Raw genomic sequence first — 110,038 nt, forward strand, 5'->3', positions numbered from 1 at the left:
GGGACGGCTGCGCAGGCCGAACCCTCCGACACGTACACAGTCGGCGGGGCTGAGACGGGCCGGGGTCAGCATGTGGCCCCCAGCGCGGCGGAATCGGTCGCGGTGGCGGTCGCTGTGGCTGTGGCTGTGGCTGTGGCGGAGTCGGACTGCACGCGTCCGTCGAGCATGGCCACCTGGCGGGGCAGCGAGTCCGCGATGGAGCGGTCGTGGGTGATGACGAGGATGGTGGTTCCCAATTCGTGCAGCTCGTGCAGCAGCTCCATCACCGCCGCACCCGCCTTGGAGTCGAGCGCTCCGGTGGGCTCGTCGGCGAGCAGGACGGCCGGTTCACCGACCACCGCACGGGCGATCGCGACGCGCTGCTTCTCACCGCCGGACAGCTCGTGCGGGCGGTGGTCGAGGCGATGGCCGAGCCCCACCCGTTCCAGGGCGGCCGCCGCCCGCTCGCGGCGCGCGCGCTGTCCGGTGCCGCTGTAGAGGAGTCCGTACGCGACGCTGTCGAGCGCGGAGACTCCGGCCGGGAGGTGGAACTGCTGGAAGACGAAGGCGATGCTCTGCGCGCGCAGGGCCGAGAGCTGCCGGTCGGAGAGGGCGGCCACGTCATGGCCGTCGATGACGACGCGGCCCGAGGTGGGCCGGTCCAATGTCCCAATCACGTTCAGCATGGTGGATTTCCCAGACCCGGAAGGCCCGACGATCGCGGCCATTTCACCGCGGTGAACGGTCAGGCTGACGCCGACGAGCGCGGCGACTCCCCCGGCGTACGTACGGGTCACCTCCTCCAGTACGACGACGGATGAGCCGGCGGCAGAGGGGAGTGCGGTCACTTGGGCACCCCCACCCTCATGCCCTCGCGCAGCCCCTTGCCGGTGATCTCGACCCGGCCCTGGGCGAAGAGCCCGAGCGTGACGGGCACGGTACGGGTCCGGCCGCCGCCCTCGACGACCTGCACTGCGTACCCACCGTCGTCAGGCAGCGCCACCAGTGCGGTGACGGGCACGGACATGGCCTTCTGCGCGGTGGCGCTGATGAACTTCACATCCACCGTGGCCGCGTCCAGGCCCTTCAGCTTCTTCTGATCGGGGATCTCGATCTCCACCTCGACCTTGGTCTGCGGCTTTTCACCGCCGCCGCCCTGCTGTGCGACGTCGTCCTTGGGCGGTGACACCGTCCGTACGGTGCTGACCTTCCCCGTGACGGTGGTGCCATCGGGCAGGACCACACCCACAGACGCGCCCTTCTTGGCCAACCCCTGGTCACCGACGTCCAGTTCGGCGCTGACGCGCTTCTCCCGGCTCGTGTGCCTCAGGATCCTGCCGTTCGCCGGATCGCCCACGGCGGCCTCCAGTGCGGCGACACGGATCAGTCCGGAGGCGAAGGCGGCCTGCCCATTCTTGAGCTCGCCGGTCGTCTTCACGCCCCGCTTCTTCTGGAACGCGCGGAGTGCGGCAGCTGTACGGGCGGTGTAGTCGTCCCCGTCGGGGGCGTCGTAACCCAGCGCCCGCAGGTTGTCGTTGAGCTGCTCGACATCCGGCCCCTCGGTGCCGGGCACCAGGTCCCGGTACATCGGGACGGTGCCGTACATCAGCGTCACGGGCTGGTTGTCGACCTTGTAGAGCGTATCCCCGCGCCCCACCGTCGACCCCGGCTCCGGTAGCCAGGTGACCGTGCCAGGCAGTCGGCCGCTCACCGTGACCGGATCCCCGTAGCCCAGTTCGCCCGCGACCAGCTTTGAGGCGGCCAGATCGCTGCGGCTGATCTCACCGGTGGCGGACGGCAGTTGGGCGGAATGTGTCGCGGCCGTCGTGTCGGCACCGCCGCCCAGTCCAAGTGCGGCAACGGACACCCCGCCCCCGGCCAGCACCACCACACCCGTGACCAGCACGGTCTTCGGCCATCGCTTCCGGCTCACTGGCCGCTCACGTCCCGCTCCTCGCCCTTCATGTACTGCTTGCATGCCTCCATCGCCTTCTTGAAAGTCGGCGTGCTCTGGGCCGCCTCGCCCTGTGGTGGGATGAAGGCGCCATTCACCGGGTCGTCGACCTCGACGCCGTTCTTCCGGAAGCATTTGGCCAGTTCCAGAGCCTCCTTCTGGAAATCGGCCATCTCCTCTTCGGTGTGCGCCTGAGGGGCGTACTTCTTGCATGCATCCTGCGCGGCTTCCACCTTGGCCCGTGGAAGGTCTGCGGGGAACTGGTTCACCTGTTCCCCGGGCTTGGGGTCCGCAACGTCAACACCCTGGTCCCGTAGGCACTTCGCGTACTGAAGGCTCTTGTCCTTGCCGCTGTCGGCGGCCTCGTCCCCGCCTTCGCCGTCGCTACGGCCGCACGCTGCCAGCGACACGACCGCCGCCGTTGCCACCCCGGAGACGACCAGCATCCGGCGGGCGCTGCGCCACCGGTTTCTCCGCGCCGTAAGCATCAGCATTCATGGCTCCTATTGTCCGGCGGGCGGCCTCGCGCCGTCCCGCCGTATCAAGGGATACGGGGAGGGATGTTGCGCGGAGTTTTCGCGGCGTTCCGCGCCACACCAGAGGGCCTGGCCGTTTGGTCCCATGGCGAGTTGGCAGACTCTGGATCAGAACTGCCTTACGAATGGCGCACTTTCTGAGTCCGCTGTCCTACCGATGGAGTGTTCGTGGACCTGACCCACCGCAAGCTCTTCTCGCTCGATCCCAACACTGACCCCGGTGACGAAGCGAGACGGCTTCGCGCTCAGGGCCCCCTGGTTCCGGTGGAGTTGCCCGGGGGTGTAGCAGCCTGGGCAGCCACGGACCTCGCCACCGCGAAGGCGGTTCTAGGCCATGAGGATCTGACCAAGGACCCTGAGCACTGGCCTGCACTGAAGGCGGGCCGGATACCGGACGACTGGGAGCTGATCGCCCTCGTCCGCGGAGCGGCGATGCTCCACGAGGGCGGCGACGATCACCGCCGGCTGCGGCAGCTGGTGATCTCCGCTTTCAACCGTGCGCCCATCGAAGCGCTCCGGCCGCGCATTGAAGAGATCGCCAACGAGTTGCTGGACGGTCTGGACTCCCTGGATCCGGGTGAGCCGGTCGACCTGCGTGAGCTCTTCGCCTATCCGCTTCCGGTGCGGGTCATCTGCGAGGTCCTCGGCGTACCCGACACCGTCGTGTCCGAACTGCGCCATCGCTTCGACCGACTGGTGATGCCTCAGGAAGCCACCGGCGAGGCGGACATCCGCGTAGTCGTGGCGGACATTCACCGCTCCCTCTCGGCGCTGATCGCGATCAAACGCACGGATCCCGGGGACGATCTGACCACCGCGCTGATTCGGGCCCGCGACGACGGCGACCGGCTGAGCGAGCAGGAGCTGGTCGCGCGATCGCCCGTGACGCCGACGACGCCCAGACGTGGGCCGCCGTGGTCGAGGAAGGGCTTCGTTTCTCCTCGCCGGTGCGGCACGCGCTCATGAGGTACGCCGTCAAGGACACCGAGATTGCGGACGTCCGGGTGGCCAAGGGGGATCCCGTCATCGCCAGCCTGGTCGCCGCCGGCCGCGACCCGAGCCGGCACGAGAACGCCGATGGCTTCGACGTCACCCGCCCCACGAGCCGCGAGCACGTCGCATTCGGCTTTGGCGCCCACTACTGCCTGGGCGCTCGATTGGCCAAGCTCGAGACCGAGATCGCACTGGCCGCCCTGTTCAGCCGCTACCCCGGCGTCACACTGGCCTCCGACCCCGACCGCATCTCTTCCATCCCACTACAGGGCTTTGAGGCTCTGCCGGTCCACCTCCACGCCGGCGAGCGAACCTGACCCTCTGAGGCGGCTGCCGCCGCCCGGGCCGAGCCGGTTCACGAACCGGGCTGATGCCCCTGACCGAGGGGATGCGTTCCTCATCTCCGCCTGGGAACCGAGACAGAGGCCCGGACCGCATCGCATCGTGGTCCGGGCCTCTGCCATGCGCTAGCGCGAGCTCCGCCGCCCGATGAGCCTGCGCCACCAGGGCCCTCGGGCTACGGTGCCCGCGGACGCGTACGAGGGCTCAGCCGTCGGCTCGGCCGCCGGCAGCGGCTGCCCCAGCGAAGCCGCACGCGCGGCGGCGGTCGCGGCCGCGGTGGCTTCGCCCTCCCTCCCCGGGCGCCGCGGAGTGAACCGCACGGGCAGGCTGTCCAGGCGGCCGGAAACCAAGGAAGCAGTCACGTGCAACTCGGTCTCGGGCACCGAGAGCTGCACGTCGGGCAGCCGCATCAGCAGCGTGTCGATGCCGGTGTCCGCGATGGCCCGTCCGATGTCCTGGCCGGGGCACTCGTGCGGTCCGGCGCCGAAGGCGAGGTGTGAACGGTTGCCGCACCGGCGCGTTCAGATCGGGCCGGATCTCGGGGTCGACGTTGCCTGCAGCCAGTCCCAGCATCACCATGTCGCCGGCCCTGATCTGCTGGCCGCCCAGCACCCTGTCGCCGGTCGCCCAACGGGTGGGCACCACCCCGAGGGGTGGGGCGTCCCAGAACACCTGGTCCAGCCCGTCCGGCAGCGTCATCTGGCCGCCGGACAGACTCCCGCGGAAGCGACGGTCGGTCAGCACCATCCGCAGCGTGTTGGCGATCAGGTTGACCGTATTCTCAACCGCAGCGACGATCGCATGCCGCAGATGCTCCATCACTTCGGTGTCAGTGAGATCCGACTCGTGGCGGAGCAGCGAGCTGGCGAAGTCCTCGCCAGGCTTTTCCTGCTTGCGCTTGACCAGCTCCCACATGGTGTCCACGACGAACTGGTTGCTCTGGAGAGCCGTCTGGGTGCCCTTGACCATGTCACGCACGGCCTCGCCCAGCGGCAGCGCGTCCTTCTCGGGTATGCCGAACTGCACGGCCAGGACCAGAACCGGAAGCTTCTCGGCGAAGCCGGCCACCAGGTCGGCCTGGCCTGTTGCGGCGAAGTCGTCGATCAGCTGGTTCGCGTACCGCACGACGTAGCGGCGGATTCCGTGGCGGCTGAAGCGGTCCAGGCTGTCGGTTATCGCGCTCCGCAGCCGGGCGTGCTCCTCGCCGTCGGTGAAAGCCACGAGCGGCTGCCACGCGGTGATCGGGAGCAGGGGGGAGTCCGCCTGCAGTTTGACGTTCCAGTTGTGGGAGTCGCAGGAGAACAGCGAGGGGGTGCGCATTACCTCCAGGTTTTCGCGGTGCCCCAGGACCAGCCAGGCCGGCACATCACCAGGGAGCAGCACTGGCGCCACCGGGCCGTGCTCCTGGCGCAGCTTCTCGTACAGCGCCTGCGGCAAGCCCTCTGCCTCCGGCCCGTACAACCGCCGAAGCCCACTGGGCCCTTGAGCATGCGCGGGGCACCCGGGAGGTGGGACGGGCGCGGACGAGTTGCCGGAGGTGCCGGTCGGGTCTGAGTACGGGGTGGTCACGAGGCCTCCGAGAAGCAACGCTTGGTTGGTACGGCGATGGAGTGTGACCTGCTGCCCCAATCGACTTCGTGATCAACAGCAGCGCCTGTGCGTCAGAGGCCAGCAGGAGCGCCCGCAGCATATCTCCCGTGCGATTCCACCCAGACAGCGAGTCCACGGTGAACTCACCTGCATAGCAGCACATTTGGCGATTCCTCAGCTCCGGCCGCCCGGCGATGCACCCTCGCGCTGCCGGACTGCAGGTGATGGGATCTCCGCCACGACCAAACCCGCACGTCGCGCGGCACACCGGACGGTGCGCCGCACCGCCCCCGTTCGCAGCGGGCAAGTGCGTCATCGTCCTCATGGCGATGATGCGTTGACGTAGCTCAGTGACCCGCGAGCAGCTTCACGGCCACGACCCCTGCGCCGATCGCGGTGTCCAGAAGGCCTGAGGTGAGTGCGCTCAGCGGCCCGTTGCCCATCCGCAGGCCGGTCCGCCAGCCCAACAGGAACAGGCCCGCCACTTCGACCCCGGCGCTGATCAGCAGCGCGGTGACCAGCACCATCACGCCCAGTGCCGACATGCCGATCAGCACCAGTGGCCCCACGGCGCTCAGCAGCAAAGGGCTGGAGACATGCATCGCCGTCCGGATTTCCGCCCGGTTCGCGCCGCGTCCGCTCATGGCCCGGTGCGCCTGCTCGTCCGCGACGATCGTGGCCAGCCAGACCCCGAGCGCTGTCACAGCCACCGTGAGCGCCGCTTCGACGTGGTCGGTCGCTTCCGCCTCGGCGAGGGTGACCACGACAGCGGTGAGGGTGATGGTCGCGTAGATCCGTTCCTTGAGTCGCGCGGCCGCGGTGTCGCCGGCGCGGGCGGCGGTGGCCTGCGGCTTGGGGGCGACCGGTCGCGGCTCCGGGTCCGGAGTCATGCGTGCACCCTTCCGCCGTGAAGTCATGTACCCAAAACGCACATTTCAGGAACAAACGGTAGCCGAACGGGCAGAGTGCAGCCGTATATCCACGACCGCATTGGTCCAGACTTATTGACGGCAGGTCTGGACCACTTTACGGTGCCCGGTGCCGGGTGCCGAAACGACGGACCAGCGGGATCGATCCCGAACCTTTGCCGACTCGGTGACAGCCAGACATCGCGGGGAGGGAGCACAACATGATCGGTCGTTGGTTACGTCTGCCGGCGGTCGGCCTGGGGGTGGCCTGCGTCGTGCAGATGCTGGTCGCCGCGGCGCCGAGTGCACCGCGGGCTGACACATGCGCGGTCAAGTCGAAGCCCTCGGGCAAGGTGCTCCAGGGGTACTGGGAGAACTGGGATGGTGCGGCGAACGGCGTTCACCCGCCGTTCGGATGGACACCGATCACCGACACCCGCATCCGTGATCACGGCTACAACGTCGTCAACGCGGCATTCCCGGTCATTCGCTCGGACGGCACTGTCCTGTGGGAGGACGGGATGGACACGACGGTGAAGGTCGCAACCCCGGCCGAAATGTGCCAGGCCAAGGCGGGCGGTCTCACCATCCTGATGTCCATCGGCGGTGCGACGGCCGGTATCGACCTCAGCTCCAGCACCGTCGCCGACCGGTTCGTCCAGACGGTGGTGCCGATCCTGAAGGCGTACAACTTCGACGGCATCGACATCGACCTCGAGACAGGCCTCATTGGCAGCGGCAACATCAACCAGCTGTCGACATCGCAGGCCAACCTCATTCGCATCATCGACGGTGTGCTCGCCCAGATGCCCCCCAACTTCGGCCTGACGATGGCGCCCGAGACGGCCTACGTCACCGGCGGCAGCGTGGCATACGGCTCGATCTGGGGCGCGTACCTGCCAATTGTGAAGAAGTACGCGGACAACGGCCGGCTCTGGTGGCTGAACATGCAGTACTACAACGGCAGCATGTACGGGTGCTCCGGCGACTCGTACTCCGCCGGCACGGTCCAGGGTTTCACCGCGCAGACGGACTGCCTGAACAAGGGACTGGTCGTCCAGGGGACCACGATCAGGGTCCCCTACGACAAGCAGGTTCCCGGTTTGCCGGCACAACCAGGCGCCGGAGGCGGCTACATGTCGCCGAACCTGGTGTCGCAGGCCTGGAACAACTACAACAACGGGTTGAAGGGACTGATGACCTGGTCGATCAATTGGGACGGGTCGAAGGGATGGACGTTCGGGAACAACGTCAAGGCTCTGCAGGGCCGCTGAAGTGTGCTGATCTCAGGGTTCACTGCTCGCGCATGCCCCAGGGTGAGCCGTACTCCGTCAGGAGATCCAGGAAGGGCCGGGCGGGGAGGGCCTCGGGGCCGAGGACGCCGCTGCCGGACCAGGTGCCGGAGGCGATCAGTTCCAGGGCCACGACGGGGTTGATGGCGGTCTGCCACACGACCGCCTGGCAGCCGTACTCGCGCATGGACCACTGGTTGTCGACCACGTGATACAGGTAAACCTCGCGCGGGCGGCCGCCCTTGGTGCCCTTGACCCAAGTGCCCGCGCAGGTCTTGCCGTGCATGCGCTCTCCGAGGGCTGCCGGGTCCGGCAGGCAGGCGGCGACCACGTCACGCGGGGAGACGTGGACCGTGCCCGATCCGTCCGCCGCGGGCACCGGCACCGGATCTGTGCGATCGAGGCCCAGCAGGTGCAGCGTCTGCAGCGTACGGATGAAGTCCTCGCCGAGGCCGTACTTGAAGGTGACGCGTCCCGCGTCCACCCAGCGCGGCACGAGCAGGACCTCCTCGTGCTCGACGTTGACGCACTCGACGGGTCCGATCCCCTCGGGGAAGTCGAAGACCTCGGGCTCGCTGAAGGGGGCGGTGGTGAACCAGCCACGGCCGGCCTCGTAGACAACGGGCGCATTGAGGCATTCCTCGATGGTGGTCCAGATGCTGAACGAGGGCGCGAAGTCGTAGCCGTCGACCGTGAGGTTCGCCCCGTCGCGGATGCCGATCTCCTCGATCTCGTCGAAGAGTTCATCGGCGGCGTGCCGGGCGAAGACGTCGGACAGTCCCGGCTCGACACCGATGCCGACGAGTGCGAGGGATCCGGCCTTCTCCCAGTCCGCGGCGCGCTCGAACTGGGTGTCGCCGAGCTTGACGCCGCAGAGCTCGTAGGGGCGCTCCGGGTGCGGGCGGGACAGCGACATCGCCATGTCCAGGTAGTGCGCCCCGGCGGCCAGGGCCGCCTGGAACAGCGGCATCACGAAGCGGGGGTCGGTGGCGTTGAGCAGGACGTCGCAGCGCTGCCGGTGCAGCAGGGAGGTGACGGCGGCCTCATCGCTCGCGTCGATCCGTTCGGCGCTGAAGCGGCCGTCCGGCTCCAGTGCCGCGACGGCGGCTTCGGCGCGGGAGAGGTCATAGTCGGCAACGACCACGTGGTCGAAGAAGGACCGGCGGGCCGCGATCCGGGTGATGGCGGTACCGACGCCGCCGGCCCCCACGAGAAGAACACGCATGGCCAAACTCCATTTCCAGGCACAGCGTGCAGGGCGCTGCTGATGGGCGCCGTGCCTGTTGGACCCGATCCAACGCGCACACCACTGTTAACGTCAATGCTGTTGGCATAAGGTCGATGGGGTCATGGCGATGGTCGTGGAAGGAGCGTGCCGTGCCCAAGCCCGTGGTACCGGAGGAGTCCCGGAGACGGCGGCGACCCACGAAGAACGGCGCGGTGCTCTCGGAACAGCTGATCGTGGAGACCGCGCTGCGCATGCTGCGGGAGCACGGGAGCGCGGGCCTGACCGTCCGCCGCCTCGGCACTGCCCTGGGGGCGGACCCGAGCACGCTGTACCGGTACTTCAGCGGCATCGACGACCTGACGCTCGCCATCGGGAACGTGCTCGTGGGGCGTGCCCTGGCGGGGTGGCAGGGCACTGGCGACTGGCGCACCGACCTGCGGGAGCTGGGGCTGCGCATCCACACCGCGTATCTCGGACATCCCCAGGCGGCTGTGCTGACCGCCAGCCGGGTGAGCGGCAAGGGCTGGGAGGTGGCGGCTGACGAGACGATCCTGGGGCTGCTGCGCACAGCCGGCTTCGCGGACCCCGACGCGGTCAGGATCTATCAGGCGTTCATCGACCAGAGCCTGGCATTCGCGGCGCTGGACGCAGCCTCACTGGCGCTGCCGGCGGCGGCACGCGCGGCGGACGAGGAGGTCTGGCAGGCCACATACGCCAGGCTGCCCGCCGCGACCCATCCGCACATCGCAGCGACCGCGCACCTGCTGGTCGCCCGGATGAACCAGAGCGCGTATCCCACCGCGCTGGAGATGCTGCTGGACAGCGCATCAGCCCAGCTCAGCCAGGCACAACGCGGGAACGGCGGCGGAGGCGCCAGCCGGGGCGGGGGCGGGGGCGGCTGAGCCTGCGCTGAGCCCCCGGCCGCACCAGCAGGCCTGGTCAGCCGGGCCAGGTTCCGGTAAGGCGGTGCACGGTGCCGGCACCGCTGCGGTCGACCGCAGCCTTGACCGCGGCGAAGATCGCGCCTTGCAGCGTGGCGGCGATCAGAACTTCCCGCCAGCTGCGGTCCTGGTCGGTGGCGTCCGGGGCATCTTCGTCATGACCGATGGCCTTCCACACTTGCTTGAAGACCGCGCTGGCGACCGCACCGCTCACGGCGCCCAGCGCAAAGCCGACCGGCTTGTAGGCAACCTTCGACGCTTGCATCAATTCCTCCTGCCGCGTCGGATGAGGACAATCACGCCGAGCGCGGCCACGCCGGCGGTGATGAGCAGGATCCGGTTACCGCGCGCCAATTCGGTTGCCCGAGCCGCCCTTGCTCGCACCGGCTCCGGAGTGCTGTCCTCGATCTTCTCTCCCAGGACGTGGGCAGTCTCGGTCAACTGCTGCTTGGCATGCGCGGCCTTCTCACGTACCGGCTCGGGGGTCTTGTCCTGGGCCCTGTGCAGGGCGTGGGCGGCCTTGTCGTGCACCTGGCTCTTCACCTTCGCCGCCTTCTGCTGTGCCTGTGCTTTGACATCCGCCTTGCCGGCCAGCGCTTCGACCGTCTGACCGAGCTCCTCGCGGGTGACCTCCACCTGCTCACGCAGTTCCTCAGTGGTGGGCGTGGAGTCGTTCTGGGACTTGTCCGTCATCGGTGTGCCCTCTCCTTGATCTCGGCCACGTCGGCCTTGACACTGTCGATGGCCTGCTCGGGGGCGGGCGGGACGGCCTGGCTCACCTGCTTCTTGCCCACGGCGGCAAGCACGGCCGCCACCGCAATCAGGACGGCGGCTACGACAAGCGCCGCTACCCACAGCGGCCAGACCAGGTCCAGCGCCACGATCGCGGTGGCCGCAAGCGCCTGCAGGGCGATGAAGCCGATCACTCCGGCTCCGCTGAACAGACCTCCGCCGATCCCGAACCGCTTACCCTTTTGCTTCATCTCCGCCTGCGCAAGCCGCAGCTCCTGCCGCATCAGCTGAGAGATCTGCTCAGACGCCTGCTTGACCAGATCGCTCACCGAGGCCTCGGTGCCCTGCCGCGGCGGCGGATGGTCCACCGACCTGCTCATCGTCGTGACCTGCCTTTCGTTGCTCAACCGGCATCCACATCCCGGCTCAGTCGCTGCCCATCTCCTTGCGCTCCTCCTCACTCCATTTGCGGGTGTCGCGGGGCTGGACGTAGGGCTCCTCGCCCTCGGGGTGGCCGCCGATGGTCGCGCGTTCACGGGCCAACTCCGCGTCGAATTCCAGACCCAGCAGGATCGCCAGATTCGTGATCCACAACCAGACCAGGAAGACGATCACCCCGGCCAGGGTGCCGTAGGTCTTGTTGTAGGAGGCGAAGTTCGCCACGTACAACGCGAAGCCGGCCGAGGCGATCATCCAGATCACCAGGGCCAGGAAACTGCCCGGGGTGACCCACTTGAAGCCACGGCCCCTCGCGTTCGGCGACGCCCAGTACAGGATCGCGATCATGATGGTGACCAGCAGGACCAGGACCGGCCACTTGGCGATCGACCACACCGTCAGCGCCGTGTCCCCCATCCCGATCGCCGTACCCACCTGCTTGGCAAGACCGCCGGTGAACACGACGAGCAGCGCGCTGACGCACGCCATGATCATCAGCACCAGCGTCAGGGCCAGGCGCAGAGGGGTGACCTTCCACACCGGCCGTCCCTCAGGGATGTCGTAGACGACGTTGGAGGAGCGTATGAACGCGGCCACGTACCCCGACGCCGACCACAGCGCAATCAGCAGACCGGCAATCGCCAGGATGGATCCGGTGCCGCTGCTGGCCTGCAGCTGCTCGACCGCGCCTGTGATGATGTCGCGGGCTGAGCCGGGGGTGAGCTGCCTGAGGTTGTCGAGGATGCTCTTTGTTGCCGACTCACCCGCGATCCCCAGCAGCGAGACCAGCACCAGCAGCGCGGGGAAGAGTGCCAGCACCCCGTAGTAGGTCAGCGCGGCCGCCCGGTCGGCCAGCTCGTCGTCCTTGAACTCCGCCACCGTCCGCCGAAGCACCGCCCACCACGACTTCTTGGGCATGTCGGTCGGTTCGCTCGGCGCGTCCCGCTCCACCTGCGGATCGGGCCCCACATCCCCGTCCGTCCGGACGCCCGCTCCCCCGGCTCCGGGCTCATGCCGGCCATCCTGGGGGTGCGCATCCTCGCGCCAGCGTCGCTGAATCCCTGCCATGACATTGCGGGTAGCCGCAAGCACACGTCACGAAACGCCATGTAAGGCTGTAAATCGTTTCGGGCGCGCCGCCGGATTGCGCAGTCATGCCAAGCGGGTGCCCGAATTGCAAGGCGCCGACGAAGAAGAACGGATTCCACACGGTCTCCGACCCGTACGGCGCGGCCGAACGGAACGGCACCGTCATTCTCCTCGGCGCGGGTGATGCGAAGTCCGAATCGGAGCCCGATTCCCGGGGCTCCCGAATGTGGCTCGGCAGATTTGGCTCCGCCCCCTCGGGGGAGGAATCCGGGCTGGCGGCCTTCGCCAGAACCTGGGAATGGGGCCACGGTTCCCTCAAGATCGAGGCGTCCGGACGCTTCGAGTACTGCTGGCGCCTCTTCCGCTCCTGCGGCGTCCAACCCGCCCCCTGCGACTCCGACAGCCTGATGGGAGCCGAAGTCTGTCGCGGCCGCCCCAGGGCCCCGGGGCGGCCGCGTAGGACCCCGACATCCCCCCACTGTCGGTCACGGCACAGCAGGATCGAGCACGACGGGCAGCTCCGCGAGACCGCGGAAGGCGGGGAACGGAACCTCCATCCAGCGCGCCTCACTCGCGGGGTCGGCCAGGGCCAACCTCGGAAAACGGCTGAACAGACCGGTGAGAGCGAGTTGCATCTCCAGTCTGGCCAGAGGCGCTCCCAGGCAGTAGTGACTGCCGTGCCCGAACCCGAGATGGGCACTTTGCGCATTCTGCGGTCGCGTCACATCGAACTGGTCCGGGGAGTCGAACTTCAGCGGGTCGCGGTTGGCCGAAGTGAGCGCGATCTGAACCAGCGCGCCCTTCGGAATCCGCGTCCCGGCGATCTCTACATCCTCGGTTGCGTAACGGAACGTCGCGGTCTCCACCGAGCCGTCGTAGCGCACCAGCTCCTCCACCGCCGGCCCGACCAGCTCCGGGTTCTCCTGAACGGCGCGGAGCTGCCCAGGATTGGCGAGGAAGTGGTAGACGGCGTTGCCGATGAGCAAGGCCGTCGTCTTGTGGCCCGCGAACATCAGCAGAAACGCTGTCGAGATCAGCTCGCTCTCGGTGAGCCCGCCGTCACTGTCCCGGGCTACGGTGAGGGCGCTGAGCAGGTCCTCACCCGGGCTGCTGCGCTTACGCGCGAGGAGATCCGCGAAGTACGCGTGCAGGCTCTCTTCCGCCTTCTGCTGGGCCTTCTTGGATTCCTCGCCGAACCCGGTGTTGGCCACCGTGGTGGACCAGCCCTGCACCTGAGACCGCTCGTCCGGCGGCACGCCGAGCAGTTCGCAGATCACGGTGATCGGCAGCGGGAACGCGAACGCGGGCAGCAGGTCGACCGGTTCCCGGGTCGGGCATTCATCCAGCAGCGTCTCGACGACGTCCTGGATCCGGGGCCGCAGCGCCTCCACGCGGCGCGGGGTGAACTCGGAGTTCACCAGCTTGCGCAGCCGGGTGTGCTTCGGCGGGTCGGAGTTGAGCATGTTGTCGTCCAGAGCCACGGACGAGTCACCGAAGATCCTTCGGTAGGCGTCCATGGCGCCGTACATGTCTTTGCTCAGCCGTGGATCCGACAGGGCGGCCCGCGCGTCCTCGTACCGCGTGATCAGGTACGTGTCGATCCCGTGCGGCGGCCGCATGGGGCAGACGGGCGCCTCATCCCTGAGGTGCGCGTAGACGGGGTGCGGGTTCCGTCTGAACTCGGGGGTGCACCGCGCGGCTGCGGCGACTGGGTCTTCCACGGTGGTCACGGACGGCTCCTGAGGTCGAAGAGGGCCTCGGCGTTGCCGCCGAGGATGAGCTGCCGGGACGCCTTGTCGATCGGCAGCTTCTCGATCATGCGCATGAACTCCTCAAGTGGCACGGACATCGGCGGTGAGTCGGTGCCGAAGAGCAGCCGCTCCGGCCCCAGTACCTCCGCGTTGAGGCCCAGGTGCGCGGGGCTGAATGTGCTGGTGTCGACGTACATGCGCTGCAGCGCCGCGGCCGGGTCGGCCGCCGGCGGGGCGGAGGGCGGCGCCGACGGCGCGCCCCCGCCCCAGTGCCGGGGACGCGCCGCCGTCTGCAGACGTTCCGGCAGCAGTGCCAAGGCGCCGCCGCCGGTGGCACCGATCAGTCGCAGGCCGGGATACTTGTCCAGCCATCCCGCGAACGCGATCATGGCCATGCCCATGGTGATGTCGCCGAACCGGCCGATCTGCTCGACGAAGCCGAAGTCGTCGACCCGCTCGGTGCCGATCGGTTCGGCCGGGGCGTGCACCAGGACCGGCACTCCCATCTCGGCGGCCAGTGCGAAGAAGGAGTCGGCTCGCGGAGAGCCGAGCAGTTCGCCGTGGACACTGGAGGTGGTGATCAGGCCGACGAAGGCAGGGTCTGCCAGCGTCTCCCGGACTCCTTCCAGGTGATCGTCGTCGCCGAACGGGTTGGCGTACACGTACCCGCGCAACTGGTCAGGGAACGAGGCGATCAGGCCCGACATCCAGGCGTGGAAGCCTCGCAGCCGGTCCCGTGGCTGTGCGTAGTTGTCGACGCCGGGGACTCGCGCCATCGCGCCGGCGCCGACCGGACTGCCGATGATGGTGAGGTCGATCCCGGCCTGAGCGCGGGCGGCGAGCATTCCGTCGACGTCGGTCAGGCTGGGGGGCATGGGGAAGCGTCGGGCGGCCTCCGGTGGGGACAGATGGCCGTGGATGTCGATGATCATGTGTGAGTTCCCGGGTTCGGTGTGAGGGCATGGGTGACCGCGACACAGTCCTCGTCGCCGAATCCCTGCTCGGTAGCGCGGATGTGGGTCTCCGCAGCTGCGACTGCGAGCGGGAGTCGCAGCCCGGCCGCGGCGGCCTGGTCCGCGACGAGCATGAGGTCCTTGGCCATCAGGCGCAGCCGGAAGTCGGGCTTGTCGAAGTGCCCGGCTGCCAGGCGCTTCGACTTGAACGCCATGACCGGAGAGGCGAAGCCGCTGCCCGCGATCGTGCTGAGGACGAGTTTCCGGTCGAGTCCGGTGACGGCCGCCAACTCGACGGCCTCGGCCAGAGCCTGCACCTCAATCCCCATCAGCAGGTTGAGGAGCAGCTTCATCCGCATGCCGGAACCGAGTTCGCCGAGGTGGACGACCTCCTTGCCCAGCAGTTCGAGCAGCGGCCGGCCCGCGGTGAAGACCCGCTCCTCGCCGCCGACGAACAGCCGCAGCTCGCCGGTGCGGGCGTGCTCCCGGTTGCCCAGCATGCCGACGTCCAGAACGGAGTGTGTGTTCCCGGTGAGGCGGACGACCTCTTCGGGGGCGACCGTGCTGGCGCAGACCAGGGCGCCGGGGTACGGGGCCCCGGTCAGGACCCCGTCCGGTCCCCGCAGGACGGCGCCGAGGGCTTCGCCGTCGGCCACGGTGCAGATGGCAGCGCTCGTGCCCTCGACGGCATCGGCCGGGTGGGCTGCGGCGAAGGCGCCGGCCTTGGCGAGCGGACCGGTCCGCTCCGCGGTGCGGTTCCAGACCCGTACCTGAATGCCCTGGTCCAGAAGGCGGGTGGCCAGGCCGGTGCCCATCGTGCCGAGACCGAGGACGGCGACAGGGCCGCTGGGGCGCGTCATGCCTTCCCTCCCACGGTCTCCTGAATGACCCGGAACCGCAGCGACTGGGTCTGGTCGACCCACTCGCGCAGCGGAGCCACCAGTGCGCGGTGGTCCTCGCCCTGCTGCCATGCGAAGAAGTGCTCGGGCGTCTCCCACTCGCTGGTGATCACCCACTGCCGGGAGTCGTCGAGGGGTTCTCCCAGTCGGTCGACGAGGTGTCCAGGTACGCGGGCGACGGACTTGCGTATCCGCTCGTACACATCCCGAAACCCTTGCTCGCCGCCCTCGATGACGTGGACTGCGTACACCACGGACAGCCTCTCGGCCGTTTGGCCCTTCTGCGCAGTGCTCATGTCTCCTCCTGATGGTGAGATCTGGCAGAACACGACTCCAACCGACTCATGGCTCCCGTGGCCACGCAACTCCGACGTGGGCACAGCCCAACGGAGACAAGGGCTCCGCCGCGTTTGCTAGCCCGTACGGGTGAGAGTCGAAGGGCCCTTCTCTGAGGTGATTCCGGACGCCTCACGTCACACCATCGGGGGGCCTCTTGGGCCTTGAGGATCGGTAACGGCCACACTGCTGCGACGCCGGCTCGTCCCGGAGAACGGCAGCCCCGGGGCAGCCGTGCTGCGCCCCTCGAACCGCGGAGCGTCCGCCACGGCTCTGCCGCCCCGAGGAGCTCAGGCCGGACAGTCGACCGCTCTGCTCCTTCGCTCGGTCGAGCCACGCCCGCCCTCAGCGAAACAACGCCTCCGCCGCCCCTCAAGACGACGGAGGCGGCGTCCTCCAGGCGACGGGCAGCTCTCGACGAGTTGCCCGGCCGATGCCCAACCGGCGCCACCTGACTGCCCGTTCACAGCGTGGTGCTGGTGTGACGTACGTCATGGGCGAGGTTGTGGAGAGTCTCCGCGGTGGGCATGGTCGTGTGGGATCGTCAGGGCCAGTTGTTACTCGCTGGTATTCGCGAGTTCCTTCCTGTTGCGCGTACCCCCCACCACACGCCCTGAGGTTTCCCACGTGCGTAAGTTGTCTGCCAGGCATGCCCTGTTGGCGGCTCTGGCCACCGTTTCCCTGCTCACCACCGGGTGTTCGGCCGAGACCGGGGCTTCGTCCCCGGCCGCGGCCGGCGCCGATGCGCCGCGTCCCACCAGCACCGTGAGCCCCGCCCCCGACCCCGCGCGGCAGCTCGCCGTGGCCGGGACGCCCAAGGGGGCGCCGACCGCCGTCGCCCGTGCGGGCGAGGACGGGAAGGCGAAGAAGTCGCCGCTCAAGGTCGCGTCCTACGACCGCAGCAGCCGACGGGCCGTCATATCCGTTACGGAAAAGGCGTCATCCGCGACCGCCTCCGCCGATGACGTCCCCGCCGTCGGGGACGTCATCGCCAGCGGGCCCGCGCCCGGGGCTCCTGACGGGCTGCTCGCCAAGGTCACCGACGTGGCCGGAAAGACCGGGAAGGGCACCGAGGTCAAAACCGAGCCTGCGACGCTCGGCGCGCTGCTCGGCGACGACAAGGCCGACGGGACCGTACCGGTCGACCCGGCGAGCGTCGACGTCGAGCCGTTGGTCCAGGGCGTGAAGGTTTCCTGGGCCAAGGCCGGGAACATCCATGTGGGCCCCGAGGGCGCGAAGGTGCCCCTGGGCAGCCTGCGGATCGACGTCGGGGGGTCGGTTCCGCTCCCGGTCACCGAGGGCGCTCCCGTGTCGGGGTCGGCGTCGGTCGCGGGCTATGTGCAGCTGGCCCCCGAGGTCGAGTTCTCGTACGACGGGTCCTCCGCTCTCACGCCGGACTCGGCGTTCCTGGGTCTCACCGGTGACTGGACGTCACAGTGGGAGCTGAAGGGCAGGGCGGCAGCGGGCGGCAAGCCGGTGCGGATTCCCTTCGCCAAACTTCACGCCGATCCCGTGATCCAGGTCGGGCCGGTGCCGGTCGTGGTGAACCTCGACCTCACGGCGTACGTCCAGGTGGCCGCGAACGGCACCGTCAGCGTCGACGTCAAGCAAGACCTCAAGGGCGGGTTCCGGATCGGCGGCAGCTACTCGAAATCGGACGGCTGGAAGCCGGTCAGCACGTCCGACATGACCAGCACCCCGGTACAGGCGAAGGTGGCGGCGGCGGGCACGGTGAAGGCCTCCCTCGGCGCCGAGGCCACAGTCGGGCTGTACGGCGCGGTCGGCCTCACCGCGGATCTCGCCCCGTACGTACGAGGCGAAGCCGGCGCCGAGGCCACGCCCGAGTCCGTTGTGGGGGCCTGGAAGATATACGGCGGCGTGGATCTGACGGGGTGGCTGCAGCTGCAGTTGTCCATCTTCGGCACGCCAATCTTCGAGCACCGCATCCCGCTGGGCGCCCTGCACCGCGAATGGCTGCTGGCACAGGGCAAGGGCACCGTCTCCTGACGCCCCAAGACGGCAACGAAGAGCCCCTGCCGGGGAATCCGGCAGGGGCTCTTCAGTCATAGGCGCACGATGACCAGGGCGGTGTCGTCGGTGGCACCACCGGGCGCGAGCAGGTCGGCCAGCAGGGCGTCGGCGAGGGTTTCGGGGTCGGCTGCCTGGTGGCGGGTCAGGGAGGCGGCGAGCCGCGCGAGGCCGGTGTCGATGTCTTCCCGGCGGCGCTCGATCAGGCCGTCGGTGTACAGCACGAGGACGGCCCTCGGTGAATGGCGCGGCGGCCTGGAGGCGGGGGGCGTGTTCAGGGCGGGCGCCGAGTGGGGGTCGGTGGCAGCCGGGCAGGTCACCCGGGCGGCCCTCGGCGGCAGGAGACGGCTGGAGGGCGTGTCGACCGACGGCGGCCCGGTCGACGCCACCGCCCCGTCAGTCGAAGCGGCCGTCAGTCGAAGCGGCCGGTCGGTAGCGCGGCCCTGCCTGCACCCGCACGCTCCGCCCTAAGCTCGAATCACGCGGCGGTGGAACTCAGCCAGCTGGCCACCGCTTCGGCGATCGGCTGCCCGGTCTCCAACTCCACGAAGCCGAACTGACCTCCCTGGTTGCACTCCAGGAACCACCACGTGCCCTCCGAGTCCTCCGCGAAGTCGAAGGCGCCGTAGGCGAGTTTGGCGAGATCCTTGTAGGCGGCAACGGCGCGCGTGATGCGAGCGGGCACCTCGACGGGTTCCCAGCTGTGCCCGGTGTCCCCGTACCGTCCGTCCACCTGCCCGGGCTCCGAGACCTTCCGCGCGGCGAACTGCTCGTCACCGACGCTGGTCAGCCGGATGTCGGCGCGCTTGGGGATATACCGCTGCAGCAGCGTGGGACCGGCGGCAACACCGGCGAAGTCCGCATCCGGCGGCACCAATGTGGTGGGCAGCGCCATCGGCGGATCGTTGGGCGGCTTGCCCGACACGGACTTCACCACTACGTGCCGGTACTGCTCCGCGAACTGACGCGCCATCTGCGGGTAGGTGGTGATGATCGTGGCCGGCACCGGGAACCCGCTCCGGTGGGCAAGGCGAAGCTGCCACGGCTTGTTACGCGCCTTCGCCGCAGCGCCGGGATCGTTCATCCAGCGTGCCGTCGTGCAGTCCAGCATCCCGTACAGCGCCTGCCCGCTTTCCGCGGACAGCCACGCGGATGGTTCCGCGGCGTGCGCCGCCGGCTCGTTGGGCCTGCGTATCCATATCGAACGCAGTCCACTCATACTCACCACACGCCCGCCCGCCGACAGATAGCCGCGGAACTCGCCCCGCACATATTCCGCCGACAGAGCCCCCTCACCCGGAAGGTCACCGGGATCGAACCGCACCAGAGGAACGCCTCGGTCGTGCAGCTGAGCCACCACCATGTCCGCGGTCACATCCTGCTCGGAAGTCAGGATCAGCACCGTCATCGCGTACGGTCACTCAGTCGTCGAAGTGGGTCGCGGAACCGGCCTTCGAGGTGGTGGTGCCAACTGCCGCCAGCAACGCCTTGTCCATGATGGCCGGACGCCCGTCGGACAGAACGTTCAGCTGAAGGATGGGGTCGTACGCATACTGGTCGATCACCGGTGACAGCTCAGCCGGACGCGCATAGTTCCACACAAACGGTCTCATGCTTCTCTCCCTCCCCTACAGGGCCCGCCCACAGCCCCACTCATGCCACGTAAGTAACAGTACGTATCAACGACGTAATGGTTTCATTACATACCGTCATAATTCGGAAAACTGTGAGCGTCAGGCAGAGGGCAGATTCGGACAACTACGCGGCCAACTACGCGGCCAACCCCGCGAACACACCCGCTCGCGGCTCGCTGACGCCTGCCTGACACCGAGATAGACGCCAGAACGAGCCATCGGGTGCACCGGAAGGCCAAGTGACCTGTGTCACCACTGCGTTCAGCCGGCCTGAGGGCTGTCAGACCAGCACAGCGGCCGCCGCGTCGAAGAGGATGTTCGCGGTGATGGCGTCCGGGTGGCCGAGCCCTTCCGGGCGCCAGGACTCTTCTGTACCGCGGCGTGGCGCACGCCGCAAAAGTGCCGATAACGCCCCTGGATGGGGCAGCATCCTTGGCCTCGGGCCGTCCGCGATCCGGCGTTGCCCGGCACCCACCCCCTGGAGTCCTGATGGAGCTGCACCTGGCAGGCAAGGCGGCCGTCGTCACCGGCGCGAGCAAGGGAATCGGCCTGGCAATCACGCAGGCGCTAGCCGCCGAAGGCGTCAGCGTAGCCGCGGGCGCCCGCACCCTCACCGCCCCGCTGGCCGAACTCGCGGCGGGCTCCCAGGTCCGCCCCGTACTCGTAGACCTCACCACCGCCGACGGCCCCGCCCAGCTGGTCGACGAGGCAGTCTCACTCTTCGGCGGGCTGGACATCCTCGTCAACAACGTCGGCGCCGTACGCCCGCGTCTCGGCGGCTCCCTGTCCGTCAACGACGACGACTGGTCCTGGAGCCTGACGATCAATTTCCTCGCCGCCGTCCGCACCACCCGAGCAGCCTTGCCCCATCTGACCGACCGTGGCGCCGGCACCATCGTGACCGTCAGCTCGGTCAACGCCTTCCTGCCCAACCCGTCCATCATCGACTACTGCGCAAGCAAGGCGGCCCTGACCAACTACTGCAAAGCCCTGTCCAAAGAGGTCGGACCCCGCGGAGTACGTGTCAACACCGTCAGCCCAGGACCAGTCGAAACGGCCCTGTGGCTCGGCAACGACGGCGTCGCCGTCACAGTCGCACAGCACAGCGGCACCACCCCTGACGCCGTCGCGCAACAAGCGGCGACCGAGTCGGTCACCGGCCGCTTCACCCGCCCGCAGGAAGTAGCCGACCTCGTCCTGCTCCTGGCCAGCGACCGCGCAGGCAACATCACCGGCTCGGACTTCGTCATCGACGGCGGACTCATCACCACACTCTGAACCCGCCACTCATCCACCGCTGTTCTCACGGTGGGTGAGGTTCACACCGGTGCGTGGGTCGAAGACGTGGATCCTCGAGGTGTCCACCCACAGCTCGGCCCGGCTTCCCTCGCGGACCCGGGTCGCGGTGTTGAGCCGGACGACGATCTGGTGGCCGCTGCCTCCCGTCTCTGTGAGGCCTGAATCGGCGGCCAGCTCCTCCAGTTCCGAGGTGGCGGTCGGCTGCCAGTCCTCCTCGGTGAAGTACGCGTAGACGTCCGAACCCAGGGACTCCACCACGTCCACGGTGGTGGTGAAGGTGGTCCCGGGCCGGCCCGGATCGATCAGTGCGGCGTCCTCGAAGGCTTCGGGCCGCAGGCCCACGATGAGGTCCCGGGGCGCGTTCTGGCGCTCCAGGCTCCGGCGTACCTCGTCGGACAGGGGGATGTCGCCGACGATGGTGCGCAGCACGTTCTCCTCCAGGGTGGCGTAGAGGAAGTTCATGGCGGGTGAGCCGATGAACCCGGCGACGAAGAGGTTGCGTGGCTCGTCGTAGAGGTACTGCGGGGTGCCGACCTGTTGAACGATGCCGCTGCGCATGACGACCACGCGGTCCCCGAGCGTCATCGCCTCGGTCTGGTCATGGGTGACGTAGACGGTGGTCGTGCCCAGCCGCTGCTGGAGGCGGGAGATCTGGGTGCGCATCTGTACCCGGAGCTTGGCGTCGAGGTTGGACAGCGGCTCGTCCATCAGGAACGCCTTGGGATTGCGGACGATGGCGCGGCCCATGGCGACGCGCTGGCGCTGGCCGCCCGAGAGGTTCGCGGGTTTACGGTCCAGATGAACCGTCAGATCGAGGATGCGGGCGGCTTCCTCCACCTTGGTTCTGACGGTGTTCTTGTCGACCTTGGCCAGGCGCAGGGCGAAGCCCATGTTTTCGCGCACGGTCATGTGCGGATAGAGGGCGTAACTCTGGAAGACCATGGCGATGTCGCGGTCCTTGGGCGCCTTGTCGTTGACGACCTGGTCGTCGATGCGGAGGGTGCCGTCGGTGATGTCCTCAAGTCCGGCGATCATGTTGAGCGTGGTGGATTTGCCGCAACCGGAGGGCCCGACCAGGATGACGAACTCCCCGTCGCCGACTGTGAGGTTGACGTCCCGCACGGCCAGGGCGCCGTCGGGAAACCTCTTGGTGATGCCCTCGAGAACGATCTCGGCCACGGTCGGTGCTCCTTGTCCTGACGATCGGCTGCTGCCGGTCAGCCCTTGACGGCCCCGGACGTCAGTCCGGCGACGATGCGCCGCTGGAACAGCAGCACGAAGACGATGATCGGAATGGTGATCACTACCGCGGCGGCGGCGATCGAACCGGTGGGCTGCTGGAACTGACTGCTCCCGGTGAAGAAGGCGATCGCCGCCGGCACGGTGCGGGCCCTCGTTGTCGAGGTCAGGGAGATCGCGAACAGGAAGTCGTTCCAGCAGAAGATGAAGACGAGGATCGCGGTGGTGAACACGCCCGGCGCGGCCAGAGGCGCGATCACCAGCCGGAAGGCCTGGGCGGGCGTGGCCCCGTCGACCTTGGCGGCCTTCTCCAGATCCCACGGGATTTCCCGGAAGAAGGCCGAGAGGGTGTAGATCGCGAGCGGAAGGGAGAAGGTCATGTACGGGATGATCAGCCCCGGCCAGGTGTCGAAGATGCCCAGGATGCGCTCGATGTTGAACAGCGGGGACACCAGGGAGATCGGCGGGAACATCGCGATCAACAGGGACATGCCGATCAGCAGCTTCTTGCCGGGAAAGCGCAGCCTCGCCACGGCGTAGGCGGCCATGGTGCCCAGCACAACGGCGATCACGGTGGCGATCAGGGCGATGCCGATCGAGTTGATCAGGGCACGGGTGAACTCCGAGGTCTCGAAGATGCCGCGGTAGTTCTCCAGCGTCCACTTCTCCGGGACGAAGTTGCCGTCGGTGAGGGTACTGGGGTCCTTGAACGACAGCGCCGCGATCCACCAGACCGGGAACAGGGCATAGGCGATCACTACGGTGTTGGCGATGGCCCAGCCGGTGAGGTGCCGCTTGCCTGCGCTGGCCATCAGCGTCCCGCCTCCTGTGCGCCGGGGGCGGCAGCCCCGAAGAGTTTGATGAAGGCGAAGGCGATCAGGCCCACGCAAAGGAAGATGAGCACGGAGATTGCCGATCCGATGCCGAGGTTGAGCGCGGTGAACAGGTTGTCGTAGCCGAGGATGGACACCGAGCCTGTGCCATGAGCGCCCGAGGTCAGGATGTAGATGTTGTCGAAGATCCGGAAGGCGTCCAGGGTGCGGAACAGCAGAGCCACGAGGATTGCCGGTTTCATCAGCGGCACCGTCACCAGGGCGAAGCGCTGCCAGGCGGACGCGCCGTCGACCATGGCTGCGCGCAGCGTCTCCTCGGGCACCAGGGCGAGTCCGGCCAGCAGGAGAAGCGCCATGAAGGGGGTGGTCTTCCAGACCTCGGCGAGGATGATCAGCCCGATGGCCGGCCACTGCTCGGTCAGCGGGGCGTCACCGGACGGCAGGAGTGCGGCGAGGTAGCCGGTGTCCGGGGTCCAGGCGTACTGCCAGGAGTAGGCGGCGACCACGGTGACGATGCCGTAGGGGATCAGGATCGCGGTGCGCACGGTCCCCCGCCCGAAGATGGCACGGTGCATGACCAGGGCCAGCGCGAAGCCGAGGACGAGTTCCACGGCCACGGAGACGGCGGTGATGAACAGCGTGACCCAGAACGCCTCCCACCAGAATTCGGAGGAGAGCACGGCCCCGTAGTTGCTCAGGCCCACGAAACGCGCCTGGTTCGGGAAGCGCAGGTCGTAGCGCTGCAGGGACAGATAGATCGCGTAGCCGATGGGGTAGGCCGTGACGGCGAGCATGACGACCACCGCGGGCGCGCACAGCAGCAGGCCCAGCCGTCGCTCCTGTCGCGCGCCCTCGGACAGTGCCTCGGTCCTGCCGGGCGCCGGGGCCGGGGCCGTCGACGTAGCGGGGGTCGGGGTGTTCACGGGATCAGCCCCTTGGACTGGAGGGCGTCCTCGATCTGGCTGCCGATGTTCTCGACGTCGCTGCGGGGCTGGATCCCCGAGGGCGGGGAGAGCGTGTGCGAGATCGCGATGGACACATTCTGGTAGGCGGGCGTCTGGGGGCGGACGCTGGCGTTCTCCAGGGCCGAGAGCACTTCGGAGGCGAACGGGTAGCTCTTGGTGAGTGCCTTGTCGGTGTAGAGCGCGCGCAGCGTGGGCGGCAGTCCGCCCTTGAGCGCCGCGGTCATCTGGTTCTGGCGATTGCGCAGGCACAGCGCGGCCTCGAACGCGAGGCCGGGATGGCGCGAGTAGGCGCCGATGGCGAGGTCGATGCCGCCGATCGTGGGTCTCGAGGGCCGGCCCGGGGCCACGCCGGGGTACGGCGCCCAGCGGAAACTCTTGAACAGCTCGGGCTTGTTCGCCTTCATCGACGGATACACGAACGGGTAGTTCAGCTCGAAGGCGGCAGTGCCCGACTCCATGGCGAGCCGGTTCTGGTCCTCCATCTGGTTGGACAGGGAGGGGTCTGCGGCGGGTGAGGTGGCCAAGTCGTGCATGATCGTGGCCGCTTGGACCGCGGGCGGCCCGAGCGAGGGTGCTGTGGCTGCGGCGTTGAGGATGGAGCCGCCCGCGCTCTCCACGAGCGTGTTGAACCAGACCGTCAGCCCCTCGTACTGGGCGCCCTGGATCTCGACGTAGTGAGGCTTGCCCTCCTTGGCGAGGTCGCGTGCCATGTCCAGCATCTCGGCCCAGGTCTTGGGGGGCTTGGGCACGAGGTCGCTTCGGTACCACAGCAACTGGGTGTTGGTGTTGTACGGGACGGCGTACAACTTGCCCTTCCATGTGGCCGTTTGCAGCGGCACTTCGAGGGTGCCCTCGGTGGCGCTGCGCCGGTTGCTGCCCGTCCACGGCAGGATCCATTTGGCCTCGGCGAACTCCGCGGCCCAGGTGACATCGAGGCCCAGGATGTCGAGGGCGTCGTGCGCGGCGAGCCGACGGACGAGTTGCTGACGCTGGCCGTCCGCGCCGCGCGGAAGCTTGTTGTACGCGATGCGGTACCGCCCGCCCGAGGCGCGGGTGCAGTTGCTCGCCGCTTCGGCCAGGGCACCTGAGTCGTCGGGAAAGTTGTACCAGTTCAGGCTGACCGGGCCGTCGGGTTCGCTGGAGTCGCAGGACAGCAGCCCGGCCAGCAGGGGCAGCACGGTGAGGCATCGGAGCCGCCGCGTGGCGCCACGACCGGCGGGGCGCGGCGATGCCTCGCCGCGCGCCCGTGCCGGGTGGGCCTGTCCGTTCGTGCGCCCCACCATTCACCTCCCGGACCAGCGGTCACCGGGTGGCTGGTCACCCCGCGCAGCGCCGTCGTCCCGGCGAACGTAATCGTTGCCCCGCCGCTGTCGGCGCAACGCGTCGTGGCGTAGACGGGAGATCCCCCGGATGGCTTGCCACCCGCCGGCGCGGGTCACGTGGTGGCGGGGTGTGCCCGTACGTGCGTCCGCTCGCCCTGCGCTCCGAACAGGGAGAGGAACTCGACTGGCCGGTCTCCTGCGTTGGCGAAGCCGTGGGGTGTGCGGGTGTCGAATTCGGCGGCCTCGCCGGCAGTGAGGATGAGGTCGTGCTCACCGAGGGCTGACCGGACCCTATGGCCGACCCGGTACGCGTATGGACAACGTTCTGAGGTCCGCCGCACCCGAAAGCGGCATGGCTGAAAAGCATGGCGCGCCCTTGTTCCCCCCTTGCGTGGCCTATGCCACGTCACGCCCTCTCCCTAGCATGGTCGTCCTACAAAACCTGATCTCGACAGACGCGGGTGAGAACTGGATGCAAGGGGAGCCGTTGCGCCCAAGCGCCATCGACACGACGGTGCCGAGCGTGGCACGCATGTATGACTACTTTCTCGGGGGCGACGACAACTACCAGTCGGACCGCGACGCATGCGAGCAGCTGCTGAAGCAGGTGCCCAGTACCAAGGTGCTGGCGGTCAACAACCGCCGGTTCCTGCAGCGTGTGGTGCGACTGCTGGCCAGCGAATACGGCGTGCGGCAGTTCATCGACCACGGCTCCGGTCTTCCCACCCAGGACAACGTCCACCAGGTCGCCCAGGCCGTCGATCCCGCCTCGAAGGTGGTCTACGTCGACAGCGATCCCATCGTGCTGGCCCACGGTCGAGCGCTGCTGGACGAGAACGACCGCACTGCGGCCATACAGGCCGACATGCGGGACACCGATGGCATCTTCGGCCATGAGGAGACGAGGGGACTGATTGATTTCAGTCAACCTGTCGCGGCTCTCTTCGTATCGGTACTGCACTGCATCCCGGACGAGGACGACCCGGCCGGCCTCGTCCGGCGCGTCGCGGAGCGTCTGGTGCCGGGCAGTTTCCTCGTCGTGTGCCAGCTCGTCAGCGACCGGCCGGAGATCCGGAAGTTCGTCACCGATTTCATGGCCGAGGCCACCGACGGCAACTGGGGCAGAGTGCGTGAGGAGCGCGAAGTCACCGAGTACTTCACCGGCCTGGAGATTCTTGAGCCAGGCCTGGTGGAGGTTTCGACCTGGCGACCGGACAGCGATCTGGCCCCCGTCCAGCTGACCGACGAATGGATCGAGTGGGGCGGCCTCGCTCGGGTCGGGTGACCCCGAACGCACGCCTTCGGCCGTGTGCGGCCCGGGTACAGCGCCCTCGGCGCGCCGTACCTGGCCGCCGCCGTTTCACATCAGAGGGTGAGAATACGCTCGCGCAGCACCGCGAGTGACTCCGCAGGCGTCAGCGCACATGCCCCCAGCCGGTCCAGCATGTTCCGGTACTCCTCTACGACCAGCGGCTTCTGAGTGAACGTCGAATCTGTCAGGTGCTCGACGTACACGGCATCCTTGAGATCGCTCAACGCGAAGCGCAGACAGGTCACGCCGGTGCCGACTCCGACCGCGGCTGTCACATCCAGCGGGGCGATCTGCAGGGTGACCCGGGGGCGATCCATCATCTTGACGAGGTGCTCGAGCTGCGCGCGCATGACGTCCGGACCGCCGACCGCCCGCAACAGTACGGACTCGTCGATCACCGCCCACAGTCGCGGCGCATCCGGTTGGTCCAGCTGCCGCTGCCGTTCCTGCCGCAGATCGACCCGGCGCATCACCTCGTGTGAGAGGAGATGGCCGGGTCCGGCTTGGATCACAGCGCGGGTGTACGCGGGGGTCTGCAGCAGCCCGGGCACGTAGAACGGCTCGTACGTACGGATGCGTTCGGCCGCTCCTTCCAGAGCGACCAGCGGGGTGAAGAAGTCGGACAGGACGTCGCTGAACGAGCGCCACCAGTCGGTCCGGCGGGACTGGTCCACCAGGTGGAGGAACTCGGCGACGCGCTCTTCGCGGTCCACCCCGTAGAGACTCAGAAGGGCCAGGGCGTCGGCAGGCTTGCAGCTGTGCCGCCCCAGCTCCATTCGACTGGTTTTCGACCGCGAGAACCCGAGCCGACCGTCGACGTCCGCAGGGTCGAGCCCGGCGGCAACGCGCAGCTCGCGCAATTTGCCGCCGAGGATCAGCCTCAGCGCAGTCGGGTTGTTCTCTACCGCCCCTAGCGGTCGTACGAACAACGACGCATTCGGGTCGGCTGCAGCCATCGGGCGCTCCTGCGGACGCTAGGGAGTCGCCAGTATCCACCAAAGCCACTCCCCGACTACGGAACTCGACATTCCTATGGGCCTCTTTCAGCCAATGACAGAGTCGAAGTCTCCACCTCGGGCACCCGCCACGAACGCCGCAATCTCATCCCGCGTATAGATCAGCGCCGGCCCCTGCGGATCACGGGAGTTACGAATCGCCACATGCCCACCAGGCAACTCCGCTATCTCCACACAGTTCCCCGTCGCGTTGCTGTGACTGCTCTTGGTCCACGTCGCCGAGCTCAGCGCACTTGCCTGCATGCCGTTGAAGAAAGACTCCACTGCAACAGCCCCTCACCGTTCGCACGTTCGTTCGCCTCACCCCCCATTGAATGCAATCCCAGATGCAATTGCATTCTCGGGTGGTGCTAGACCATACTCGTTCCACGGCGGCTGCCGCAGCGTCTAAGTCCCAAGCCCCCAGGGGGACATGACCAGTGACCACCCACCTGCCAGCCTCAATGAGCACGAGCATCCGGCACGGAGGCCGGTTCTGCGGTGCCGAGCCTGGCGCGGAACTGCCGCCCGGATCAGCCGGTTCAGGCGAGCCGGAATGGGAACTGGTCCAGGGCAACAGCCCGGTCGGATTCGCCGCATGCGGCCTGGACGGACAGCTTCGAAACGCTCCCCAGGCACGGCACTTCGTCGCCGCGACCCTCAATGGGTGGGCGCTGCACCCTCTCGTTCCTGACGCCGCGGTGGTCGTCAGCGAACTTGTCACCAACGCCGTCCAGCACGCGCTGGACCCCGCTTCGCCCGACGACGGGGACTACCCCGTCTGGCTCGGCATCTTCCTGCACCCCGGCAACCTTGTCTGCGCGGTCACCGACCCGAGCTCCGATCCGCCGCGTCCGCGCGACGCCGACGCGTGCGCAGTCGGCGGCCGGGGCCTCAAACTCATCAGCGCACTGAGCGACACCTGGTCGTGGTCACTGACACCGCCGCGGGGCAAGACCGTATGGGCGACGCTGCCCCTTCACCCACAGGTCAGCTGAAACAGCGTTACCCCTTCGGGTGAACATCGCGCCGGTGGCGTGGCACGAAGGGTTCCCGGTGGTACGAGCTTGTGGATGTCCAGGCCCTCGGATCCGCAGCCCAGGAACCCGGACCCCGGCGCGCCGTCCTCCGGGCGCCGGCACCGGATCCGCACGGCGTCGCGTCAGGCGCTGCGCAGCATCACCCGGCGTCCGGCCGGGAACCCGGGCACTCTGCGCCCGCAGCCGCCCTCCCGCCCCGGCGGCGAACCGCGGGTGCTCCCCACCCTTCAGACGGCTGCCGCCTACGCCTGGCGGATTCTCGTCGTCGGCGCCCTCGTATACGCCGTCTTCTCGGTGCTGGGGCGGTTCCACGAGATCGCCGTGGCGGTCTTCCTCGGCATGGTCATCACCGCGATGCTCCGGCCGGTGACCGACCTCCTCGGGCGCGTCCTGCCCCGACCGCTCGCCGTCGCCGTGTCCCTGCTCGGCAGCATCTTCCTCGTCCTCGGGATCCTGAGCCTGGTCGGCGAGACGGTGGCGGGAGAGCGGGCCGGGCTGCAACGGGAGTTCGGGGCGGGCGTCGGCAGGATCGAGCGCTGGCTCGAGGAGCCGCCGTTCCGGCTCAACCCCGACGCGCTCACCGACATCCAGTCCCGGATCGGGCAGTTCCTGTCCAGCCACCGGTCCACCCTCATCAGTACGGCGCTCAGCGGCGCCGGCCGACTCGTCGAAGTCCTGACCGTGTTCGCCCTGGCCCTCTTCTGCTCGGTCTTCTTCATCCACTCCGGCGACCGGCAGTGGGGCTGGTTCTGCGACCAGCTTCCGCCGGCTGCCCGGGATCGGGTGTCGACCGCGGGCCGTGCGGCCTGGCGGACCTTCACCGGCTACACCCACGGCATCGTCCTTGTGGCCGCGACCAACGCGATCCTGGTCGGCGTCGCTCTCTTCGCTCTCGGCGTGCCGCTCGCCATTCCGCTGGCCATGCTGGAGTTCTTTGCCGCCTTCATTCCGCTGATCGGCTCACCCATCGCCCTCGCGATCGCCGCAGTGGTGGCCCTGGCGGCCAAAGGCCCGCTGATCGCGGCCATGGTCGTCGCCCTCATCGTGATCATCGGACAGATCGAGGGCCATGTGCTGCACCCGATCGTGATGAGCTGGGCTGTCCGGCTGCACCCGGTGGTGGTCGCGCTCTCGGTCATCGGCGGGGCCATCGCGGCGGGAGTACTGGGAGCGGTGGTGGCCGTACCGCTGGTGTCGGTCCTCTGGTCGGCACATCAGGCGCTGCGCCGGGCGCGCGAGCCGGATCCGCTGCAGCCCCCGGCCGCCGACAGAGGGACGGACTCGTAAGGCCCTGACGAACCGTCTTCGCCGACGGGCGGGGTCACAGCATTACGTGCTTGACCTGGGTGTAGTCCAGCAAACCGGCCATGGACAGGTCGCTGCCGTAGCCGGAGTGCTTGACTCCGCCGTGTGGCATCTCGGACACGGTAGTGCCGTGGGTGTTCACCCAGACGATCCCGGTGTGCAGCGCCCTGGTCGCCCGCATGGCGCAGTCGTGATCCGCGGTCCATACGCCGGCCGCGAGACCGAACCGCACATCGTTCGCCAGCCGGAGCGCCTCGTCCTCGTCGGCGAACCGCTGCACAGTGACGACCGGGCCGAAGATCTCATCCTGCACGATCTCGTCGGCCTGGCGGACACCGGCGACCACGGTGGCCCCGTGGAAGTAACCGGGCCGCTGGATCCGGCAACCGCCTGTGACGATCTCGGCGTGGTCCGGCAGCCTGCTCAACATGCCTTCTACTGACGCGAGTTGGGAAGCGCTGTTGAGGGGGCCGAAGTCGGTGGCGGGTCGCTGTTTCTCCGTGTGGGCGGCGAATGCCGCAACGAACGCGTCGTGCACGCGGGCGTGGACCAGGAGTCGCGTCGGGGCTGTGCAGTCCTGGCCCGCGTTGTAATACGCGACTGCGGCGAGCTCCGCCGCCGTGGACTCTATGTCCACGTCATCGTGGACGATGACTGGGGCGTTGCCGCCGAGTTCCAGATGGACGCGCTTCAGTTCCGCCGCCGCCGCGGCGGCGATCTCTCGCCCGGCCCGGACGCTGCCGGTGACAGCGATCATCCGGGTCACCGGGTGGGCGGTGAGGCCCGGCCGGTGTCGCGGTCGCCGCAGACGACGTTCAGTGCGCCCGGCGGCAGGTGTTCGGCGGCGATCCGGGCCAGCAGGGCGGATGACGAGGGCGTGGTGTCTGCCGGTTTGAGCACGGTCGTGTTGCCTGCCGCCAGAGCCGGGGCGATCTTCCACGCCGCCATCATCAGGGGGTAGTTCCACGGGGTGATCTGGGCGCAGACACCGACCGGTTCGCGGCGGAGCAGCGAGGTGCGTCCCTGCGTGTACTCGGATGCGGCGGCGCCCGGCAGATTGCGCGCGGCTCCCGCGAAGTAGCGGAAGGTGTCGGTGATCGCGGGCCCGCGGACGGCTGGGTGCTGAACGGCGAGAAGTGGTTCGTCACCGTCGGCGATCACGCCGACTTCATGATCGTGCTGGCCGCCGCCGGTGAGGAGGGGGCGCCGACTCTGTTCCTCGTCGACAAGGAGACGCCGGGCATCGAGATGACGCGCGTGCCCCGTTTCATGCACACCTTCGTCTACGAGCACCCCGAGTTCACCTTCACCGATGTCCATGTCCCCGAGGACGCCGTGCTCGGCGGCATCGGGAAGGGATACGACATCACCCGGTCCTGGTTCACCGAGGAGCGGCTGATGATCGCGGCGCGGACGACGGGCGCCGCCGAACGCGCCCTGGAACTCGCCCGCGACTGGGCCCTCGAGCGTCGCCAGTTCGGCTCCTCCATCGCCGACTTCCAGCTCATCCAGGGCATGCTCGCCGACTGCGCCGTCGACATCGCGGTCAACCGCGCCTACACCCACCAGGTCGCCTGGGAGGTGGACGCGGGACTGGCCGACCGCAAGACACTGCATGCCAAGGCCGCCATCGCCAAGCTGTCGGCGAGCGAGGCGGCCGGCCGGGTCATCGACCGGTGCGTCCAGATCTTCGGCGGACGCGGCTACGACCGCTCCTACCCCGTCGAACGCCTCTACCGAGAACTGCGCGTCGACCGCATCTGGGAAGGCACCTCCGAAATCCAGCGCCTCATCATCGCGGGCGAACTGGTCAAGCGGGGCACGGGCGTTCTGCAGATCCCGTCCGTCTGAAGACCGGCAGGCCCGGCCCCGGCCGACCACCGGGGCCGGGCCTCCCGGCGCACAACGACCGAGAGAAGTGAGGACCGATGGGCGGAATCGAACGGATCGGAGTCGTCGGCTGCGGCCTGATGGGATCAGGCATTGCCGAGGTGTGCGCACGGGCGGGACGGGAGGTCGTCGTGGTCGAGTCGAGCCGTGCGGCAGCCGACACCGGACGCGGACGCATCACCGCTTCGCTGGACCGTGCCACCGCCGCGGGAAAGCTGTCCGGCGAGGAGCAGGATGCGGCGCTGGCGCGAATCTCGACAACCACGGACATGGACCTGATGGCCGACCGGGACCTGGTCGTGGAAGCCGTGGCCGAGGACGAGGCGGCGAAGCTGGCGGTGTTCGCCCGGCTCGACGCGACCGTGCAGCGCCAGGACGCGATTTTGGCGACCAACACCTCCTCCATCCCCGTCATCCGGCTCGCGGCGGCCACCGCGCGCCCGGAGCAGGTGGTGGGCCTGCACTTCTTCAACCCCGTTCCGGTGCTTCCCCTGGTCGAACTGGTGCCGTCGCTGCTGACCGGCGAGAGCACCGCCGGGCGCGCGGAGGAGTTCGCCTCCGGCGTGCTGGGCAAGCAGGTCGTGCGCGCCCGGGACCGGGCCGGCTTCATCGTCAACGCCCTGCTCGTCCCGTATCTGCTGGCGGCTGTACGGATGGTCGAGTCGGGCACGGCGTCGGTCCAGGACATCGACCGGGGGATCGTCCTGGGCTGTGCCCACCCGCTCGGGCCGCTCGCACTGACCGACCTCATCGGGCTCGACACCACGCAGGCCATCGCGGAGTCGATGTACGACGAGTTCCGGGAGCCGCTGTACGCGCCGCCGCCGCTGCTGGCCCGGATGGTCGATGCGGGTCTGCTCGGCCGAAAGTCGGGCAGGGGCTTTCACACGTACCGATGAATGCCGTGCCGTAGCCGCCCGGTACGCCGCGGCGACCGAGCCGGATCCGGACTCCGCGGCGATACGCGAAGATGGAAGCCGCGGCGACGGGCCGACAGCCCGCCCACCGCTCTGTGACACCGAATCGACCCCCGGAGCACCGACGTGGCCAAGGTAGAACGCACGCGCGAAACACGTGAGCGGATTCTCGCCGCGGCGTGCGAGGTGATCGCCGAGGTCGGCTTCGAGAAGATCCGTATGCGCATGGTCGCGGAGCACGCCGGCGTCTCGACGGCACTGCTCCACTATCACTTCGAGAACCGCGAGAAGCTCTTCGCGGAAGCGATGACGTACTCCTTCGCCCAGACAGGCGTCGAGCTCGAGCGGGATGCCGACTCGGTTCCCGCCTCGCTCGTCCTGGCGCGCATCCTGAACAGCCTCCTCCCGACGGACCCCGAGCTACGGCAGGACTGGAGGCTCTGGCAGGAGCTGTGGGTGCGGGCCCTGCGCGACGGAACCGCGCAGCACCTCGCCATCGATCTCTACGACCAGCTTCACACCTGGGTCGGCCAGGCGATCAAGCGTGGCATCGACTCCGGGGAATTCGCCGACTGCGACGTCGACGCCACGAGCACGCTGCTGCTCGCCCTGTGCGACGGGTTCGGCATCCGTCTGATGCTGGGTGACCCGAAGGTCGGTCTGGACGGGACTCAGGCCGCAATCTGGGGGGCAATCGCTCCCACACTCGGGTGCCGCCGGAGTTTCCCACGCTGTGACCGCCGTGAAGCCGCTGCCCGCGGTGGTCCGGGCGGCCGTGGAGTGGGACTCTGATGGAGGGGTGTCCGCCGAGGAGACTCGGGAGGGTCGATGGGACGAGATGTCCCGGCACTGGTGTTCACCCGTGATGACCGTCGCCAGTACCGGAACAAGATGCAGGATTGCCTCGATGCGTTCGCGCAGATGCTGCGAGAGGAACGTTTCGAAGTGGAGCGGCCCCAGGTGGGTCTGGAGATCGAGCTCAACCTGGTGGACGCGGCCGGAGAGCCGACGATGCGGAGCACCGACATACTCGAGGCGATCGCGGACTCCGCCTGGTCGAGTGAGCTGGGCCGGTTCAACCTGGAGATCAACATCCCACCCCGACGGCTGACGGCTGGTGGTCCCGATGCGTGGGAGAAGGAGATCAGGAACGCGCTCAACCATGCCGAGGAGCGGGCCGCGGCAGCGGGGGCGCATCTGATCATGGTTGGGATCCTGCCGACGCTGCAGCAGACGGATGTGAGTGAGGCGGCACTGTCGGAGAACCCGCGGTACCGGCTGCTGAACGAGCAGATATTCGCGGCCCGGGGTGAGGATCTGCGGATCTCGGTGGACGGGGTGGACAGGCTGCGGACCTACGCCGACACCATCACCCCCGAGGCGGCGTGCACCAGCACCCAGTTCCATCTTCAGGTCTCGCCGGACGAGTTCGCGAACTACTGGAACGCGGCGCAGGCGATCGCAGGCGTGCAAGTGGCCCTGGCGGCGAACTCGCCCTTCCTGTTCGGCAAGGAGCTCTGGCGCGAGACCCGTATCCCCCTGTTCGAGCAGGCCACCGACACCCGCCCGGAGGAGATCAAGGTGCAGGGCGTGCGGCCCCGGGTGTGGTTCGGCGAGCGGTGGATCACAAGCGTCTTCGACCTCTTCGAAGAGAACCTGCGCTACTACCCCGCGCTGCTGCCGCTGTGCGACGAGGAGGATCCGCAGGAGAGGCTCGACGACGACGGCGTCCCCGCACTGGCCGAACTCACCCTGCACAACGGCACGATCTACCGGTGGAACCGCCCGATCTACGACGTCGCCCACGGCAAACCACATCTGCGGGTGGAGAACCGGGTGTTGCCTGCCGGTCCCACAGTGGCCGACATCCTCGCCAACGGCGCCTTCTACTACGGGCTGACGCGCGCCCTGGTCGAGGAGGAACGGACGGTCTGGTCACGGATGTCGTTCTCGGCCGCCGAGGACAATCTGCACACCGGGGCACGGCACGGAATCGACGCGCGACTGTACTGGCCCGGGATGGGCGAGGTGCCGGTCGCCGAACTCGTACTACGACGCCTGCTGCCCCTGGCACACCGGGGGCTGGAGCTCTCGGGCATGGACGCGGCATGGCGGGAGCCGCTGCTGGGCATCATCGAGCAGCGGTGCGTCACCGGCCGCAACGGCGCGGTATGGCAGTCGGAGATGTTCCACCACATCAATGACACCAGCCACGTCGACACCCATGAAGCACTGCGCCGGACGACACAGCAGTACATCGAATACATGCACCTCAACGCCCCGGCACACACCTGGCCCGTCGACTGAACCTGCGAGTGGCCGAGCAGGCGAAGTAACGACGTCATGCCGGCACCCTACGACCCGCCTCCAAGTGGCCCTCGGCGACCGCCAGTGCCGCAGCCATGATGCTCAGCTGCGGATTGACCTCGGGGCAGCCCGGCAGCACCGATGCGTCCGCGATCAGCACTCCGTGCACGCCGCGCAGCCGCCCGAAGGGGTCGGCCGGGAAGCGCTGCGCGTCGGCGCCGGCGGCCACCGTGCCCGTGGGGTGGTACGCGGACAGGTGCAGCCGGCCCGGGCCCACGTGCGCGAGGGTCTCGTCCAGTTCGGTCAGCGAGCGGGCGCGGGGCGCGGTGGGGATGCCGGTGAGGACCTCGTCCGCACCCGCCGCGAAGAGGACTTGGCCCATGGCGCGTACGGCGCGCATCAATCGGCCCCCGTCGCGCCGGTCCAGGTCGTAGCGGAGCAGGGTCCGCTCCCTGCCCAGTACACGGCCGGACGGACGGTCGGCGATCATCGCACCGAGGGTGGCAAGCCGGTCGGCGCTCTCCAGTTCGCGCCGCAACTCGCTGCCCAGGCCCGGCAGTACGAAGGAACCCATTCCCGGCGGGGTCGCGGTGGCCTCGATGAGTACACCGTCGTGGTGCAGTTCCTCGACGCCGACGCTCTGCAGCACTCCCTCCCAGGCGGTGACCGGCTCGGCGAAGCGGCCGGCGACGCTGGTCGCCGGATGGACGCTGAGATTGCGGCCGAGCCGCGGGTGCCTGCCCAGGCCGGAGCGGCGCAGCAGGGGCGGCGACTGCAGGGCGCCCGCTGCGATGACGACCAGCGGTGCGAGGATCTCGAATTCGCTGCCGTCCTGCCTTCGTACGAGGACTCCCGCCGCGCGCGGACCGCCCGGGCGGTCGGCGTCCACCAGAACACGCCGGGCCTTGGCGCCGGTGACGATGCGGGCTCCCGCGGCGCAGGCATCTGGCAGCACCGACAGCTGCACGCTCTGCTTGGCGCCGGTCGGACAGCCCACCACGCACTGGCAGGACCCCTTGCAGCCGGTCGCGTTGCGGCGCAGGGGCGCGGCCCGCCAGCCGAGGCGTTCGGCCCCGGCGAGCGCGAGACGGCCGTTGTTCCCCAGGACGTCCAGCGGCTGGGTGGCCACCCGCAGCGTGCGTTCCACCTCGTCGAGGTACGGGCCGAAGCGCTCGGCGAGCGAGAAGCCGAAGTCGCCGATCCACCTGGTCAGCACATGGTCCGGAGTGCGGTAGCAGGTCCCGGAGTTGACGACCGTGGTGCCGCCGACAGCCCGGCCCACCGGAAGCAGCAGCGGCGGACTGCCCACGGCGACGGTGGCCCCGCCGTCCCGGTAGAGCTCGGCAAACCGGTCGAGCGGGGTGCGCCGCCCGAACGACGCCGTGGAGTGGTGCTGCCCTTCCTCCAGTACGACGACGCGGAGACCGCCCCGGGCCAGGGTCCGCGCGGCCATGGCACCCCCCGCGCCGGAGCCGATGACCACGGCGTCCGCGGTGGAGCGCGCCGGCCACTCGCGGGACTGCGTGCAGTCGAGTGGGGGATCTTCCCGCGTCAACTCGTGTGTACGTACGCCGTGTTCGAGCATGCGCTCGGTTCCGGCGGCAAGCAGGACGGGCACTTTGAGAACGTCGAGGAGCGGCAGGAGCGCGGGGCGCGCGCCGAGGGAGCCGAGCACGGCCTCCCGCTTCGCGGTGGTGAGGGCGGCGAGCCTGCGCCCCGTCCGGGCCACGGCGTACGCGTCGATGGCGCCCGCCGCCGCCCGCACCCCGGCACGCGCCGGGGACGGCATCGAGCCGATGACGGTCTCCAGCCTGCCGGGGACCCGGGCGGGCCAGTCGGCGGTGCCGTCGTCGGCGATGAGCGCGGCCACCAGACCGTCGAGACTCATCGCGTGCCCACCTCCGCGTGCGCCGTCCCGGCCAAGGTCCACTCGGCCTCGGTGCGCCAGCCGCCCCACCACCGTTCCAGCAGCACATGCGCATCGGCACGTTCGCTGTTGCGGCAGGTCGCGTGGCTGCCGTCCGGGTCGGTGTAGTCGAGCGCGAGCGTGCGCTCCTCGGGCTGGGTGACCTCGACGCGGATACGGCGCAGGCCCGCGCGCCCGGTCACCGTCCACGTGGGCAGACCGACGGCGGCGCGGAACCGGCCGAATCCCGCCCAGCCGACCGCCGTGCGCTCCGCCCTTCGCGGCCAGGTGCGGCCGCCCCGGCGAAGCCGCAGGAAGACCAGTGGGGGCAGCCGGCGCAGCCCCGGCCGGGTGGAGACCGCGGCGACGAGTTCCAGCACATCGCCCGCGCCCAGATCGGCGTGCAGCCAGGCCCAGCGGTGCGCGTTGCCGTGGCCGTAGATCCGGGCGGAGGCTCCGGGCGCGCCGGACGGCGTCAGGGTCGTGTTCTCGTACCCGAATGTCCCGGCGTACATGGCCCGCGCGGCCGGCAGCATCTGCGCCGCGGGCAGCAGGGGGCGACGCCAGGACCAGCGAGGGAAGGTGAACAGCGGTGCCCCGTCGGCCTGTTCGGCCAGGTCCCAGCGCAGTGCGCCCGCCGAGCCGGACAGCCGGCCGGGTCCGGCAAGGACGCCGTCAGCGGTGAAGCCGTCCCCGCCCCCGGTCCACTTGGCGGGGCCGAAGCGGGCGTGCCGTACCGGACCGTCCTTGGGGAACACCGCGGCCCAGCCGTGAGCGAACGGTTCGGACCCATCGGCCGGCGCGGTGAGTTCGTGGTGCAGCCACAGTCCGGTGCCGGTCGCCGGGTCGGTCACCGTCGTGTACCAGACTTCGGTGCGGCCCGGCTCGCCGTTCCAGCGCGGCGCCATGTGCGAAGCCGCCTCTTCCTGCCGCGGAAAACGGAAGCTCGCGAGGAAGGGCGCGAGCCCCGTCGTCACCGGGAAGCGCAGCGTGCCTTCGCCGGCCGGCACTCCCTCTTCGTACAGCGTGAACGGCAGCACCGTCATCGACGTCAGCGGCCGGCGCGGCGTCACGGACTTCCAGCCGTCGAGGGTGAGACGGCGATCGCCGGCCGTGAACGAGATCCGGTAGCGGATACGCCGCCTGGCCAGCGGTGATATCTCCAACTCGCCCTCGGCGCAAGGGTCGTCGGCCCATCCGGCGATGCGTATCCGCCCGGTGATCCGGGCGTCGGTCGTGCCACGCAGGCGCAGCACGCGATCCGCCGTGGCGCTCAGGCCGAGGCGGATCGGGCGGGCCCGGTCCTCGCCGTCGAGCCGGATCGTGCCGAGCATGGTCTCGCGGAAAGCGGTGCCCCGGGTGCCCAGGAATCCAGGTGTACGCCTGCTCATGCGAGGCACTCCAGCATGATCTGCTCCGTTTCCGTCAGATACGCCTCGGCTGCCCGCCTCACACCTGCCTGGTCGCCGGCCGCCACGGCTTCGACCACCGGTTCCAGCCTGGCGTGTGCGGCGTCGGGACTGTTGAACGGGCCCACGAGGGCGGCCCGCACCGGCAGGTAGGCGTTGAAGAGTGTGTTGGTCAGCAGTACGTAGACACGATTCCCGGTGGCACGGGCCAGCGCCCGGTGCACCTCGATGTCGGCCAGCTGCACTGCGTCCCCGCCCTCGGCCACCCGTACCGCCGCCAGCAGGGCACGCAGCTCGGCACGCTGCTCCTCGGTGGCGCGAGCGGCTGCCCGCTCGGCAATCAACGCGCCGATGCTGCGCCGCACTTCGAAGATCTCGCGCATCCAGTCCGGGCTGTGCCTTACCAGCATGGGCAGCAGATCGGCCCCGCCGAGCCGCGCATAGTCGCGCACCCGGGTGCCCACTCCGTGCCGCGTCTCCAGCAGTCCGGCCTGAACGAGGCGGCCGAAGGCGTGCTTGAGGGTGGTGCGGGTGACGCCGTATCCGTCGGCGAGTCGGCGCTCCGGCGGCAGATAGCTGCCTGCCGGATGCCGCCCGGCGAGGATGTCCTCGCGCAGCCGGGTTTCCAGGACATCGACGATGGTCTCGCGGGGCAGCGCCTCCATGCCGTCCTTCCTTTGCGATTCAGTGGCTCAGTGGATGAGCCACTGAATCAGAGCCGAAGGGTGAAGTCAATGAGTCAGCCCTCGATCCGGGTGACAACACCGCACCCAGTGACTGGCGTTGGCGCCGCCCGCATCGCGATCAGCGGCCGGGCTGTGGACGGGGAGGCAGCCCCGGAGGCACAATCCAAACCGCGGGGGAACGTTTTCCCTCCGGGGGTGCCCGACGGGCCGGGGCATCAGCCGAGCGCAGCTGCGCACACCACATGCAGCTGTCGTCTTCATGCTTCGCGGAGGCGAGCCAGTACGCGCCCACCAGCCGGGCGTCGGGAAGCGGGATCGGGTCGTTGCCGGAGACGTTCATACCCGGTCCAACGCTGCAAACCGGCGGAGGGGAACGGAGTCCCGCGGCCATGCAACCGAACCGTCACCCGGGAGCTGCCACGGCGGCCGGCCGGGTCACTCGTAAGATCATCACGCCGACGGGAACGCCAGTTCCGTCCAGATGGTCTTCCCGGACTGTGTGTAGCGCGTTCCCCATCTGTGAACGAGTTGAGCGACGATGAACAGTCCGCGCCCGCCTTCGTCGTCCTCTGCACTGTGGCGGAGGTGCGGTGAGGTGTGGCCCGTGTCCGCGACTTCGCACACGAGCGTGCGATCACGGATGAGGCGCAGGAGCAGCGGCCCGTCGGCGTGCCTGACCGCGTTGGTGACCAGCTCGCTGACGACGAGCTCGGTCGAGAACGACATCTCTTCCAGGCCCCACTCGTGAAGCTTGCCGATAGCCAGCTCCCGGGCATGGCCCACCGCGACCGGTTCGGCGGGCAGCTCCCACGCGGCGACCTGTGCGGCGTCGAGTTCGCGGGTACGCACGAGCAGCAGTGCCGTGTCGTCGGCTGTCGTGCCGTCCGGCAGGAGTTCCGACACAATCCGGTCGCAGACGTCTTCCAGGGACCCGCGGCGGTCGCTGAGCACTCGGCCCAGGACGTCCAGCCCCTGATCGATGTCGCGGTCGCGGGCTTCGACCAGGCCATCGGTGAAGAGGGCTACCAGGCTGCCCACCGGCAGCTCGAGTTCCCTGGACTCGAACGGCAGGCCGCCGAGCCCCAGCGGCGGGCCGGCCGGCAGGTCCGGGAAGGACAGGCGGCCGTCGGGGTCCGCGATCGCCGGCGGCAGGTGCCCTGCCCGGGCCATGGTGCATCGTCGCGAGACCGGGTCGTAGACCGCGTAGAGACAGGTGGCCCCGGTGGCGTTGTCCATGTGCGGGTCGGCGGCCGCGCCGGCGGCGTCCGACTGATCCTCCACCGACTGGCCCACCAGATCGTCGAGTCGCTTGAGCAACTCGTCGGGGGCCAAGTCCAGCTGGGCGAGCGCGCGTACGGTCGTGCGCAGCCGTCCCATGGTGGCCGCCGCCTGCAGGCCGTGACCGACCACGTCACCGACGACGAGTCCGACCCTGGTACCGGAGAGCGCGATGACGTCGAACCAGTCGCCGCCGACTCCTGTCACATTGTCCGTGGGCAGGTAGCGATGGGCCAGGTCGACCGCCGACGGCTGCGGCAGGTGCTGCGGCAACAGTTGGCGCTGCAGGGCGAGTGAGGCGGTGCGTTCACGGGTGAAGCGCCGGGCGTTGTCGATGCACACCGCCGTACGAGTGGTCAGCTCGTCGGCGAGTGCGACCTCGCCGCTGTCGAAGGTGGCTGACGGGGCGTCGCGATGGAAGGTGACGAGTCCCAGCATGTTGCCCCCGGCGCGCAACGGCACGACCAGGGTGTCGTCCACGAGCACGAGTCCGCCCGAGGAGAGACTGCGGTACTGGGGTGAACCTGGCGGGTAATCGACAGGAGAAGGCTGACGCGACTCCCCAGGACCGCCCGCCGCGCCGTTCGCCGTGGCCGATCGGGAGGCGACCCGTACGAGGTCCGTCCCTCCCGGGGCTCCGGTGCCCAGCACCTCGCCTTCCAGGACCTCCTTCGCAAGGTCGACTGTGACAGTGCTCGCGAATCCCGGCACCGCCACATCCGTGACCTCCTCGGCAGTGACGATCATGTCCAGGGAGTTGCCGATTCCGCGGCCGGCCTCGACGAGCAGAGCCAGCCGCTTCTGGGCCTCGTAGCGATCGGTGATGTCGAATGCGTCCTCGCACACTCCGAACACGTGCCCGTCGGCGTCCTGGAGCCGGTAGTAGGAGCATGACCAGAGGTGGTCCGTTCCGGGTTCGCTGGGTGGCTCGCCACGGAAGTGCAGGTCGAGGATCGGTTCGCCGGTGTCGAGTACGTAGTGCATTACGGCATCGAGAGTGTCCGGGTACCCCTCGGTCAAAAACCTGCCCGAGGAGTACAGCTCATCGGCCCGCATACCGCGGAACTCGGCGAACGGCTGTCCGATCTCCCGTTCGTACGCGGCGTTGCACCACGTCAGGCGCAGGTCGGTGTCGTAGATGGCCAGACCGAGGGGTGACTGGGTGGCGAGCCCCTCCAGTAGAGCCAGCCCGGATTCCCACAGCCGCAGATGCTCCAGCTCGGCCGCGACGAGAACGCGAGCCGCCGTGCCGCTACCGGTCAGAGGGGACACCGCTGTTGCGAGCAGCAGCTCGTGACCGTCCCGGTGCCGGGCGACGCGGATGTCGCTTCCGCTCAACCGGGGGCCCAAGGCCGGCTCGGCTGCCTGCGCAGCTGTGAATCCGGAGTCCCGCCGGGGCGGCAGGAACGTGTCCAGGTGCTTCCCGATGATCTCGTGCGGCGGATAGCCGAGGAGATCCTCGGCCGCGGGCCCCCAGCCGATGACCGTGTCCTGGGCGTCGAGAACCACCGTGGCAGCCCTGGTGACGTCGAGCGGACCACGGAAATCAGCGCTCTTGGCCGCCTTCCACGCGCTCATGGCACCACACCAGCCCGGTTCATTACCTCCAGAATCGGCCCTGACCGGGCCCGGCACAACCGCGATGACGGTCCTCCGGACCCCCATGAGCGCCATGGCCCTGACAACCTTCCCTTCGCCGTCCGCCCCGGCGGCCTGGGGCTTCGCCGCGGAGGCGGAAGCCGCGGAGGCGACCTACCGTGGTCCGGGGAGCGCCATCTCCGAACCGACGTTCCGCAGGAGGCCGCAATGGAGGACTACTTCGTCTGGGTCACGACGCGCCGCATCAAGCCGGGCACTCTGGAGGAGTTCGAGAGAGCATGGCGACCGGGCTCGACTCCGCACGGCCTGCGCCGCGCCTACGCCTACTGGTCCGAGGACGGGCAGGAAATCACAGGGGTGTCGTTCTGGGACTCCCGGGAAGCGTGCGACTCCTGGCGGACCTCCGACGGGGAGCAGCAACGGCGTGATGCCATGGCCCCGTACGTCGTCGACGAGCGGGAAGGCTTCTACCGCGGCGGCGAACTCACCGTCCCCGGTCAGTGATCAGACCGGCGGGCTGAGGCCGGCCCCGGTCCGTACACCCCATGCGCGTCCACTGCGCATGCGAAACGACCGCCGACGGCACCCGATGCCCGCTGCCCATTGGCAGGGACGGGCTGAGTGGAGAACCTCACTCCGGAGGCGGAGAATGCCCAGCTGAGGCTGAGCGCTCCCGATCAATTGATCGGGCAAGGACCTGGCCTCCACGGGGCCGACCGGCCCCGGACAACGGGGGCCGCCACCTATTGAGACGTCGGGATCTACGGCGTCGACGTGGCCGAGCCGCCCGTACCTCCACCCTCTACCGCCACCTCACGGGAGCACCCACGCGCGGAATTCGAGACCAGTCCGCGCGCGGGCCCTTCACAGATGGAGGATTCGAGATGCTGCTGCCGGACAAAGGCCGTGTTCGCAGTCTCCTCATCCGGTTCAGGGAACTGGAGCGCCGAATGCTTGCCAACCCGATGCACAACGACACCCGCGCTCGATTCGAAGACGTGGCGTACACCCTGTGCATCCTCATGGGGCAACGAACGGCACGCGATGCCGTCCTCCAGGCAGAGCGGTATCTCAAGGCTCCAACAGCACAGCTTGCCCGTTTCTCGCTGCGGAAATAGCCGGACCTCGGGGCGGGTCATCTCGCCTCGGGCCGGGTACCCGAATCATCCCCACCCGGCCCATGACGAGGACGGTACCCGTGAAGACGTACGCACAAGACACCCCTGGTGGCGGGGCGCCGGGACTGCCACCGGACCGCACCCAGAGCATCCTGGAAGCCACCAAGCAGGTGGCCGGAAGACTCAAGAGCGGCGGGTATCCATTCGCCCTGGCCGGCAGTGTTGCCGCCTACGCGCACGGTGTGCCGGCCAGCCTCCAGCACGACACCGACTTCTGCATTCTGAGCGAGGACGCCCAAGCCGTGACCGAGGCGCTGGAGGCCGACGGTATCGAGGTGCGCATAGCCCCCGAGGACTGGCTGATCAAGGCCAGGAGCCACGGTGAGGAGATCGACCTCATCCTCGAACTGGCGCAGCAGCCCGTGACCAGAGAGCTGCTCGACCGGGCGGAGACCCTGCCCGTGGACTCCGTACACATGCCGGTGCTGTCCCCGACCGACCTGATGGGCAGCCTGCTCCACGCCTTCTCGGAGCACCACTGCGACTTCGGGTCTGTACTGCCCATCGCCAAGACACTCCGGGAGAAGATCGACTGGGACCGCCTGCGCCGCGAACACCAGGCTTCGCCCATGCCCGACGCCTTCCTCTACCTCCTCGAGCGTCTGGACGTCATCGAACGACGGGAGGCAATGCCATGACCGGCTCGGACACCGTCGAGTACCGCATTGCCCACCTGCGGGACCGCCTGGCAGGCGGGGCGATCGCCGAGCTGGGAGTGCGGATCGAGGTACGGGGAGACAGCGTCCTGCTTTCCGGCGCCGTCGGCAGCGCCGCCTCCCGGGACGAGATCCTGCGTATCGCCAAGGAGGAGCTGGCTGGAATCCCGCTCCGTGAGGACCTGTTCGTGGTCTGCTCCGATGCCCCCGACCATCCCGAGGAGCTGGCGTGATCCGTGTAGCAGCGGTCGGCGACATCCACCTGGGGCCGGACAACGCGGGGGTGCTTCGGCCCGCCTTCGAGACCCTGAGCGAATGTGCGGACTTGCTGCTGCTCGCCGGTGATCTGACGCGGCACGGCACGGCGGACGAGGCCGGGGTAGTCGCCGGGGAGGTGGCCGCACTGGACGTGCCGGTCGTGGCGGTCCTGGGTAACCACGACTACCACAGTGACCAGCAGGCCGAGGTGACGGACGTACTGGCCGGGGCCGGGGTGACCGTCCTCGAGGGCGAGGGAACGATCCTGGACATCGGCGGGGTACTGGTCGGCGTCGCCGGAACCAAGGGCTTCGGCGGCGGATTCGCCGGACGCAGCGGCGACGAGTTCGGCGAACCGGAGATGAAGGCATTCATCCGCTACACCCGGCGCTGCGCGGACGGCCTGCGCGATGCCCTGGACGGGCTGAGGGAGCGCGGCTGTGCCGTTCGGATCGCGTTGACGCACTTCGCACCCGTCCCGGACACCCTGGCGGGCGAGCCACTGGAGATCTTTCCCTTCCTGGGCAGCTACCTGCTGGCCGAGGCGATGGATGAGGCCGGGGCCGACCTGGCTGTCCACGGCCACGCGCACATGGGCACCGAACACGGCATGACCAGCGGCGGGGTGCGGGTGCGCAATGTCGCCCAGCCGGTCATCGGCCGCGCGTTCGCCATCTACCAGCTGCCGGTGGATGCCCGAGGCAACAGGAGTCGCCGGCCGTTCGACTCCGGCCACGCCACTTCGCGGTAGACGTCGCGGTCCGCCAGGGCCGCCTCCCACACGGCCGTCGCCACGTCGGTGTCGACCGTGCCCTTCAGGGCCGCGATCTCGGGCCGGAGCGGCGATGCGGTCGGTGGTCGCGGTCTCGCCCTCCAGCGCGGTGGGCGGGACCGGACCGGTGCCCCATTTGCGGCGGGAGGACCGGAGACGCACTGTGGATGGCGCGGCCCTCAGCCGTCAGGGAGGGGGCACACACGATCCGATGCAGCTCTGTGAGAGGAGCGACAGCGATGCCGAGGGGCTCTGGTTCCAAACGAGAACGACAGTACGAACACATCAAGGAGAGCGCCGAGGAACGCGGCGAGAGCACGAAGCGGGCCAAGGAAATCGCCGCGCGTACGGTCAACAAGGAACGTGCACGCTCTGGTGAGTCCCGTACGGCCAGCAAGAGTTCCACGCAGGACATGTCGTCCTCGAAGCGTGGCGGGCAGCGTTCCCACAGCGGATCCGAGGGTCCGACGTACGACCAGCTGTACGCGGAGGCTCAGCGCCGCAACATCCAGGGGCGCTCGTCCATGAACAAGTCCGAACTCAAAAGGTCCCTTGGCCGCTGACCTCCGGCGCGGCGGTCCGGTGCGGCGGTCCGGTGCGGCTGAGAGCGGCCGTTCGCGGCGCGCCCAAGACGAGGGGCTCATCACCGGTGCCCGGACTGCTGGTCCCGCGCTTCGCCTCCCCTCTCGCCCTCCTCGCCGGTGTCGTGAATCTCCTCCGCTGACCTGGTGTTGAACCAGTTGCCGAGTGTCTCCCGCAACCGCTCGACCCGCAGGTCCTCCCCACCGGAACCCGATGGCGGCTCCTTGAGCGCGGGCAGGCTCCTGTGCGCCAGCAGATACCGCTTGTCGACATCGAGGGGCCGGTGCTCCTGCTCGAAGCCGCCCTCGACCGTCTGGCGCACGTTACCGGTCTCCACGCCGGAGGCCAGTCGCTCGAACTCGGCCTCCTGGAACGCGAGACACAGCCGCTTGGTCACGAGGAACGCGACGATCGGCAGCACGACCAGAGCGACACGCAATGCCCACGTCAGTTCGTCGAGTGAAATACGGAACGTAAAGGCCACCACGTCGTTGCCGCCGGCCAGCAGTAGCACGCCGTAGAAAGCGATACCCGCGACACCGAGCCCAGTGCGCACCGGCCGGTCGCGCGGCCGGTCGCACAAGTGGTGCTCGCGCCGGTCGCGCGTCACCCACGCCTCAGCGAATGGATACGCGTACAGAACGGCGAACAGGACGCCGGGCAGGACCAGCGCGGGCAGCAGGACGTTCCACATCACCGTGTGCCCGGCCACCACCGTCTCCCATGGCGGCACCAGTCGCAGCGCACCTTCCAGGAAGCCGACGTACCAGTCCGGCTGCGACCCCGTCGACACCAGGTCGGTTCGGTAAGGCCCGTACGCCCAGACCGGGTTGATCTGTGCCAGCCCACCAAGGGCCGCGACCACCCCGAGGACGGTGAAGAACAGTCCGCCCGAAGCGGCCATGAAGTGGGGGAAGAACGGCTTGCCGACCGCGTTGCGATTGGTGCGGCCCCTGCCCGCCCACTGGGTGTGCTTCAGGTAGAAGACCAGCATCAGATGGACCGTGACCAGGGCGAGGAGCAGCCCCGGCAGGAGCAGGATGTGCAACCCGTACAGCCGGGTGATCATGTCCTCCCCCGGAAACTCCGCACCGAACGCGAACATGCTGATGTAGGTCCCGGCCACCGGAATCGACAGCATGATGCCCTGAGCGATCCGCATCCCGGTGCCGGAGAGCAGGTCGTCCGGGAGCGAGTAGCCGGCGAACCCTTCCGCCAGCGCCAGCACGAAGAGCGTGACACCGATCATCCAGTTCGCTTCACGGGGCTTACGGAAGGCGCCGGTGAAGAACACCCGCAGCAGATGCACACCGATCGCGGCGACGAAGAGGACCGACGCCCAGTGGTGCATCTGCCGGATCAGCAGCCCCCCGCGGACATCGAAGCTGATGCTCAGCGTGGAATCGAACGCCTGCGACATCCGGACACCGTCGAGCGGTGCGTACGACCCGTCGTACACCACCTCGCTCATCTCGGGCTTGAAGAACAGCGTGAGGTAGACACCGGTCAGCAGCAGCACGATCAGGCTGTACAGCGCCAACTCGCCCAGCAGAAAGGACCAATGATTGGGGAACGCCTTGCGCAGCAGACCGCCGCCCTCGCCGAGCGGCAGCCGCGCGTCCAGCCCTTCAGCAGTCCGTCCCGCGGCGAGCTGGGTGCGGCGTTTCACGGCGCGTGCGGTCAGTCGTGCCCGCCGGAAGAAGATCATGAGCTGCTCCTGCCCCCTGACGTGCTCCAGCGGATTCGGCCGCGATGCGGTGGATCGGGCCGCCCCCTCACCCATACGAGGGCAGTCTCCGACACGGGTTGGAACAGTGGGTGGCGGCGCTCCGCAATGCGGGAGAAACGGTCATAGCATGCAGCGCCCGTCGCGAACCCCTGGGACGGGCCGCCTGTCCCCCTCCCACCGCCGGCGAACGGAGGACCCACGGATGGTCCACGGCCCCCTTGTGACGCCAACGGCTGTGGCCGTAAAGGAAAGGACCGTGGTCGGGAATCGGATCAGAGGCTGGTTGACGACCACTGACCACAAGGTCATCGGCAATCTCTACATGGTCACAGCGTTCGGGTTCTTCCTGCTGGCCGGTTTGATGGCCATGGTGATCCGGGCCGAACTGGCCCGCCCCGGGCTGCAGATCGTCAGCAGTGAGCAGTACAACCAGATGTTCACCATCCACGGCACGATCATGATGCTGCTCTTCGCGACTCCGATGTTCGCCGGATTCGCCAACGCAGTGATGCCCTTGCAGATCGGGGCACCCGACGTCGCCTTTCCGCGGCTCAATGCCCTGTCCTACTGGCTGTACCTCTTCGGTGCGCTGATCGTCGTCTCCGGTTTCCTCACCCCGGGCGGGGCAGCGGATTTCGGATGGTTCGCCTATGCCCCGCTGAACGGGCCGGTGCACTCCCCCGGCGAGGGAGGTGACCTGTGGGCGATGGGTCTGGTGCTGGCCGGAGTGAGCACCACCCTCGGATCGGTCAATTTCATCGCCACCATCGTGTGCCTGCGCGCTCCGGGAATGACTATGTTCCGCATGCCGATTTTCACATGGAATGTATTGTTCACCTCTATTCTCGTGCTGGTGTCTTTTCCGGTGCTGACGGCGGCATTGCTGGCGCTCGAGGCGGATCGCCAGTTCGGGGCCCATGTCTTCGACCCGACCAACGGCGGCGCGCTTCTGTGGCAGCATCTGTTCTGGTTCTTCGGCCATCCCGAGGTCTACATCGTCGCATTGCCCTTCTTCGGTGTAGTGACCGAAATCATTCCGGTCTTCAGCCGTAAGCCGATCTTCGGATACGTTGGAATGGTCGGGGCCACCATCGCCATCACGATGCTCTCCGCGGTGGTCTGGGCACATCACATGTTTACGACGGGTGCTGTACTACTGCCCTTCTTCGCAATGATGTCGTTCATCATCGCGGTGCCGACCGGGGTCAAATTCTTCAACTGGATCGGCACGATGTGGCACGGGAGTATCTCGTTCGAGACACCGATGCTTTGGGCGTTGGGCTTCCTGGTCACGTTCCTGCTCGGCGGCCTCAGCGGGGTGATGATCGCTTCCCCACCACTGGACTTCCACGTCACGGACAGCTACTTCATCGTGGCCCATCTGCATTACGTACTCTTCGGCACTGTCGTCTTCGCCATGTTCGGCGGCTTTTACTTCTGGTGGCCGAAATGGACGGGACGCCTGCTCAGCGAGCGACTGGGCAGGATCCACTTCTGGACCCTATTCATTGGATTTCAGACCACTTTTCTGGTCCACCACTGGCTCGGAGAAATGGGGATGCCCCGCCGTTACGCGGACTACCTCGCCACGGACGGCTTCACACTCCTGAACACAATTTCCACCATTGGCTCGTTCCTGCTGGGCCTTTCCACTCTGCCATTTCTCTACAACGTGTGGCGCACAACTCTGTACGGGCCCAAAATCGCGGTCGACGATCCATGGGGCTTCGGCCGGTCCCTGGAATGGGCGACACCTTGCCCAGCACCCCGGCATAATTTCCATGCGCTGCCCCGCGTACGTTCCGACTCACCGGCCTTCGACATGAACCATCCGGAGGCGATGGAGAGGCCCCCCGCCGAACTTGGACAAGTCGGGCCGACGCCGGATCCGGACGGGGAGGGAAGCGCATGAAGACCGAGGCCTACCTGTTCGCCGGGGTCGCACTGTTCTTCCTCGCGACCGACGTGGTGTATGCCGTGTGGTCCAAGGAGCCTGCCGGCATCGCGGCGCTCACCGTGGCGTTCGCCATGGCGTCCCTGGTCGCGTTCTTCTTCGGCACGACATACCGCAGGAAGGGCCTCCGCCCGGAGGACCGCAAGGAGGCCGAGATCCTCGACAGAGCGGGCCCTCTCGGGTTCTTCCCGCCGCAAAGCGCTTATCCCGTGCTGGCCGCCGCAGGCAGCGCGGCACTGGCCGTCGGCGTCGTGTACGGCCTATGGCTGGTGTTGATCGGGCTCGGTGTCCTGGCGGCGGGAGTGTTCGGACTTGTCTTCCAGTTCGCCGGGGGCAGCGAGGACTGAGCGGCTTACGTCACCACGCCGCCACGGATCCGTCCTCATTCCCATTCCTTCGTGATCTCGAAGCAATGGGCTTCATGACCCAGCTCGTTTCCGTCGGCGTCGGTGAACGTCCCGGTCACTTGGTAGGTGTCGCGGGCCAAGCGACCGGTCGGCAGCCGCTCCGGCGGAAGCACCAGCTCGTACGGGCCGCCCGGCCGGTAACTGCCGAGCATCACCTCGGTCGTCCCGATCACCGCTCCCTGCCGTTTCCGCACAACTGTGAACTTGAGGCCTTCGACGGCCTGCCGGAGGCGGAAGCCCAGTGTGATGCGGATTTCCGCGCCTTCTTTGAGCGCGAATGGAGAGTCCAGCAGCGTGGTTTCTGCCTTCCCGGGTGGGGGCAGCGGGACGTCGAGCCCTTCGCGCCCCTCAGCTTGCAGAGTGACGCTCAGCAACTCGAGCTGACTGAAACCGCGGATCGGCTCTTCGAGGGGCGCTCTCATCGGACAACCAAGCCTTCGCAGCCAGGGTGTCAGCATGCTGACACCACACCCCCGCCCATTTGATTCTCGACTGCCCGCAATGAAGTGGGACAAACTGCGATGCCTAATTCTCCGCATCCTGGGAACCCGCGAGCCTGAAAGCGGAACGTGCGCAACGTCAAGACACGGAGATGATCGACATGGTCCCGATCCTGTTGGTGCTCCTTCTGATCCTGATTCTTTTCGGGTTCGGATTCGCCATAGAAGTCCTTTGGTACATCGCACTGGCGGTTCTCGTCCTCTGGTTGCTGGGCTTCTTCATGCGCGGCACGGCCGCCGGGGGCGGAAGGTCCCGCTGGTACCGGTGGTAGCTGGGCCGCAACCCGGCAAGGTCAGGTTCTGACCAGCTCTGACCACGCCCTTGGAGGAACAGATGTCTGCCAGCACTCTTGTCGCCATAATCGTCCCTGTCGCAGTGGTGTTGATCATCATCGCCGTGACGCTGTGGACTCTGTCGCGCCGACGGCACCTGCGGGAGCGCTTCGGCCCGGAGTACGACCGCACTGTCGAGGAGCAGGACAGCCGACCGGCTGCAGAGCGCGAGCTGCGTGCCCGCGAACAACGCCACGACAAGCTGGAAATCAAGGAACTGCCGGCCGAGGTCCAACGCCAGTACGCGGACGACTGGAGCAGCGTTCAGGAACGCTTCGTGGACCGCCCCAGCGAGGCGGTCGCCGAGGCGGACCGGCTCGTGGCCCGGCTCATGACCGAGCGCGGATATCCGACCGACGGATACCAGCAGCAGCTGGCAGATCTCTCGGTGGAGCACGGCCGCACTCTGGAGCACTACCGCACCGCCCACGAGATCAACGTGCGCAGCGGTGACGGGCAGGCCACCACCGAAGAGCTGAGAGGGGCGATGGTGCACTACCGCGCACTGTTCGAGGAACTGCTCAGCGACCGGGGCAATGCCCCGCGGAACGACCGCTTCTGACCCGGATGAGGTGAGAGACATGCAACGAGACGGCATACGGGATCCGGGCGATACGAGTCGCCCGCCCGGCCAGGAAGGCCTCACGACCGAGAGCATCGCCAATCCCCAGGATCCCCGGGCGGAGTCCCAGGACCGGCGAGCCCCCGTCTACCCAGGAGAGTCCACCGGTGCCACGGGACAGCAGCAGGAGCCGGTGAACGGTCCGGATGCCGTCGACGAGGACCGTGCCGGCGAACCTGAGGAGGCACCGCAGGAATCCAGGGTCGTGCAGGAGGCCGATGAAGAGGACCGGGCACTGCTCGGCCCCGAGGAGACGGATGAGTACCGCAGCAAGTGGCGGGACATCCAGAGCACCTTCGTCGATGATCCACGGGACGCGGTGCGCTCGGCCGATGCGCTGGTCGCTGACGTGATGCAGACGTTGGCCAGGTCGTTCTCCGCCCACAAGCAGGGCCTGGAGGTCCAGTGGGACCGCGGCGAGGAGGTTGCGACGGAGGAGCTGCGGGTCGCACTCCAGCACTACCGCTCGTTCTTCAACCGTCTGCTCAGTACATAGGCCCGCGCCGAGCGTGATGTCCCAGGCCACGGGACCGAGCGGGGTGCAGCCGAAGAACTGGCCGATGCCGGGCGTCTGGCCCGCCGTGGTCCATGACCAAGACGCCGCGCAGCGACAGGGACCGGCTCAGGCGCGTGGCGAAGCCTTCCCTTCCGGCCGCCGGGCCTTTCGGCACGGCGGCCGGCGCGACAGCAGGGCCCCGGCGGGGCCCGGCGAAAGGTGCGGCCAGGGCACCGGCCACCGCGCCGACGGCCATGGCCCGCTCGACCACGATCGGCTCGGCCGAAGCGTCATCCTCGGCCAGAGGGTGGCGCCGTGTTCTTGTGAAGAGATGCTATTGGGGACGTTCGGGTGGTGTTCGGCATCACCTGCAACTGAACGCGTCCGAGCGGGGCTCTTGTTGGTCAGTGACGACGACCCAGGAGGCCTTGATGAACGCCTGGCAGTTTTCTGAACCTCCGCTGACGACGCCGCAGTCGGCGATCGATTCGTACCGCTTCCCCGGTGTGCGGGACTTCGACCAGCCCGAGATCGCGGGAGCTGTCGATGAGCTCGGCGACTACTTCCTGCCCGCGCCGGATCCACGGCAGCGACTGCCGTTCACGCTGGCGGCCGAGGACAGCCACCGCCTGGACTTGCACGCTGTGCTGACCACAGCGGGTATCGCACCGCTTCCCGGTGACATGGACGCCATCAACGTCCTCTCCACACTGGACGACACAACGGTCTCAGCCGTCCTGCGATGGGTGGGCAGTGCGCCCCGCTAGCTGAGGTCGTCCGGCCTCGGTCGCTGAGGTCGTCCGGCTCAGGCGGCCCGGCGGCCGGAGTTGTCGGCGGGCAGGACGACGGGGATGAGCGGGTTCCCGGCCGAGCCGACGAAGCCCGACATGAGCTCGTTGTGGAACACGGTCTCCCGCCTGGCTGTCGGCGGTGCCCGGGCCGCCGGTGCTCTCGACCGGTACCGGCACGGCTGGCCCGCCGCCCAGGAGTCGGGCGTGTTCGTCCATGGCGGCGGCAGCGATGAAATTCGGATTGGGCGACCGCGGGTCCTTGAGAAGGCCGGACGATCACGCGCGCCCAGCGGTCGGCGGCCTGCTCGAAGGCCCGCTCCTGAGCACCCGTCAGCCCCCCGAGCCCCCCGAGCACGGCTTGCGGGCGGAGCCGTGCGGCGGGTCAGTGCGAGCCAAATTCAATTCGCAATTGTGCAGTAGTCGAGTATTGAAGGGAAAACCACTGATCCATTCAGGTGAGCGGCTCCGGGCATTCCATGCCCATACTGGAAGAGGGGCGAAGAGACAGCGAAATCCTGGCGCGGACGAGGCCACGAGGAGGCGTGCCGACATGACGGTGGAGCAGTTGTCCCAGGCCGACGCGGATTACCTTTCGCAAGTGGAGGGAGCGCGCGACCGCTACGCGATACGCGCCGCGGAGCGGGCTCGCAACCAGCGGGTGCTCGACCGGAGCGGCATCCTGTACGCCGATGCTCCGGAACGGGTGAGCAAGAGACTGGCACGCCTGGGCGCAGACTGGGCGATGGCCACGGCCATCGAACAGACACCGGCGGTAGCCACCACGGGCAGCAGTCTGGATCTGGATCCGGACACCGTCGGTGCCGACGTACTGGGGCTGGAACGGCTCATGGGGCGCAATGACCTCATCGGAGTCGGTTTCCTCGAAGCCGGCTTTCTGGCGGCCCGCTCGATCGGGCGGGTGACCGTCCGAGGAGGAGCCGGGATCCACCACGGCACCGGATTCCTCGTGTCCCCCTCGCTCCTGATGACCAACAACCATGTGCTGCGCACCGCGGACGAAGCGGGCCGCGGCGTTGTCGAATTCAATTTCCAGGCAGGCCTGGACGGACAGATGCTCGTTCCGGTGGTGTTCAAGCTGGAGCCGCAGACGCTCTTCGTCACCGACCGCGCCCTCGACTTCAGCGTGGTCGCCGTGGCCCAGAGCTCCCAGGACGGCCGACCGCTCTCGCCCTTCGGCCGGCTGCCCCTGAGGGAAACCGAGGGCAAGGTCATCCTCGGCGAGATCGTCAACATCATCCAGCACCCCAACGGCGAGCCCAAGCAGCTCGCGCTGCGTGAGAACAAGGTCGTGGACCTGCTGGAGAAGTTTGTGCACTACGAGACCGACACGGCGCCCGGCTCATCGGGGTCTCCGGTCTTCAACGACCAGTGGGAGGTCGTGGCGCTGCATCACGCGGGTGTTCCGCGCACCGACGAGAACGGCAAGCCTCTTGCCCTCGACGGGTCCCTCTGGCACCCGGGCATGGGTGAGCACCGGCTGGACTGGAAGGCCAATGAGGGGGTGCGGATCAGCCGCGTCCTGGGCGCACTTCGGCAGTTCCCCCTGTCCGGTGCCGCCGCCGCTCTCCGCGAGGAGCTTTTCGCAGCGGGAGCGGCCCTGCACCCGGTGGAGGCGTCACCGCCGCCGTCGACCGGAGCGAACCACGTCGGACTTCAGAGTCTCGCGCAGGACGGGGCCGCGCAGCAGGCGCCGACCGCAGGGGCCGTACGCTGGACCGTACCGCTGCACATCAGCGTCACCCTCGACCCGGCCACCCTCCAGGCCCAGGCGCAAGCTCCGGCCACGGCTGAGTCGCCGACGTCCCTTCCCACCACTGCCCTCCCCGGTCCCGCAGTTTCCGGGGTCGGACACATCGACGGCCAGTCGCCCGCCGAGAACGACCTGGCCGCCGCACTGGTCAACCTCGCGGCCGCCAGAGCCCGTCCGTACTACGACGCGGAGGCGGACCGGACCGCGCGCGACTCCTACTACGCGGACATCCGCTCCGACAGCCCCGCCGGTCTGCGCCACGCGCTCAGCGAACTGCTGGATTCCACCCATGAGCGCCGGCCCGCGTACAAGCCCATGCGCCTGGTCTACCCGTGGGTCGACCTGCACCCGGACGAGCAGTTGCGCAGCATCTACTCGGGCAAGGATTTCACTCCCGAGGAGCTCATACAGGCCGACGCCGCGGTGGAGGCCGCCCGGATCGGGCGCTGGCAGGAGTTCCTGCTCCACGAGAGCGCGCCAGGACCTGAGGCGCTCGAGGCCGAGTTCGAGGCCCTGGAGGCGGCGCTGCCGTTCAACTGCGAGCATGTTGTGCCCCAGTCCTGGTTCGCCAAGAAGGAGCCCATGCGTGGGGATCTGCATCATCTCTTCGCCTGCGAGTCGGCGTGCAACAGCTTCCGCGGGAACATCCCGTACTTCGACTTCCTGGACAGCGAGGAAGCCGTCCGGCACGCCTGCGGGCGCCGCGAGCCGCTGAAGTTCGAGCCGTCGGCCGGCAAGGGGCCGGTCGCCAGGGCGACGCTGTACTTCCTGCTGCGCTACCCCGGGTTCGTCGGCGACGAGGCACGGGAGCTCCAGCGGGAGCGCCTGGGCGTGCTGTTGTCCTGGCACGCGGACCAGGTGGTGAGCGAGTACGAGCGACACCGCAATGCGGCGATAGCCGAGATACAGGGCAATCGCAACCCGCTCATCGACCACCCGGAGTGGGCCGAGGAAATCGACTTCGCGGGTGCCTGGTCCTGACAACACCGCAGGCCGGCGTACTTCTCACACTGTGAAGGGCCGCTGCTGAAGGAACTCGTCCCCGGGGTTTCCGGTCACATAGAAGTTCGGACTCTGCGTCGCCGGCATGTTCCGCAGGATGTCGCGGTGGAACGCGCGGTACCCGCCGCGGAATGCCCCGTCGTCCCAGACCTCCAGCAGAGTGCCGGTGAACTTGCCGTTGACCGGGCCGTCGGAGGAGAGCTGGTTGTCCTGGCAGCCGGAGATGAGCAGCGCGCTGACTTCCGCCTCACTGCCGTTGCCGGCGCCGACTCCGCGCTGGATGTCCTGGAAGAACTCCTTGTCCCGCTGGTAGATCTCGTACTGCTTGGCGACCGGCATGAGCCGTGAGGTGCTCTCGATCTGGTTCGGGTCGCGCGTCTGGAACTGCTCCTGCATGGCTTCCTGGGTGAGAACCTCGCGTACCTCGATGCCGCTCCCGCTGTGGCAGGAGTCGAGGAACGCCAGGATCCGGACGCCCTCGGCGAAGCGTCCGAACTCTCTGTACAGCTCGTCGTCGAGGAACTCGCGGTCGTAGAGCACGAGGGTTTCGTCGAAGTCGTCCAGCTCGTCGTCGGAGCCGACGGTGTTCGGCACCTGACCGCCGTGGCCCGAGTAGGTGAACAGCAGGATGTCTCCGCTCTTCAGCTTCTTGCCCGCCTTGCGCAGCTCGGCGGTGACGTTCTCGACGGTGCCGTCGGGGGTGAGCAGGGTTGTGTCGTCGAAGCCGGCTTCGCGGGCCAGACGGGCCATGTCATTGGCGTCGTTCTCGCATGCGACGAGCTCGCCGTCCCAGCCGCCGTACTTCGCTGGGTCGACCTTGTTGAGTCCGACATGAAGGGAGAGGCCAGTGGCCATGGGGGGCTCCTTGCGCCTGGGCTACGTGCATCACTTGGATGCGTTCCGTGACTCTTCGTCTTCTGAACCCGGCGGTGGCCCCAACCGCCTGAACGGGCCTGTCAGGCCGTGCCGGCGGATGTTCAACCGCCTTGCGTGAGGGCATACCGGGTGTAAACATGACAAGTAGGAGTTGGTCAGTCTTTTGCTCTTCAGGGGCGGCTGGGCAGGTGCGGCATGCCGTTGGCCGAAACGGAATGGGACCTCGTCACCATGTGGGTACGGGAGTACCTCCTCGACACCACCGACCCGCACACTCAGCTCACCCAGCACGGATTCCCGGTGGAATTCGTCTCCGCCCTGCGGCTGACCGCGGTCAGCGCGGAGAACGCCCGCGCACTGGTGGAAGCTTCACGCAAAGACATCCAGCGGCAGCTCAAACTCGTCGAGGTCGTCGCCGCGACAGACAGACTGTCCGTGCTTCCAGCAGTCTCCAAAGCCCTTGAATTCCAGGACCGGCTGCGCGAGGACTGCCGCGCCCATGCCTCTCAGGACAATTTCCGTACCTGCGTCCTCAAGAACGGGACCGAGGTCTTCATCGACCGTCAGAACCTGCGCGAAACGCTGCGCCACTTCGTCGAGGACCCCGAGAAGACCGTGCTTCTGGTCGACGGCGATCCGGACAGCGGCAGGTCCTACACGTACAACCTCATTCGCCACATCGGACAGCACCATGGATTCCGTCCGGCGAGAGTCACCCTGTCGCACACCTCCACTGCGGACAAAGTAATCCGCCGGCTCGCGGAGTTCGTCGCCGACCCCCGTGCGGGAATCTCCCCCCTGGATCCCACCGAACTGAACGACCTGCTGCCGTCGATCGACGACGCCGTGCACTGGGTGGTCGGCAGGGCGACAGCCGTCGAAGACCGATTCTGGCTGGTCCTCGACGAGTGCGACAGACTCGACCCCAGCTCCGACGTGTGGGACTTCATCGGTCAACTGGCTCTCGCCATCTACGAGCACACCGCCGTCAGAGGCGACCAGGCACCCCGGCTGGTGCTTCTCGGCTACGGACCGACCATGCGCCAACTGCCGTACGACCTACGGGGAAGCGTCTGCCGGGACACGGCCCGGGTCGCCGAGCCCGCCGATCTGCGCAGCCTCTTCGACCAGTACTTCCACGAATCCCCTCCCGGATTCCTCGGTACCGGGCAGCCCGACGAATCCACGATCGCCGAACTCGTCGACGTGGCCGTTCAAGAAGTGCTCCGAGCCGCCGAAGCGGAGAACAGCAACGGCGAGAGCTACATGCGGAAGGTCTGCACGGCAGCAGAGGGGGCCATCCGTGTCTACCAAACCCTCTGAGACGCGGAAGATCTTCACCGACCGGCTGCGCCAGGAGCTCCGCGCCGACGGGGACCGCTCCCACGCCGTGTCGGACGCCCGCGGAGCCTACCGGGAAGCGGCCTGTCTGCTCACCCGCTTCGATCCCATGCTGCTCCGGCTGCCCGGCGAGAGCCGCGCCACCGGCGGCGCGGTCCTCGAACTGCTCGACGACTGCACGGCCATGGGCGTGAAGGACCGAGCTGTGTGGAACCTCAAGGCCGATGTCCGGGACGAAGCGCTGCGAGGCCTCGCAGGACCGGAGGCCGCCCGGCTCGCACTGGAGGGCAACCTCGACCAGTTCCAGGACGAACCCGGGCCGGAGCGCATCTGTCTGGCGTATCTGTCCGGCAGCCGGCCACGGCCGGCGGACCAGAGTCCCGGCGAACTGACCGACACCCTCCAGGCGGTGCTGTGGCTCTCGCGCGTGCCGGGCATGAGCGGGCTGCCGGACGTGGACGAACTCCAGCACACTCTGGAGCGGGCCAGACTTCTGCAGCCCCTCGAGCGTCTCGTACGGGAACCGTTCCAGGGGCGCGCCCGCGAACTCGCTGAACTGCGCGACTACGCCGGCACGCCCGCCGAGTCCGCGGCCGGCCCCCGCAATGAGGCCGCGACTGACTCCGGGACAGGCTCCCGCTCTGTACCCGTGCCCCCGCTGGTCATCCATGGGCCCGGCGGCATGGGGAAGAGCACTCTTCTCGCCAAGTTCCTCCTCGACAGCGCCCCCGACCACAACCCCGGCTTCCCCTTCGCGTACATCGACTTCGAGCGGCCCACGCTGTCGATCCACGAGCCTGTCACCCTCATCGCCGAGATCGCGCGGCAGCTCGGCATCCAGTACCCCCCTCACCGTGCGGAGCTGGCCGCCTTGGCGGACGAGTGCCAGCAGGCGGCCCACAGCCAGCGGGAGGGCCAGGACCGGGTGACACAGCTGCACCAGCTCGCCACCACCCGGTCAGTCCTGGGACGCAGCTCCTCGCAGGAGTTCCAGCTGCTGGCCACCGAGCGCGAGACCGACATCGTCCGGCGGGTCGCCGACGTCCTGGTCCGGGCGGTGGCGGCCGCAGACCAGGAGGAGGCGCCGTTCGTCCTGGTCGTCGACTCGTTCGAGGAGGCCCAGTACCGCGGTTCACCCGTTCTGGGCAGGATGTGGGCGATCTGCCAGGCGTTCCAGAACGTCTACCCGGGGATGCGTTTCGTTGTCTCCGGGCGCGCCTACGTCGACCATCCGGCGCGGGCCGTGATGCCGCGGCACATCGAACTCGACGAGCTCGATCCGCAGGCCGCCGTCGCTGTCCTGGCATCCTGCGGTGTCAAGGACCCCGACGTGGCACGGGTGTTGGCCGACCGGGTCGGCGGCCACCCCCTCAGCCTGAAACTGGCCGCCCGCGCCGCCACCCTCGCCGGCAGCGGAGCCGACTCGATGGGTGAACTGATCCGCAGTCTGCCCGCCCGGCGCCGCCAGTTCTTCCGCCGCGTCGACCAGATGCTCGTCCAGGGCATTCTGTACGACCGTATCCTCAACCACATCGCGAACCGCGACGTACGCCGTCTCGCCCATCCGGGCCTGGTGCTCAGGATCATCACCCCCGGGATCATCAAGAACGTCCTCGCCGAGCCCTGCGGGCTGCGAGTGGAAACCCTCGATGACGCACGCCTCCTCTTCGACGAGCTCTCCCGACTCGACCTGGTCGAACCGGCCGGACCCGAGGCCGTGCGGCACCGCGCGGACGTCCGCGCCATCATGCTGCGCCTGCCGGGCGGTGACCGCACCGATGTGATGCGCGCCGTCGAGCGGCGCGCCGTCGACTACTACGCCGCGCGGGACGGCATTGAGGCACGCGCCGAGGAGATCTACCACCGGCTGCGGCTCAACGAGAACCCGCGGTCGGTGGAGGAGCGGTGGCTGCCCGGCATCGAGCGGTTCCTGACCGGGGCGCAGCAGGACATGAGCCCAAGGGCCGCGGGCCTGCTCACCGCAAAGCTCGGAGGCGGAGCCCCCGACAACGTGATGGCGGGCGCCGACCAGGAGGACTGGGAACGGATCGCTGCCCGGGAAGTCGAGGATCTGCTGGCGCAGGGCTTCGCCGAAGCAGCGTTCGTCCGGCTGGGGGAACGCCGGCCCTGGACGCCTTGCAGCCCACTGCACTCCCTGCTGGCCGAGACGCTGAACAGGCTCGGACGGCGGGACGAGGCCCGGAAGGCGGCCTCGGACGCCATCGCCTCAGCACAGAGCGCGGGATGCGCCGAGCAGCAACTGGAGCTGCTGCTGCTCTCCGCCCGCCTCGCGGAGGACGCGGGCGACCTGGCGAACGCCGACCGCGAACTGCGCGTGGCCGAGGACATCGCGGTCGGCCTCGGGCAGGACCTCGAAGCGATGGGCGCACTGCTGGCCCGGGCCCGCCTCACCGCGGGCGCCGAATCCCCGGATCCCGAGGCCGACACCCAACTCGCCCAACGGCTGCGGCTGTTGCCCGACGGCGTCATCGCCGACCAGCCCGCGCTCGTACGCGCCGTCGCGTCGCAGGTCTACGCACAGGATCCCGGGGCGCTCGACCACACACTGAAGGTCGTAGGACTGCCCACGGACGACGAGGCACTGGAGACCCTCGGAACGGCGATAGGCCGTGCGGCGTCCCGCCAACCAGGGCTGCTCGGGACCCTGATGGACATCCTGGGCGACGCCGCCGGCCCGTCCCAGCCGCAGGAGGGAGACGGTCCCGGATCCCGCCCGGGAACGAGCCAGGGAGCCGGCCCCAGCAACACCACCGAGATCCTGCGCCTGGCCCGCGACCGCGGCACCCTCAACGCACTCGCCCGGCGACTGCTGGCCGTGCGCGACAGGAGCGGCGAGATCGTCGCCGGCGTGGCCGCCGCCATGGGCGCGGGGGCCAATGGCCGTACGAAGAGACGGGCATCCGCCGCCCGCCCGGCCGAGGGAAACGGCTCAAGCGGAGAGAACGGCCCCGCGCGGCCTGGTCGGCCATGAACGCGTACCTCTCGCCGGACGAGATTCTCCGGGTCCGGGACACCGCTCTGGAGACCGGGCTCGCCGACCCCTCGGTACGGCCGCTGCTGTTCGACGGCATCATGCCCAAGTACCGCGGCACGCTGCCGCTGCTTCCGGCGCCGGGACAGCAGGTGCACTCGGACCTCAACGCGATGAACCGGGTCGAGCGGCTCGTGGACGGCTCCGTGCCGCTGGAGATCTGGCTGCGCAATGCCGTCGCCCAGAGCACCGAAGCCGCAGCGCTCGCCGTCTTGCAGCGCGCCCTGGACGACGTGGCCCGGAGCGCCGGAGGCGAGCCGGACATCATGGCGGGGATGCCCGCCCCGGAGATCAAGGAAGAGATCGTCCACCGCGACGACACCGTCCCGTTCGACTTCCTTCGGGGCGGCGAGCTGGCCGGAACGGCGGTCGCCCGTATCAAAGTTCTCCCCTACCAGGGGGGCGCCCCGCTCCAGCCGAACGGATTCCCGCACTCCGGCACGGGATGGCTCATCGCCCCGAACCTCCTCATCACGAACCACCATGTGGTCAACGCCCGCACCGGCACAGGTGCGGGGCGGCCTCGGGCCGAGGCCGACGACCTGCGCCTCCAGGCACTGCATGCGCGCGCCCGGTTCGACTACGACACCGACGACGTCGAGACCGAGGAGGCCACGGTCAGCGAACTCGTCGCCGCGGACCCGGAACTCGACTATGCGGTCCTCCGCCTGACCGCCGGGCCCGCCCGGCCCGTACTGAAGCTGGCGAAGGAATCGCTGGCTGTCGCCAAGGGGGACTTCGTGGCCGTCAACATCATCCAGCACCCCGGCGGACAGCCGAAGCGCGTGGCCCTGCGCAACAACCTCGTCTACGAAGCGGACGAGAGCGATGTCCGCTACTTCACGGACACCCGCGGCGGTTCATCCGGATCCCCCGTCTTCACGGACGACTGGAAGGTGGTCGCGCTGCACCGCGGGACGCGGCGCGTGGAGGACGTGATGTTCCAGGGCAGGACCACGGCCTTCGTCAACGTCGGCACCCAGATGGGCATCGTGATGCGGCACTTGAAGGCGAACAGCCCCGACATCCATGCCGAGATCGAGACGGCACAACGCGACTGAATCGGCTCAAGCAACTCAAGCAACTCAAGCAACCGAAGAGACGAGGAGGGCGATATGGGCAGCCGGAGCAGGTCACCCGTTGCTACCGATCCCGAGCAGGTCTTCACCGATCTGCGGGAGGTCGCACAGCGGGTACGGGACCAACTGTTTCGGGAGGTCCCCGAATCGACGGAGGAACTCTCTGCGGAAGAGCTGCCCGCCGGGCAGATATCCCAGTTCGCCCAGCAGGAGCGGGACCGTGTTCTGGCCGCGGGCGCGAACGGTCTGGAGAAGCTCGCCGAGGGACGTGCGGACGAGATCAGCGACGACGAGTCCTTCGGCATGGAGGCCATCGTCCTGCTCGAGGGCAGACCCGCCATCCTCGTCCAGCACCAGGACTTCCCCTCACAGGAGGGCGACTGGGCGGTCCTCGACGGCCACCGGGCCGCGATCCGCGAGTCGATCGCGCACGTCGGCCGGGTCGAGGTCTCCGGGCACGCCAGCCTGGACTGGGTCGGCACCGCCTTCCTCGTCGGTCCCGACGCCATCATGACGAACCGTCATGTCGCCCTGGAGTTCGCCCGCGCCGACGGCATCGGCTGGACCTTCCAGCAGAGCATGAGCGCCCGGATCGACATGGCCGAGGAGTACGGCGCGCTCCCGGCGGGCGGCGGACCGGCGTACGAGATCTCCGAGGTGCTCGGCATCCATCAGGACGTCGACATGGCCCTGCTACGGGTCTCGCCGGCCGCGGGCGCCACCGCGCTGCCTGCCCCTCTCGCGGTGGCCGCGGACGCCCCCGGCGACCTGCCAGGGCGCCCGGTGTACTGCGTCGGCTATCCGGCGTACGACGGGCGTCGCAACGAACCGGAGTCGATGCGCAGGATCTTCATGGACATCTACAACGTCAAACGCCTGCAGCCCGGGACCACCACGGAGCTCGTGCCGGAGCGGAACGTCATGAAGCACGACTGCTCCACCCTGGGCGGCAACAGCGGTTCCCCCGTCTTCGACCTCACCGACCACCGCGTCCTCGGCCTGCACTTCGGCGGCCGCTACGGCTTCGGCAACTACGCCGTGCCTCTGTGGCAGTTGGTGGACGATCCCCTGCTGCGCCGCGCCGAGGTCAACTTCGTCTGATCGCCCTCCGGGACGCGGAACGGCGCTCGCTCCGGCTACCGGAAGATCGCCATGGCCTGCACTTCCAGGACCGCGTCGTCGGCGTTCCAGTCCTGGACCTTGCCCAGACACCGTGCCGAGAACGTGCCTTCCGGGACCTCGTTGCGCAGTCCCTCCGTCGCACAGGTGACACGGACGCGAGGACCTCGTGCGGGATCGTCCGGGTCCCCGTAAGGCGCCAGGAAGACCGTGGACTCCGCCGATTCGCTGATCTTCCGGAACCGGCCTCTGATCAGCACGAAGTCCTCGATGTCGCGGAGGCGGACGGTGTGCTGCGAGCCCCCGGAACCATGGAGTGCTGCCAGCCCTCTGGTCAGTGCCTCGTTGCGTCTGACGGTCTGATTGGCGAGGTCGACGTGGACGATGACGTCCTTCTTCTCGAGAACGTCCATGATGATGCCGATCACCGATATGGGCTCGGCCACTTCGAGATACTTGCTGACGATCTCGCTGTTGTCGCGCCGGCCACCGCCCGCACTCATCCCGAAGACCGTGGCGCGGATGTTCCCGTCCCTGCTGTCACTGGTCCTCTGCTCGACCTCTTTGCGCAGGGCCGCCGCATAACCGCGCATCTGGTAGTGGTCCATGACGGATCTGTCATGAAGGTAGAAGCAAATGCTGTAGGTGAGGTTCTGGCCGCCGGTACGTCTGCCACGAGTGAGCCAGTAGAGCGTCACGGCGAGCAGCGCCACGGCGCCGGTCGCGGTCATCAGCCACAGAAGCATCCAGTGCCACCAGACGCCCCACCACGCCTCACTGAACACATCCACGTATCTCCTTGAAAGCACTGAGGAGGGACTGGGCTGTGGCGTCGACCATCCGTCCGCCGGTCGCCCGTGCCGCTCGATCGAGTTCCTTGGTGTCGGCCTCGCCGTAGCGAATGGTGTAGGTGCGCACCGCGCGGGCCGCCGGCGGGCGTGCCTGGTAACGGCTGATGAAGGCGTCGAGGTTCATCCCGGTGTTGTTCTCGCCGTCCGTCATGAGGACGATGGAGACGGGCCGGCCGGGGTCGTCCCCTACGATCTCGGCCACCTTCGTGTAGGCGCGGTCGAGAGTGGACCAGATGGCTGTGCTCGTGTCGAAGTCGTCGGACGCCACGAATCCGCGGAGGCGGTCGAGGTCCCGCTGCCCGTCGTAGGCCAGGCTCCGGTCGTCGAGTACGCGGCCGCCGAATCGCATCACGGTGAGCGACTCGCCCCGGTAGAACCTGACGAACTTTCCGGAGCGCGAATCGTCGGCGCCGCTGAGGCCGTCGAAGGTGGCGCGCACTTTCGCGATGCGCTCGCCCCGCATGGACCCGGAGAAGTCGAGAAGAAAGATCACCTGGGCCGGCTTGTCCCGTCGCGGATCGCCGTAGTTGGTGAGGAGCCGGTCGACGACCTTCTGCTGGTCCGGGAAGTACAAGGCGTTGCCGACGGGCTCGCGGAGCACGGGGGCCCGGGGCACTGCGGGATCGATCGGCCGGCGCAGCGTACGTTCCATGATCTTCTTCTGGACCGGTCTGCTCTTCAGCCAGTCCACCATCCTGTCGTACGCGGCGCGCTTGGCGGGGTCGAGCAGCAGCAGGGGGTAGTCGGACAGCACCATGCCGTCCTTCGGATAGACGATCTCCAGCGGCTTGCGCAGCTTCCCGCCGCTGTTGAGAGAGAGCAGTTCGGACTCGTAGGTGATGAGAGCGTCCAGGTCGTCCTGACGGCGTACGAATCCGTCCGCCAAGCGGTCGGAGGAGTCCTCGGTCAGTGCGTGACCGGCGAAGAAGCCGCGCAGCCGGTCGCAGGAGACGTCCTCGGGACGCAGTGCTCCGCCCGTACCCGCGGCGGCGGTCGCCACTCCGACGAGCGCGGCGAGGCCGCTGTTGGTGTGCCGCGGGTCGGCCATGGCGAACTTCAGGGACCCGTCCGCCGCGGCGTCTGCCACATCGGCCCAGGAGATCTGCCCGCCGGGCGTCGCGCGGCGGAGCCGGTCCGCCGTGGCGGGCCTCATACCGATGACGACCGGAGAGCGCATGATGCTGGTCGCCAGGGGCTTCTCGGTGTTGCGCCCGGCGGCCTTCACCTTGAGCTGGAAATAGCGGTCGGAGGAGAGCCAGGCGAGATCGTGGCGGTAGTGACCCGGAACGAGTGCGTTGCTGGCGTCAATGGTGCCCCGGTAGTCCATCTCCAGCCTTATCCCGGTGTCGCGGCGGAGGTCGTCGAGCAGGGGCCGCATGTCGGCGAGCTCCGAACTGGCCAGCACGCGCAGCGTGACCGGGCCGGGGTCACCCGAGGAACAGCCCGAGGCAGCGCCGAGCCACAGCCATGCCATGCACACGGCGATGAAGCCGGTCAGGCGGCCGCGCGCCCTCATTCGGGCAGCCCGGCCGAGGATCCGGCCGCCGGGCAGTCGCCCACGATGGAGATCATCCTTTCCAGAAACCGCAGTCTCGGCATCCACGACCTGGTGTTGTCGCCCTCCATCGAGGGGACCGGGATGTGGCGCTGGCGCAGGAATTGGGAAAGCTGGTCGCCCGCGACCTCCCCCGACGGGTCGAGAATCCGGAAGCCCAACTCCATTGCCCTTTGCCGCAATTCAGGGTCGTGGGTGATGAGTTCACCGAGCCGGTCGCCCTCCTTGTTAAGCGCGATGAACTCGGGCTGGGTCACGAACTGACTGTCCGGATAGAGAAGGACCCGCTCGGAGTCCAGCTGCTTCGACTCGGCCTGGTATTGCACCTGGTAGGTCAGATACTGGTGCTCGTATGCCACCACGACAGGGGCAATTCCCTTTCCCTCCGGGGAGAGATATGTACGGAACACGTCCGAGGCCGGCAGGCCCTGCTCCAGGAGGTGTTTGATCGCTACGGCACGGCGGTCCGCTTCCTCGTCGGTGTCCGGCACCTCGTCGCCCTTGCCGCGCCAGGTGAAGGCGACCAACGCCAGGTAGGTTCCCGCCGAGTTGGCCACACAGACGTCCGGGCTCTGAGCGAGGATCCTGTTCGCGTTGGTGATCCCGCGGATCCCGATGTCGTTCCACCGCTTTTTGTTGTCGATGCTCTCCAGGAACTCCTGCATGTCCAGGACGTAATAGAGCGGTTGGTCCTTCCCGGAGGTGCGTTGCGCGGTGGCGATTCCGGCAGCCCGCAAGGTCTCGGCGTACTCGCGATATGTGGCGAGCACGATGGGGCTGACGAACGGCCGGTGCACCTTGACGTATTGGTTCTTCGCCGCACGCTGGCTGGTGATCAGATCCCCGGCCGGCTGCCCGGAGGGAAAGACGAAGTCGTACGAGGAGATGTCCCGGATGGCCACCTCGCGTGACCCTGTGCTGGTGATGTGGATCCGTATGTGATGCTTCAACAGGAGACGCTGAACCTCTTCGTCCTCGAAGAAGTCCCGCTTGGACGCCATCTTGCCCTCGAGCGTGACGACCCGCTCGAAGGGCAGCAGGACGTTTCCCGAAACCGCCAGCACGGCCACACCCGTCAGAACGGCGGCGAGTACGGGCAGGAAGACGACCAGAAGACTGCGGCGTGACAATAAGGACGACGACTGGCGCCGGACGGCCAGGCGCGGCTCCTCGATGGCAGGTCGCTCCCCGATGGCCACGGACGTCTCCCCCCGCTTCCCCACTGCTTCCCGGCTCAGCTCAGGGACCAGCATTTCGCAGTCGGACGACTCCCGGGCAGGCTTCGGCGAATCCCCTGCCATTCAGCTGTTGACAACGCCCCACACCGAGCTCAGTCTGGTAATAACTGGTTATTACCAGAAGGTTCGGTAGTGCCAGTGCCGCCAAGGAGAAAAGGCCCGGCGACGCGCACAGCTACTGGGAAATAGAGGTCGTCATGGCAATCAACGCACCGGCTGTCGATACCGATGACCGCGAGTTCATGTGCCCCGATATCCACGCCGCCCGGGACGTCGGGCGTGCACGCCGACGTGTCGACGCTCTCCTTGCCCGTTGGAACATGTCACCGGACGTAGTCGAAGATGCTCTCCTGGTCATCTCCGAACTGGTCACCAATGCTGTCACCCATGCACTGCCACCCGCCGTGCTGAGAGTGACCTGCCGACGCGGCATCCTTCGAATCGAAGTCACCGACGGCGGGCCGATGCATAAGCAGCGAACCGAAGGGCTGCACGATGAGCACGGCCGCGGCATTTGCATCGTCACCGCCGTCGCAACTCAACATGGCACCGTGGCCCACGCCGGCGGGGTCACCCACTGGGCGGAACTGCACCCTCTGTGGGCAACGCGTCCTCCCGCGGACAGGACCTAGCCGGGCAGAGGCAGGTCGGGTACGGCATCGTCGGCCCACGGGCCGAGGTCGGTGGGCAGCCGGGAGATGACCGCGGTGAGGCGTTCGACCGCACGGACCGCATCGAGATCGTGGTCGGCCGGCTCGTCCTCCCTATCGCCGTCCTCTGTGTCGTCCGGCTGGTCCCTCAGCACGACGAGTACGTCCCTGCCCTGAATCGACCACTCCATCACCCCTGCGGCCAGCATCGCCGCGGTGGTCTCCTCCGTGACCAGCGCCTCGGCGAAGTCCGGCCGCAGGGTGTCGACCTCGACCGTGTGCCGATTGCGTCGGGTGCCCGTGCCGCGCAGCGCGATCCGAATGGACGGGAAGACGATGTCCAAGTGCACGGCGCAGACGGTCACATGGAGCTGCTGCCACGCCCGGAATGGTGCGAAGGGCACGGGCTCGAAGGCATCGGCGATCGTGAAGGTGACGCGTTGATGGGTGCCGGACATCACGGCGAAGTGGCCACGGAGTTTCGCCTGGGGCGGGTTGTTCAAGAGCTCGGCCGCGTTGGTGGACAGGCGTTGCATGGGGCCGGACGTCCACCGCCCGGCGAGATCCGGCAGACGGTCTCTGAACGCCCAGCCGCGAGCCTGCGCGAACTGCCGGCGCTGCGCGACGGTGACGGCCTTGGCGGGGCGCCGCAGGAGCTCCGGCACGATGTAGTAGACCGCGGTCAGAGCGGCGTACTCGGCAACCGCGACCAGCACATGCACCCACTGGGCCGTCCAGCCGACGAAGAAGAGACCGGCCATCCCCAAGAAGTAGGGCGAGTAACTCTGCAGAGGCGTACCGCCGGACCGGTGCCGGGAGGTCCACACGGCGAAATCGCGTCCCGGGACCTCCGCGCGGTTGACGGACGAGGCCGTCAGCAGATTGATCAGACCGAGCACCAGGACGATCGGAACCGCGGCAAGGCAGGCGGTAGCCCAGTCGCCGTCGCTCCCGTCGATGATCCAGAACCAGACAGCCAACACGGCGGACAGCAGTGCGATGGGCAGACACCCCAGGCCCGAGTAAGCAATCATCGCCCTCCCCCTTCAGATCGGATGCTGATCCTCGCGCCTGCGAGTTCACATCAGCATCCGTGAATATGCGTAAGCGGACTACGTACACAACTCGTTCGATCGCAGGGCGACAGGTTGGCCGGTCGCGAGCGAGTGGTAGGCGGCCAGAACGATCTGGAGCGTGCGCAGGCCGGACTGTCCGTCAGGTTGAGCCTGTCGGCCGGTGCGGGCGGCCTCGAGGAAGGCTTCGAGCATCGCTTGGTTGAGGTCTGCTCCTCCGGGCTCCCAGCGGGGGCGGGCCTGTGCGGAATCGAATCCGTCGAGGAGCTGGGGGAAAGCGTCGAACTCGACGATGGCACGGTCGCCGACGCACGTCATGGTCAGGCCGCCCCATGTGGGGTGCTCGGGCGGATGGCTCCAGCTGCAGTCCACGGTGGCGACGACTCCGCTGGGGTATTCGAGGGTGACGACCCCCGCACTTTCGACGCCCGCGGTGTCGCCGTCCGACTGAAGCAGCCTGTTGGCCTGCGCGTACACCCGGGCCGGCTGCTCACCTTCGAGGAGCACATCCAGGAGGTCGGCGATGTGCACGGTGTGGTCCGCCACCGCTCCGCCGCCGGAGAGGCCGGGGCGAGCGAACCAGGCACGCTCCAGGGAAGGGTCGGAGGAGTTGTTGACCCCGCTCACGCTGAGCAGGTTGCCGACGGAGCCGTCGGCCAGTGACTGGCGAAGCGCGGCAAAGGCGGGGCTGAACCGTACGGGGTAGGCCGTCATGAGGCTGACGCCGGCGCGCGTGCAGGCGTCGATCATGGCCCGGGCGTCTTCTTCGGTTGTGGCCAGCGGCTTCTCGCACAGGATGTGAGCACCGGCGGCTGCAGCGCGTTCGACCAGGTACCGGTGCTTGGCATTCTCACTGGTGATCACGACGGCGTCGGGGCGGAGCGCGAAGACGTCGTCGTAACTGTCCGCGTAGGCCACCCCGAGTTCACTGGCGAGGGTCCTGCCGCGGGTGGGATCGTCCGGCGGGCTGTCGGGGTCGCTGGTGATCAGCAAGATGCCCTGCCGGTCTCGCAGCAGTTGAATGTAGGCGGTGGCATGCACGTGGGCGAAGGACAGTACGGCGACCTTCATGACGTGACTCCTTCGGTGAGCAGGAGGGCCGGAGCGTCGATGTGGACGGCCTTGCCCGTCACCGCGGACAGGCGGGCGGCTTCGGCCATGCGGACAGCCGCGACGCCGTCCAGGGCGTTCACTCGCGGAGGCGGGCCGCCCTGGAATGCCGCAGCGAACTCGCGGATCTCAACGGCGAAGGGATCCTCGCCGAAGTCACCGGTGGGGATACCTGCTGTTTCTCCGCCGCCCCCGCCGGTTACGCGCAACCCGAGATGCGCCTGGGAGTCGTGGAAGATCGTTCCGTTCGACCCCGCGACGTGGAACGTGTAGCGGAACGGTGTGGCCACAGGCCCCCAAACGCCGGAGACCTGTGAGATCACGCCGGAGGCGTGAGTGAGGGTGGCGCTGCCTGTGGCTACGGCTCCTTCCGGGGCCGGCGCGGTGAGATGGCCTCGCTGCGTGGCATGGATTCGGACCACGTCGCCGAAGAGCCAGCGCGCGATGTCCATGTCGTGAAGCATTTGGTCCGTCAGGATTCCGCCGGACTGGGACGTGTCGGCGAACCATGGGCTCCAGGTCGGATACCGGCCGGTGCGGGTGAACCGGGCAACGGCTACCTGTCCCAACTGTCCTGCGCTGATTGCCTCACGGAGCCGCACATAGGCGGGGAAGAACCGTACGACGTGACCGGGGTACAGCCGAACACCGGCTCGTGCGGCCGCCTCGGCGATGTCCTGGGCGTCGCCGGCGCACAGGGCCAGGGGCTTTTCGCACAGGATGTGAGCCCCTGCCTCGGCAGCCTCCAGCGCGATGCTCCTGTGAGTGTTGGTAGGCGTACAGATGTCGACCACTGCGGCGCCGGCGATGGCGTCTTGCAGCGAAGGAGCCAGGGTCGCGCCGAATTCACCGGCCAGAGAGGCCGCTTGATCGTCCATGGCGAAGATCCGGACGCGGGCGCCCAGGCCGGTCCAGGCGGGCAGGTGGGTGCGTGCGATGTAACCGGCACCGATTACTGCAACGTCGAGCTGTGTCATGGTGCTTCGACCTCCTGGTCGTGGCCGGTGTGCAGCTGGTGCTGTTGCTGGCCGAGGGCGGACAGGACTCGGTCGGGAAGGAGGTCCGGCAAAGCCCAGCGAGCTCCGACCCGCATGAGGTCTGCTCCGGCGGTCGTGGTCGTCACACCGACGACGTCCCGCACACCTGCGGCAATGAGTGCGCGGACGCCAGAGGGAGAGTCCTCGAATGCCACGCACTTTTCGGGAGGGACGCGCAGGCTGCTGCACGCCTTGAGATATCCCTCGGGCGACGGCTTTCCGTCCGCGACCGCCTCCGCGGAGATCACGACATCCACCAGGTGCCGCACCCCCAGGACGTCCGTCAGGATCCGCTCCGCCCACACAGCGCCCGCGCTGGTCACCACAGCAATCGGGATGCCGAAGCCGTGCAGTCGGCGAAGCAGGTCCCGGGCGCCCGGCACGACGGGCACGGTGCTCACGAGCTGGACCGCGTGCTCGGTCATGATCCCAACAGCGCTGGCCACATCCGAGCCGGACCACGGGCCGGCAACCTCAACGATCACGTCGCTGGGCCTGCGCCCCATGAACAGTTCCTCGTACTCCGTGTCTGCGACGTCAACGCCCCAGGAGTCGAAGAAGAGCTGCCAGCACTGGCGGTGCACGGCTTCGCTCTGTACGAGGGTTCCGTCCATGTCCAGCAGGACGGCGTCGGCCATGGCGAGGACGTCATTGTCGGCCTTCGCGTCGATGCCGGTCATGAGGTGGGCCAGGTGAACAGGATCGAGCCGGCTGTTGCGACCCCCGATTCTGCCCATGGCTTCGCCGAGCCTGGCTCAGAGCCCAGGACGACCACGGGGCACATCACGGACAGGCCCCTCTCGCGAACAGCGTCAGGGTGAAAGGTGATCACCTGCTGACCTGCTTCGACGCTGTCGCCTTCGCAGACGTGTGCATGAAAGCCCTCACCGTCCAGGCGCACCGTGTCGATGCCCAGGTGCACAAGGACCGCGGTCCCGTCCTCGGCCTGCACCACGAACGCGTGGGGATGCAGCTTCACGATCTTTCCGCTGATGGGAGCCTGCGCAACGCACGGCCCGCCCGTGCCCACCGGGTCCACGGCCAGGCCGGACCCGACGAGCTCGGAGGCGAAGACTTCGTCCGGTACCCGGAGGAGCGGAGTGATCTCTCCGCCCAGGGGCGAGTAGACAGTGAGTGTCACAGGAGTTCCTTGATGTCCTCGGCGAGCGTGTCAGCCTCAGGCCCCACTACGACCTGGACCACATTTCCCGACACGAGGACACCGTGCGCGCCACACCCCTTCAGCGCTGCGACATCCACGGCGTCGCCGTCCCTGACCTCAGTGCGAAGCCGTGTAATGCATGCCTCTACGTCGAGCAGATTCTCGGCCCCGCCGAGTCCATCGACGATCTGCTGTGCTTTCGACAAGGGAGTTCTCCTCGCTTGCTGGTAATAACCAGTTATAACCAGAAGGTACCTCCCGCGGGAGGGGCCGCGCAATACGCGAGGACCCAGGCCGCAAGGCAGTCATGTCGCGTACATGACAATCAATGTTCCAAGCAAGGATGCGGAGCGGCCCGCCCACGGAACGCCAACACCTGCTGATCAGCCCGGTCGCACACCGACCGCAGCGGACTTTCTAGCGGTCGGCGAGCGTCATGTGGAGCTGGTACCGGTCGGCACGGAACCAGGAGTAGGTGTGCTCGATCGGCTGCTTGCCGCTGTAGGAGGTGCGGTCGAAGGTCATGACCGAACCACCCTTGCTCATGCCCAGCAGTGTGGAGATCTCCGCGGGCGCGCGGCCGGCCCCCACGATCTGTTCGGCGCGGTCCACCGGGTAGCCGTACTGGACGGCGAGCGTCTCGTAGATCGAAGACGTGAAGTCGACGCTGTCCAGGTCAGGCAGAAGTTCGGCGTCGTACCAGGCGTCATCGACCGAGATCGGCGTGCCATTGGCCAGCCGGAGTCGTCGCACATGCCAGGCATCCTTGTTCGGACCAAGCTCCAGGGCTGTGACCGTGGCGGGCGCGGGTGCGTCCCGTCCGACGGAAAGGATCACGGTGCTCGGCTCGAGCCCCAGCCTGCGCATGTCCTCATGGAAGGACGCCAGACGCAGCTCAGAGCGGTAGGCCCGCTCCGCCACGAACGTACCCCGGCCGTGCACGCGCACCGCGAGGCCTTCGGCCACCAACTGGCTGAGGGCTTCGCGCACCGTTACGCGGCTCACTCCGTGATCGATGCAGAGCTGGCGCTCACTGGGAAGGGCATCCCCGGGCGACAGCTGATTCGTGCACATGTCGACCAAGATGGCGCGCAACTGCGCATGCTTGGGCAACATGGCATTCGAGGCGATCTGCTGCGGCTTGGCCATGCCATTCCCACCCTTGATCCTCCGATGGCGCTCGGCCATCACTTCTGCAACTGGTAGTAACCAGTATGCACCGCCCCCTGCCCTACCGCCCTGCAAGTGCGTCCGCTCCGTGACTTTGCCGTGACGGTTGACACAACTCCTGATGCCGGGCCATGCTGCAACTCAACTGGTCATGACCAGATAGTACCGGTACTGTCCAGTGGTCTTCGGGGATCTCCCGCTCCGGCCGCTTTCGGCCGCTCATCCCGCTCTCTCAGTCCCTCCTGCACATCGAGGTCGTCATGAGTACGAGTTCCACCGCTCCCGCCCGCCGTACTGGCCTGGCGGGACTGCAAAGACTGGGCCGCAGTCTGATGCTGCCCATCGCCACGCTCCCGGCCGCCGGGCTTCTCCTCCGGCTAGGTCAGGACGACGTGCTGGGCCGCTTCTCCGGCATGGAGGAAGCAGCGAAAGTGATATCCGCCGCGGGCGGCGCTCTCTTCACACATCTGCCCCTGATCTTCGCTGTGGGCATCGCCATCGGCTTCGCCAAGAAGGCGGACGGCTCGACAGCTGTGGCCGCGCTCGTGGGCTACCTGGTTCTCGACGGCGTGTTCACCGCCATTTCACCCTTCGTACTGGAAGGGCAGAAAGACGCGGCAGGAGCGCAGGCCCTGGTCAACTACGGGGTGCTCGGCGGCATCGTGATGGGGCTGCTCTCGGCGTTCCTGTGGCAGCGCTTCTACCGGACCGCATTGCCGCCATACCTCGGCTTCTTCAGTGGCCGCAGGCTGGTGCCGATTCTCACCGCTGTGGCCGCGCTCGTTGTCGGCGTCCTGATGAGCCTGATCTACCCGGTGTTCAACAGCGGCCTCACTTCGGTCGGAAATGGCGTCACGGAGAACAGCGTCATCGGCGGTGGCATCTACGGTGCCGCCAACAGGCTGCTGATCCCTCTCGGCCTGCACCACATTCTGAACTCGCTGGTGTGGTTCATCCTCGGCGACTACGGCAACGCCCACGGCGACCTCAACCGCTTCTTCGCAGGCGACCCCGACGCCGGCATCTTCATGACCGGGTTCTTCCCCATCATGATGTTCGCCCTTCCGGCCGCAGCCCTGGCCATCTGGCGCGAAGCCCGGCCGGAGAAGCGCAAGATCGTGGGCGGCATCATGCTGTCCGGCGCACTCACCAGCTTCCTGACCGGTATCACCGAGCCGCTGGAATTCTCCTTCCTCTTCGTCGCCTGGCCGCTCTTCCTCATCCACGCGGTCCTGACCGGCACTTCACTGGCCCTGGTCAACGCCCTGGGCATCCATGACGGCTTCACCTTCTCCGCAGGCCTCATCGACTACGTCCTCAACTGGGGCAAGGCCACCAACCCCGTGCTGCTCATTCCCATCGGCCTCGCCTACGCCGTCATCTACTACCTGCTGTTCCGGTTCGTCATCCGCCGATGGAACCTGCGCACCCCCGGCCGGGAGGACGAACCTGCTGAGCCACAGGAAGAGCGCCAGATCCGGGCCGCGGCCTAGCCCCCTCACCGTTCTCTCTCCTTGAAAGGACTCTCTTCATGGCGCAGCGCGTCGTCTTCCTCGGTTCCCGCAGCGGCCTGCACGCCCGGCCTGCCGCGACCTTCTCCAAAGCTGCGGCTCAAGCGGCTGTGCCCGTGACTCTCGCGACTCACGGCAAGGGCCCGGTCGCCGCGAACAGTCTCCTGGGCATCCTGACGCTCGGAGTGCAGTTCGGGGAGCAGATCACTCTCACCGCGGAAGGCGACGGCGCTGAGTCCGTACTGGACCACCTGGCCGAGATGCTGAGCTCGGAGCTGGACGCGTGACCGTGACGACCACCACGAGGGGCTGCGGCGTGAGCCCTGGTCTGGCATGCGCCCCGCTGATGCGCATGACACTTCCAGTGACCACGGATCCCGACCAGCTGCCCGGCATTGACCACGACCACGAAGTCCAGCGCGTACGGCAGGCCATGGCCGAAGTCGCCGACCAGCTGACCCGCGCGGGCACCGGCGGCACTGCGGGCACCATCATGGAAGCCGGCGCGGCCATGGCCCAGGACCCCGAACTCGTCAAGGCCGCGGCCGGACACATCGCCCGGGGCGTGCCCACCGCGCACAGTGTGACTCTCGCCATCGACGGCTACTGCCGCCAACTGGAAGCGCTCGGCGGTTACATGGCCGAGCGCGTGGCCGACCTGCGCGACATCCGCAACCGGGCGGTGGCCGTCCTGCTGGAGGTGCCCATGCCCGGAATTCCACAGCCGGGCCACCCCTTCGTCCTGACCGCCGAGGATCTCTCGCCGGCGGACACGGCAAACCTCGCCACCAGTGACGTCGTAGGACTGCTCACCGAGAAGGGAGGACCCACCAGTCACACCGCCATCCTCGCAAGGAGCCTGGGCCTGCCCGCCGTGGTGGGCTGCGCCGAAGCATCCACGCTGCCCGACGGCGCACCCGTCATACTCGACGGCTCCGCGGGCACCGTTGAAGTACATCCTGCATCCGCCCGACGGCGCGAGGCGCAAGGCCGGATGCGGGCCCAGGCAGCGCGCCGATGGCGTACCAACGGACCGGGCAAGACCGCAGACGGCCACCCCGTCGCGCTCCTCAGCAACATCGGCACACTCGCCGACGCGACGCAGGCAGCGGCCGAAGACAGTGAGGGAGTGGGCCTCTTCCGCACCGAGTTCATGTTCCTCGGCCGGCGCGAGGCACCGACCCTCGACGAACAGGTCGAGGCCTACACCCAGGCCTTTGCTCCCTTCACAGGGCGCACCATCACCGTGCGCACTCTCGACGCCGGCTCGGACAAACCGCTGCCGTTCCTCGGACTGCCCCAGGAGGAAAACCCGGCTCTGGGCATTCGCGGACTGCGTGTCGCCGCCTGCCTTCCCGTAACGCTGGAAACCCAGCTCAAGGCACTGGTACTGGCCCAGCGGCAGGTCGGTGCGCAGATGCGGGTCATGGCCCCGATGGTCTCCACCGCCCAGGAAGCCGAACACTTCGCCGGCCTGGCCCGCAGCCACGGAGTCACCGGCGTCGGCGTGATGATCGAAGTGCCCGCAGCAGCTCTGCGGGCACGAGACCTCCTGCGCCACGTCGACTTCGTCAGCATCGGCACCAACGATCTGGCTCAGTACACACTGGCCGCCGACCGAACCGCTCACGCTCTCGCCACGCTTCTTGATCCGTGGCAGCCCGCCCTGCTCGATCTGATCGCGCAGGTGTGCACCGCGTCGGCCGAACTCGATCGCCCCGTCGGAGTGTGCGGAGAAGCCGCGAGCGATCCGCTTCTGGCAGCCGTACTGACCGGCTTCGGCGTGACCAGCCTTTCCATGGCGGCCCGCTCCATCCCTCCCGTACGGGACCAGATCGCCGGCCTCACGCGTGAGCAGTGCCGGCAGATGGCCGCCGCCGCACTCAGGGCCCACAGCCCCGAAGCCGCCCAGGGCACCGTCCAGGACACCTTCCACGGAATGATCAAGAACGGCTCATGACTACTTCTCCGCCGTCCCGGACTGCACCCACCAGCCGCAGCTCCCTGCCCGCCTTCGCACGGCACGAGCCGGCATCACAGAGGTACTGATGGACCAGCACGCGAGCGTGGTCGCCGTCGATCTCGGCGGCACCACCATCAAGGCGGCCCGACTCGACCGACAGGGGGGAGTCGAGGAGACCCTGAGGCTCCCCACCCCCGTTCGACAAGGTCCCCGGGCAGTTACTGACGCCGTCACGGACGCCGCCGGCGCACTCACACGAGTCGACACCAAAGCCGTCGGAATCTGCGCCCCGGGCCTTGTCAACAGCACTACCGGCATCGTGCACTTCGCACCGAATCTGGGTTTTCGTGATGTTGCTCTCGCCCGCGCCGTCCAGGAACAACTCACGGTCCCTGTCACCCTGCAGCACGACGTACGGGCCGCATGTCTCGCGGAACTCCGTCTCGGCCACGCGGCCGGGATCGATGAAGTGCTCGTTGTCGTACTGGGCACCGGCGTCGCGGCCGGCATCGTCACCGCCGGAAAGATCGTGCATGGCGCCCAAGGAATCGCGGGAGAATTCGGGCACATCCCGGTATTCGCCGACGGCGAGCCATGCGCATGCGGGCAGCAGGGCTGCGTCGAAGCCTATGCCGCTGCCTGCGCACTGGTGCGCCGCTACCGAGAAGCCGGGGGAACCGCGGACGGCGCAGCCGATGTGGTCGCCCAACTGGGCAGCCACGAAGCGGCAGACCGCATCTGGACGGAAGGCATGAACGCTCTGGGGCGCGCTCTGGTCACCTCGACTGTTCTGCTTGATCACCAACTCATCGTGCTGGCCGGAGGAATGACAGGAGCGGGCAACCACCTTCTGGAACCAGTGCGGCGCACGCTGCAGGACGGGCTTGCCTGGCGCTCAGCACCCCCCGTACACATATCCCCCCTAGGGGCGAGTGCCGGACTCTTCGGAGCCGCACTCCACGCTCTCGACACCTTCGAACCGGCCGGAAGCACAGAGCAGTGGCACAGGCTTGCGGCGCTGCCACGGATCTCATGAGGACGTGATTCTTCGATGCGGTTCCGCACCAGGGCACGACAGTCCCGTCCCAGGCTCCAGCCGGAACTCGACGACACCGAGCTCGCACGAGCCATCGCGCACGTGGAAGCCCAGATAGCGGCCCAGGGCGACAACCTGGCCGAGTCCAACGACCGAGGCGCTCTCACCTACCCCATAGAGCAGGTGCTACGGGAAGCTGGAGAAGACTGGGACAGACGTACCCACAGACTCGGCGTCCTCGCCAACATGCCGGACGCCGTCGTCCTCGCCGACCAATGGCGATCCCGCCAGCCCCGCAACGGGGACGCCATCCTCTTCCACGCCTGGGCTCAGCTCGCCACGGCACGCGCAAACGGATCACTCCCGGACGCGGAAGCCGTCATCGGCATCAGTCATCGTGCCGCCGACCTCCTCCCCGCGGACCCAGCGCCCTGGGTGGCCATCCTTGGCTGCTGCCGGATCCTGCGAACATCCATGCACCAAACACAACCAGCCTGGCGTGAGGTCATGGCACGGCACCCCTGGAACCGCGAAGCACACCTACAGATGCTCCGCTACTGCTCTCCCGAGGAGTGCGGGTCGAACGTCCTCACCGTCCAGTTCGTCGACGCCGTCGTAGCCTCTGCGCCGCCCGGATCCCCCATAGCCTCTCTGGAGCTCGCTGCGAGTCTGGCCCGCTACCAACGAACCGTGGACATGGGCGGAGTGATAGCGCTCACCGCACGCCGACACTGGGATGAGCACCGTGAGCGCTCCCTCCTCGACCACGCGCTGACGAGCTGGCCGAGTCCCGGATTCCTGCGTCATGCAGCAGCTCTCGCGGATTTGAATCTGCTCGCGTTCGTGCTGACGAAAGCCAACCGGCTGACGGACGCGAAAGAGGTCTTCCAGTCAATAGGAACCACGGTCACGGCTTGGCCCTGGGAAGTTGACGGTGCGCCACTTGAGGCATTCATCGAATGTCGTAGTCGTGCTTGCCGCTGATACCCCTCGTCCGGAGTGCCCGCCGCGTCCGGATGCCCGAAGGCGGCGTCCGCACCGGCGATGAACCGCACGGTCCCATCGTCGCCACTCCGGCGCCATCACCGCGCGAACCGGTCCTGCAGGTGTCAGACTCGAAGAACGGCAATCGGGGGGCAAGCCGACACTCAGCTTCTGCCACCGTCAGTGAGGGCCTGCGTCATGACCTGGGCATCGTGGACGACCACCGGAATCTACGCAGGAGCCGGTGGCGTCCTCACCGAAGAGGTCGGTGTGATCAGCGGTGACCTGACCGTTCACACCACCTGGTCCGACAGCCAGGCCCAGATCGCCGTTCAGTTCAGCGGCGCCTCGGACTGGTACACCATGGCCGGCAGCCCCGTCCCGTGCCCCTCCGAAGAGGCCAGCCGCACCCTCCACCAGTCCATCGTGGAGGCGGTGCGTGCCGGAGCGGGAGCCTCCCCGGTCTCCGTCGACCAGGGCATGGCTCCGCCGGCCTGAGCCGCGAGGACGGCGCCGCATCTCGAACCGTCACCGTCCGCCACGCGGCCCAAGGTGTCAGGCTTCCCCCGCGACCACCTTGACTGTCGAATACTTGCGCCGCAGCTCCTTCAGCGGCTGGTACTCCGCGGAGTCCCAGAATCTCTGGAGCACCGCCGTGGACTCGAACTGGTGGATGACCAACGTGGCCGGGTGCCAGTCCCCTTCGAGAACCAGGGCGTTGCTGTCGATCAGCAGGTTTCGGCCGCCGGCCTTGTCGATGAGAGGTGTCACCCCGTCGATGTACTCCTGGAAGCCCTCCGGGTCGGCGATATTGAGGTCGATGACGACGTAAGCGGTCATGGCCGGTTTCCTCCATGTGTGCGTGCCGGTGTGTTGTCATCGACCGTACGGAGGGTGCAGCGGGCTTTCCTATGCGTGGAAGTCGCGAGAAGATACGCCATCGTCCCGATGCACGGCTTCACGATAGGTTCTGCGCCATGGACGTATTCAGCGACGTCATCGCCACCATGCGGATCGGCCGTGCGAAGTTCACCCACTCGCGACGTGGCGGGCAGTGGGGCAACCGATTCGGCCCGTACCCCGGGGCGGGATTCCACATCGTGCTGAGGGGCAGCTGCTGGATGCTCTCGCCGGACGGCTCGCCAAGGCTGCTCACCGCAGGTGATGTGGTGTTCCTGCCACATGGAGCGATGCACGGCATGAGCAGCAGCCCGGACCGTGTACCCGCAGAACTGCCGCCCGAGCCGGAAGCCCGCAGGCAGGACAGCTTCCTCGGCGACGGGGAGCACGAGTCCGCACCCGGTGAAGCGCTCCTGCTGTGCGGTGCCTACCGGCTCGACCGAGGGCAGGTGCACCCGTTCCTGCGCGCGCTCCCCGAGGTCATCCACATCCCCGCCCGGCCGGGCCACCACCCCGCCCTTCGCGCAGCCGTCGACCTGCTGGGCGCCGACCTCACGGACGCCCGACCGGGAGCGGACGCTGCCCTGCCCGCTCTGCTGGACCTTCTCCTGGTCTACCTGCTGCGCGCATGGCTGGACGAAGAGGCCTCTCGCCGGTCCGGCTCCGGCTGGTGCGCAGCGCTCACCGATCCGGCCGTCGCAGCCGCGCTCAACCACATCCACCGGCAGCCCGCGCGGCCTTGGACGGTGCAGGAGCTGGGCAACGAAGTCGGGATGTCCAGAACGGCCTTCGCCAGACGGTTCACCTCGTTCGTCGGGCAGTCGCCGATGGCCTACCTGGCCTGGTGGCGGCTGAGTACCGCTGCACGCATCCTGCGGGACGGCGACGCTCCCCTCGCCACCGTGGCCCAACAGGTCGGCTACACCTCGGAATTCGCCTTCGCCAATGCCTTCAAGCGCACGTTCGGAGTCGCCCCCGGCCGCTTCCGGCGAGAGCACCGTGCGGCCCTCGTATCCGTCCCCTGACGGTGCAACAGCATCTAACGGTGCATCAACCACCCGAAGCAGTTGCCTCTGGTCCGCGCGGTGATCCGAATGAACGCCCCTCGCCCATTCGCCGTCCTTCCGGTGATTCCTTCACTGAGACGGTCTCCGCTCCGGTGACCTGCGTAAATGATCAAGCGAGACCAGCCGCTTCGCCTGCCCGGGTGACACATAAGTCGAATGTCATGTTGCGGTGGTGACGGACTGTCGGTTGCCTCATGAACGGAGCACAGCAGAGGCGCCGCGCAGACAGGCCGGACACTGCTCCGTTGGAGGATCATCATGCGTAACACACGTGCTGGTGTAGGTATCGGCCTGGTTCTCGGTGCCCTCTGTCTGTCGGCCCCGGCCGCCGTCGCCGATGACGCAGGCATCCACATCCGCCCCGGGAACGTCTCACCGGGCTCCAAGGTCACCGTCAGTACCAAGGCCTGCGGCCCGGACGTGACCTATGGCAAGGGCGAGTCGGAGGCGGGAGGGGCGTTCCACCTCTTCGAGGGTGACAGTAAAGGTGTGCTCACCGGGGAGTTCGAGGTCCCCGAAGGGACCGAGCCCGGCAGCGACAAAGTCACCGTGAAGTGCCCACCTCGGATCAAGATCATCGATACGTACCAGGTCAGCGACCACGAGCCGAGGGGCGCGGTAGACGCCGGCTTCGGCCCGGCCACGGACAGAGGTACGCAGTTCGCCCTGGGCGGTGTGCTGCTCGCCGGAGCCGCCGCCGGGGGTGTGGTCAGGAGGCGCCGCCGCCTGAGCGGCACGCGAACCTGACCGCCCGCCTCCCGCCACACCGGCCCCCGGACACCGCATCGATCCGGGGGCCGTGAGGGCCCCACTCCACCCGCTGCGAAAGCAGAGGCTCAACCGCGATGGAAACAGGGCACAAGACCAGGGCTTCCCCACAGTCGTCCACCCTTTCAGTCAGGTTTCTGGCCTGCGCACTGATGGCCGGTACCGTGCTGGTGATCAGCGGGGCACGCGACGAGCAGCCACCGCAGCCTTCGGCGGCCCAGGCCTTCTCCACTTCTGCACGCCCCGCTCCCAGCGGCACCGCCTCAGCCACACCCCCCGCCGTCCGGCCGCTGCCCCCGTCGGATCCGGTCAGGCTTCGGGTCCCCGCCATCGGCGTGAACGCCCCCGTGACAAGGCTTGGCCTCGACGCGGCGGGGGCGGTGCGGCCGCCGCCCGCCGACAAGCCCATGCTTGCCGGCTGGTACGGCGATGGCACGGCTCCCGGCTCGGTAGGGACGGCCGTCACCGCAGGGCACGTGGACACGCCCACCGGCCCCGGCGTCTTCCACGACCTCGGAGCCCTGACCAAGGGCGACACCATCGAGATCAGCCGGGCAGACAAGCGCACAGCCGTGTTCGCCGTCGACGCCGTGGAGGTCTACGACAAGAAGAAATTCCCGGACGACAAGGTCTACGGCAGCTCCGACCGGCCCGAACTGCGGGTGATCACCTGCGGCGGCGGCTACTCCAAGCGCACCGGCTACAAGGGCAACGTCGTGGTCTACGCGACGCTGACCGCGGTGAAACAGCCCATCGCGCCGCCCGGCGGAATCCGCCGGTGACCTGAGTCGGCCGGCCCGGTCCTAGTTGCGGGCCGGCGCGAGCACCCGTCGCTCGAAGGCCGTGAACGCGGCCTCCTGCCGCCATTCCACCGCCGCCTTCGGGCTGGCCGCGAGGAACGCCGCGCAGCTGGGCTCCGGTTCGCGCTGCCCGGGGCGCCCGGCAAGGCACTCGCGCACCGGCCGGTAGCCGTCCACGGTGCGCCACAGACTGCGGCCCGGCAGGAAGGCGTACTCGAGGGAGGCGCGGGCCAGGTCCTTCAGGTCCCGGTAGGACAGGTCGTACGTCTGGGCCGCGCGCCGGTACTCGTCGCTGATGGTGATCCGGGAGACCCCCGCGTCATCGGTGGCGAGCACGACGGGCACACCGCGCTCCCGGTACAGCGGGAAGGGGTGCTCGGGGCCGGAGACGCCGAGGATCTGGTCGTTGCTGCTGAGCGGGACCTCTACGGCGATACGGCGCTCGGCCATGGTCCTCAGCAGTTCGTCCGCCGCGTCCTCGTGCCGGATGTCGACGCCATGGCCGATGCGCTCGGCGTGTGCGACGTTCACCGCCTCGCGGATGTGGAAGCGCAGGTCCTCGGGCTTGACCAGGCCGGGGGCCAGTTCGCCGGCGTGCAGGGTGATGTGTGCCCGCGGGTAGACGCGGTGCAGATGGGCGAGCATCCGCATGTGGAGGCTGTAGTCCCGCAGGGAGACGGCTCCGTCCTCGGGCTGCACCAGGTTCACCGCGGCGAACCGCGGGTCGCGTTCGGCCAGTTCCATGGCCAGCACCATCTGGGTGAAGACCCGTTCGGGGGTGCTGTTCCGCGAGACGTGCGAGATGAACCGGAAGGGCACGGCGCAGCCCTGGTCCGGCGTTGCGCTGTCGCAGTGGGCGGTGGCGCGGAATGCCGCGAGGCCCTGGTCGGCTTCGGTCTGTGCCTGGCGCACCACCTGGTCCATGGCACCGTCGGCGAGCAGCTTCTGGTGCATCCGGAGCAGGTTCGCGTCGTAGCCGACCCGGTCGGCGAGCGCGTTGGCCCCGTGGCCGTTGGGGGTGACCATCAGTTCTTGGTAGAACTGCTTCTGCCGGGCAGCCGTGTTCGACACCTCGGCCATCATCTCCCCGGGGTGGCGCTGGGCCACCTGGGAGAACTTGCCGAAGGTGGCGAAGAAGTGGTCGTGTCCCGACTCCTCGCCCGGCGTGAAGTCCTGCATCGACCAGGCCCGCAGTACCTGCTGTCGGAACGCGGCGTCGGTGCGCATCTCGACGGCGGGCCGGCTGTTCGCCGGGCACGGCGGCGGGAGGGCCCGCTGAGTGCCGTTCTCGATGCACAGACCATCCGCCGTCGCCAGGTTCATCAGCAGCTCGGTCGATGCCGCACCGGCGAGGTGGCTGTGCAGGTCGCCGCCCTTGGGCAACTCGCGGAAGAAGGAGGCCAGCGTTTCCGGTTGGTCGCGGATGCTGTCCAGGTACGCCGATACGCGGCGCTCGACGGCGGGTGGCGGGGCCACGTCCGCTTCGGCGTCGGCGGCGGCCGACTGCGCGGCGAGCAGCGTCAGCACCAGGGCGAACAGCATCGTCGGACGGCTCCGTGCGGTGCCGCGATTCTTGTTGATCACGCTGGCATCGTGGCCAGCCCCGTCGACGACTGACGAAGTGACAGGCCGCGATCACCTGAAGGGGCGAGTGGCTACTCGCCCACCAGCAAGGTGGCAAGCTCCGCCAGGTCTGACGCGGTGCCGTGATCCACGCGCAGTCGCCCCCGCCCCCGGGCACCACTCCCGTCTCCGCCGGTAGGCTGATACGCCTATGCCCCACCTCCCCCACACCCGCCCCCACCACCGCAGGCGGCCCCGCCAAATCGCCCTCGCCGCACTCGCCGTCGGCGCGGCCGCCGTTGGCCCCGTCGGGTGTGCCGCCGATACCGGGGCGCGGGACGGGGGCGTCGCGCCGCGGGTGTCGCCGCCCGTCCGTTCTTCGCCGCTGTGGCCGCAGTACGCCCCGCCCACCCCGCCCGCGAACGAGCCCACCGCCCCCGACCGCCGGTATCTGAGCATCAAGGATGTCCAGGTGGGCGCGGGCGGGCTGAAGCAGATACCCGTGAAAGAGCTGCTGGAGAAGGACCCGAACGTGCCCCAGCTCGTAAGGGAAGCCATGCAGAACTGTCCCGGCCCTGTGTGCGGTCTGCGTGCGCCCGTATACCGGGATCTGACCGGGGACGGGCGGGACGAGCTGATCGTCGCGCTGGATGAGCCGAAGGCCGGCCTGACGCTGATTCAGGTGTACCGGGCCTTCGGTACCGCCGTGCGGCCGGTGTTGATCAGTTGGGGCCCCTTCGGACTCACCGGTGAGACCTTCGGACACGATCTGGTCCTTGCGTCGACCGGCAACGACGGCCGCTTCACGACGCGTTACCGGTGGGACGGCAACGTACTCACCGCAGCCGTCCCACAGGACCAGACCGGTGACCGGGCTCCGTCCGTCGCCGGGTCGAGTCCGCTGCCGAGCCCCCGGACCAGGACGGACCAATGACCAGTGCCCCAGCCATGCCCGGCAGTGTCACCGAGGCTCATCTGTTGCTCGTCGAGGACGACGAGGTCATCCGTAACACCGTCCGTATGCTCCTCGAGCGTTACGGCTTCACCGTCTCCACTGCCGCCGACGGGCTGTCCGGTCTGGAGCTCTTCCGCGAGCGGCGCCCGGACCTGCTGCTCCTCGACGTCATGCTCCCCGAGCTCGACGGCATCGGACTGTGCCGCCGTATCCGCGAACTGAGCCTGGCACCCATCCTGATGATGTCCGCACGCGGCGACTCCCTCGACGTCGTATCAGGGCTGGAGGCGGGCGCCGACGACTACGTCATCAAACCCTGCGAGAGCGCGGTACTCGTCGCCCGCATCCGCTCCCTGCTGCGTCGCGCTTCTTTCACCCCCTCGCCCTCGGGCGGCGCTGCCGATGCGGCCACCCGCATCACCTTCGGGGACCTCACCATCGACACCCGCGGCATGGAAGTACACCGCGCCGGACAGCCGGTCGCCCTCACCCCGACCGAACTGCGGATGCTGCTCGAATTCGCCGCATCGCCCGGCGTCGTACTGGAGCGCCGGACCCTGCTCAGCCGGGTGTGGGACCACGCATGGCACGGCGACACCCGCGTCGTCGATCTGCATGTGCAGCGTCTGCGGGCGAAGATCGGCGCCGAACGGATCGAAACGGTCCGCGGTTTCGGCTACAAGCTGCGGCGCTGACCATGCCGCTGAGATGGCGCATCGCCGCCCTCGTCGCCGTGGCCATCTGCGCCGTTGTCGCCGCCGTGGGCCTACTCGTCCACCATGCCTCGCGCGACCGGGAACTGACGCAGGCCCGTGAGGCGGCCCGTACCACGCTCGACCGGGCCGCCGTCACCTATGCCCGCTCCGGCACCGTCCAGGGAACCGGCGCCAGTCTCGACGCCCCCGGGGTGCCCGCGGGGCTGCGCGGCCTCGCGGCCCGCGGCCATCAAGGAACGGAGTACGCCACCGATCCCGACGGGCCTGCGATGTGGGCCGCCCGACCCGCGGGCGGGCAAGTGCTGTCCGTACGCATCGACATGACCACCACGCTGCGCGACATCAGCGCTCTCGACACGAGCATCGCCTGGGCCGGAGCGCTCACTACTGCGGCCGTGCTGCCGCTCGGCGTGCTCAGCGCCGGGCGGATGAGCCGCCGACTGCGCAGTGCGGCGGGAACCGCACGGCGCATCGCCGGCGGGGACCTCGATGCCCGGATCGAGGCCCCGCCGCGTCCCCGTGACGAGATCGCCGAAATCTCCGCGGCTGTCGACACCATGGCCGCCGCACTGCAACAACGCCTGCGCAGCGAGCAGCGGTTCACCGCCGACGTTGCGCATGAACTGCGTACCCCCCTCATGGGCCTGGTCACCGCCGCCGAACTGCTCCCCGAGGGGGAGGCGGCCGGATATGTGCGCAACCGGGTACGCGTCCTGGCCGCCCTCGTCGAAGACCTCCTCGAAATCTCCCGGCTCGACGCCGGGGCAGAGGAGGCTGACCTCTCCCCCAGCCACCTCGGTCACCTGGTCGAAGACATCACCGCCCGCACCGGCCTTTCCATACAACTCGTCGTCAAGAACGCGGAGGACGGGGCGGACCGGGAGGAGGGGAAAGGGGGTGAGGTGTGGACCGATTCACGACGGCTGGAACGCATCCTCGCCAACCTGATCGTCAACGCGCACCGGCACGGCCTCGCGCCCGTCACGGTCACGGTGGCGGGCGACGACAGGACCGTGACCGTCCGCGACCACGGCACCGGCTACCCGGACAGCGTGCTGCGCGACGGTCCGCAGCGCTTCCGCACCGGCGCCCGGGAACGCGGCACAGGCCATGGGCTCGGGCTGACCATCGCCATCGGCCAGGCCCAAGTCATCGGCGCGGCACTGGAGTTCGCCAACGCGCCCGATGGCGGCGCGCAGGCAACCCTGCGCCTCCCGGACGCGGAGCCGCCGATACACGGCTGATACATCTCCGAGGCACAGCCGATGTCTCCCTTTGCGTTTACAAAGATCTCCGGCGCTGAGGATGGCGCCATGCGTACCAGGTGGAGTCCGGACCGGACATCGGGGCGGCAGAAGGCGAGCGAGGTCAGCAGCGAGGCAGGTGCGTCCAGAGGCGCGAGAGGGGCACACCGCGAGACCCGTGCCTGGCGGCCACGGCGCAAGGCCGGGAAGCGGACGGGGACAGGCCGCTTCCGCCGTTTCCTCACCTGGAAGAAGGCACTCGCCTGCGTCGTCACCCTGATCGTCCTGCTCGCCGGAGGCTTCACCGTCCTCTACGTCTCCATCGACATCCCGCAGGCCAATGAACTGGCCAAGGCGCAGAGCAACATCTATCTGTACAGCGACGGCACCCGCCTCGCCCGCACCGGGGAGATCAACCGGGAGACCGTCCCGCTGGGCAGGGTGCCCAAGGACGTCCAGCACGCCTTCGTCGCCGCGGAGAACAAGGACTTCTACAGCGACTCCGGCGTCTCGCTGTCCGGCACCGCCCGCGGCATCCTGAGCACACTCACCGGCAAGGGCAAACAGGGTGGTTCGACGATCACCCAGCAGTACGTCAAGAACTACTACCTCAGCCAGGAGCAGACCGTCACCCGCAAGGTCAAAGAACTGGTCATCTCCCTCAAGGTCGACCGGCAGAACTCCAAGGACGACATCCTCGCCGGGTATCTGAACAGCAGTTACTACGGGCGACTCGCCTACGGGGTCCAGGCCGCGGCCCGCGCCTACTACCACCGGGAAGTCGAGGAGCTGAGCGTCGAACAGGGCGCGTATCTTGCCGCGTTGCTGCAGGCTCCCAGCCAGTACGACTGGGCCATCGCCGGCCCCGAGGGCAAACGGCTGGTCACGGAGCGCTGGAACTACGTACTCGACAACATGGTCGATGAGGGCTGGCTCGACAGGGGCGCTCGGCAGCGGATGAAGTTCCCCGAGCCGGTGGCGCCCACGCCGGGCGCCGGGCTGTCCGGCCAGTCGGGCTATCTCGTGGACGCCGCCCGGCGCGAGCTGATGGCCTCCGGGGTCAGCGAGCAGGAGCTGGCGGGCGGTGGCTGGCGTATCACGCTTAACATCGATCCGGACAAACAGCGGGCCCTGGAGCAGGCTGTCACGGCGGGGCTCGGCGAAGGCGCGGACGCAGGTGCGGACGCGGATGCGGATGCGGATGCGGATGCGGATGCGGATGCGGACAAAGCCTCCGGGGAAGCGGCCGCCGACGGCAATCGGCAGGCCGGAGCCGTTTCGGTGGACCCGAGGTCCGGCCGTATCGTCGCGCTCTACGGAGGCCGCGACTACACCCGCCACTACCTCAGCAACGCCACCCGCTCCGACTACCAGGCAGGCCCCACCTTCGAACCCGTCGCCGTGGCCGCATCCATGGAGGTCAAAACCCAAGACAAGGATCAGTACGGCACCGAGCACATCGAAGAGATCTCCACCGCGCTCGGAATGGATGTGGACACGGACGACTTCGCCTCACCAGAGGCGACGTCGCTGGGGCTGATGGGAGCCAGCCCGCTGGAACTGGCCGGTGTCTACGCCTCCTTCCACCACGAGGGCAGGAAGGTCATCCCCTCGATCGTGAAGTCCGCCGAGCGCGACGGAGAAAGTACACATCTGCGGGGAGCGGTCGGCGGTCAGGCGATCGACCCCAGGACCGCCGACCTGGTCAATTCGTATCTGAGCGGCGGCGTCGGCCGACGCGAGATCGACGGCCCTTTGACGCCCGGCGTCAGCGAGCAGGCCGTCACCACGACATCGGGTCGCACCGACGACAGGAAGGCCGAGTGGTTCATCGGCTCCACGAACGACCTCGTCACCGCGATCGGCCTCTTCGGCGAGGACCCCACGACGCACAAGCAGGTCACGCTCAAGAACATCGGCGACGGCTATCCCGCCATGATCTGGTCCGGGTACACCAAGCGGGGCCTGCACGATGGGCAGCCCGTGCCCACGCCCGATGCCACGGGCTGAGGCGGCGGCACGACGGACTGGCGACGAGCCACGCCGACGATGATGCCGTTAGACGGGGCCGACGCCGGAAACCGCGATGAACAGCATCATTGATCCAAGCCCGTGATATCGACGGCGTGGCGGAACACGTCGACGAGCATGGGGAAAGTGAGCAGCCCGGTGAATGTGTTGCGCTGGCTCGGGTGATAGCAGCCGAGAAGGTACAGCTCCCGGCGCTCCCCGCGGCCGGGAAGTGTCACCTGGGCGCCGTGCGCGAACACGGGCCGGGGTCGCGGCAGTTGCCACCCCGCCTCGCTGAGGACGGGCAGCAGCGCCTGCCAGCCGAAGGAGCCGAGGACGACCACCGCGCGCAGGGTTGGGCTGAGCAGCTCCAGCTCCCTCGCCAGCCACGGCCGACAGGCGTCCCGCTCGGCCGGGGTCGGCTTGTTCTGCGGTGGAGCGCAGTGGACGGGTGCCGTGACCCGTACTCCGCGCAGCTTCAGCCCGTCGCCGCGGTGCGTGGAGTCCGGCCGGGAAGCGAGGCCGACGGCGTGCAGCGCGGCGAAGAGGATGTCGCCCGACGCGTCCCCGGTGAACATCCGGCCGGTCCGGTTGCCGCCGTGCGCCGCGGGCGCGAGCCCGACCACGGCCAGCGCCGCGTCCGGCGGGCCGAATCCGGGGACCGGCCTTCCCCAGTACTCCCAGTCCCGGAAGGCGGCGCGTTTCGTCTCGGCGACCTCCTCCCGCCAGGCCACCAGCCTGGGGCAGGCCCGGCACTGGGCCACCTGGGCGTCCAACTCGCCGAGTTCCCAGCAGCGCGGTGCGCTGCGCGCGGGAAAGTCACCGTCGTCAGGACTCGGTGGTGGCTGTGCCACTTCGCCTCCCTCGCTGTGTCGAGGTGTTCCTCGGCTTCCCCAGCATCCGGGGTCGTCAGGCGGCGAAGCCGAGGTTTGTCACGTACTCGTACTTCCCCCAGTCGGAGCCGAGGTCGGCGATCTGGTCGATCCACGCGTCGTCCAGGGCCTCGAAGTCGCCCGCCGACCATGCTCGGACGATGGCGTCCCAGTGACGGATATTGAGGGTGCGGAAGCCCAGCACCCGCTGGTGCGGGCGAGCCACCTGGGACTGGTTGAGCGGGTGGAGCTCCACCCTTGTGCCGCCGCGCGAGTTGAGGCGCCCGAGGAGGTGGCGGGCGACGTTCCTGCGCCGGACTGCCCAGTACGCCGTGTCGATACGTTCGAGGTTCGCTCTGGACGGACTGCGCTTGCCGGACAGCCAGGCCCTGACGGTGCGGTCGGTGGCGGTCAGGCCCGCCTCGCGCGCCGCGCTGAGCGCATGGGCGGTCTTCGTCAGATAGTGCAGGCGCGCCAGCAGGCCTCTCTTCGACGTCACGGGCGAGGCGATGCCCTCGACCAGGCGGTCGAGCTGACGCGCGGCGGCTTCCGAGCCCTTGATGCCGCGGGCGCCGTAGTGCCCGAAATCGTGCGTGCGCTCAGGCATTTACCGCGCCTCCCCTGCATCCTCGTCCACGGCGGCACCGGCCTCATAGACGTCCTTGACCTTCACCTCGGCAACGCCGCGGCCTTCTGAGAAGACACTCCGCCAGTCCCCGAGCACATGCAATTCGTCGGTGCCCATGGCCCGGACCACCGCGAGGCCTTCGTCGTGCGCCTTGTACGCCTTCATCCAGAGGTTGGCGAACGCCTGGGAGCGGATGATGTGCATCCAGTCCGGCCGGTACAACTCCCGGTTGTAGTTCGACTCCCCCATCGTGGACACGAACTTGGAGTACATCGCCTTTACGTATTCCAGCGTTACGTCGTCGTTCTCCTCGATTGCCTTTTCACGGGCGTCACGCAGCACGCCGCGGAATTTCTCGAGTAGGTTCTCCGTGGCCCCGGACGTGAACGACTCGTGGATGACGGGCGGTTCGCACAGTCCGTACTTCGCCGTCGAAAGGCGCAGCAGAAGGCGGAGTGTCGGCTCGCTCACCCACAGCGGGCCCGGCTCGTCGCGTGCGCCGATGGGATTCGGGAGCACGTCCTCGTACTCCCAGTCGGGCGGGGTGATCAGGTGCACTCCGGCGCGGCGCCGGTCGTGGTGATTTCCGGAGGAATGCTCGAGCTCGCCGAGCGGCAAATGTGTCTTCAAAGCGGACAGATAGGCGCCGTTGATGTCCAGAGCGGTGATCTCGTGCTGTCCGGGCGGTAGCTCGGGCCGCGTCCACTTGGGGCGGGCCTCCCAGATCTCGTCGGCACCCTTCGCGGTCTTCTTGCGGAGGATGTCGGGGATCCAGGGGTGCCCGATGATGTCGTAACGCGCGCCCTTGCGGCATGCGTCCAGCAGGCTCATCGCGTCCGGGATCGCACGGCGCACCAGGGCTGCCGTGGCCGCCTCCAGATCGCCGCCGTGCTTCTCCAGCGCCGCGCGGACCGCGTCGCCGATCACGTCGGGCATGTCCGAGGTGCTCTGGAACGCCCGCCGTGTGGAAGGTTTTTCGGGCCGGGCGGCGACAGGGACTGGCGCCGGCGAAGGCGCGGATTGTGGGAGCGCAGCCTGTGGGATCGCGGTCGCGCAGTCGGCCGGATCGAGGTGCTGCGGGAAGCCCGCGACCTGATGCGTCGCGAGCCCGCCGCACAGCACACACGCCGTCGGCTGGGCCAGAAGCTCGACGTCGTCGCCTTCGGGTTCCGCGGCGGGAGTCGTGGCCGCCGACTCAGGCTCCGCCACGGTGGCCTCAGGTGCCTCCGGCTCCGGCTCCGGCTCCGGCTCCGGCTCGAGTTTCGCCCGTAGCCCTTCGAGGAGGTAGGCGTACCTGGCCCGCACCTCCCCGGTCGGCTCACGGCCGGACTCCCAGCCGCCGACCGTCTTCGGGTTGACCCCGAGAGCTCGCGCCACGTCCGCCTGGGAGAGCTTCAGGGCCAGGCGCAACGCGCGGCGTTCGTCCGCGGACGGCAGTTCGGCCTCCACGCGCACGGATGCGAGCAGCGCATCGACCGACTCGAAATCCGTCACCGCCCCACCGCCCTCGGAGCCCGTGCCGTTTCCGTACGCGCGCTGCGCAGGCGGGCGGCGGGCAGCAATTCGCAGGCGCGGGTGGGTCCGGCCAGCAGTTCCAGGGCGGGAAGGCCGAAGTGCGCGGCCAGCAGGTCGCAGTCGTCCAGCGTCCATGCCGTACGGCCGGACTGGCGGCGGGAGATCTGCGTCTGCGTCAGGCCGAGGGGGCCTGCCAGGTCGTTCTGGGAGTCCCCGGTGGCCTGCATCAGGGCGGCGACGGTGAGCCGCAGCGTCTCCCTCAGCGTCATCGGCATATGCGGACTCTATCAATCTCAGGCTCTCAACAGCCGGAATATGCACAGCCCGCATGAGGGACCGTCGAGCTACACAAGGGCTTCTACGGCCGCGGTGGCGAAGCCGCGATCCTGGTCAGGGGCCCCGCCGCCGACGCCGATCGCGCCGATGAGACGGCCGTCGCGGTGGAGGGGGATGCCGCCGGCGATGAAGAGCAGCGGCTTGTCGAGGGCGGTCGGCAGGGTGTGGAAGAGGCCAACCGCCCGCGTCCAGGACGGTGACGGCGGCGCTGACCCCGGCGGCTTCGGCGGCGCGGCGGGCGGTGTCCACGAGGGTCTCCACGTCCTGGATGGTCAGCGGGGCGAAGGCGGTGACGGTAGTCATGAAGGTGGCTCCTTGGTGCGGTGGATCAGTGGTTGGCTGCGGAGACTGCGGCCGCGTCGGGGGTGGAGGCGGTGACGACCAGGCTGTGGGTGGTCGCCGCGCGGCGCTCCAGCAGGTGGGAGACGACGGCGAGGCCGAGCGCGGAGGCGGCGAGGGCGGCGCCGACCCAGTTGGGTGCGGTGTAGCCGAGTCCGGCCGCGATGACCATGCCGCCGAGCCAGGCGGCGAGGGCGTTGCCGAGGTTGAAGGCGCCGATGTTGACAGCGGAGGCCAGGGTGGGAGCGCCCACGGCCTGGTCCAGGACCCGCTTCTGCAGTGGCGGTACGGTCGCGAAGCCCAGCGCGCCGATCAGGACGATGGTGATCGCCGCGGTGACCGTGTTGTGCGCGGTGAGGGTGAACAGCGCCAGTACGAGGGAGAGGGCGCCCAGCGACACGTACAGCAGCGCCATCAGGGCGCGGTCGGCGAACTTTCCGCCGATCAGGTTCCCGCCGACCATGCCGAGGCCGAACAGGACCAGCAGCCAGGTGACGGACGAGTCGGCGAACCCGGCGACCTCGGTCATCATCGGCGTGATGTAGGTGATCGCGGCGAAGACTCCGCCGAAGCCGAGGACCGTCATGGCCATGGCCAGCAGGACCTGCACATTACGGAAGGCCGCCAGCTCGTGGCGCAGCCGTACGCCTTCGGGCTTGGACTGCTCCGGCACCAGCTTCGCCACGCCGAAGAGTCCGAGAACGCCGAGGGCGGCGACTATGAAGAAGGTGGCGCGCCAGCCGGCGCTCTGGCCGACGTAGGTGCCGAGCGGGACGCCGACGACGTTGGCGACGGTCAGACCGGTGAACATCATCGCGATCGCGCCCGCCTTCTTTTCGGGAGCGACGAGGTCGGCCGCGACGACCGAGCCGATGCCGAAGAAGGCGCCGTGGGCGAGCGAGGCGACGACTCGGCCGGCCAGCATCACGCCGAAGACGGGTGCGACGGCGGAGAGGACGTTCCCGGCGATGAAGAGGCCCATCAGCAGCATCAGCATCCGCTTCCGGGACACCTTCGTACCGAGGATGGTCATCAGCGGGGCGCCGAGCACCACCCCGAGCGCATAGCCGGTGACCAGGAATCCAGCCATCGGGATCGACACGCCGAAGTCCGAAGCGACATCGGGCAGCAACCCCATGATGACGAACTCGGTGGTGCCGATACCGAAGGCCCCGATGGCGAGGGCGAGGAGCGCGAGTGGCATGGGAGGACCTTCCAGAACGATTGCGTCTGCGCCTTACGAGCGCCCACAATAATTGCAGACGCCATTACTTGCAAGCGCGCACTATTTGGTGAGTCTCGACGGTGTCGTGGTCCATACCAAACCCTTGACAGTGGCTTAGTTCACTTCTTAAATCACGTAGTGAACTAAGCCTCATGTCATATGCACGACACATCCCCTTCCTCCTTCATGTCCCGGAAGGGAGAGTCATGGACTCCCCCCGTTTGACGCGGCGCTTGCTGCTGTCCGTTCTGTCAGTCCTGACCCTTGCGACTCTCACCAGCGGTATCGCACAGGGCGAACCCGCACCGCCTGTCGCTGCGGCGGCACCTGCCGCAGTGACGTTCTCCGACGACTTCGACGGCCCCGCGGGCTCCGCCGTCGACGCCGGCAAATGGCAGATCGAGACGGGCGACAACGTCAACAACCACGAGCGGCAGTACTACACGGCGGGCAACCGCAACGCCGCTCTCGACGGCCAGGGTCATCTGGTCCTCACCGCCCGCCGCGAGAACCCTGCCAACTACCAGTGCTGGTACGGCAGATGTGAGTACACCTCCGCCCGGCTGAACACCGCGGGCAAGTTCACCCAGACCTACGGACATGTCGAGGCCAGGCTCAAAGTGCCGCGCGGCCAGGGCATGTGGCCCGCCTTCTGGATGCTCGGCAACGACATCGGCCAGGTCGGCTGGCCGGGCTCGGGCGAGATCGACGTGATGGAGAACGTCGGCTTCGAGCCCTCCACCGTCCACGGCACGCTCCACGGCCCGGGCTACTCCGGCTCGGGCGGCATCGGCGCCGCGTACACCCTCCCCGGCGGTCAGGCCTTCGCCGACGCCTTCCACACCTTCGCCGTCGACTGGGCTCCCGATTCGGTGACCTGGTCGGTCGACGGCAACGTCTACCAGCGGCGTACGCCTGCCGATCTCGGTGGCCGTACCTGGGTGTTCAACAAGCCGTTCTTCCTGATCCTCAACCTCGCGGTCGGCGGTTACTGGCCCGGCGACCCCGACGGCAGCACCGTCTTCCCCCAGCAACTCGTCGTCGACCATGTGCGGGTCAGCACCAGCGACAGCCCGGGCGTCGGCGGCACCATCACGGGTCTCGGCGGCAAGTGCGTGGACGTGGCGGGTGCCAACAGCGCCAACGGCACACCCGTACAGCTCTACGACTGCAACGGCACCGGCGCCCAGCAGTGGAACGTCGGCACGGACGGCACGATCCGGGCGTTGGGCAAGTGTCTGGACGTCACCTCCGCCGGGACGGCCAACGGCACCGCCGGCCAGCTCTGGGACTGCAACGGAACTGCCGCCCAGCAGTGGGTCGTCACCGCCGCCCACGACATCGTCAACCCCCAGGCCGACAAATGCCTGGACGCCACCGGCAACAGCTCAGCCAACGGCACCCGCCTGCAGATCTGGACCTGCACCGGAGCCGCCAACCAGAAATGGACGGTGACCGGCCGATGAGCGGGCAACTCCTTCGCAGACCCGCCGTGTTGCGCGGCGTGCTGGGCAGCGGCACCTCGCGCGGCTGACCTTCTGGTCGGTCAACCGCGTCCGTCCCTGCACCGGCGGCTGCGCCGTCACCTGCTCGGGCGTCTCCCAGCAGCCGTGGGACTTCACCCGCGTCTTCGCCCAGTACACCGGCCGTTTCCCCTTCCCCGTCCCTCTCCCCCATCCGTCAACCCCCCACCGAGCCGGCCCGCCGGCACAGGAGAAACCGTGCTCCGATCCCTGCGAACGCCCAGAGCGGGCCGTCACGCCTTCACAACCGCCCGCCGCACAAGGCCCCTTGTGGCTGCCTTCGTCGTGGTGGCCTCGGCCTTTTCGGCCCTCGCCGCCATCCCGTCCACCCAGGCGGCCACCCCTCAAGGAACCGCCGGGGCGGCCGGGGCCGCCGCTCTGCCGACCAGTTGGGCCACCGTGGTGAACAGCGGCAGCGGCAAGTGCCTGGACGCGCGCTCGGCCGCGACCGTGAACGGCACCGCCGTCCAGCAGTACGCGTGCAACAACTCCGCCGCCCAGCAGTGGAGCTTCACGGCCACCAGCGACGGCTTCGTGCGGATCAACAACCGCAATGACGCGAGCCAGGTCGTGGACGTGAGCGACGTGTCCACCGCCGACAACGCCGCGGTGCACCTGTGGACGTACGGCGGCGGCAACAACCAGCAGTGGCAGGCCGTCGACGAGGGCGGTGGCGCCTACCACTTCGTCAACCGCAACAGCGGCAAGTGCCTGGACGTCCCCTCCGCCTCGGCGGCCGACAGCGTCCAGCTTGTGCAGTACACCTGCAACGGCACGGCGGCCCAGCGGTTCCAGGTCGCGCCCGTGAACAGCGCGCCCGGTGACGTGGACCTCGGACCGAACGTGGTCGTCTTCGACCCCTCGATGCCGTCCTCGACCATCCAGAGCCGGCTCAACTCGATCTTCCAGCAGCAGGAGACCAACCAGTTCGGCGCCCAGCGCTACGCGGTCATGTTCAAGCCGGGCACCTACAGCAACGACGTCAATGTCGGCTTCTACACCCAGGTTCTGGGCCTCGGCCAGTCGCCCGACTCGGTGACGATCAACGGCGCGGTGCACGTCGAGGCCGACTGGTTCCCGCCGCAGAACGCCACTCAGAACTTCTGGCGCGGCGCCGAGAACCTCTCGGTCAACCCGGCCGGCGGCACAGACCGGTGGGCGGTGTCCCAGGCGGCTCCGTACCGGCGCATGCATGTCCGTGGCAACCTGGCGCTGGACGACGGCGGCTGGGCAAGCGGCGGATTCATGGCCGACAGCAAGATCGACGGTCAAGTGCGGTCCGGTTCGCAGCAGCAGTGGCTGACCCGCAACTCCCAGCTCGGCAGCTGGACAGGATCCAACTGGAACATGGTCTTCGTCGGCAGCCAGGGCGTTCCGGGCAACACCTTCCCCAACCCGCCCTACACGACCGTGAACGAGAGCCCCACGGTCCGGGAGAAGCCGTTCCTGTACGTGGACGGCACCGGAGCCTACAAGGTGTTCGTACCGTCCCTGCGGGCCAACTCGTCGGGCACCACGTGGGCGGGCGGCAACGCCGCCGGCACCTCGCTCGGCATGGACCAGTTCTTCGTCGTGAAGGTCGGGACGACCGCCGCGCAAATCAACGCCGCACTGGCCGAGGGGAAGAACCTGCTGGTCACTCCGGGGGTCTACCACCTGAATCAGACCCTGCGGGTGACTCGCCCCGACACCGTGATCCTGGGGATCGGCCTCGCCACGTTCATCCCGGACGGCGGCGTCACCGCCATGACGGTCGCCGATGTCGACGGCGTCAAGGTCGCGGGCATCCTCTTCGACGCCGGTACGACCAACTCGCAGACCCTGATGGAGGTCGGCCCGGCAGGCTCCTCGGCCGGTCACAGCGCCAACCCGACGTCCCTGCACGACGTGTACTTCCGGGTCGGCGGCGCCGCGGTGGGCAAGGCGACCACCAGCCTGGTGGTCAACAGCGACAACGTCATCGGCGATCACATGTGGATCTGGCGCGGCGACCACGGCAGCGGCATCGGCTGGAACAGCAATACGGCGGACACGGGACTCGTCGTCAACGGCGATGACGTGACGATGTACGGGCTGTTCGTGGAGCACTACCAGAAGCATCAGACGATCTGGAACGGCAACGGCGGGCGCACGTACTTCTACCAGAACGAGATGCCGTACGACCCGCCCAACCAGGCCGCCTGGATGAACGGCTCGACCCAGGGCTACGCGGCGTACAAGGTGGCCAACTCGGTCACCAGCCATCAGGCGTTCGGGCTCGGCAGCTACTGCTTCTTCAATGCGAATCCGTCCGTGACCGCCGAGCACGCCTTCGAGGTCCCCAACAATCCGAATGTGCGATTCCGGAACATGGTGACCGTCTCGCTCGGCGGCACCGGAACCATCCGCCATGTCATCAACGACAGAGGCGGCCCGTCCAACTCCTCGACGAACGTGGCCAATCTCGTCAGCCATCCCTGACGCGCTCTTCCCGCAGTACGCCGGCCGGGCCGGACCCGACAACCGTCGGGTCCGGCCCGGCCGCGCGGGAGGAACGGCTGATCGCGGACGAGGGCGCGGCCACCGTCGGCTATCTGCTGCCTGTGGTCTCCATCGCACTCGGGGCGATCGTTCTCGACGAAGCGCTCACCTTCCGGGTCGTGGCGGGCGTGGTCGTCGTACTCACCGGTGTCGGTCCGACGCGGTGGCAGAGGCGGACGCCGTCGGCATCGCCGCTGGTGGGAGCGGAGCAGTCGTCGCTTCGCGGACCGCGGCGCCGTGATCACAGTCGCCGAACGGTCTGTCGCGGCCAGGGCCGCCCCTTTCTGAGGCCGGAGACAGGGCTCTGGTCGGTCCATGAACAGTCAACTGACCGACCGGACAGTCATGCAACAATGCACCGGCTGCCGCTACCCGCGGGTAACGTGGCCGCTCCGTCAGCATGCCCTGCCCCTGCCGTCCGCACAGGCATACGAGGAACCCATCGCGATGTCGTACTACCCCCCACAGCCCTCATATCCCGAGCAGCCGGGCCACCCCCACCAGGCCTGGCAGGCGCCGCCGGCGGCCGAGCCACCAGCCGATCCGCGCCACGACATACGGGCGTTGAGTGCCGCCTACCGTCGGCTGCGCCGGGTCGCGACTGTGACTGCCCTCGGGTACTTCGTACTGTTCCTCATACTCTCCGCCTATGCGCCCGGGCTGATGACGGGCAAGATCACCGGCGGCCTCAACATCGCTCTGCTGCTCGGCCTGATCCAGCTCCCCATGACCCTGATCGCCGTTGCCGCGTACGAGAAGTCCGCGCGCCGCCGGGTCGACCCGCTCGCCGAGGCCGTCCGCCTCGATGCCGCCCCGACCACCCAGGGAGCACGCCGATGACCGGATTCAGCTCCGAGGCCCAGACCATGTCGTTCGTCGCCTTCATCGCGGTGACCACAGTGACCCTGCTGCTGTGTGTGATGACCGGGCCCGACCGCGACGACCTGGACGAGTTCTACACCGGCTTCCGCTCCCTGTCCCCCATGCAGAGCGGCCTTGCCATCGCCGGCGACTACATCTCCGCCGCGAGTGTGCTGGGCACCATCGGAGTCATCTCGCTGCTCGGCCAGGACGGTCTTGTACTCGCTCTCAGCACCGCTCTCTCCCTGGTGCTGCTGATGTTCCTGTTGGCCGAACCCCTGCGCAACGCGGGCCGGTTCACCATGGGCGACGTGCTCACCCGGCGCGCCCCCAGTTCCGCCGTCCGCATCACCGCGTGCCTGGTCACCCTTATCGCCCTCTTCCCCCTGCTGATCTTCCAGCTGGCGGGCGCCGGTGATCTGCTGGCCTTCGTCCTCGGTATCAACGCCGCGGGCTTCAAGACCGGCTCCATCGTGCTGCTCGGCCTCCTGATGATCATCTACGCGGCCATCGGCGGTATGAAGGGCACCGCCTTCATCCAGATCGTGAAGACTGTGGTGCTGCTCGCCGCGGCCACCGCCATCGCCTCGCTCATCCTGAACCGCTTCGACTTCAGCATTCCCTCGCTGCTGGACGCGGCGGCACGCGGGAGCGGTGCGGGCGATGCGTATCTCGCGCCCGGGCTCCAGTTCGGCGGCGACGGGCTCGACATGATCAGCGCCCAGCTGACCGTCGTGCTCGGCGCGGCGTGCCTCCCGCACATCACGATGCGTATGTTCAGCTCCCGCAGCGCACCCGCCGTGCGGCGCTCCATGTCCTGGGCCGTCTCGACCGTCGTCGTCGTGTGCCTGCTCTGCGCCGTGATCGGCTTCGGCGCCGCCGCGATCGTCGGCCACGAGCAGATCACCGCCGGCGACCCACAGGGCAAGACCTCGATCCTGCTGGTCAGCCAGGCGATCATGGGCACCGACGTCTCCACCTTTGAAACGCTGCTGTTCACCGCCATGGCCACGGCGATCTTCCTGACACTGCTGGCGTCCGTCGCCGGCATCACGCTCGCCTGCGCCAACACCCTTGCCCACGACCTGATCACGCACGGTCTGCGCCGCAAGCAGGCTCTGCGTGACAGCACCGAGATGACCATCGCCCGGGCGACGGCCGCTGCGGTCGGCCTTACGGCGATCTTCCTCGCGGCGGCATCCCGGCATGTGAACCTGCAGGCGATGGTCACTCTGTCCTTCTGCCTGGGCGCCTCCGCCATCGCGCCCGCGCTCATCTACAGCCTCTTCTGGCGCCGCTACAACCGCACCGGGCTGCTGAGCACACTCATCGGCGGTACGGCGAGCGTTCTGATCCTCATCACGGGGACCACCCTCGTCTCGGGTTCCGCCCAAGCGATCTTCCCCGACAGCGACTTCACCTGGTTCCCGTACACCACGACGGGCCTTGTCTCCGTCCCCGTGGGATTCCTCGCAGGCTGGCTCGGCACTGTCTTCGCCCGCCACAGCCCGGGGACGCGCCGCCAGGAGGAGTACGACTACGACGCGGTCGAGGCTTCCATCCTGGCCGACGCCGCACGGCCGAAGGGCTGATCACCGACTGACTCGTCCACCCGTAGCCACGATCGGAGTCATACCCATGGCACGTACCTTCTCGGTCTCGGACAGCATCGTCATCGACGCCGCACCCTCGACGATCTACACACAGGTCAGCAACCCCGCGCTGATGGGCCGCTGGAGCCCGGAGAACCGGGGCGCGACGGTACTCGACGGCGCCGAGTGGGCGTATGTGGGCATGGTCTTCAACGGCTACAACAAGCGCGGGCCTATGCGCTGGACCACGCGGTGCACGGTGACCGCGGCGGATCCCGGTGAGCGGTTCGCCTTCCGGGTGCGTGCCATAGGGCGGCGCCGGCCTCTGCTGCCCGGTCGCATCGCCACCTGGGAGTACCGCTTCGAGGCCGTCGATGGCGGCACCCGGGTGACCGAGACCTGGACCGACGACCGGCGTGCCTGGCCCGATGCACTGGCCCATGCCTTCGACAGAATGGCGACCCGGGGGCACACGTTCGCCGACTTCCAGCGCCGCAATATCCGCACCACCCTGGACAACCTGAAGCAGGCGATGGAGGCGACGCCGGCCAAGGACTGACCGGTCGGCTGCGCTCAGTCGGTGGAGAGTCCGGCCGCGGAATCGGCGAGTGCGTCGAGGACCGGCCGGAACAGCGGGTGCGCTTCCGCGCCTCGGCGTACGGCGGCGAAGACCCGGCGGGTCGCGGCCGGGCCCGCCACCGGTCGTACGACGGTGTCGTTCAACTCCATCCCGCGCAGTGCCGAGCGGGGCACCAGCGCCACCCCGGCGCCCGCTCCGGCGAGTGCCACGACGGCGCGGAAGTCGTCCGAGGAGTGCATGAGGCGGGGCTGGAAACCGGCGAGTTCGCAGGCGAGCAGCACCATGTCGTGGCAGGGGTTGCCGGGATACGGACCGATCCAGTCGCTGTCCGCGAGCTCGGCGAGCGCGACGCGTTCGGCCGCGCCGAGGGGGTGGCCGGCATGCAGCACGGCGTCGAAGGGCTCCGCGTACAGCGGCACACGGGCCAGGCGCCGGTCGTCCTCGCGGGGCGCTCCCCGGTACTCGACCGCGACGGCCAGATCCGCCTCGCCGTCGAGCACCAGCGGCAGGCTCTCGTCACCCTCGGCGTCCCGTACGCGTACCCGGATGCCCGGGTGCTCCGCGGCGAGACGCCCGATGGCCGGGGCGACGACCTCGGCGATGCCGGTGGCGAACGCGGCGACCGTGACCTCGCCGGCCGCGCCACCCGCGTAGGCCGCGAGCTCGGCCTCGGCCCGCTCCAGCTGGGTCAGAACCGCGTTGGCGTGCTCCAGCAGGATTTCTCCGGCAGCCGTGAGCCGTACGCCTTTGCCGCTACGGGTCAGCAGGGTGTGGCCGGTCTCCTGTTCCAGCGCGGCGAGCTGCTGGGAGACGGCGGAGGGGGTCAGATACAGCGCTGCGGCCGCGGCGGTCACCGTTCGGTGGTCCGCCGCGGCACGCAGGATACGCAGCCGGCGGGGGTCGATCACCCAGCCATTGTCGCCCGCGCGTCGACGAAGGCCGCCACCGCCCGCTCGACGTCCTTGGTGGAGTGCGCCGCGGAGAGCTGGACGCGGATCCGGGCCTGGCCCATCGGGACGACGGGGTACGAGAAGCCGATGACGTACACGCCGCGCTCCAGCAGGAGTTCGGCCATCCGGCCGGCCTCGGCGGCGTCGCCGATCATGACGGGGGCGATGGCGTGGTCGCCGGGCAGGATCTTGAAGCCCGCCTCGGTCATCTTCGTACGGAAGAGCGCGGTGTTCGCGTTCAGCCGCTCGCGCAGGTCACCGGCAGACTCCAGCAGGTCGAGGACCTTGAGGGAGGCGGCGGCGATCACCGGGGCGAGGGAGTTGGAGAAGAGGTACGGGCGGGAGCGCTGGCGCAGCAGGGCGACGATCTCGGCGCGGGCCGCGACATAGCCGCCGGACGCGCCGCCGAGCGCCTTGCCGAGGGTGCCGGTGATGATGTCGACGCGGTCCATCACGCCGTGCAGCTCGGGGGTGCCCCGGCCGCCGGGACCGACGAAGCCGACCGCGTGCGAGTCGTCGACCATGACCATCGCGTCGTAGCGGTCGGCGAGGTCGCAGATCTCGGCGAGGGGGGCGACATAGCCGTCCATGGAGAACACGCCGTCGGTGACGATCAGGCGGCGGCGGGCGTCCTGGGTCTCCTTGAGCTGCTGCTCGAGGTCGGCGAGGTCACGGTTGGCGTAGCGGTGGCGGCGGGCCTTGGACAGCCGGATGCCGTCGATGATGCTGGCGTGGTTCAGGGCGTCGGAGATGACCGCGTCCTCGGGGCCGAGGAGGGTCTCGAAGACGCCGCCGTTGGCGTCGAAACAGGAGGAGTAGAGGATCGTGTCCTCCTGGCCGAGGAACGCCGACAGGCGTGCCTCGAGCTCCTTGTGCACGTCCTGGGTGCCGCAGATGAAGCGGACGGAGGCCATGCCGTAGCCCCAGCGGTCCAGCGCTTCCTTGGCGGCGGCGACGACCTCGGGGTGGTCGGCGAGACCGAGGTAGTTGTTGGCGCAGAAGTTGAGCACATCACCCGAGGCGACGGACACGGAGGCGCTCTGCGGGGTGCCGATGACCCGCTCCGGCTTGTAGAGACCGGCGGCGCGGATCTCGTCGAGGGTGGTACGGAGGTCGTCGCGGACGGACGCGTACATGGTGGGACTCCTTAACGAAAAGCTTCAGACGGTCCAGTCGAGGATGATCTTGCCGCTGCGGGCGGTGGCGGCCTCGTCGAAAGCGGCGTCGAAGTCCTGGTAGCCATAGCTGCCGGTGATCACCGGGGTGAGGTCGAGGCCGCCTTCGAGCAGGACCGTCATCGCGTACCAGGTCTCGAACATCTCGCGGCCGTAGATGCCCTTGATGGTGATCATCGAGGTGACGATCTTCGACCAGTCGACGGCGAACTCGTCCGCGGGCAGGCCCAGCATGGCGATGCGGCCGCCGTGCGTCATATTGGCGACCATGTCGCGCATGGCCTCGGGGCGGCCGGACATCTCAAGTCCGATGTCGAAGCCCTCCTTGAGCCCGAGCTGCCGCTGCGCCTCGGCGATGTCGCTCTGGGCGACGTTCAGCGCCAGGGTGGCGCCCGCCTTGCGGGCCAGCTCCAGGCGGGGCTCGCTGACATCGGTGATGACGACATTGCGCGCGCCGGCGTGCCGGGCGACGGCCGCGGCCATGATGCCGATCGGGCCCGCGCCGGTGATCAGTACGTCCTCGCCGACCAGCGGGAACGAGAGCGCGGTGTGCACGGCGTTCCCGAACGGGTCGAAGATCGCGGCAATGTCCAGGTCGACCTTCGTGCGGTGCACCCAGACATTGGACGCGGGCAACGCGACGTACTCGGCAAACGCACCGTCGCGGCCGACGCCGAGGCCGATGGTGCTGCGGCACAGATGGCGGCGGCCGGCGAGACAGTTGCGGCACTTGCCGCAGACCAGATGGCCCTCGCCGCTCACCACGTCACCGACCGCGATGTCCTGGACGTCAGCGCCGATCGCGGCGACTTCGCCGACGAACTCGTGGCCGAGGACGCGGGGCGTGCTGACGGCCTGCTGGGCCCAGCCGTCCCACGACCTGATGTGCAGGTCGGTGCCGCAGATCCCGGTGCGCAGCACCTTGATCAGCACGTCAGCGGGGCCGGCCTCCGGCTCCGGCACGTCCATGAGCCAGAGGCCTGGCTCGGCGTGCTGCTTGACAAGTGCCTTCATCGGGGCGGCTCCAGCATCGTGGTGGGGGTGACCGAGGGCGGGTGGACCTGCACCAATCTGCCCATCGGTGACTTCAGAGTCCATCGAGGATTTCTTAAGCGGGCCAACAGCGCAGCTTCATGCCGGTCCGGTGGGGGGCGGGGGGAACGGCACGAGCAACACGTTGCACGGGAACGGGGGCCGCACCAGGCAAGGCTTCACCGAACTCCGGCGCGGACCACTCGTTCAGCCGCGGGTCTCGGTCGTGCAGCGTCCGGGAGCCACTCGGGTCCTCAGGCGGGGCGGCCCAGTTCCTTGCGGAAGAGGTCCAGGACGTTGCCGCCGAGGATCTTGCTGATGGTGTCCTTGGGCAGTCCGCGACGGTGGAGCGTCTCGGTGACCAGGGGCAGGCCGCGGGGGCCTTCGAGGCCGGGCAGCGCCCACTCGAAGCCGTAACGGTCCTCGCAGCAGGGCGGGGTGATGTCCTCGACGACCTCTTGGATGAAGTCGGGGCCGAGGCCCACGTGGTCGGATCCCGCGATCTCGGTGATGTGCAGGATGTGATCGGCCAGCCGGTCGAGCGTGCAGTCGGCGGGGTCGGCGGCGAGGAATTCGGGCAGGAAGTTCACGCACACCGTGCCGCCGGTCGCAGCGATGCCGCGGATCTGGTCGTCGGTGAGGTTGCGGTGGTGGTCACGCAGGGCGCGGGCCGAGGAGTGGGTGGCCATGACCGGCCGGGTGGCCAGCTCCAGGACATGGGCGACACCGGACGCGCTCAAGTGCGAGACGTCGAAGAGGATCCCGAGGCGCTCCATCTCGGCGAGTGCTTCGACACCGGCGGCGGTGAGGCGGCTGCCGGTGGCGTCCTCGCCACTGCCGTCGGCCAGTGGCGTACGGCCCCAGTGGGCGATGGATGCGACCCGCACGCCGAGCCGGTGCAGCGTGGCGAAGAGTTCCACGTTCGCGTCGACACCCGGTGCGCTCTCCAGCGCGAGTACGAGCGCGATCTTGTCCTCGGCCAGCGCCGCGTCGACATCGGCCCCGTCCAGGCAGAGTCGTACCGCGTCCGCGTTCCCCTCAGCGAGGGTGTGGGCGCACTCGATCATCCGAAGTGTCTCGCGCAGTGCCCCGTCGGGGCGGAACTGGTCACCGATGAAGACCGGCAGCACTTGCACATCGACGCCGCCGTCGCGCAGTTGGGGCAGCCAGCGCTCGCGGAAGAACTCCGCCCAGCGGTGCGGCGGACGCGCGGTGACCGCCATCAGCAGGTCGTTGTGGGCGTCCGCGACGATGGAGCGGTGGTGCAGGGCGAGAGGCACACTCTGGCCTTCCTGATCGGCGGGGCGGGGCGGGACACGGCGGCGCCGCGGGCGCCGAGACCAGGTCGTTCGACGGGCGGCGGGCGGCCGGTTTCAGGTGACGCGTGGGCGCCGCCCTGGGCGTACGGCCTGCTCGGCTCCGGCGGCCGTCGCATCGGTCAGTCGACGCCGTGGATGCGGCGGGCGCGGCCCGTGGTGGCGCCGCTCTGGCGCGATACCCGCGCGTCCATCAGGTTGGGGAGGTCGGCGGCCGAGGCGTCGGCCCGTCGGTCGGTCAGCGCGCTGACCTGGGCGCGCAGGCTCTGGTTCTCGGTGTACAGATCGGCGAGCGCCCTGACTTTCGTGCGCACCACCCAGGGGTCGACGGGCTTGACCAGGAAGTCGGAAACCCCGAGATCGTAGGCTCGGGCGGCCAGGTCGTCGTCCCTGCCGAGGCCGGTCATCAGCACGACAGGCAAATTGCGGGTGTGGTCGAGGCGTTTGAGGTAGGCGAGCACTTCCAAGCCGTCCATCTGCGGCATCACGACGTCGAGGATCACCACTCCTATGCCGCCGCGCAGGACGGTCTTCAGCGCTTCGTCCCCGCTGTGTGCCCGTACCACCGGACGCCCCACGGGGCGTAACAAGCTCTCTATCGCGAAGAGGTTGTCCTCGCGATCGTCCACCACAAGGATCTTCAAGGCACAGCCCACGTCCCCATTTGTGCCTCCCTCGACAGTCGGCCACATCAGCGTACGCCGCGCGCTCGGGCGAGGGGCCCCGTCCGTGTCCTTCGCCTCCCGCGCGGGCTTCGGGCGTAGGGGCAGTATGAAGCTTCGGGCGGCGTGAAGCACCAGGCGTGAACGCGCCCCTTTGTCCAGTTTTCCGAAACGGCAAGTCAGCAGCGTCCCGTACGGACGGGGCCCGGCCGCCCCAGTGATCCGGCAGTCGTCAGCCCACAGACCCCGCCTTTCTGATGCGCAGTCGCCTGAGCAGGCCGCGTCCGTACGGACTTCGGCGCACCGGCATCAGCCGGGGGCGCCCGGGAACTGCCTCCCCCTTGAACTCGGGGGCGGTCTTCCCGGCGGGCTGGGGCGCCGGGCGCAGCTCGCGCGCCTCCCGGAGTGCCTGGGCCAGGCTCACTCGGTGCCAGAGGATCTCGTCCGGGTGGTCCGCCAGGAGCAGCCGCTCCACCATCTCCCTCCCGGCCTGCGATTCCGGGCGGCCGGGGACGAGTTCGGTCCGGAGAACCCGCAGATGCGAGCGTTCGTAGGGATCGGGCACCACTTCCGCCACGGCGACCGGGTCGAGTACCGAGGCGATCGCCGCGGCCCGCTCCCAGGGATCCTCGGTCCTGCCCAGCAGCAGTCCGAGCCGTCGGCCCCGCCAGTTCCGTGAGCGCCGGTCCTCGCCCATGTCCAGCATCGTCCGCAGCGCCGGTGGGGTCCTGCCGCTGAGGAGGGCGGGATGGGCGAGGGCGAATTCGCTGAGTTCTTCGGCCAGATAGAGCCAGACGACCGCGCGGTAGCGGTTGAGATAGAACCGGATCGGGATGAGATGGCCCGTGCGGGCGAGACGGGTGAACCGCGCCGGGCTGATCGAGATGAGCCGCGCGCCCTCGACCGTGCCCACGGTCCTCACCCGTTCCCGCAGGGCGTCCGGGAATCCTTCCGACCTGCGCAGCCGGTCGACCTCCTGCCGGTCGATCCGCGGCGGGCCGCCGCTCGCACCGGGAGTGGTGCGGATGTGCCCCAGCTGGACCGCGAGATCCAGCTCGCCCCGCTTCAGGTTCAGTTCATGAGCGGCCCGGCCCAGTGCCAGACTGTCCACCGCCGGGCCGCCCGCCGCCGGACTGCCCGGTGCGTGCGGTCCCAGACTGCGCGTCGATGCTTCCTTCACCGTCATGACGGTCTCCCCCGTGAGGTGTGAATACTCTCGGTGACGACCGTAGCCCGACTGAGGCGCATCCCGCCCGCCCTGTGGACAACTCCACGAACCGGGCCATGACCAGCTGAATTCCCGCAACTCAGCGGGCAGTTCCGCCCGGCTGCCTGGCCTCGACGCCCAGATGCTCGCCGACCCGGTTCACCATCAGCGTCATCTCGTACGCGACCAGACCGACGTCCGCCTCGGCCGCGCTGAGTACACAGAGGCAGCTTCCCTCGCCGGCCGCCGTGACAAAGAGCAGCGCTTCGTCGAACTCGACCATGGTCTGCCGCGCCTTGCCCGCGCGGAAATGACGTCCGGACCCGCGCGCCAGGGAGTGCAGGCCGGACGAGACCGCGGCGAGATGTTCCGCGTCCTCCCGCGCCAGCCCCGTGCTCGCTCCGGTCACCAGACCGTCGTTCGACAGCACCAATGCGTGACGTATGTGCTCGATCCTCTTCGTCAGGTCGTCCAGAAGCCAGTCAAGGCCCTTGTCCAACGCCATGGTTGGTCCTCCCCGCTCATACGTTCCCCGTGGCCGCGCGTCGTCCGTAAGCCTTTCGTACGGGGGACGACACGGCAAGGTGCAGCTAGCCGACCGAATCGAGCAGTCGGGCCGTGTGCATACGGCTGGCATATTCGACCAGTCGTACGAGCACCTCTTTCCCGGAGTCGCGGTCACGCGCGTCGCACAGCACCACAGGTGTCCCACGATCGAGATCGAGGGCGCATGAGACTTCGTGCGCGCCGTAAGTGCGGGCTCCGGCGAAGCAGTTGACCGCGACGACGAACGGGATACGGCGGTGCTCGAAGTAGTCGACGGCGGGAAAGCAGTCCACGAGGCGCCGCGTGTCGGCGAGGACGACGGCTCCCAGGGCGCCCTGCGACAGTTCGTCCCACAGGAACCAGAAGCGGTCCTGTCCCGGGGTGCCGAAGAGGTAGAGGGACAGGCCGGAGCGGATGGTGATGCGTCCGAAATCCATGGCGACGGTCGTCGTGGTCTTCTGGTCGACTCCCCCGGTGTCGTCGACTGTACGGCCCACCTGGCTGAGGTGTTCCTCGGTGCGCAAGGGCCGTATTTCACTTACCGCGCCGACCAGGGTGGTCTTGCCGACGCCGAAGCCGCCGGCGACCAGTATTTTCAGCGCGAGGGCGGTGGACTCCCCACCGGTGCTGTGAGAGCTCTCGGAGGCCATCGGTCACTTCTCTCGGATCAGCAATTTCTCAGGGTTGGCGCATGCCAGTACTGCCATTAGTGCCAGTACTTCGAGTACGCAGACAGCATGGCAAGAGCGGCCCTCCCCGGAGGGAAGGGATCGCTTTTAGAGCGTTGTGACTGTTCCGGGCCCATTCGATGCCCATTTCTGCAGCCCTTTCCGCAGTCCTTCCACAGACATTCCTGCTGCCATTCCATGCTCCGGAGGGGCTCGACCGGCGAGGCAGGATGAATATTCGCTGGCGGCTGCCGCCGGGTGTGCCGAGGATCGGGTCATGCCCTTCTTCCTTGCGACCGACCGTCTGACGCTTCGCCCTTTCAGCGAGGCCGACGTGGACCATCTGTTCGACCTCGACAACGATCCCGAGGTCATGCGTTTCATCAACGGAGGCCGGCCGACCACCCGCGAGGCGGTCGAGGCCGAGTCCCTGCCGCGGTTCCTTCGTCACTATCCGTGCATCGGCAACCGCGGCTGCTGGGCGGCCGAGGAGCGGACCACCGGCGAGTTTCTGGGCTGGTTCGAATTCCGGCCCCGGGACGACCACAGCGCCGCCGTGGTGGAACTCGGTTACCGGCTGGGCAGGGGCGCCTGGGGACGCGGGTATGCGACGGAAGGTTCAATCGCCTTGATCCACAAGGGGTTCACGGAGCTCGGCGTGGAGCGGGTGACCGCGAACACGATGTCGGTCAACGCCCGTTCGCGGCGTGTGATGGAGAAAGCGGGCCTGAGCTATGTCCGGACCTTCTTCGAGGAGTGGCCGGAGACCATCGAAGGCTCCGAGGGGGGCGATGTCGAGTACACCCTGGCCAGGGCCGACTGGGCGCGTGCACGCTAGAGAGCCCTCAAGCCCTCGATCACCTCCCTGAGGATCTTCTCGTCGGGCAGCTGAGCGGGCGGTACGGGACGGCTGACCCGGACATAGCCCGCTTCGAGGAGATCGCCGAGAAGGACCCGTACGACACCGACCGGCAGATCGGCGTCGGCGGCGAGTTCCGCGACGGACTGGGTCTCGAGGCGGCACAGCGTGAGCAGTGTGCGGTGTTCGGGGCCGAGGAGGGACTCCTCGGCGGCGCCGGGCGCGTCGGCCGCAATGTCGACGAGTGCGATCAGGTCGAACCGTACGTTGCTGGGGCCCGGCTTGGTCCGCCCGCCGGTCATCGCGTACGGGCGTACCAGCGGGCCGGCTTCGGCGTCGTACCACTGGCTGCCGACAATGCCGGCCATGTCTGATGTGTCGGTCATGTTGGTCACGTCGCGATGATGCGCGGCGGGGTGCGCAAATGCTCGCCGACACGTTTGACAAGTCGCGCCATTTCATAGGCGATCAGGCCGATGTCGGCGACGACGGAGGTGAGTACGGCGAGGCAGGACCCGTCGCCCGCGGCCGCCACGAAGAGGAAGCCGTCATCCATCTCCACCATCGTCTGGCGTACGCCCCCGGCGTGGAAGTGGCGTCCCGCTCCCTTTGCGAGGCTGTGGAATCCGGAGGCGACTGCTGCCAGATGCTCGGCGTCCTCGCGGGTCAGCGCGGTCGAAGCGCCCACCGGCAGGCCGTCGTTGGACAGCACGACCGCGTGGCGGACTTCGCCGACGCGCAGGACGAGGTCGTCCAGCAGCCAGTCGAGGTCGCCCAAGGTGTGGCGGGCTTCGACTGTCTCGTGCTCGGTCATGGTCTGTCTCCTTCGCTGCCGGGTGCGGCGGTGCCGGGGGCGGCGGTTCGAGGCGCGGGCGGGCGAGGCGCGGACGTGCGAGGCGCAGCCGTGCCTGGAGCCGCGCCACCGCCCCTGGTCCAGCCGTTGCGGTATGCCGTCATTCGGTCCCGTACCTGTTCGGGGGTGCGTTCCGGGGATTCCTCCGCGCCCGTTGCCTGGTCCTCCGGCTCCTGGGCCGGGGGCTCTTCGCGCAGCTGCGGGACGAGGTGCGCCTGCCTGACCCGGCGCGGGAGTTCGCCGTTCTCGGTCTGCGGCGGGGCGCCGCGCAGGCGCAGGGCGGTGACTCCGGGCGGTGTGGGAATCTCGGCCTGCGCTACGAGCGCCGGGCGGTGGGCCGGGGCCGGGACGGGTGGGCCGGTCCTGCGCGGTCCTTGTTCCGGCGGCGCGGGCGGTGCCTCGTGGCCGGGGTCCGGAGCGCCGCGGGAGCCCGCCGGGGCGGCGCTTTGCAGGAGTGAGGTCGGCAGCAGCACGACCGCGGTTGTGCCGCCGTACGGCGAGGTGCGCAGATGGACCTTGATGTCGCGGCGGAGGGCGAGGCGGCTGACGACAAACAGGCCGAGCCGGTCGCTGTCGAACAGGTCGAGGGCTTCGGACTCCTCCAGGCGGCGGTTGGCTTCGGCGAGAGTGTCCTTACCCATGCCGAGGCCGCGGTCCTCGATCTCCAGGACATAGCCGTTGCCGACGGGTTCGCCGCTGACCCGCACCTTGGTGTGGGGCGGGGAGAACTGCGCGGCGTTCTCGACCAGTTCGGCCAGCAGGTGGGTGACGTCGGCGACAGCGGCGCCGACTACGGCGGTCTCGGGGAGTTGCCGTACCTCCACGCGCGCGTAGTCCTCGATTTCCGAGACGGCGGCCCGTACGACGCTCGTCAGCGGAACGGGCATGCGCCAGGCGCGACCGGGCGCGGCGCCGGAAAGGATGATCAGGCTCTCGGCGTGCCGCCGCATACGCGTGGTGAGGTGGTCGAGCC

Annotated in this window: 108 protein-coding genes and 4 pseudogenes (2 of these 112 only partly in view); 50 read left to right on the forward strand and 62 right to left on the reverse strand. The window is 68.4% G+C overall.

Annotation, left to right across the window (positions count from 1 at the left end; all coding sequences use genetic code 11):
* The 4 genes in view from ACZ3H8_RS31800 to ACZ3H8_RS31815 are tightly spaced (each overlapping or abutting the next) and all read right to left on the reverse strand, a layout consistent with a single transcriptional unit that may run on beyond the window.
* Positions 1–72 carry the 5' portion of an ABC transporter permease gene (locus tag ACZ3H8_RS31800; protein WP_467407713.1) on the reverse strand. It extends 1,122 nt beyond the left edge of the window, so the window shows 72 of its 1,194 coding nt (coding positions 1–72); it begins with the start codon at positions 70–72; its stop codon lies off the left edge, out of view.
* Positions 66–827 (reverse strand): ABC transporter ATP-binding protein, encoded by a 762-nt coding sequence (locus tag ACZ3H8_RS31805; RefSeq protein ID WP_467407714.1) that lies wholly within the window; start codon positions 825–827, stop codon positions 66–68. Before ACZ3H8_RS31805 ends, ACZ3H8_RS31800 begins: the two co-directional genes overlap by 7 nt.
* The gene (locus tag ACZ3H8_RS31810; RefSeq protein ID WP_467407716.1) at positions 824–1,912 is read right to left on the reverse strand and encodes a peptidoglycan-binding protein; all 1,089 of its coding nucleotides are present in this window, start codon (positions 1,910–1,912) and stop codon (positions 824–826) included. The genes ACZ3H8_RS31805 and ACZ3H8_RS31810 overlap by 4 nt, the downstream gene beginning before the upstream one ends.
* Complete coding sequence (locus ACZ3H8_RS31815; protein ID WP_467407717.1) at positions 1,909–2,427, reverse strand: hypothetical protein; 519 nt, start codon at positions 2,425–2,427, stop codon at positions 1,909–1,911. The genes ACZ3H8_RS31810 and ACZ3H8_RS31815 overlap by 4 nt, the downstream gene beginning before the upstream one ends.
* A gap of 210 nt (positions 2,428–2,637) precedes the next feature.
* Here ACZ3H8_RS31815 and ACZ3H8_RS31820 point away from each other — a divergent pair, with 210 nt between their 5' ends.
* A complete protein-coding gene (locus ACZ3H8_RS31820; protein WP_467407718.1) occupies positions 2,638–3,435 on the forward strand; it encodes a cytochrome P450 family protein in 798 nt (265 codons plus the stop codon).
* Positions 3,432–3,779, forward strand: a complete 348-nt coding sequence (locus ACZ3H8_RS31825; protein WP_467407720.1) for a cytochrome P450 — start codon at positions 3,432–3,434, stop codon at positions 3,777–3,779. The genes ACZ3H8_RS31820 and ACZ3H8_RS31825 overlap by 4 nt, the downstream gene beginning before the upstream one ends.
* 229 nt (positions 3,780–4,008) lie before the next feature.
* Here ACZ3H8_RS31825 and ACZ3H8_RS31830 read toward each other — a convergent pair whose 3' ends face one another.
* The gene (locus ACZ3H8_RS31830) at positions 4,009–5,241 is read right to left on the reverse strand and encodes a cytochrome P450 family protein (protein WP_467407721.1); all 1,233 of its coding nucleotides are present in this window, start codon (positions 5,239–5,241) and stop codon (positions 4,009–4,011) included.
* A 500-nt stretch (positions 5,242–5,741) separates the two neighbouring features.
* On the reverse strand, positions 5,742–6,284 hold the full coding sequence (locus tag ACZ3H8_RS31835) for a hypothetical protein (RefSeq protein ID WP_467407723.1): 543 nt from the start codon (positions 6,282–6,284) through the stop codon (positions 5,742–5,744).
* Positions 6,285–6,523: 239 nt separating this feature from the next.
* Here ACZ3H8_RS31835 and ACZ3H8_RS31840 point away from each other — a divergent pair, with 239 nt between their 5' ends.
* A complete protein-coding gene (locus tag ACZ3H8_RS31840; protein ID WP_467407724.1) occupies positions 6,524–7,576 on the forward strand; it encodes a chitinase in 1,053 nt (350 codons plus the stop codon).
* 19 nt (positions 7,577–7,595) lie between these two features.
* Here ACZ3H8_RS31840 and ACZ3H8_RS31845 read toward each other — a convergent pair whose 3' ends face one another.
* On the reverse strand, positions 7,596–8,819 hold the full coding sequence (locus tag ACZ3H8_RS31845) for a saccharopine dehydrogenase family protein (protein WP_467407725.1): 1,224 nt from the start codon (positions 8,817–8,819) through the stop codon (positions 7,596–7,598).
* A 152-nt stretch (positions 8,820–8,971) separates the two neighbouring features.
* Between ACZ3H8_RS31845 and ACZ3H8_RS31850 the strand changes: the two genes are divergently transcribed.
* Entirely contained in the window at positions 8,972–9,724 is a 753-nt protein-coding gene (locus tag ACZ3H8_RS31850) for a TetR/AcrR family transcriptional regulator (protein WP_467407727.1), read from the forward strand.
* 37 nt (positions 9,725–9,761) lie between these two features.
* Here ACZ3H8_RS31850 and ACZ3H8_RS31855 read toward each other — a convergent pair whose 3' ends face one another.
* The 8 genes from ACZ3H8_RS31855 to ACZ3H8_RS31890 all read right to left on the reverse strand — a co-directional run bounded on the left by ACZ3H8_RS31855 (position 9,762) and on the right by ACZ3H8_RS31890 (position 15,921).
* Positions 9,762–10,028, reverse strand: coding sequence for a DUF4235 domain-containing protein (locus ACZ3H8_RS31855; protein WP_467407729.1), 267 nt, complete (start codon positions 10,026–10,028; stop codon positions 9,762–9,764).
* Positions 10,028–10,456 carry a DUF3618 domain-containing protein gene (locus ACZ3H8_RS31860; RefSeq protein ID WP_467407730.1) on the reverse strand — a complete coding sequence of 143 codons (429 nt, stop codon included), beginning with the start codon at positions 10,454–10,456 and terminating at the stop codon, positions 10,028–10,030. Before ACZ3H8_RS31860 ends, ACZ3H8_RS31855 begins: the two co-directional genes overlap by 1 nt.
* The gene (locus tag ACZ3H8_RS31865; RefSeq protein WP_467407876.1) at positions 10,453–10,875 is read right to left on the reverse strand and encodes a phage holin family protein; all 423 of its coding nucleotides are present in this window, start codon (positions 10,873–10,875) and stop codon (positions 10,453–10,455) included. Before ACZ3H8_RS31865 ends, ACZ3H8_RS31860 begins: the two co-directional genes overlap by 4 nt.
* A 46-nt stretch (positions 10,876–10,921) precedes the next feature.
* Positions 10,922–12,001, reverse strand: a complete 1,080-nt coding sequence (locus tag ACZ3H8_RS31870; RefSeq protein ID WP_467407731.1) for a YihY/virulence factor BrkB family protein — start codon at positions 11,999–12,001, stop codon at positions 10,922–10,924.
* Between the two features lie 506 nt (positions 12,002–12,507).
* A complete protein-coding gene (locus tag ACZ3H8_RS31875; RefSeq protein WP_467407733.1) occupies positions 12,508–13,752 on the reverse strand; it encodes a cytochrome P450 family protein in 1,245 nt (414 codons plus the stop codon).
* Positions 13,749–14,705, reverse strand: a complete 957-nt coding sequence (locus ACZ3H8_RS31880; protein ID WP_467407734.1) for an amidohydrolase family protein — start codon at positions 14,703–14,705, stop codon at positions 13,749–13,751. Before ACZ3H8_RS31880 ends, ACZ3H8_RS31875 begins: the two co-directional genes overlap by 4 nt.
* Positions 14,702–15,586 carry an NAD(P)-dependent oxidoreductase gene (locus tag ACZ3H8_RS31885; RefSeq protein WP_467407735.1) on the reverse strand — a complete coding sequence of 295 codons (885 nt, stop codon included), beginning with the start codon at positions 15,584–15,586 and terminating at the stop codon, positions 14,702–14,704. The genes ACZ3H8_RS31880 and ACZ3H8_RS31885 overlap by 4 nt, the downstream gene beginning before the upstream one ends.
* Entirely contained in the window at positions 15,583–15,921 is a 339-nt protein-coding gene (locus tag ACZ3H8_RS31890; protein WP_398991867.1) for an antibiotic biosynthesis monooxygenase family protein, read from the reverse strand. Before ACZ3H8_RS31890 ends, ACZ3H8_RS31885 begins: the two co-directional genes overlap by 4 nt.
* A 667-nt stretch (positions 15,922–16,588) precedes the next feature.
* Here ACZ3H8_RS31890 and ACZ3H8_RS31895 point away from each other — a divergent pair.
* Positions 16,589–17,968, forward strand: a complete 1,380-nt coding sequence (locus ACZ3H8_RS31895) for a hypothetical protein (RefSeq protein ID WP_467407737.1) — start codon at positions 16,589–16,591, stop codon at positions 17,966–17,968.
* Between the two features lie 56 nt (positions 17,969–18,024).
* Here ACZ3H8_RS31895 and ACZ3H8_RS31900 read toward each other — a convergent pair.
* The 3 genes and pseudogenes from ACZ3H8_RS31900 to tgmA all read right to left on the reverse strand — a co-directional run.
* Positions 18,025–18,286, reverse strand: a pseudogene (locus ACZ3H8_RS31900) (SpoIIE family protein phosphatase); the annotation flags it as partial.
* 181 nt (positions 18,287–18,467) lie between these two features.
* A complete protein-coding gene (gene tgmB, locus ACZ3H8_RS31905; protein WP_467407738.1) occupies positions 18,468–19,397 on the reverse strand; it encodes an ATP-grasp ribosomal peptide maturase in 930 nt (309 codons plus the stop codon).
* A gap of 13 nt (positions 19,398–19,410) precedes the next feature.
* Entirely contained in the window at positions 19,411–19,602 is a 192-nt protein-coding gene (tgmA, locus tag ACZ3H8_RS31910; RefSeq protein ID WP_307659487.1) for a putative ATP-grasp-modified RiPP, read from the reverse strand.
* A gap of 510 nt (positions 19,603–20,112) precedes the next feature.
* Between tgmA and ACZ3H8_RS31915 the strand changes: the two genes are divergently transcribed.
* Positions 20,113–20,901 carry an oxidoreductase gene (locus ACZ3H8_RS31915; protein ID WP_467407740.1) on the forward strand — a complete coding sequence of 263 codons (789 nt, stop codon included), beginning with the start codon at positions 20,113–20,115 and terminating at the stop codon, positions 20,899–20,901.
* Between the two features lie 9 nt (positions 20,902–20,910).
* Here ACZ3H8_RS31915 and ACZ3H8_RS31920 read toward each other — a convergent pair whose 3' ends face one another.
* From ACZ3H8_RS31920 to ACZ3H8_RS31940, 5 genes and pseudogenes are all read right to left on the reverse strand, one after another.
* Positions 20,911–22,101: an ABC transporter ATP-binding protein gene (locus ACZ3H8_RS31920; protein WP_467407741.1), complete on the reverse strand. Its 1,191-nt coding sequence runs from the start codon at positions 22,099–22,101 to the stop codon at positions 20,911–20,913.
* Between the two features lie 38 nt (positions 22,102–22,139).
* A complete protein-coding gene (locus tag ACZ3H8_RS31925) occupies positions 22,140–22,973 on the reverse strand; it encodes a carbohydrate ABC transporter permease (RefSeq protein WP_307659491.1) in 834 nt (277 codons plus the stop codon).
* Positions 22,973–23,917: a carbohydrate ABC transporter permease gene (locus ACZ3H8_RS31930; protein WP_467407743.1), complete on the reverse strand. Its 945-nt coding sequence runs from the start codon at positions 23,915–23,917 to the stop codon at positions 22,973–22,975. The genes ACZ3H8_RS31925 and ACZ3H8_RS31930 overlap by 1 nt, the downstream gene beginning before the upstream one ends.
* Positions 23,914–25,242, reverse strand: coding sequence for an ABC transporter substrate-binding protein (locus tag ACZ3H8_RS31935; protein WP_467407745.1), 1,329 nt, complete (start codon positions 25,240–25,242; stop codon positions 23,914–23,916). The genes ACZ3H8_RS31930 and ACZ3H8_RS31935 overlap by 4 nt, the downstream gene beginning before the upstream one ends.
* Before the next feature lie 152 nt (positions 25,243–25,394).
* Positions 25,395–25,574 (reverse strand): annotated as a pseudogene (locus ACZ3H8_RS31940) (cupin domain-containing protein); the annotation flags it as partial.
* A 179-nt stretch (positions 25,575–25,753) separates the two neighbouring features.
* Here ACZ3H8_RS31940 and ACZ3H8_RS31945 point away from each other — a divergent pair.
* Positions 25,754–26,566 carry an SAM-dependent methyltransferase gene (locus ACZ3H8_RS31945; RefSeq protein WP_467407878.1) on the forward strand — a complete coding sequence of 271 codons (813 nt, stop codon included), beginning with the start codon at positions 25,754–25,756 and terminating at the stop codon, positions 26,564–26,566.
* An 80-nt stretch (positions 26,567–26,646) separates the two neighbouring features.
* Here ACZ3H8_RS31945 and ACZ3H8_RS31950 read toward each other — a convergent pair whose 3' ends face one another.
* A complete protein-coding gene (locus ACZ3H8_RS31950; RefSeq protein WP_467407746.1) occupies positions 26,647–27,549 on the reverse strand; it encodes a helix-turn-helix domain-containing protein in 903 nt (300 codons plus the stop codon).
* Between the two features lie 87 nt (positions 27,550–27,636).
* Positions 27,637–27,852 carry a DUF397 domain-containing protein gene (locus ACZ3H8_RS31955; protein ID WP_467407879.1) on the reverse strand — a complete coding sequence of 72 codons (216 nt, stop codon included), beginning with the start codon at positions 27,850–27,852 and terminating at the stop codon, positions 27,637–27,639.
* 200 nt (positions 27,853–28,052) lie between these two features.
* On the opposite strand from ACZ3H8_RS31955, the gene ACZ3H8_RS31960 reads away from it, so the two are divergent.
* Positions 28,053–28,586: an ATP-binding protein gene (locus ACZ3H8_RS31960; protein WP_467407748.1), complete on the forward strand. Its 534-nt coding sequence runs from the start codon at positions 28,053–28,055 to the stop codon at positions 28,584–28,586.
* Positions 28,587–28,661: 75 nt separating this feature from the next.
* Positions 28,662–29,915 carry an AI-2E family transporter gene (locus tag ACZ3H8_RS31965; protein ID WP_467407749.1) on the forward strand — a complete coding sequence of 418 codons (1,254 nt, stop codon included), beginning with the start codon at positions 28,662–28,664 and terminating at the stop codon, positions 29,913–29,915.
* A 34-nt stretch (positions 29,916–29,949) separates the two neighbouring features.
* Here the strand turns inward: ACZ3H8_RS31965 and ACZ3H8_RS31970 are convergent.
* Positions 29,950–31,037, reverse strand: a pseudogene (locus ACZ3H8_RS31970) (aldehyde dehydrogenase family protein); the annotation flags it as partial.
* A gap of 15 nt (positions 31,038–31,052) precedes the next feature.
* Between ACZ3H8_RS31970 and ACZ3H8_RS31975 the strand changes: the two are divergent.
* The 4 genes from ACZ3H8_RS31975 (at position 31,053) to ACZ3H8_RS31990 (ending at position 35,047) form a co-directional block, all read left to right on the forward strand.
* Positions 31,053–31,784: an acyl-CoA dehydrogenase family protein gene (locus ACZ3H8_RS31975; protein WP_467407751.1), complete on the forward strand. Its 732-nt coding sequence runs from the start codon at positions 31,053–31,055 to the stop codon at positions 31,782–31,784.
* Between the two features lie 77 nt (positions 31,785–31,861).
* Complete coding sequence (locus ACZ3H8_RS31980) at positions 31,862–32,722, forward strand: 3-hydroxybutyryl-CoA dehydrogenase (RefSeq protein WP_467407752.1); 861 nt, start codon at positions 31,862–31,864, stop codon at positions 32,720–32,722.
* A 144-nt stretch (positions 32,723–32,866) separates the two neighbouring features.
* On the forward strand, positions 32,867–33,532 hold the full coding sequence (locus ACZ3H8_RS31985) for a TetR/AcrR family transcriptional regulator (protein ID WP_467407754.1): 666 nt from the start codon (positions 32,867–32,869) through the stop codon (positions 33,530–33,532).
* A gap of 36 nt (positions 33,533–33,568) precedes the next feature.
* On the forward strand, positions 33,569–35,047 hold the full coding sequence (locus ACZ3H8_RS31990) for a glutamate-cysteine ligase family protein (RefSeq protein ID WP_467407756.1): 1,479 nt from the start codon (positions 33,569–33,571) through the stop codon (positions 35,045–35,047).
* Positions 35,048–35,081: 34 nt separating this feature from the next.
* Here ACZ3H8_RS31990 and ACZ3H8_RS31995 read toward each other — a convergent pair whose 3' ends face one another.
* The 4 genes from ACZ3H8_RS31995 to ACZ3H8_RS32010 all read right to left on the reverse strand — a co-directional run bounded on the left by ACZ3H8_RS31995 (position 35,082) and on the right by ACZ3H8_RS32010 (position 41,904).
* On the reverse strand, positions 35,082–36,935 hold the full coding sequence (locus ACZ3H8_RS31995) for a GMC family oxidoreductase (RefSeq protein ID WP_467407757.1): 1,854 nt from the start codon (positions 36,933–36,935) through the stop codon (positions 35,082–35,084).
* The gene (locus ACZ3H8_RS32000; protein WP_467407759.1) at positions 36,932–38,344 is read right to left on the reverse strand and encodes a hypothetical protein; all 1,413 of its coding nucleotides are present in this window, start codon (positions 38,342–38,344) and stop codon (positions 36,932–36,934) included. The genes ACZ3H8_RS31995 and ACZ3H8_RS32000 overlap by 4 nt, the downstream gene beginning before the upstream one ends.
* The gene (locus ACZ3H8_RS32005) at positions 38,341–39,027 is read right to left on the reverse strand and encodes a FadR/GntR family transcriptional regulator (RefSeq protein ID WP_467407760.1); all 687 of its coding nucleotides are present in this window, start codon (positions 39,025–39,027) and stop codon (positions 38,341–38,343) included. The genes ACZ3H8_RS32000 and ACZ3H8_RS32005 overlap by 4 nt, the downstream gene beginning before the upstream one ends.
* A 471-nt stretch (positions 39,028–39,498) precedes the next feature.
* Complete coding sequence (locus tag ACZ3H8_RS32010) at positions 39,499–41,904, reverse strand: SpoIIE family protein phosphatase (RefSeq protein ID WP_467407761.1); 2,406 nt, start codon at positions 41,902–41,904, stop codon at positions 39,499–39,501.
* Between the two features lie 228 nt (positions 41,905–42,132).
* Here ACZ3H8_RS32010 and ACZ3H8_RS32015 point away from each other — a divergent pair, with 228 nt between their 5' ends.
* The 6 genes from ACZ3H8_RS32015 (at position 42,133) to ACZ3H8_RS32040 (ending at position 45,352) form a co-directional block, all read left to right on the forward strand.
* Positions 42,133–42,429 (forward strand): antibiotic biosynthesis monooxygenase, encoded by a 297-nt coding sequence (locus ACZ3H8_RS32015; RefSeq protein WP_467407763.1) that lies wholly within the window; start codon positions 42,133–42,135, stop codon positions 42,427–42,429.
* Between the two features lie 380 nt (positions 42,430–42,809).
* On the forward strand, positions 42,810–43,043 hold the full coding sequence (locus ACZ3H8_RS32020; protein ID WP_307659506.1) for a DUF5133 domain-containing protein: 234 nt from the start codon (positions 42,810–42,812) through the stop codon (positions 43,041–43,043).
* A gap of 62 nt (positions 43,044–43,105) precedes the next feature.
* Positions 43,106–43,741, forward strand: a complete 636-nt coding sequence (locus ACZ3H8_RS32025; protein ID WP_467407764.1) for a nucleotidyltransferase family protein — start codon at positions 43,106–43,108, stop codon at positions 43,739–43,741.
* Positions 43,738–43,992: a hypothetical protein gene (locus tag ACZ3H8_RS32030; protein ID WP_467407766.1), complete on the forward strand. Its 255-nt coding sequence runs from the start codon at positions 43,738–43,740 to the stop codon at positions 43,990–43,992. The genes ACZ3H8_RS32025 and ACZ3H8_RS32030 overlap by 4 nt, the downstream gene beginning before the upstream one ends.
* The gene (locus ACZ3H8_RS32035) at positions 43,989–44,768 is read left to right on the forward strand and encodes a metallophosphoesterase family protein (protein WP_467407768.1); all 780 of its coding nucleotides are present in this window, start codon (positions 43,989–43,991) and stop codon (positions 44,766–44,768) included. The genes ACZ3H8_RS32030 and ACZ3H8_RS32035 overlap by 4 nt, the downstream gene beginning before the upstream one ends.
* A gap of 260 nt (positions 44,769–45,028) precedes the next feature.
* Entirely contained in the window at positions 45,029–45,352 is a 324-nt protein-coding gene (locus ACZ3H8_RS32040) for a plasmid stabilization protein (RefSeq protein WP_467407769.1), read from the forward strand.
* An 80-nt stretch (positions 45,353–45,432) separates the two neighbouring features.
* Here ACZ3H8_RS32040 and qcrB read toward each other — a convergent pair whose 3' ends face one another.
* Positions 45,433–47,079: a cytochrome bc1 complex cytochrome b subunit gene (qcrB, locus tag ACZ3H8_RS32045; RefSeq protein WP_467407770.1), complete on the reverse strand. Its 1,647-nt coding sequence runs from the start codon at positions 47,077–47,079 to the stop codon at positions 45,433–45,435.
* 223 nt (positions 47,080–47,302) lie between these two features.
* On the opposite strand from qcrB, the gene ctaD reads away from it, so the two are divergent.
* Both ctaD and ctaF read left to right on the forward strand, forming a co-directional pair.
* Positions 47,303–49,012: an aa3-type cytochrome oxidase subunit I gene (ctaD, locus tag ACZ3H8_RS32050; protein ID WP_467407772.1), complete on the forward strand. Its 1,710-nt coding sequence runs from the start codon at positions 47,303–47,305 to the stop codon at positions 49,010–49,012.
* A complete protein-coding gene (ctaF, locus tag ACZ3H8_RS32055; protein ID WP_467407773.1) occupies positions 49,009–49,401 on the forward strand; it encodes an aa3-type cytochrome oxidase subunit IV in 393 nt (130 codons plus the stop codon). The genes ctaD and ctaF overlap by 4 nt, the downstream gene beginning before the upstream one ends.
* 35 nt (positions 49,402–49,436) lie before the next feature.
* On the opposite strand, the gene ACZ3H8_RS32060 is transcribed toward ctaF, so the two are convergent.
* Positions 49,437–49,883, reverse strand: a complete 447-nt coding sequence (locus ACZ3H8_RS32060; RefSeq protein ID WP_467407775.1) for a rho GDP-dissociation inhibitor — start codon at positions 49,881–49,883, stop codon at positions 49,437–49,439.
* A gap of 179 nt (positions 49,884–50,062) precedes the next feature.
* On the opposite strand from ACZ3H8_RS32060, the gene ACZ3H8_RS32065 reads away from it, so the two are divergent.
* From ACZ3H8_RS32065 to ACZ3H8_RS32085, 5 genes are all read left to right on the forward strand, one after another.
* Positions 50,063–50,233: a hydrophobic protein gene (locus ACZ3H8_RS32065; protein WP_467407881.1), complete on the forward strand. Its 171-nt coding sequence runs from the start codon at positions 50,063–50,065 to the stop codon at positions 50,231–50,233.
* 62 nt (positions 50,234–50,295) lie between these two features.
* Positions 50,296–50,856 (forward strand): hypothetical protein, encoded by a 561-nt coding sequence (locus ACZ3H8_RS32070; RefSeq protein WP_467407776.1) that lies wholly within the window; start codon positions 50,296–50,298, stop codon positions 50,854–50,856.
* Between the two features lie 19 nt (positions 50,857–50,875).
* Positions 50,876–51,412, forward strand: a complete 537-nt coding sequence (locus tag ACZ3H8_RS32075; RefSeq protein WP_467407777.1) for a hypothetical protein — start codon at positions 50,876–50,878, stop codon at positions 51,410–51,412.
* Positions 51,413–51,843: 431 nt separating this feature from the next.
* On the forward strand, positions 51,844–52,179 hold the full coding sequence (locus ACZ3H8_RS32080; RefSeq protein WP_467407778.1) for a hypothetical protein: 336 nt from the start codon (positions 51,844–51,846) through the stop codon (positions 52,177–52,179).
* A gap of 574 nt (positions 52,180–52,753) precedes the next feature.
* Positions 52,754–54,955 (forward strand): endonuclease, encoded by a 2,202-nt coding sequence (locus tag ACZ3H8_RS32085; RefSeq protein WP_467407780.1) that lies wholly within the window; start codon positions 52,754–52,756, stop codon positions 54,953–54,955.
* Positions 54,956–54,979: 24 nt separating this feature from the next.
* Here ACZ3H8_RS32085 and ACZ3H8_RS32090 read toward each other — a convergent pair whose 3' ends face one another.
* A complete protein-coding gene (locus tag ACZ3H8_RS32090) occupies positions 54,980–55,831 on the reverse strand; it encodes a caspase family protein (protein ID WP_467407781.1) in 852 nt (283 codons plus the stop codon).
* Positions 55,832–56,047: 216 nt separating this feature from the next.
* On the opposite strand from ACZ3H8_RS32090, the gene ACZ3H8_RS32095 reads away from it, so the two are divergent.
* Genes ACZ3H8_RS32095 through ACZ3H8_RS32110 form a run of 4 tightly spaced genes read left to right on the forward strand, consistent with a single transcriptional unit; the run spans position 56,048 to position 62,425 of the window.
* Positions 56,048–57,175: a hypothetical protein gene (locus tag ACZ3H8_RS32095; protein ID WP_467407783.1), complete on the forward strand. Its 1,128-nt coding sequence runs from the start codon at positions 56,048–56,050 to the stop codon at positions 57,173–57,175.
* Positions 57,156–60,185 (forward strand): AAA family ATPase, encoded by a 3,030-nt coding sequence (locus ACZ3H8_RS32100; protein WP_467407784.1) that lies wholly within the window; start codon positions 57,156–57,158, stop codon positions 60,183–60,185. Before ACZ3H8_RS32095 ends, ACZ3H8_RS32100 begins: the two co-directional genes overlap by 20 nt.
* Positions 60,182–61,306, forward strand: coding sequence for a trypsin-like peptidase domain-containing protein (locus ACZ3H8_RS32105; RefSeq protein ID WP_467407786.1), 1,125 nt, complete (start codon positions 60,182–60,184; stop codon positions 61,304–61,306). The genes ACZ3H8_RS32100 and ACZ3H8_RS32105 overlap by 4 nt, the downstream gene beginning before the upstream one ends.
* A gap of 54 nt (positions 61,307–61,360) precedes the next feature.
* Positions 61,361–62,425 carry a trypsin-like serine peptidase gene (locus ACZ3H8_RS32110; RefSeq protein ID WP_467407787.1) on the forward strand — a complete coding sequence of 355 codons (1,065 nt, stop codon included), beginning with the start codon at positions 61,361–61,363 and terminating at the stop codon, positions 62,423–62,425.
* Positions 62,426–62,460: 35 nt separating this feature from the next.
* On the opposite strand, the gene ACZ3H8_RS32115 is transcribed toward ACZ3H8_RS32110, so the two are convergent.
* From ACZ3H8_RS32115 to ACZ3H8_RS32125, 3 genes are read right to left on the reverse strand one after another with little or no spacing between them, the layout of a single operon-like run.
* On the reverse strand, positions 62,461–63,234 hold the full coding sequence (locus ACZ3H8_RS32115; protein ID WP_467407788.1) for a hypothetical protein: 774 nt from the start codon (positions 63,232–63,234) through the stop codon (positions 62,461–62,463).
* Positions 63,218–64,768 carry a vWA domain-containing protein gene (locus tag ACZ3H8_RS32120; RefSeq protein ID WP_467407790.1) on the reverse strand — a complete coding sequence of 517 codons (1,551 nt, stop codon included), beginning with the start codon at positions 64,766–64,768 and terminating at the stop codon, positions 63,218–63,220. Before ACZ3H8_RS32120 ends, ACZ3H8_RS32115 begins: the two co-directional genes overlap by 17 nt.
* Positions 64,769–64,806: 38 nt before the next feature.
* The gene (locus ACZ3H8_RS32125; protein WP_467407791.1) at positions 64,807–66,048 is read right to left on the reverse strand and encodes a hypothetical protein; all 1,242 of its coding nucleotides are present in this window, start codon (positions 66,046–66,048) and stop codon (positions 64,807–64,809) included.
* Positions 66,049–66,284: 236 nt separating this feature from the next.
* On the opposite strand from ACZ3H8_RS32125, the gene ACZ3H8_RS32130 reads away from it, so the two are divergent.
* Positions 66,285–66,719: an ATP-binding protein gene (locus ACZ3H8_RS32130; RefSeq protein WP_467407793.1), complete on the forward strand. Its 435-nt coding sequence runs from the start codon at positions 66,285–66,287 to the stop codon at positions 66,717–66,719.
* Here ACZ3H8_RS32130 and ACZ3H8_RS32135 read toward each other — a convergent pair.
* The 7 genes from ACZ3H8_RS32135 to ACZ3H8_RS32165 form a co-directional block, all read right to left on the reverse strand.
* Positions 66,716–67,771 carry a hypothetical protein gene (locus tag ACZ3H8_RS32135; RefSeq protein ID WP_467407794.1) on the reverse strand — a complete coding sequence of 352 codons (1,056 nt, stop codon included), beginning with the start codon at positions 67,769–67,771 and terminating at the stop codon, positions 66,716–66,718. The genes ACZ3H8_RS32130 and ACZ3H8_RS32135 overlap by 4 nt on opposite strands.
* A gap of 78 nt (positions 67,772–67,849) precedes the next feature.
* Positions 67,850–68,881, reverse strand: a complete 1,032-nt coding sequence (locus ACZ3H8_RS32140; RefSeq protein ID WP_467407795.1) for a Gfo/Idh/MocA family protein — start codon at positions 68,879–68,881, stop codon at positions 67,850–67,852.
* Positions 68,878–69,897 carry a Gfo/Idh/MocA family protein gene (locus ACZ3H8_RS32145; protein WP_467407797.1) on the reverse strand — a complete coding sequence of 340 codons (1,020 nt, stop codon included), beginning with the start codon at positions 69,895–69,897 and terminating at the stop codon, positions 68,878–68,880. The genes ACZ3H8_RS32140 and ACZ3H8_RS32145 overlap by 4 nt, the downstream gene beginning before the upstream one ends.
* Entirely contained in the window at positions 69,894–70,637 is a 744-nt protein-coding gene (locus tag ACZ3H8_RS32150; RefSeq protein ID WP_467407798.1) for an HAD family hydrolase, read from the reverse strand. The genes ACZ3H8_RS32145 and ACZ3H8_RS32150 overlap by 4 nt, the downstream gene beginning before the upstream one ends.
* Positions 70,634–71,098 (reverse strand): PTS sugar transporter subunit IIA, encoded by a 465-nt coding sequence (locus tag ACZ3H8_RS32155; protein WP_467407799.1) that lies wholly within the window; start codon positions 71,096–71,098, stop codon positions 70,634–70,636. Before ACZ3H8_RS32155 ends, ACZ3H8_RS32150 begins: the two co-directional genes overlap by 4 nt.
* A complete protein-coding gene (locus ACZ3H8_RS32160) occupies positions 71,095–71,325 on the reverse strand; it encodes a PTS sugar transporter subunit IIB (protein WP_467407801.1) in 231 nt (76 codons plus the stop codon). Before ACZ3H8_RS32160 ends, ACZ3H8_RS32155 begins: the two co-directional genes overlap by 4 nt.
* A 211-nt stretch (positions 71,326–71,536) precedes the next feature.
* Positions 71,537–72,268, reverse strand: coding sequence for a GntR family transcriptional regulator (locus ACZ3H8_RS32165; protein ID WP_467407802.1), 732 nt, complete (start codon positions 72,266–72,268; stop codon positions 71,537–71,539).
* A 281-nt stretch (positions 72,269–72,549) separates the two neighbouring features.
* On the opposite strand from ACZ3H8_RS32165, the gene ACZ3H8_RS32170 reads away from it, so the two are divergent.
* The 6 genes from ACZ3H8_RS32170 to ACZ3H8_RS32195 all read left to right on the forward strand — a co-directional run bounded on the left by ACZ3H8_RS32170 (position 72,550) and on the right by ACZ3H8_RS32195 (position 78,281).
* Positions 72,550–73,782: a PTS transporter subunit EIIC gene (locus ACZ3H8_RS32170; protein ID WP_467407804.1), complete on the forward strand. Its 1,233-nt coding sequence runs from the start codon at positions 72,550–72,552 to the stop codon at positions 73,780–73,782.
* Between the two features lie 38 nt (positions 73,783–73,820).
* A complete protein-coding gene (locus tag ACZ3H8_RS32175) occupies positions 73,821–74,087 on the forward strand; it encodes an HPr family phosphocarrier protein (protein WP_467407805.1) in 267 nt (88 codons plus the stop codon).
* Positions 74,088–74,116: 29 nt separating this feature from the next.
* Positions 74,117–75,760, forward strand: a complete 1,644-nt coding sequence (gene ptsP, locus ACZ3H8_RS32180) for a phosphoenolpyruvate--protein phosphotransferase (RefSeq protein WP_467407807.1) — start codon at positions 74,117–74,119, stop codon at positions 75,758–75,760.
* Positions 75,761–75,848: 88 nt separating this feature from the next.
* Positions 75,849–76,799, forward strand: a complete 951-nt coding sequence (locus tag ACZ3H8_RS32185) for an ROK family protein (protein WP_467407808.1) — start codon at positions 75,849–75,851, stop codon at positions 76,797–76,799.
* 15 nt (positions 76,800–76,814) lie between these two features.
* Positions 76,815–77,783 carry a hypothetical protein gene (locus tag ACZ3H8_RS32190; RefSeq protein ID WP_467407810.1) on the forward strand — a complete coding sequence of 323 codons (969 nt, stop codon included), beginning with the start codon at positions 76,815–76,817 and terminating at the stop codon, positions 77,781–77,783.
* A 198-nt stretch (positions 77,784–77,981) separates the two neighbouring features.
* A complete protein-coding gene (locus ACZ3H8_RS32195) occupies positions 77,982–78,281 on the forward strand; it encodes a hypothetical protein (protein ID WP_467407812.1) in 300 nt (99 codons plus the stop codon).
* Positions 78,282–78,338: 57 nt separating this feature from the next.
* Here the strand turns inward: ACZ3H8_RS32195 and ACZ3H8_RS32200 are convergent, their stop codons facing one another.
* Entirely contained in the window at positions 78,339–78,623 is a 285-nt protein-coding gene (locus ACZ3H8_RS32200; protein ID WP_467407813.1) for a DUF1330 domain-containing protein, read from the reverse strand.
* Between the two features lie 137 nt (positions 78,624–78,760).
* On the opposite strand from ACZ3H8_RS32200, the gene ACZ3H8_RS32205 reads away from it, so the two are divergent.
* The 3 genes from ACZ3H8_RS32205 (at position 78,761) to ACZ3H8_RS32215 (ending at position 81,300) form a co-directional block, all read left to right on the forward strand.
* Positions 78,761–79,708, forward strand: a complete 948-nt coding sequence (locus tag ACZ3H8_RS32205; protein WP_467407815.1) for an AraC family transcriptional regulator — start codon at positions 78,761–78,763, stop codon at positions 79,706–79,708.
* Between the two features lie 300 nt (positions 79,709–80,008).
* Positions 80,009–80,497 carry a sortase gene (locus tag ACZ3H8_RS32210; RefSeq protein WP_467407816.1) on the forward strand — a complete coding sequence of 163 codons (489 nt, stop codon included), beginning with the start codon at positions 80,009–80,011 and terminating at the stop codon, positions 80,495–80,497.
* A gap of 173 nt (positions 80,498–80,670) precedes the next feature.
* Entirely contained in the window at positions 80,671–81,300 is a 630-nt protein-coding gene (locus ACZ3H8_RS32215) for a class F sortase (RefSeq protein ID WP_467407817.1), read from the forward strand.
* A 21-nt stretch (positions 81,301–81,321) separates the two neighbouring features.
* Here the strand turns inward: ACZ3H8_RS32215 and ACZ3H8_RS32220 are convergent, their stop codons facing one another.
* Positions 81,322–82,860 carry an adenosine deaminase family protein gene (locus ACZ3H8_RS32220; protein WP_467407882.1) on the reverse strand — a complete coding sequence of 513 codons (1,539 nt, stop codon included), beginning with the start codon at positions 82,858–82,860 and terminating at the stop codon, positions 81,322–81,324.
* Positions 82,861–83,092: 232 nt separating this feature from the next.
* On the opposite strand from ACZ3H8_RS32220, the gene ACZ3H8_RS32225 reads away from it, so the two are divergent.
* From ACZ3H8_RS32225 to ACZ3H8_RS32240, 4 genes are all read left to right on the forward strand, one after another.
* Positions 83,093–83,815: a hypothetical protein gene (locus ACZ3H8_RS32225; protein WP_467407819.1), complete on the forward strand. Its 723-nt coding sequence runs from the start codon at positions 83,093–83,095 to the stop codon at positions 83,813–83,815.
* Positions 83,812–84,531, forward strand: a complete 720-nt coding sequence (gene cseB / locus ACZ3H8_RS32230) for a two-component system response regulator CseB (protein WP_467407820.1) — start codon at positions 83,812–83,814, stop codon at positions 84,529–84,531. Before ACZ3H8_RS32225 ends, cseB begins: the two co-directional genes overlap by 4 nt.
* A gap of 2 nt (positions 84,532–84,533) precedes the next feature.
* Positions 84,534–85,796 carry an ATP-binding protein gene (locus ACZ3H8_RS32235; RefSeq protein ID WP_467407822.1) on the forward strand — a complete coding sequence of 421 codons (1,263 nt, stop codon included), beginning with the start codon at positions 84,534–84,536 and terminating at the stop codon, positions 85,794–85,796.
* 69 nt (positions 85,797–85,865) lie between these two features.
* The gene (locus ACZ3H8_RS32240) at positions 85,866–87,806 is read left to right on the forward strand and encodes a transglycosylase domain-containing protein (protein WP_467407823.1); all 1,941 of its coding nucleotides are present in this window, start codon (positions 85,866–85,868) and stop codon (positions 87,804–87,806) included.
* 86 nt (positions 87,807–87,892) lie between these two features.
* Here the strand turns inward: ACZ3H8_RS32240 and ACZ3H8_RS32245 are convergent, their stop codons facing one another.
* The 6 genes and pseudogenes from ACZ3H8_RS32245 to ACZ3H8_RS32270 form a co-directional block, all read right to left on the reverse strand.
* Complete coding sequence (locus tag ACZ3H8_RS32245) at positions 87,893–88,660, reverse strand: uracil-DNA glycosylase (protein ID WP_467407825.1); 768 nt, start codon at positions 88,658–88,660, stop codon at positions 87,893–87,895.
* A gap of 55 nt (positions 88,661–88,715) precedes the next feature.
* Entirely contained in the window at positions 88,716–89,285 is a 570-nt protein-coding gene (locus tag ACZ3H8_RS32250; RefSeq protein ID WP_467407826.1) for a transcriptional regulator, read from the reverse strand.
* On the reverse strand, positions 89,286–90,800 hold the full coding sequence (locus ACZ3H8_RS32255; RefSeq protein ID WP_467407827.1) for a helix-turn-helix domain-containing protein: 1,515 nt from the start codon (positions 90,798–90,800) through the stop codon (positions 89,286–89,288).
* Entirely contained in the window at positions 90,797–91,096 is a 300-nt protein-coding gene (locus ACZ3H8_RS32260; protein WP_307659559.1) for a helix-turn-helix domain-containing protein, read from the reverse strand. The genes ACZ3H8_RS32255 and ACZ3H8_RS32260 overlap by 4 nt, the downstream gene beginning before the upstream one ends.
* 69 nt (positions 91,097–91,165) lie before the next feature.
* Positions 91,166–91,460, reverse strand: a pseudogene (locus tag ACZ3H8_RS32265) (heme-binding protein).
* A 25-nt stretch (positions 91,461–91,485) separates the two neighbouring features.
* Positions 91,486–92,700, reverse strand: a complete 1,215-nt coding sequence (locus ACZ3H8_RS32270; protein WP_467407829.1) for an MFS transporter — start codon at positions 92,698–92,700, stop codon at positions 91,486–91,488.
* A 227-nt stretch (positions 92,701–92,927) separates the two neighbouring features.
* Here ACZ3H8_RS32270 and ACZ3H8_RS32275 point away from each other — a divergent pair, with 227 nt between their 5' ends.
* The 5 genes from ACZ3H8_RS32275 to ACZ3H8_RS32295 all read left to right on the forward strand — a co-directional run bounded on the left by ACZ3H8_RS32275 (position 92,928) and on the right by ACZ3H8_RS32295 (position 99,776).
* Positions 92,928–94,187: a ricin-type beta-trefoil lectin domain protein gene (locus tag ACZ3H8_RS32275; protein ID WP_467407830.1), complete on the forward strand. Its 1,260-nt coding sequence runs from the start codon at positions 92,928–92,930 to the stop codon at positions 94,185–94,187.
* A 327-nt stretch (positions 94,188–94,514) separates the two neighbouring features.
* A complete protein-coding gene (locus ACZ3H8_RS32280; RefSeq protein ID WP_467407832.1) occupies positions 94,515–96,704 on the forward strand; it encodes an RICIN domain-containing protein in 2,190 nt (729 codons plus the stop codon).
* Between the two features lie 507 nt (positions 96,705–97,211).
* The gene (locus ACZ3H8_RS32285; protein WP_467407833.1) at positions 97,212–97,604 is read left to right on the forward strand and encodes a DUF485 domain-containing protein; all 393 of its coding nucleotides are present in this window, start codon (positions 97,212–97,214) and stop codon (positions 97,602–97,604) included.
* Complete coding sequence (locus ACZ3H8_RS32290) at positions 97,601–99,217, forward strand: sodium/solute symporter (protein ID WP_467407834.1); 1,617 nt, start codon at positions 97,601–97,603, stop codon at positions 99,215–99,217. The genes ACZ3H8_RS32285 and ACZ3H8_RS32290 overlap by 4 nt, the downstream gene beginning before the upstream one ends.
* 46 nt (positions 99,218–99,263) lie before the next feature.
* Complete coding sequence (locus ACZ3H8_RS32295; RefSeq protein WP_467407836.1) at positions 99,264–99,776, forward strand: SRPBCC family protein; 513 nt, start codon at positions 99,264–99,266, stop codon at positions 99,774–99,776.
* Positions 99,777–99,790: 14 nt separating this feature from the next.
* On the opposite strand, the gene ACZ3H8_RS32300 is transcribed toward ACZ3H8_RS32295, so the two are convergent.
* The 8 genes from ACZ3H8_RS32300 to ACZ3H8_RS32335 form a co-directional block, all read right to left on the reverse strand.
* A complete protein-coding gene (locus ACZ3H8_RS32300) occupies positions 99,791–100,705 on the reverse strand; it encodes a LysR family transcriptional regulator (RefSeq protein WP_467407837.1) in 915 nt (304 codons plus the stop codon).
* On the reverse strand, positions 100,702–101,883 hold the full coding sequence (locus ACZ3H8_RS32305; protein ID WP_467407838.1) for a glycine C-acetyltransferase: 1,182 nt from the start codon (positions 101,881–101,883) through the stop codon (positions 100,702–100,704). The genes ACZ3H8_RS32300 and ACZ3H8_RS32305 overlap by 4 nt, the downstream gene beginning before the upstream one ends.
* A gap of 24 nt (positions 101,884–101,907) precedes the next feature.
* Positions 101,908–102,936 carry an L-threonine 3-dehydrogenase gene (gene tdh, locus ACZ3H8_RS32310; RefSeq protein ID WP_467407839.1) on the reverse strand — a complete coding sequence of 343 codons (1,029 nt, stop codon included), beginning with the start codon at positions 102,934–102,936 and terminating at the stop codon, positions 101,908–101,910.
* 272 nt (positions 102,937–103,208) lie between these two features.
* A complete protein-coding gene (locus ACZ3H8_RS32315) occupies positions 103,209–104,234 on the reverse strand; it encodes a dipeptidase (protein WP_467407841.1) in 1,026 nt (341 codons plus the stop codon).
* A gap of 158 nt (positions 104,235–104,392) precedes the next feature.
* Complete coding sequence (locus ACZ3H8_RS32320; RefSeq protein ID WP_467407842.1) at positions 104,393–104,899, reverse strand: response regulator; 507 nt, start codon at positions 104,897–104,899, stop codon at positions 104,393–104,395.
* 265 nt (positions 104,900–105,164) lie between these two features.
* Positions 105,165–106,118 (reverse strand): DUF6397 family protein, encoded by a 954-nt coding sequence (locus ACZ3H8_RS32325; RefSeq protein ID WP_467407844.1) that lies wholly within the window; start codon positions 106,116–106,118, stop codon positions 105,165–105,167.
* A gap of 121 nt (positions 106,119–106,239) precedes the next feature.
* Positions 106,240–106,644: a roadblock/LC7 domain-containing protein gene (locus ACZ3H8_RS32330; RefSeq protein WP_398991720.1), complete on the reverse strand. Its 405-nt coding sequence runs from the start codon at positions 106,642–106,644 to the stop codon at positions 106,240–106,242.
* 85 nt (positions 106,645–106,729) lie between these two features.
* Positions 106,730–107,335 carry a GTP-binding protein gene (locus tag ACZ3H8_RS32335; RefSeq protein ID WP_467407845.1) on the reverse strand — a complete coding sequence of 202 codons (606 nt, stop codon included), beginning with the start codon at positions 107,333–107,335 and terminating at the stop codon, positions 106,730–106,732.
* Positions 107,336–107,630: 295 nt separating this feature from the next.
* Here ACZ3H8_RS32335 and ACZ3H8_RS32340 point away from each other — a divergent pair, with 295 nt between their 5' ends.
* Positions 107,631–108,191, forward strand: a complete 561-nt coding sequence (locus ACZ3H8_RS32340; protein ID WP_467407847.1) for a GNAT family N-acetyltransferase — start codon at positions 107,631–107,633, stop codon at positions 108,189–108,191.
* Here ACZ3H8_RS32340 and ACZ3H8_RS32345 read toward each other — a convergent pair.
* The 3 genes in view from ACZ3H8_RS32345 to ACZ3H8_RS32355 are tightly spaced (at most 5 nt apart) and all read right to left on the reverse strand, a layout consistent with a single transcriptional unit that may run on beyond the window.
* Positions 108,188–108,598 (reverse strand): DUF742 domain-containing protein, encoded by a 411-nt coding sequence (locus ACZ3H8_RS32345; RefSeq protein WP_467407883.1) that lies wholly within the window; start codon positions 108,596–108,598, stop codon positions 108,188–108,190. The two genes, ACZ3H8_RS32340 and ACZ3H8_RS32345, sit on opposite strands and share 4 nt — an antisense overlap.
* Before the next feature lie 5 nt (positions 108,599–108,603).
* Positions 108,604–109,026 carry a roadblock/LC7 domain-containing protein gene (locus ACZ3H8_RS32350; protein ID WP_467407848.1) on the reverse strand — a complete coding sequence of 141 codons (423 nt, stop codon included), beginning with the start codon at positions 109,024–109,026 and terminating at the stop codon, positions 108,604–108,606.
* Positions 109,023–110,038 carry the 3' end of a sensor histidine kinase gene (locus tag ACZ3H8_RS32355; RefSeq protein WP_467407850.1) on the reverse strand. Its footprint extends 1,540 nt past the window's final position, so the window shows 1,016 of its 2,556 coding nt (coding positions 1,541–2,556); its start codon lies off the right edge, out of view; the stop codon is at positions 109,023–109,025. Before ACZ3H8_RS32355 ends, ACZ3H8_RS32350 begins: the two co-directional genes overlap by 4 nt.

The sequence above is a fragment of the Streptomyces sp. NPDC002868 genome (assembly GCF_055563295.1).

Excerpts from the sequence above, each read along its gene's own strand:
- ACZ3H8_RS32130 (WP_467407793.1), top strand. The coding sequence starts at position 66,285 with ATGGCAATCAACGCACCGGCTGTCGATACCGATGACCGCGAGTTCATG.
- ACZ3H8_RS32170 (WP_467407804.1), top strand. The coding sequence starts at position 72,550 with ATGAGTACGAGTTCCACCGCTCCCGCCCGCCGTACTGGCCTGGCGGGA.
- ACZ3H8_RS32200 (WP_467407813.1), bottom strand. The coding sequence starts at position 78,623 with ATGACCGCTTACGTCGTCATCGACCTCAATATCGCCGACCCGGAGGGC.
- ACZ3H8_RS32015 (WP_467407763.1), top strand. The coding sequence starts at position 42,133 with ATGGAGGACTACTTCGTCTGGGTCACGACGCGCCGCATCAAGCCGGGC.
- ACZ3H8_RS32345 (WP_467407883.1), bottom strand. The coding sequence starts at position 108,598 with ATGACCGACACATCAGACATGGCCGGCATTGTCGGCAGCCAGTGGTAC.
- ACZ3H8_RS32215 (WP_467407817.1), top strand. The coding sequence starts at position 80,671 with ATGGCCGGTACCGTGCTGGTGATCAGCGGGGCACGCGACGAGCAGCCA.
- ACZ3H8_RS32335 (WP_467407845.1), bottom strand. The coding sequence starts at position 107,335 with ATGGCCTCCGAGAGCTCTCACAGCACCGGTGGGGAGTCCACCGCCCTC.
- ACZ3H8_RS32290 (WP_467407834.1), top strand. The coding sequence starts at position 97,601 with ATGACCGGATTCAGCTCCGAGGCCCAGACCATGTCGTTCGTCGCCTTC.
- ACZ3H8_RS32000 (WP_467407759.1), bottom strand. The coding sequence starts at position 38,344 with ATGAGCAGGCGTACACCTGGATTCCTGGGCACCCGGGGCACCGCTTTC.
- ACZ3H8_RS31925 (WP_307659491.1), bottom strand. The coding sequence starts at position 22,973 with ATGGCCAGCGCAGGCAAGCGGCACCTCACCGGCTGGGCCATCGCCAAC.
- ACZ3H8_RS31915 (WP_467407740.1), top strand. The coding sequence starts at position 20,113 with ATGGAGCTGCACCTGGCAGGCAAGGCGGCCGTCGTCACCGGCGCGAGC.
- ACZ3H8_RS32075 (WP_467407777.1), top strand. The coding sequence starts at position 50,876 with ATGCAACGAGACGGCATACGGGATCCGGGCGATACGAGTCGCCCGCCC.
- ACZ3H8_RS32275 (WP_467407830.1), top strand. The coding sequence starts at position 92,928 with ATGGACTCCCCCCGTTTGACGCGGCGCTTGCTGCTGTCCGTTCTGTCA.
- ACZ3H8_RS32110 (WP_467407787.1), top strand. The coding sequence starts at position 61,361 with ATGGGCAGCCGGAGCAGGTCACCCGTTGCTACCGATCCCGAGCAGGTC.
- ACZ3H8_RS32150 (WP_467407798.1), bottom strand. The coding sequence starts at position 70,637 with ATGACCGGCATCGACGCGAAGGCCGACAATGACGTCCTCGCCATGGCC.
- ACZ3H8_RS32030 (WP_467407766.1), top strand. The coding sequence starts at position 43,738 with ATGACCGGCTCGGACACCGTCGAGTACCGCATTGCCCACCTGCGGGAC.
- ACZ3H8_RS31855 (WP_467407729.1), bottom strand. The coding sequence starts at position 10,028 with ATGCAAGCGTCGAAGGTTGCCTACAAGCCGGTCGGCTTTGCGCTGGGC.
- ACZ3H8_RS32090 (WP_467407781.1), bottom strand. The coding sequence starts at position 55,831 with ATGGCCACTGGCCTCTCCCTTCATGTCGGACTCAACAAGGTCGACCCA.
- ACZ3H8_RS32330 (WP_398991720.1), bottom strand. The coding sequence starts at position 106,644 with ATGGCGTTGGACAAGGGCCTTGACTGGCTTCTGGACGACCTGACGAAG.
- ACZ3H8_RS31845 (WP_467407725.1), bottom strand. The coding sequence starts at position 8,819 with ATGCGTGTTCTTCTCGTGGGGGCCGGCGGCGTCGGTACCGCCATCACC.
- ctaD (WP_467407772.1), top strand. The coding sequence starts at position 47,303 with ATGGTCCACGGCCCCCTTGTGACGCCAACGGCTGTGGCCGTAAAGGAA.
- ACZ3H8_RS31865 (WP_467407876.1), bottom strand. The coding sequence starts at position 10,875 with ATGAGCAGGTCGGTGGACCATCCGCCGCCGCGGCAGGGCACCGAGGCC.
- ctaF (WP_467407773.1), top strand. The coding sequence starts at position 49,009 with ATGAAGACCGAGGCCTACCTGTTCGCCGGGGTCGCACTGTTCTTCCTC.
- ACZ3H8_RS31870 (WP_467407731.1), bottom strand. The coding sequence starts at position 12,001 with ATGGCAGGGATTCAGCGACGCTGGCGCGAGGATGCGCACCCCCAGGAT.
- qcrB (WP_467407770.1), bottom strand. The coding sequence starts at position 47,079 with ATGATCTTCTTCCGGCGGGCACGACTGACCGCACGCGCCGTGAAACGC.
- ACZ3H8_RS32060 (WP_467407775.1), bottom strand. The coding sequence starts at position 49,883 with ATGAGAGCGCCCCTCGAAGAGCCGATCCGCGGTTTCAGTCAGCTCGAG.
- ACZ3H8_RS31945 (WP_467407878.1), top strand. The coding sequence starts at position 25,754 with ATGCAAGGGGAGCCGTTGCGCCCAAGCGCCATCGACACGACGGTGCCG.
- ACZ3H8_RS31950 (WP_467407746.1), bottom strand. The coding sequence starts at position 27,549 with ATGGCTGCAGCCGACCCGAATGCGTCGTTGTTCGTACGACCGCTAGGG.
- ACZ3H8_RS32010 (WP_467407761.1), bottom strand. The coding sequence starts at position 41,904 with ATGAGCGCGTGGAAGGCGGCCAAGAGCGCTGATTTCCGTGGTCCGCTC.
- ACZ3H8_RS32165 (WP_467407802.1), bottom strand. The coding sequence starts at position 72,268 with ATGGCCAAGCCGCAGCAGATCGCCTCGAATGCCATGTTGCCCAAGCAT.
- ACZ3H8_RS32190 (WP_467407810.1), top strand. The coding sequence starts at position 76,815 with ATGCGGTTCCGCACCAGGGCACGACAGTCCCGTCCCAGGCTCCAGCCG.
- tgmA (WP_307659487.1), bottom strand. The coding sequence starts at position 19,602 with ATGAGACCGTTTGTGTGGAACTATGCGCGTCCGGCTGAGCTGTCACCG.
- ACZ3H8_RS31990 (WP_467407756.1), top strand. The coding sequence starts at position 33,569 with ATGGGACGAGATGTCCCGGCACTGGTGTTCACCCGTGATGACCGTCGC.
- ACZ3H8_RS31955 (WP_467407879.1), bottom strand. The coding sequence starts at position 27,852 with ATGCAGGCAAGTGCGCTGAGCTCGGCGACGTGGACCAAGAGCAGTCAC.
- ACZ3H8_RS31815 (WP_467407717.1), bottom strand. The coding sequence starts at position 2,427 with ATGCTGATGCTTACGGCGCGGAGAAACCGGTGGCGCAGCGCCCGCCGG.
- ACZ3H8_RS32235 (WP_467407822.1), top strand. The coding sequence starts at position 84,534 with ATGCCGCTGAGATGGCGCATCGCCGCCCTCGTCGCCGTGGCCATCTGC.
- ACZ3H8_RS32105 (WP_467407786.1), top strand. The coding sequence starts at position 60,182 with ATGAACGCGTACCTCTCGCCGGACGAGATTCTCCGGGTCCGGGACACC.
- ACZ3H8_RS32260 (WP_307659559.1), bottom strand. The coding sequence starts at position 91,096 with ATGCCGATGACGCTGAGGGAGACGCTGCGGCTCACCGTCGCCGCCCTG.
- ACZ3H8_RS32005 (WP_467407760.1), bottom strand. The coding sequence starts at position 39,027 with ATGGAGGCGCTGCCCCGCGAGACCATCGTCGATGTCCTGGAAACCCGG.
- ACZ3H8_RS31860 (WP_467407730.1), bottom strand. The coding sequence starts at position 10,456 with ATGACGGACAAGTCCCAGAACGACTCCACGCCCACCACTGAGGAACTG.
- ACZ3H8_RS31995 (WP_467407757.1), bottom strand. The coding sequence starts at position 36,935 with ATGAGTCTCGACGGTCTGGTGGCCGCGCTCATCGCCGACGACGGCACC.
- ACZ3H8_RS31890 (WP_398991867.1), bottom strand. The coding sequence starts at position 15,921 with ATGAGCACTGCGCAGAAGGGCCAAACGGCCGAGAGGCTGTCCGTGGTG.
- ACZ3H8_RS31840 (WP_467407724.1), top strand. The coding sequence starts at position 6,524 with ATGATCGGTCGTTGGTTACGTCTGCCGGCGGTCGGCCTGGGGGTGGCC.
- tdh (WP_467407839.1), bottom strand. The coding sequence starts at position 102,936 with ATGAAGGCACTTGTCAAGCAGCACGCCGAGCCAGGCCTCTGGCTCATG.
- ACZ3H8_RS32195 (WP_467407812.1), top strand. The coding sequence starts at position 77,982 with ATGACCTGGGCATCGTGGACGACCACCGGAATCTACGCAGGAGCCGGT.
- ACZ3H8_RS31880 (WP_467407734.1), bottom strand. The coding sequence starts at position 14,705 with ATGATCATCGACATCCACGGCCATCTGTCCCCACCGGAGGCCGCCCGA.
- cseB (WP_467407820.1), top strand. The coding sequence starts at position 83,812 with ATGACCAGTGCCCCAGCCATGCCCGGCAGTGTCACCGAGGCTCATCTG.
- ACZ3H8_RS31885 (WP_467407735.1), bottom strand. The coding sequence starts at position 15,586 with ATGACGCGCCCCAGCGGCCCTGTCGCCGTCCTCGGTCTCGGCACGATG.
- ACZ3H8_RS32145 (WP_467407797.1), bottom strand. The coding sequence starts at position 69,897 with ATGACACAGCTCGACGTTGCAGTAATCGGTGCCGGTTACATCGCACGC.
- ACZ3H8_RS32205 (WP_467407815.1), top strand. The coding sequence starts at position 78,761 with ATGGACGTATTCAGCGACGTCATCGCCACCATGCGGATCGGCCGTGCG.
- ACZ3H8_RS32135 (WP_467407794.1), bottom strand. The coding sequence starts at position 67,771 with ATGATTGCTTACTCGGGCCTGGGGTGTCTGCCCATCGCACTGCTGTCC.
- ACZ3H8_RS32025 (WP_467407764.1), top strand. The coding sequence starts at position 43,106 with ATGACGAGGACGGTACCCGTGAAGACGTACGCACAAGACACCCCTGGT.
- ACZ3H8_RS32295 (WP_467407836.1), top strand. The coding sequence starts at position 99,264 with ATGGCACGTACCTTCTCGGTCTCGGACAGCATCGTCATCGACGCCGCA.
- ACZ3H8_RS31835 (WP_467407723.1), bottom strand. The coding sequence starts at position 6,284 with ATGACTCCGGACCCGGAGCCGCGACCGGTCGCCCCCAAGCCGCAGGCC.
- ACZ3H8_RS32305 (WP_467407838.1), bottom strand. The coding sequence starts at position 101,883 with ATGTACGCGTCCGTCCGCGACGACCTCCGTACCACCCTCGACGAGATC.
- ACZ3H8_RS32080 (WP_467407778.1), top strand. The coding sequence starts at position 51,844 with ATGAACGCCTGGCAGTTTTCTGAACCTCCGCTGACGACGCCGCAGTCG.
- ACZ3H8_RS32175 (WP_467407805.1), top strand. The coding sequence starts at position 73,821 with ATGGCGCAGCGCGTCGTCTTCCTCGGTTCCCGCAGCGGCCTGCACGCC.
- ACZ3H8_RS32085 (WP_467407780.1), top strand. The coding sequence starts at position 52,754 with ATGACGGTGGAGCAGTTGTCCCAGGCCGACGCGGATTACCTTTCGCAA.
- ACZ3H8_RS32095 (WP_467407783.1), top strand. The coding sequence starts at position 56,048 with ATGCCGTTGGCCGAAACGGAATGGGACCTCGTCACCATGTGGGTACGG.
- ACZ3H8_RS32325 (WP_467407844.1), bottom strand. The coding sequence starts at position 106,118 with ATGACGGTGAAGGAAGCATCGACGCGCAGTCTGGGACCGCACGCACCG.
- ACZ3H8_RS32065 (WP_467407881.1), top strand. The coding sequence starts at position 50,063 with ATGGTCCCGATCCTGTTGGTGCTCCTTCTGATCCTGATTCTTTTCGGG.
- ACZ3H8_RS32070 (WP_467407776.1), top strand. The coding sequence starts at position 50,296 with ATGTCTGCCAGCACTCTTGTCGCCATAATCGTCCCTGTCGCAGTGGTG.
- ACZ3H8_RS32270 (WP_467407829.1), bottom strand. The coding sequence starts at position 92,700 with ATGCCACTCGCGCTCCTCGCCCTCGCCATCGGGGCCTTCGGTATCGGC.
- ACZ3H8_RS32350 (WP_467407848.1), bottom strand. The coding sequence starts at position 109,026 with ATGACCGAGCACGAGACAGTCGAAGCCCGCCACACCTTGGGCGACCTC.
- ACZ3H8_RS32220 (WP_467407882.1), bottom strand. The coding sequence starts at position 82,860 with ATGCTGTTCGCCCTGGTGCTGACGCTGCTCGCCGCGCAGTCGGCCGCC.
- ACZ3H8_RS32240 (WP_467407823.1), top strand. The coding sequence starts at position 85,866 with ATGCGTACCAGGTGGAGTCCGGACCGGACATCGGGGCGGCAGAAGGCG.
- ACZ3H8_RS31965 (WP_467407749.1), top strand. The coding sequence starts at position 28,662 with ATGTCCAGGCCCTCGGATCCGCAGCCCAGGAACCCGGACCCCGGCGCG.
- ACZ3H8_RS32140 (WP_467407795.1), bottom strand. The coding sequence starts at position 68,881 with ATGAAGGTCGCCGTACTGTCCTTCGCCCACGTGCATGCCACCGCCTAC.
- ACZ3H8_RS32225 (WP_467407819.1), top strand. The coding sequence starts at position 83,093 with ATGCCCCACCTCCCCCACACCCGCCCCCACCACCGCAGGCGGCCCCGC.
- ACZ3H8_RS31825 (WP_467407720.1), top strand. The coding sequence starts at position 3,432 with ATGAGGTACGCCGTCAAGGACACCGAGATTGCGGACGTCCGGGTGGCC.
- ACZ3H8_RS31960 (WP_467407748.1), top strand. The coding sequence starts at position 28,053 with ATGAGCACGAGCATCCGGCACGGAGGCCGGTTCTGCGGTGCCGAGCCT.
- ACZ3H8_RS32285 (WP_467407833.1), top strand. The coding sequence starts at position 97,212 with ATGTCGTACTACCCCCCACAGCCCTCATATCCCGAGCAGCCGGGCCAC.
- ACZ3H8_RS31935 (WP_467407745.1), bottom strand. The coding sequence starts at position 25,242 with ATGGTGGGGCGCACGAACGGACAGGCCCACCCGGCACGGGCGCGCGGC.
- ACZ3H8_RS32340 (WP_467407847.1), top strand. The coding sequence starts at position 107,631 with ATGCCCTTCTTCCTTGCGACCGACCGTCTGACGCTTCGCCCTTTCAGC.
- ACZ3H8_RS32210 (WP_467407816.1), top strand. The coding sequence starts at position 80,009 with ATGCGTAACACACGTGCTGGTGTAGGTATCGGCCTGGTTCTCGGTGCC.
- ACZ3H8_RS32185 (WP_467407808.1), top strand. The coding sequence starts at position 75,849 with ATGGACCAGCACGCGAGCGTGGTCGCCGTCGATCTCGGCGGCACCACC.
- ACZ3H8_RS32040 (WP_467407769.1), top strand. The coding sequence starts at position 45,029 with ATGCCGAGGGGCTCTGGTTCCAAACGAGAACGACAGTACGAACACATC.
- ACZ3H8_RS32250 (WP_467407826.1), bottom strand. The coding sequence starts at position 89,285 with ATGCCTGAGCGCACGCACGATTTCGGGCACTACGGCGCCCGCGGCATC.
- tgmB (WP_467407738.1), bottom strand. The coding sequence starts at position 19,397 with ATGACGGTGCTGATCCTGACTTCCGAGCAGGATGTGACCGCGGACATG.
- ACZ3H8_RS31980 (WP_467407752.1), top strand. The coding sequence starts at position 31,862 with ATGGGCGGAATCGAACGGATCGGAGTCGTCGGCTGCGGCCTGATGGGA.
- ACZ3H8_RS32120 (WP_467407790.1), bottom strand. The coding sequence starts at position 64,768 with ATGGCATGGCTGTGGCTCGGCGCTGCCTCGGGCTGTTCCTCGGGTGAC.
- ACZ3H8_RS32020 (WP_307659506.1), top strand. The coding sequence starts at position 42,810 with ATGCTGCTGCCGGACAAAGGCCGTGTTCGCAGTCTCCTCATCCGGTTC.